This is a genomic window from Methylobacterium sp. Leaf456, from assembly GCF_001425465.1.
GTDB lineage: Bacteria > Pseudomonadota > Alphaproteobacteria > Rhizobiales > Beijerinckiaceae > Methylobacterium.
Genome location: NZ_LMQV01000005.1, coordinates 1 through 113,428 on the forward strand (window position 1 = coordinate 1; position 113,428 = coordinate 113,428).

A 113,428-nucleotide genomic window follows, 5' to 3' on the forward strand; every position below is an offset into this window, starting at 1 on the left:
CGCTCTAGAGCGTGTTACGCTCTAGAGCGTGTTATGCACTTGTCATGATCTTTTCTGGTTGTTTGAGCATGAGGCAGACGAAGGCGACCATGTGAAGGCCTGCCAAAGTGCTGGCGTATCGTTCGTAATCCTTGACCAGCCGTCGGCAGCGGGTGGCCCAGGCAAACGAGCCCTCATCCTGAGCTTGTCGAAGGATCGACCACCCATCGGCGCGGCAACAGGACAAACCCGCGCTTGGCCTCAGGCGCCTTCACCACCTCCAACGCGATGCCGTTGGCGCTCGCGGCGGCTGCGGGCTTGGGCCCGGAATAGCCCTGATCGACAAAGGCCAATTCGACCCTGTCCTGTGTCTCTGCCTGAACCTCGGCCGACAGCCGGCCGACCTCGGCTCGGTCATCGACATCGGCCGGCGTCACGTGCAGCGCTACGACATGGCCGGGCGTGTCCACCGACAGATGCACCTTCGAGCCCCGCTTGCGCTTGCCCCCGTCGTAGCCCGCCCGCTCGCCGCTCTCCGGCGAGGAGCGCAGCATCCGGCTGTCGAGGATCACCGCCGAGGGCTCCGGCTCCCGCGCGGCCGCCATCCGCAGAACCGCCCGCAGATCACCGGCCACCTCCGCGAAGCTGTCGACGGCCAACCAACGCTGCGTCTGCTGGTAGACCGCCGCCCACGGCGGCAGGTCGTGCGGCACGAACCGCCACGGCGCGCCCGTCTTCACGATGTAGCGCAGGCCGTTGAACACCTCGCGCAGGTCGTGGTCGCGCTGGGCCGAGTCCTCCCGTAGCAGTGCGAGATTGGGCGCTACTAGCGCCCACTCTTCATCGGACACATCGGACGGGTAGGCGCGGCGATCAAGCGGCATCCACCTCAACGCCAAACAGGCCAATCAGTTCATAACACGCTCTAGGCGCCCACTCTTCATCGGACACATCGGACGGGTAGGCGCGGCGATCAAGCGGCATCCACCTCAACGCCAAACAGGCCAATCAGTTCATAACACGCTCTATGCACCATTGAAGCTGCCCAATGGTCGAATCGAGCTCCGGTTTGCGCTGGATTGGCTTCGCGATGGGAGTGAAGGCTCTTGCGGGTTTGACTGGAGTCGCGAGAGGTAAAATTTCAACTCTTCCTTGCGATACGCTCTCGTAGATGGGGCTATTGAGAGCTGGTGTATTCGCGAAGATGGGGAGCAGTTCGAAACTCCTCTGCATCATTGGTCCGGCCAATGCTTATGGCTTGAGGCGTACAGCACCTGCCTCCGACAGTCGAGGGTTGTGTCCCAGGCGGTGTTGTAGCGGAGGGGTGGTCATCGGCGGTTGCCGGGTAGGGTCGGGTTGCGACAGCCAATTCCGAACCCGAGAGACCTCCGATGACCGACGAGATGATGGCCCTGCGCGGGAACGGCGCCCATCGTGGCAGGCCACGATGGGAACCCGCCGATGGAGAAGAGTGCCGACGCCGATCTGCTGCGTGAGATGATCGGCTTTGCGGCCGGGGGAACGGCGCCCATCGTGGCAGGCCACGATGGGAACCCGCCGATGGAGAAGAGTGCCGACGCCGATCTGCTGCGTGAGATGATCGGCTTTGCGGCCGAGCGCCTAATGGAGTTGGAGGTGGGCGGCCGGACCGGGGCGGCCCACGGCGAGAAGAGTGCCGAGCGACGGGTCCAGCGCAACGGCTACCGCAACCGGGACCGGCATCTCGAAGAGCCAGATCAGCCGGCTCTGCCAGGAGATCGACGAGCGGGTCAACGCCTTCCTCGACCGCCCCATCGTCCTTCGAGAGCCTCAGGATGAGGGGCGAGTGGCCGTATCTCTGGATCGACGCGACCTCCGTGAAGGTGCGCGAGGCCGGCCGCATCGTCTCGGTCGCCGTGATCGTGGCGGTCGGGGTGAACGGCGACGGCCGCAGGGAAGTGCTCGGCATGGACGTCGGCCCGTCGGAGGCCGAGACGTTCTGGACAGCCTCCCGCGCAAGCTCGCGCGCCGGGGCCTGCGTGGGGTCAAGCTCGTGATCTCGGACGCGCACGAGGGCATCAAGGCCTCGGTGGCCAAGGTCACGAACGCCACCTGGCAACGCTGTCGCGTCCACTTCATGAGAAATGTGCTCGCCCACGCCGGCCGTAGCGGGCGGCGCGTCGTCTCGGCTTTCATCGCCACCGCCTTCGCCCAGGACGACGCCGAGGCGGCCAAAGTGCAGTGGCGCAAGGTCGCCGACCAGCTCAGGCCCAAGCTCCCCGAGCTCGCGACCCTGATGGACACGGCCGAGCCCGACGTTCTGGCCTACATGGGCTTCCCGGCCGCCCACCGGGTCAAGCTTCACTCCACGAACCCTCTTGAACGACTGAACGGCGAGATCAAGCGCCGGACCGAGGTGGTCGGCATCTTCCCCAACGAAGCCGCCATCGCCCGCCTCGTCGGCGCGATCCTGCTCGAACAGAACGACGAGGGGGCGGTCCAGCGCGCCCGCTACATGACCCTGGAAAGCATCGCCCCGATCGGCGATGATCCCCTCGCCAGCCTGCCGACCCTGGCAGCCTGATCCTCCCGGCCCAAGCCGGCAATCGTGGTGGCCCTCGGTGAGCTGCACCACGCCAAGCGACACGACCAGGCCGGGCATCCCGTTCGCAAGCAACATCACCATTCATACGGTCGTGCGCGCGCCGCTGGCCAACGGCCGCAACGTGGTCGTCGTGCGCACCTTGCGAGGTTTCGGCGGCGAGGCGGCCGAAGGCCGTAGAACCCCGAGATCATCCGATCGCGAACAGAAACTCGCTCGCGAATCGTCCACCGAAGCCATCGGCGCGGTGCCGAACGGGCGCGTCAACGAGCCCAGGATGTGGGTCTCTCGGCCAGGAATGGCGAGCGCGCGAACACCGACGTCTTGACGGTCCCCTCGGCCCGGAGGAATCCGCCGTCGGCTACTGGGTGCGTGAGCCGATCCCCAGCGTCGCCAACGCCACGCATCTGCGTGCCGGAAAACGGCTCGCCCCGGCGACGCTCTCGGTGGTCTCGCGGATGGACGAGGACGGCGTGGTCTTCGCCGACGGCAGCGAGCAGGACTTCATCGCCTGCGATTGGGGCCGGCACGTCGAGGTCGGGTCGCCCTCCCGGACGCGCAATCTGATCGCGCCTTGAGATTCGCGATTTTCATCTGAATATTGTTCGGATCTTATTTCATGATCATCGTATCGATTGAGAGATGCGCCCGACCACACTGGATTGGGCGCATCTCCAAGCCTTCGTTGGACCGCGTCGTCTCTCGGCAAACCGGCAGGAAGGCGCTCCCGCGCCTTCAGTTGCCGTAGAGGTAGGTCGGCAGCCAGAGCACCATGCCGGGCCAGAGATACATGATGACCATGCACAGGATCACGATGCCCATATACGGCATCATGCCGGCGAAGATCTGGTTCAGGGTCACGTGCGGGGGGGAGACGCCCTTGAGGTAGAAGGCCGACATCGCCACCGGCGGCGAGAGGAAGGCCGCCTGCAGGTTCACGAAGACCAGCACGCCCCACAGGATCGGGTCGATGCCGAAATGCTTCAGCAGCGGCATGAAGATCGGCACGAAGATGATGATGATCTCCGTCCATTCCAGCGGCCAGCCGAGGACGAAGATGATCGCCTGGGACAGGATCATGAACTGGAGCGGCGTCAGCCCGAGCGAGAGCACCCACTGCTCCACCAGCGCCTGACCGCCGAGCAGGGCGAACACCGCCGAGAACAGGGCCGAGCCGACGAACAGCCAGCAGATCATCGCGGTGGTCTTGGCGGTGAGGAACACCGCCTCCTTGGTCCGCTTCCAGTTCAGGGTCCGGGCCTGGAGGGCGAGGAGGAAGGCGCCGGCCGCGCCGACGGCGGCCGATTCCGTCGCGGTGGTGATGCCGAACAGGATCACCGCGAGCACGAGAAAGGTGAGGATGCCGAGCGGCATCACCGAGGAGGAGAGGAGCTTCAGAACCTCGAACCGCTCCGCGTCCATGCGGCGGTAGTAGCGGGCGAGCACGACGAGGCTGATCGCCGAGGCGACGGCGAAGCTCCAGTAGAAACCCATGGCCGGGGCGGCATCGACCGCGACCGCCTCCGGCGCCGGCCCGCCGCCGAGCACCTCCAGCCCCTCGGGCGGCGCGTCGTCGCGCTTGGCCGTCTGGTAGATGGTGACGTACCACCAGACGATCCCGAGCACGGCGCTCGTCATCAGGAAGGGCACGAGCGCCGTACCGAAGTTCTTGAGCGCCTTTCCGCGTGGAATCGCGGCGGCTGCCGTACCGAGGCTGCCCGGCGCGAAGCTGGCGCGAAAGAGGCCGACCAGCATGTTGTTCGAGGCCGCGGCCTGGAGGCGGACCATCCAGTCCTCCACCGGCACCTTGACCTGATCCTCGGGCAGGCGCGGGGCGATGCTCGGGCGCAGGCTCGCCCAGACGATCACGTAGGCGACGTAGAGCAGCGCCAGGAAGAAGCCGGGGAAGATCGCCGCCGCGTAGAGCTTGACCACCGACTGGCCGGCCACCGCCGCGTAGACGATGATCATGACGGAGGGCGGGATCAGGATGCCGAGCGTGCCTCCGGCGGTGATGACGCCGGCGGCGAGCCGGGTGTCGTAGCCGGCCTTGAGCATCGGGTTCATGGCGATGACGCCCATGAGCACGACGACCGCGCCGACGAGGCCGCTGGCGATGCCCCAGAAGGTGCAGACGATCAGCGTCGCCACCGCGAGCGAGGCGGGCACGCGCCGGAACGAGAGCTGGACCGCGTAGAACATCTTGTCCACCAGCGCCCCGCGCTCCATCACGTAGCCCATCAGGACGAAGAGCGGGATCGAGATCAGCACGTCGTTGGTCATGGCGCCGTAGGTGCGCTGGACCATGAGGTCGAAGATGCGGTTGTCGATCAACGCCTCGTTCGGATTGTAGAAGGCGTAGAAGCCGAAGAAGATGCCGAGCCCCATCAGCGTGAAGGCGGTGGGGAAGCCCATCATGATCGCGACGACGATCAGTCCGAGCATCAGCAGGCCGAGGCCCGGATCGGTCATGTGGTGGGGTCCCCTGCCATGCCGCGCTGGCGCGCGGATTCCTCGATTGCGTGGGCGCGGGCGATCGCGGCCTCCCGCGCGGCCTCGTCGACATGCTCGCTCTGGGCGAGCTGCTCCTCGACGACGTCGATCTCGCTGACGTCGCGCAGGCGGCTCGGCCATTGCCCGGTGCGCAGGCAGACGATGCAGCGCACGATCTCGGCGAAGCCCTGGAGCATGATCAGCGCGCCCGCGACCGGGATCACCGTCTTGAAATGGTAGATCGGCGGCCCGTCCGCCGTGGTGGTGGAGTGCTCCCCGATCCGCCAGGACAGGGCCGCGTAGTCGTAGCCGGCGTAGATCAGCGCCAGGATGCCGGGGATGAAGAAGACGAAGTAGAGGACGAGGTCGAAGGCGGCCTGCGTCCGCGGTCGCATCGACCCGTAGAGGAAGTCGCCCCGCACGTGGGCGTTGTTGGCCAGTGCGTAGGCGCCCGCCAGCATGAACAGCGTGCCGTAGAACATGTTGCTGGCGTCGTAGATCCATGCGGTGGGCATGTTGAGCCAGTAGCGCTTCACCACTTCGAGGCAGATGAGCACCATCAGCCCGATGATCAGCCAGGCGGCGGCCTTGCCGACCCAGGTCGAGAGGGCATCGACCGCGTGGAGGAAGCGCTGCACGCTCATGGGGAACCCTTGGCGAGGGGTGTGGGGCCGTCCGGCGCGCGGCCGGACGGCGGGGTGTCGTCGCGACGGTGTCGGAGGTGCGTCCGGGATCGTTCCGCGCCGTCATCGCGCGGCGCGGCGACGGCGATCCGGGGTGCCGCCTCTCCGGAAGAGAGGGGCCGACCGGATCGCTTCGCTCACGCTCACCCCGACGGCGCCGGGCGGAACCCGCCGCGATCGATCCTCGGGCTAGATCTTCTTCGCCGCGGCATTCTGGCCGAAGTAATGGTCGAAGGCCATGCGTCGATTGACGACCGTATCCTGCTCCCAGCGCGCCGTGCGCTCGGCGAAGGCGATCTGCGAGGCGATGATCTCCTTGAACAGCGGATTGTCCGCGGCCTTCTTCTTGACGACCTCGTCGTAGACGTCGAGCTGCTTCTTGAGCAGCGCATCCGGCGTCTTGTAGAACTTGACGCCCTTGCCCTGCAGCTCCTGATAGGCCTTCGAGTAGCGATCGATCGCCTTCCACTGCATGTCCTGCGAGGCGGCCTCGGTCGCGTTGGCGATGATCGCCCGCAGGCGCTCGGGCAGGGCGTCGTACTTGGTCTTGTTGAACAGGATCTCGAAGGATTCGGCGTTCTGGTGGTAGCTCTGCAGCATGCAGACCTTCGACACGTCCGAGAAGCCGAGCGCGAGGTCGGAGGCGGCGTTGTTGAACTCGGCCGCGTCGAGCAGGCCGCGGTCCATCGACGAGACGATCTCGCCCGCGGGGAGCGCGTTCACGGCGGCGCCGAGGCCGGTGAGCACGTCGATCGAGATCCCGACGGTGCGGAACTTCAGGCCGTTGAGGTCGTCCGCCTTGGCGATCGGCTTCTTGAACCAGCCGAGCGGCTGCGTCGGCATCGGCCCGTAGGGCATCGAGACGACGTTGGCGCCGATCGAGGCGTAGAGCTTCTCCAGCAGTTCCTTGCCGCCACCGTATTTGTGCCACGCCATCAGCATGTTGGCGTCCATGGCGAAGCCCGGGCCGGAGCCCCACAGGGCAAGCGCGGTCTGCTTGCCGTAATGGTAGACCATCACGCCGTGGCCGCCGTCGAGCGTGCCCTTCGAGACGGCGTCGAGCAGGCCGAAGGCGGGCACGACCGCGCCCGCGGGCAGCACCTCGATCTTGAGGTCGCCGCCGGTCATGTCGTTGACCTTCTTGGCGTAGTCGAGCGCGAACTCGTGGAAGATGTCCTTGGCGGGCCACGTGCTCTGCCAGCGCATGCTGATCGGCCCCTGCGCCTTCACGACGGTCGGCGCAGCGACGACGGTCGCGGCCGTCGCGGCCACCCCGAGGAATCGGCGACGCGTCGCGCGCCGGCCGGTCGGCTCCGTTGAACTCATCCTCGTCCTCCCTCACGCGCAGCCTTTGGCGGCCGGCTTGGGGGCGATTCTAAGCCTGAATAACGTATCCTGTCTTCTGCTTCGAACACGGCGCGCTACGAATTCGGCGACCTGTCCCCAATCCGTAGGTCCGTAATCGGACCTCGAATTATTGCCGTCGAAGCCGGATTAATTCATCGTCCTCGACGTTGGGGCGTTCGAATCAGTCGTCGCACATATTCTGTGGTCCGGCTCCTGTCCCTGAACCGTAACGCGCGGTACGACTCCGCCTCTTTTATTGCGACGCACAAAGGAATTTATCCGAATTTTCAGTCGAGCGCTGGCGAGGGCGCTCCTGCGCGCCCGAAAATTCCGTTCGATCCACCCGCTTCATGCGTCGCATCCTCTGCGCCGTCGGCGTCGCATCGAGGCGGAGAATGCACGTCATCGATGGACATTATGAAATCATCCCATTTGATTCATTGGTGCGCCGCACGCACATTCCTCTTCACGAAGCGACGGCAACCCGCCGCAAGAAGACGAACAGGCTGAACACCATGACCAAGCCCATCATCGCGCGCGCCGCCGGCCTGGCGCTGACCCTCCTCGCCACCGCCGCCGTCGCGGGCGAGCCGACCGCCATCGACAACACCAAGACGGTCGGCGCCCTCGCCCTGGAAACGCAAGGTCTCGCCACCGACACCGGCTCGGTGCACCGCCAGGGCGGCTACGCCCTTCCCGGCGCCGTGCAGTGGACGGTCCCGGCCGCCGACGACCGGGTGAAGCAAGCCGCCGCCTTCTAAGCGGCGCAGAAAAGCGAACGGCCAAAAGGGCCAGGACAAGAGCCGGGACGAAGGTGCGCGTATTTCCGGCGCCACCCGAGTCCCGGCATCCAAATCCCGACATCTTGGCCTTGTCCGATCCGGCGACTAGGTACGGCCGATCGCCGGCTGAATGAAAGCGCCGGCCGCTCGCAATCCTGGAGCAAGCCTGTACCCTCCGGGGCCGCTTCGTGTTGTCCTCTTAAGGCAGCCGGACCGTGCCGTTTGCCGGAGGAACACGCTTGTCCCTGTTCGCCAAGCTCGGGCGCCGTGCCGCCGAGGGGACGCCGGTCCGCGTCGGCCTGATCGGCGCCGGCAAGTTCGGCACGATGTTCCTGTCCCAGGCGTGGCGGGTGCCCGGCCTCCATCCGGTCGGCGTGTGCGATCTCTCGCCGGCCGGCGCCCGGACCGCGATGCGCCGGGTGGGCTGGCCCGAGGAGCGGTTCCGGGCCGCATCCTTCGAGGAGGCGGCGCGGAATGCGGCCACCTGCGTGACCGACGACGCCGCGGCGCTGATCGCCAGCCCCTTCATCGACATCGTCATCGACGCGACCGGCAGCCCGGCCGCCGGGATCCGGCACGTGCTGGCGGCTTGCGCCCACCGCAAGCACGTCGTCATGGTGAACGTGGAGGCGGACGCGCTCGCCGGCCCGCTGCTGGCCCGCCGTGCGGCCGAGGCCGGGATCGTCTACTCGATGGCCTCGGGCGACCAGCCGGCGCTGATCGCCGAGTTGATCGATTGGGCCCGCACCATCGGGCTCGACGTCGTCTGCGCCGGCAAGGGCACCAAGTACCTGCCGGCCTATCACCGATCGACCCCCGACACGGTCTGGGGCCATTACGGATTCAGCGAGGCGCAGGTCGCCGGCGGGGATTTCAACCCGCAGATGTTCAACTCCTTCCTCGACGGGACGAAGTCAGCCCTGGAGATGGCCGCGGTGGCCAACGCGTGCGCGCTCGATCCGCCGGAGGACGGCCTGACCTTCCCGCCCTGCGGGGTGGACGACCTGCCCGCGGTGCTGCGCCCGCTCGGCGAGGGGGGCGTTCTCAACCGAAAGGGAACCGTGGAGGTGGTCTCGTCGCTGGAGCGCGACGGGCGCCCGGTGTTCCGCGACCTGCGCTGGGGCGTCTACGTGGTGTTCGAGGCGCCGACGGCCTACGTGCAGGACTGCTTCCGGCAATACGGGCTCGGGACCGACCCGAGCGGACGCTTTGCTGCGACCTACAAGCCCTACCACCTGATCGGTCTCGAACTCGGCACCTCTGTGGCCAGCATCGCCACCCGCGGAGAGCCGACCGGCACGACGGGCGACTGGCGCGGCGATGTGATCGCGGTCGCCAAGCGCGACCTGAAGGCGGGCGAAGTGCTCGACGGCGAGGGCGGCTACACGGTGTTCGGCAAGCTGGTCCCCGCCGAGCGTTCGGTCGCCCTCGGCGCCCTGCCGATCGGTCTGGCGCACGGCCTGCCGCTTCGCGACGCGGTGCCGGCCGATCGCCCCATCCGCTGGTGCGACGTGGCCTTCGACGCGGGGGCGCAGGCCGTCGCGTTCCGCCGCGAGATGGAGGCCATCTTCCGACACGAGAAGGGGCTGGCCGAGGCGGCTTCGGGATCGTCCTCTGGCGGTTTCGAGCACCGGGGAACCGAAGGCACGGGCACCTGATCGAGGAAACCCGCATGGCCGTCCGGCACGTCGCGCTCCGAACCGAGGACGGTGAGTGCCCGACGCACGTGACAGCATAGAGCATCGTCCCGAAAGGTGGTTTCCAGCTTTCGGAAAATGAGGGTACGGAATAACAGCATAGAGCATCGTCCTGGATCCCATATCCAGGACGATGCTCTGGCGCTTCAAGATATCGCTCGAAACTTCACGATATCGATCAGCACATCCATCCGATTCGCCGGACACCGGATCATTCAGCGGCGACGGAACCAGCGCCGCACGCCGATCAGAACGGCCGCGACGAGAACCAGCAGGCCGAGGACGGGGTGCACGAGGGCGCCGGCCTGGAACAGGACGAACACACCGAGCGCGGCCATCCACGGCTTCATCCGCCCCTCCGCGGGGCCTGTTTCGAAGCGGGGGGCAGGGGGGCCGTTCGGGCTCCCGCCGTCGGTGAGCCTGGGATGACCGATCGACGGCAGACCGCTCCGCCCCGGAGCGGCGGGACCGCGCTCGGAGGCCACGACCCTCTCGGCCTCCAGCAGGATCGGATCAGGCACTGGGGCCGGCGGCTCTGCCGGACTCCACCAACGGTCGAGGGGCGCCAGCCCCTGAGCGGAAAGCTGACGGAACGGCGTGCGCTTCGGGCGGTCCGCGCGATCGACCTCGTTTCGCTGTGAGTCGTGCCGCTCGGCCAGACGTCGCGCCTGCGCGACCAGCGGCGCCCCGGCCTCGGGCGTCACCATCCGGACGAAATGGGCGAAGCCGAGAGCGGCCCTGAGCACCCCGTCCTCCGAACTGCGACCCCAGCGCCGGCCGGCGGGCCCGTGCCGGTCGAGGGCGTGGAGCAGGGCGCGGAACCGGCGCAGGGTCTCACGGGGCACCGCGACCCATTCGTTCACGGTCAGCCCCGTCACCTCCTGATGCCGGCCCCGCCGCATCACCCGGGTCTTGTCGGGATGGACCGTGAAGCCCTCCGCCGCAACGATCTCGCCCACATATTTGAGCAGCGGGCCGACCTTCTCCGCCGCCGCACCGGAGGCCGAGAAGGTGAGGTCGTCGGCGTAACGCGTGTAGGTGAAGCCGAGGCTGAGGCCGAGCCCGGTGAGGCGCCGGTCGAGGCGGGTGCAGATCAGGTTGGTCAGGGCCGGGCTCGTCGGCGCCCCCTGCGGCAGGCGGCGGGGGCCGCGGGCGGCGTGGAGGCGTTGCCCGTCGATCTCGATGACGTCGGTGTCGGGCTCGGTGCAGAGGAGCGCCAGCACGATGGCGACCGGCTCGGCATAGCCAAGGCCCCGGAACTTGCCCTTGACCCGGCGGAAGTCGAGCGTCGGGAAGAAATCCTTGAGATCGAGGTTGACCACCACGTCGCGCCCGACATGCAGGCCGGCGTTCGTCACGATCGAGCGGCCGGGCACGAAGCCGTGGGCGGCCTCGTGGACGGGGGCGTGGGCCAAGAGCGCGTCGAGCACCCAGTACTGCGCCCGCTTCAGCCGCGGCATCGGCGCCGAGATCAGGCGGGTGCCGCCGGTCTTCTTCGGGATCGTGAAGCGCCGGTAATGGCTGACGGTCGCGAGCGCCCGGTCGTAGGCGAGGAAGCGTAATTCGCCGAGCGGGATGCCCATGGCCCGCGCCAGCGCCTTGGGGCTTTCGAGCCTCGGTAGGCCCGGCCCCGGTTCGCGCCCGCTCTCGTCGGGTGCCGAGAGCCCGGCCGAGACGCCCTCGCCGAGATGGAGCACCTCCGCGTCGCGCCGGGCGTGCCACGCCAGCGCCCGCTCGTGGCGGCTGCGGGCGTTGCGCAGCTTGGTCTCGCGGCGGCGTTCCAGGGCCGCCTTCTTGCGGCGGCGGTGCATCTCCTTGAGTGCGGCTTCCGGATCGCGCCACAGCCCCTCGCGGCGGTGCAGCTCGGCGAGTTCTCGGGAAATCTCGCCGCGGCGGCGGATCAGGTCGGCGGGGAGGTTCGGCCGATCCGCCCCGTCCGGCCAGAAGCCGAGGCGGATCATCTCCTCGAGGATCACCTCGTCCTTCGAGGATTCGCGGATGCGGTCGTAGAGTTGCTGGCGGGTCAGCGAGCCGGGCTGCGCGCTCATGGGCAGCCTCCGGAAGCCGGAAAGGAAACGAGGGACGCCGGCCGGGAAGCCTTCGTCAAGTCTCGGGACCGGCACGCTCCACTCGATGCCGGCACGACCACCCGGCGGCGTTTGGGTTCGGCGAACCCAAACCGCGAACGCCGCCGGGTGGTCAGTGCCGGCCCAGTGAAGAGCGGGCCGGTGACGCTTTGCCGGGCAGGGTGCAGGGACGGCGAAACGCCGCCCAGGATGCAAGGTCCGCCCCGGACAACGCCCCTCGTGACGGTGAACCTAGACCGAGCGGGAGCCGGCATCAATCGCTGATCCTTCACGCCCGAGACCCCATCGGCTTGCCCTCGACCTGTGCGTGGAAGAAGCGGCGTAGCGCCAGCATGTGCTCGCAGGGGCCGCGCATCAGCCGGTTGCGGATGAAGAAGCCGCAAGCACAGGAGCCGCCGACCATGCGGTCGTCGGCATCGATCTCGACGGTGGGGCGCAGCGGCGTCCCGTCGTCGAGCACGGTGCCGCCGATCCAGCGCAGGCCGTCGGCGTGGCGGACCGGATCGAGGGCGACGAGGCCGGCGGCGAGGAAGCGGTCGGCCTTGGCCTCCTGCTCAGAGGCGAAGCGCAGCGCGCCGGCCTCCAGCGGCTCGCGGGTGAGTTCGCGCAGGCGATAGACCCGCTTGTCGAGGTCGAACATGGCGCGGCCGGCCTGGACATAGCCGCCGAGCGCGGCCTCGACGGTCGAGCGGGCGAGGCCGGTGTCCGCGGCGAGCGTCTCGGCGCCGGCGAGATGGCGCCGCCCGAGCGCGGCGAAGACGCGGGCGGCGGTGTCGGCATCGACGTCGGTGCGGGGCGCCAGCAGATCGAACCGGCCGGCGCGCGACCAGTCGTTGGCGGTCCAGCCGGATAGGCCCAGCGTGAAGCGCAAGCCTCCGAAATCCAGCACCGCGAAGGAGGGCAGCCCGGTGCCGAGCAGGTGCAGCCGCACGGATTTGGCGAGCGGCAGGGCGCGCGCCAGGATCGCCAGCCGCCGCCGGCCCCAGAGCCGGATCTCGGCGCCGCTGCCCCGGTAGATCGAGCGGCGGAAGGTCAGCCGCTCGTTCCAGGGCTCGATGACGACGCAGACCGGCCGGTCGGGCTCCAGCAGGAAGCGCAGCGAGCGCGGCCCGTGCCGCTCCCGGCAGGCGCCGAGGCGCGTCAGGATCGCGTGCAGGTCCATGGGGTGGAGGTCGACCGTGAAGGCGGGCTGCGCCATCGCGCTCGACACTTGGAGGAAGCCGCGCATCCACGAATCGGGCAGCTCGATCTTGTCCTCGCGATAGGCCGCCTCGCCCGTCGTCTGCACCTCGAAGCCGGTCGGGTCGATGGCGAGTTCGGTGTCGCGGTAGCTGCGGATCTTCTGGAATTCGTCGTAGAGGGCGTGGCTGTAATCGACGTTGGTGGTGCCGTAGGCCATGGCGCCGAGGCGCTCGAACGTGTCGTGGTCGCAGGACAGACGCCCGTAGCTCGATTCGTCGAGGCTGAACGCTTCGAAGAAGATCTCGTCGGGATGCACGGTGATGACCGGATCGAGCACGATCCAAGCGTCGAAATTCTGCTTGTAGAGGTAGTCGAAATAGCGCCGCCGCGCGTGATGGAACGGGCGCATGATGGCGCCGCTCCGAAGGTCGATCTCCCCCGCTTCCCGCCGCAGGGCCTCGATCTCGGCGCGGATCGCGTCCCGGTCACTCAGCGCTTCGGCGAGCAGTTGCTGCTCGTTGGCCTGGAGCCACGCGAGGTAGGCGGTGCGATCCTTCGGCTTGAAGCGCAGGTCCGACACGACGACGTGGTGGAGCGCCGAGATCGCCTCGCGGAACGGCAGATGGCGGGCGACCTTGCCGGTGAAGAAGGTCGGTGCGCGCAGCGTGTCGGGGGCGAAGCCGAGCCGGGTCGCGCCCACGTCGGTCTCAGCCCGGCTCTGCCCGAGATAGCGATGGACGAAGTTCATCGGGCGGCCTCCGCGCGGGCGTCGGGTTCCCGCGTCTCCGGCGCGCGCCGGGCGAGCGGGGTGTCGAGGCCGGGATGGGTGTCGGCGATGTCCCGCAGGGTCAGGATCGCGGCGGCACGGTCGCGGGCGGTGCCGCTGAGCGACAGGTCGGAAAACAGCGGCAGCAGGCGCTCGGCCCGCTCGCGATGACCCAGGGCCTGTGCCCGCAGGAAGGCCGCCATCCGGTCCTTGGCGACCCGGCCCTTCAGCACCTGCAGCATGACGATGCGGGCGAGCGGGATCAGCCGGGCGAAGGCGTCCTCGCTCGCGACGGCCTGCTCGGTCAGCATCTCGGTGACAAGGAGATGCATGGAGGGCGAGGGATGTTCGAGCAGGCGTAGCAACTGCGCCTCGGCGTCGCCCGGCCGCAGGCGGCTGCGCAGCAGCGTGCGGGCAAAGGCCAGCACCTCCGGCCGGACGCTGTCGGTGACGATCGCCAAGGCGGCCGGCGTCCAGGCCGCCTCGGGCCAGTTCTCGAAGTGGGCGCGGGCGAAGGCGGTCGCGTCGGGCCAATCGCTCTCGATCAGCAGCACCGCATCCTCTGCTTCTGCCTGGAATCGAGCGGGCTCGGCCTCGTAGGCGGCCATCGCCCAACGGCGCACCGCGACATGCGGATGGCCGCCGAGCCGGGCGATCTGGCGGACGCTGAAGAGACCGGGCGCGCGCTCGACCAGAACCGTGGCCCCGAGCAACTGGGCGCCCTTGGCTCGCGCCTGGGTGAGCCGCCAGACGGTGCCGGGATCGAGGGTGGCCAGCGGACCCGGCATCGCTTCGGTCAGGAGCGCGACGATGTCGCCCGGATAGGCGTCGTCCGGCGCGGTATGAAACAGGGTGTCGATCAGGTCCCGCGCGAGGCGCTCGGCCAAGGCCGGATCGAGGCTTGCGAGGCGCACGACCAGGGGACGCGCCGCGACCCTGAGCGCAAGCGAGGGGCCGCTCGCCAGAGCCAGCACGCGCTCGGCCTGCGCGGCGAGCCGCGCATCGTCGGAGCGTGCCAGCAGGCCGAAGGCCGCCGCCTGGATTTTTTCCGATTCCGACCCGATCAGTGCGTCCCAGAGGTCCGGGGGCAGGCTGTCGGCCTCGGCACCGGAGCGCGTCAGCAGGTCGAGGCCGGCCGCCACCACCTCCGGCGCGGGATGGCGGAGCAGGGGCGCGACCTCCTCGCGCGCGAGCGAGAGGTCGTGGGCCGGCCAGAGGGCGGCGAGGCCGGCGCGCAGCGCCGCGATCGCCGCCGGTGCCGTCGCGTCGGGCGCCGGCGGCATCGTGGCGAGCCATGCCGTGAGCCGCAGACCGAGCGCGGTTGCCGCCGCCGTCGGGACGCCGCGTTCGGCGAGTCGCGCCACCGCCGCCCCGACCTCCGGCTCGGGGCTCGTCAGCAGGGCGAAGGCGAGGGCTTCGTGCGACCACGGCAGGGCGGGGTCGGCCTCGATCCGCCGGAGCGCGAGGTCGCGGGCCTCGGGCAGGCGGGCGGCGATCAGCGCCGCCAGCAGTTCGGGATCGGCCGCGCCGCGGGCGAGCCGGTCGCGGGCGGCGTCGAAGCCGAGGCGCTGTGCTGGGACGATCGGCGCGGCGAGCAGACGGCCGAGCTCGGTCGGCGTCAGGGTCTCGCGGGCGGAGGCGTCGGCCCGCAGCACCCGCACGCCCAGCATGGCGACGGGCGCGACCGCACTCCCCGCCGCGAGCCGCAGCGCGAGATCGGGCCGGGCGCTCCAGAGATCGGGAAAGGCCTCGTCGCGGCTTTCGGGATCGGGCTCGGCCGTCTCGATGAACCGCAGCGATTTCGGACGCGGGATCGCCCCGGGGGCGTTCCGGTACAGGAGCTGATTCGCGGTCCAGTGATGCCCGAGCGGTCCGTAGGCGCGAGGCTCGCGGCCCCAAGTCCCATCGGACCGGCGCACCCAGGAGGTCCAGGCCGATCGCGGCCGCAGGTTCTCCGGGCGCACGGTGAGGAGGAAGTCCGCCGCCATCGCGGCGAAGGCCGGGTCGCCGACTTCGCCGCGCTTGCGCAGCGCCCGCCAGATGCGGCGGCGCAGGTAATCGTGAGTCACGGTCGACAGGCCGACGACCGTGTCGGCGCCACGGCGCAGGCCGTCGAGCGGGAAGGACCGGCACAGCTCCGGCACGTAGGCATGGCCCCCGCCGCGCCAGTACATCGGCTCGGCGGTCTCGAAGCGGTACGCGGTGGCGGCGAAGAGGCCTGCATCGTCGGCCATCTCGGCGTGCTTGAACAGGCGGCGCAGCCCGATCAGGTAGGGCGGTCGGGCCGGCAGGCGGAGGATCGCGGCGCAGAGCGTGGCATGCAGGCCGCTGTCGCCGCGCGCGCGGCGCCCGAGCGCCACCAGGGCCGGCCCGACCCGGCCGGGATCGGTGCGGGCGAGCCCGTCGAGGGCGCCGCACAGGGCCTCGACATCGCCGGCCTCGGCCGGGCGGGCGATCGAATCGGGAAGGTCCGCGTCGGCAGCCGCCTGGGCCTCCGCCGAGAGGGCGAAGCGGGCGAGGTCGCGGGTCGCGACGCTGTCGCTGGAGGCGGCGATGGTCTCAAGCGCCGGCCGCGCGGCGGCGCCCCCGGTGCGGTCCAGCGCCCAGACCAGGGTGTAGGGTGCCTGGGCGGGCCCGAGTTCCTTCGCCAGGGCGAGCAGGTCCGGCATCGCCGCGGCGATCCGCAATTGCCCGATGCGCCAGAGCAGGCGGGCGCGGTCGCGCTCCGGCCACCGTTCCCGCCGACAGGCCGCGAGCCGGGCCAGGAGCACGCCGTCGCGTCCCCCCGGCATCGCGCCAGACGGTCCCGCATCGCCGAGTTGGTCGGAGCGGCGGTAGCCGCCGTTGAGCTTCGACACGACGACGCTGTCGAAGATTTTTTGGGCGGCCTCGGCGGAGACGGCCTGCGCCGTCTTCGTGCCCTCGCGGAGCGCCGCGCCGCGGCGCCCGTGGCGGGTGTTCACGAGGAAGCGCGCGGGGCCGGCGACCGCGTCGTTCTCGACGAGATCGACCTCGTAGACCTTGTCGGAGGTGCCCTCGCGCAGGTGGAGGGCGGCTTTGCGGACGAGTCTCATTCCGGCCTCCGGGCCGAGGGACGGGCGGGGCGTTCAATCATCGGACGAGAACACGTCGTCGCCGATGAAGATCATGTCGCGGTCGATCTCCGGCGGCTCCTTCTGCGAGCTGTAGGCGAAGAACACGCGGCGGCTGCGTCCGTCGGCCCCCGTCAGGGTCAGGGTGTGGCGGTCCAGCGCGTAGCGCCCGCCCTCGGGGGGGCGGCGCCGGCCGATCGCGGTGGAGACGCCGGTGTCGGCGCCCGAATTGATCGCGCCGACCGAGCCGCCGCGTCCGTAGCTTCCATCGGAACGGAAATCGTAGCGGCTCTCGACGGCGATCGCGACGCTGCCGCCCATCGCGCTGTTGCCGCCGCCCGACAGGCGCCGATAGGCGCGCTTCACGGTTTCGCCGGAGGCGGCCGGGAAGGCGCGGAAGAAGCTGCCGTCGCCGAGCGCGTAGTCGTTCGATCGGCCCTTGAAATCCGTCAGCACGAAGCCCTTGCCCGCGCGGGTCCAGCGGCCGAACAGGCGCAGCTTGGCGAGGCGCTCGGCGGCGAGATCGACATCCTCCAGGGCCGTGTCGGCGATCTCGTAATACGTGCCGTCGCGCAAGAAAATCAGCGGCTCGAAGTCGATGGTCATCATCCCGCCGACGCCGAAGCCGGTGGTGGAGCGGAAATACACGCCCTCGACCGCATCCCAGTTGGCGGCATAGCGCGGCGGCTGCCCCGCGTCCGCGGGCGGCGCAACGGGGTTCGGCGGCGGTGTCGGCCTCGCATCGGCGACCGGCGGAGGCGCCTCCCTTGCCGGCGGTGCCGACCGGCGGCCACCTTTGCCCACCAGCCCCTCGTCGGTGAGCGCCAGCGCCTGGAGCTTGCTCGCCGGGATGAAGTCGTTCGACAGGGTGGCGAGGAAGCGCGGCAGCACGCCGAGCTGCTTGGCCGCCTTCCAGCCGGCGTGGTGGAGCACCATGCGCAGCTTCACCTGCTCGGCGAAGGCCGCGCGGGAGCCCGCTTGCGACAGCGGCGGCTTGCCCGCCAGCGGCTCGACGAAGGTCTGGCGGATCGCCCGGAGCGCCGACGGGCTCGGCTCGGCCATGGAATCGTTGGCGACCATCCATTGGAGCGCGACGAACGCCGCGAGCACGTCGCCGGCATCGTCCGGGCGGAGCGGCGTGCCGTCGAGGAAGCCGCGGAAGATCGTATCGTAATCGTGCCGGGCCATCTCGCGGGCGGTCTCGGCCGCGCCGATCGGGTTCGTGGCGCGCTGGGCACGGACCTCGCGGGCGACGGTGGCGGCGCGCAGCTCCGTGGACGAGGTGAAGGGCAGGGGCGTGACCGGGCCGGCGTCCTGCGACAAGACCGGGCTCGCCGCCAACGCCAGCGCCACGACGAGGCACCGGATCGCGGATTTCATGAAACCTCCCCTCCGCCTCATGCCCACCACGCCCCCGCCAGTGCGCGGAGGCCGAACCAGAGCCCGGCGAGGATCGTCAGCAGCATGAACGGCAGCATCGGGATCATCAGCCAGCCCATCATCGTCAGCGTGTAGAGCAGCCCGCCGAGATCGAGCCCGCAGATCACGCAAGGGTGCCGGCTGCCCTCGTCGACATGGCAGCCGGTGAGGAAGGCCAGCCCGAGGCCCAGCGCCAGCAGCAGCGCGGGGGTCCAGACGATCAGGATCAGGATCGGCATCATGCGCGATCGCCCTCGCACGATCCGGTTCAGCGCATCGCCACGGAGGCCGCGACGCGCTCGGCGCGGGCGAGCGCGTCGCCCTTGGCCGCGTCGGCGAAGCCGAGCACCCGCAGATACCGGTCGTTCTCGAACACCACCGTCTGGGTCGCGGCCATGGGGCGGGCGGTCTTCGCATCGGTGAAGGTGCCGCGCAGCCGCACCACGACCGCGCCGCCGCGGGTCGTGCGCTCTTCGTCGGTCACGGCGATGTCGCGCGCGTCCTTCTGGCTCGCGAACAGCCTGCGAGCGTAGGCGGCTTCCGCCCCGTCCGGCACCGGCGCCTGCCCGAGGGAGGGCGCGATGACGATGGCGGGCTGCTCGCGCGCGGGATCGACGTCCTTCGGCCCCTCGGTGAGGATCAGGCCGTTGCCGGCGAAGACGATCGCGGGGCGATACCCGGCGGTGTCGCCGATGGTGTAGGGCAGGGCCGCGACCTGATCGGCCACGCTGGCCTTGCCGCGGAAGGCGATGGTGCGGAGCGCCGCCTCGACCGCTTGGCCGGGCACCTGCTTGGCGGCCGCCTCCGGCACCTGAACGGTGACGAGGCCGGTGCCGGGCTGGCCTCGCACCACGGCGACCCACTTCCTATAGGTGAGTCCGTTGGCACTCTGGCTGCCGCGCAGCACGAAGCCCTCGCCGCCCTGGACCGGCAGCGCCTCGCGCGCGCCCTTCACCCGGAAGCCGCTCGCGGCGAGGGCCTCGGGCGTGAACTTGCCGTCGATCTGGTCCCAGGCCTCCGGCGGCATTTCCATGAGGATGATCGAGGCGCCGGAGCGGTGCTCGAAGCCCGAAAATCCCTTGGCCGGGCTCATGCCCGCGGGCGGCGCGAGGCCGAGCGAGCCGGCGGGCGGGAAGACCGGCTCGGCCCGTGCCGGCAGGATCGCGGCGAGCGTCGAGCCGACGAGGCCGGCGACGAGGCCGCGGAGCGAAGGCCGGCGCAAGCGGGCGAACAGGGCGCGCAGGAACGATCCGTCGGTCATCGAAAACGCCTCACGGGGGTCTGGCAGAGAGGGCGGATCACCGGGTCGCGACGCGACTGATGACGAAGGTATTGCCGGAGAACTGGACTTGGCCGGGCGCGCTCATGTGCTCCAGCATCAGGCGCAGGTTGCGGCCGAGCCGGGCGGAGTCGGAGCGGGTCTCGTACCAGTACTCGGCGGTGGCGCCGCCGGCGCGGACCGGGCGGTGGTGCTCGTAGCAGCGGAAGGCCGCCATGTACTCCTCGGCCGCCTGGACCTCCTGGGCCGAGAAGCCGTTGAGCTTGACCACGTAGGCGCTCGGCAGGCCGCCGCAGGCCTCCCCGCCGGGCGCTGCCGCGACCGCGGCATTGCCGGCCGGTGCCGGGGGCGGTGCGCCGGCCTCCGCGCGGCGGCGGGGGGCGATGACGCCGTCGAGCTTGGCCGCCAGCGCCGCCGCCACGTCGCCCGCGATGGACTTGGCCTCGGCGCCGACCCGCTCCAGCAGGCATTCGCGGTCGCAACCCTGCGGCAGGGGCGGCAATTGCAGCCCGGCCACCTCGAACGAGCCGAGCGACTGGCCGGTGCGGACGTTCAGCAGCCGGCCGGGGATGCGCACCTCGGGCCGGACGATGTCGGAATAGGCCGACTTCGAGGCCGAGGCGTAGATCTGGAACACCGCCACCACGTCGAGCGGCGGGTTCTGCACCGTGCGGGCGACCTCGATCAGCTCGGCGTCGCGGCGGCGCACCCGGTTGGCTTGCGTGAAGCCCATCGCCACCGCGGTCTCGTCGTAGACGTTGTAGCCGCGCAGGTTCATCGTCTCGGACAGTTCGGCGATGACCCGCTGGAAGATGCGGTTGCCGCGCGGCACCGCATCATCGTCGGCATCCTCGCCCATCACCACGAGGTTGGGCCGCCCTTGCGCCTGGGCCGGTGCGGCCGAGAGCGCCAGGCCGGCGGCGAGCGCGAACAGGGCAGCCGCGAAAGAGGTTTTTTTGGCGCGAGCGAGCATCGAAAATCTCTCCTGAAGGGCGGCTTTCAGTCGGCGCAGGGCCGCGGCGTCGGGGCCGCGTCGAAATCGTCGAGGTCGAGGGACGTGCTTCGGCGCGGATCGCTGATGCCGGCGCAAGGCATCGCAGCCGGCAGGACGAAGCGCAGCGCCCCGGTGCGGGCCGGCGCGATCAGGCTGACCTCGACCCGGCGGTTCACCCGCGAGAGCGGCGCCAAGGAATCCTTCGGGCGGCTCGGGCCCCAGCCGTGGACGCGCAGCCGCGTGGGGGCGATGCCGTAGCCTTCCACGAGATGCGCCTTCACGGCCCGCGCCCGAGCGAGCGACAGGCGGCGGTTGTAGGCGAGCCCACCGGCCGCATCGGTATGGCCGGCGATGAGAAAGCCGTGGCCCGCGAGTACCGGCGCGCGCAGGGCCTGCCCCAGCGGTTCGAGCTGGATGCGCGCCTCGGGCGTCAGGCGGGCACTGTCGTAGGCGAAGAACACGGTGAGATCGACCGAGCGGGCGGACACGACCCGCACGGCCGGCCCGCCGTCGCCGGGGGCGACCGCGAGCGGGGCGCCCGGATTGCCGTCGGCGAAGGGGGCGAGCGAGCGGATGATCGCGGGGGCGCTCGGGTTGGCGGCACCGGCCTCCACCCGCTCGGCCGCCTCGTCCCGCGGCGGGGGCGCCTCCGCCTCCACCGGGCGGGCACCGGGGACTTCGGTGAGCGGGTTGGCGCGCGCTTGGCCGGCGAGCGCCACTGCGAGGCAGGCCGCCAGTATCGGGGCAGCGCGGCCCATTCGGCCAAGCCGGTGCGATGTCCGTTCGCCGCCCGCGGTTCGGCGGCGCGCAGGCGCGTCCTCGTGCACACGCGCATCGATGCTGCGCATCGGGTCCCCCTCTCGATTCCGGGCCTTGCTTCGGCCCCTCACACCCCGTCCTTGGGCAACCCAGAGCGCGTTTCGCGCATCCGCCGCCGAACTTTTTCGTCGTTGTTCAGCGGCCCCGCAGGATCGCGTTCATCCGGGCCGGATCGAGCGGCCCGTCCGGGGCCGCGGGCGCCGGCGCCGTCAACGGATTGGCCGCAGAGGGCCGCGGAGCCGGGTCGGCGGCGGCCACGGGGCGGCCTTGCGCCGCCGCGATCTTCGATAGGATCGGGCTGCGGCCGAGCAAGGCCGACAGCCGGGTCGCATTGTTGAAGCTCGTTATGTCCTTCGGGTCGAGCCCGCCCTCCTTGTGGAGCGCGACCCCCGCCACCGAGGCGTCGAACATCAGCGAGCCCGAAGAGCCGCCGAGCGTGTCGCAGCGATGGCGCAGGTCCGGCCCCTCGGCCTGATCCTTCAGGGCGAAGCAGCGGAACCGGCTCATCACCTTGGGCCGCCCGAGGGGATGGTGGATGACGAGCATCGAGCGGTTGCCGGGCACCGCCTCGCCGGAGAGTTTGGCGGCGCCGTAGGTCGCGGTCGGATTGCCGGCGACGCGGGCGAGCGCGTAATCCAGCCGGGCGTCGAACTCGACCGGCTTCGGATCGATCTCGAAGCGGCGCGAGCCTGTTCCGTCGAGCGTCAGGTAATCCATCAAGATCGACGCCTTGACCGGCGCCATCTCGCCGCCCTGGGGCAGGCAATGATGGTTGGTCAGCACGACATCCCCCGGCAGCAGCGTGCCCGTGCAGGAGGCGCCGACCTGCTGGCCGGTTCGGGCGTTCTTCAGCACGATGTCGACGCGGCCGATGGGCCTTGCGAGCGCCGCGAGCCCGTCCTTCGGGTCGAGTTCGGCGATCGGCTCGAACGCGCCCTTGTTCTGATCGACATAGGCCGCCGCGTCGCCGGTGGTCTGGCGCAGCGGCAGTTGCGCCCGCCCGTAATCGGCGGGGTCGAACCCGACGCTCTGGCTCACGGCCGGGCCGGAGGCGCCGAGCACGAGCAGCAGGCAGGCCCCCGCACCGAGGGGGCGGCGTCTCCGGCGAATCGAGGTCATCGCTTCCCTCCGCATCGTCGCGGCTCTATGCCCGGCTCGGGTCGATAGGTCAAAAAGCCGTGAACGGATTGCTGTCCCATCGCCGTTCCTCAGCGCGTGAGCGCGTGGACGAGGCGCGGGCCGGACGCCGCGCCCGCCTCGGATACGGCCTGGACCGCGTAGACGAGGTTTTGGCGTCCGCCCTCGCGCAGGAAGTAGCCCTGCGCCCCGTCGGCGAGCCGCACCGCGGGCAAGGCGGCGGCGCGCAGTTCCGGGCCGACCTCGACCGTGAGGCCCGGTGATTCCGCCCGGACGGCGATGCCGCACAGCTCCGGTACGAGGCGGGTCGGGGCGAGGCGATCCCCGCTCTCGACCGGCACGGGCCGCCGCTCGGGCGGATCGGCCCCGAAGGCGACCCGGCGGCAGGACGAGCCGGCAGGCGCCCGTAATTCCTCGACGCGGATCGCGTGCGGCGTCGAGGCCGTGAAGGCGGGCTCGCCCGTCCCGGCGCTCGGGATGGGGCGCGGTGCGAGGGCGAGGGCTGCCACGACGCCTGTGGCGGCGAGCACACCCGCCGGCAGCGCGAAGCGCCGGAGCCGTCGCGGCGGCGCAGCCGTTTCGGTCGCAATAGGCCGAGCCGGTTCTTCGGGGCTGGTCAGCGCTGCGATGGCTGCCGCCAGCCTCGTCCCCGGCAGCATCGTCGGTGCCACCGGTCGCCCGAGCGCGACAAACGCCGCCTCCGCCTGCGTCCGCTCAGGCCCCTCCGGCAGCAGGATCGCGATGCGGGCCTGGGGCGCCTCGGCCAGGAGCGCGCGGGTGCGCTCGATCTTGTCGAGGAGCGCGTAGTCGCCGGGCAGCACCGCGAGGTCGAGATCGACCGCGCCGGTCGCCCACAGGATCAGGTCGGCTTCCGCAGGCTCCGCGACGAGGCGGTGGCCGCGCGCGGCGAGGGCGTGGGCGAGGCCGACCGGGACTTCCCAGGAGCGCCCGGCATCGAACGAACCGGAGAGACGCAACTCGTGCGGGCCGATCTCGCGCCCGACGAGCCGGGCGAGCGGCCCGCCCGCGGCGCAGAGCCGGGCGTAGTCGGCCGACCAGGGCAGCGGGCGGTAATCGCCGTCGGCGAAGGCGGCCGAGGCCGGCAGGCCGGGGCGGGGCGTGAGGGCCCGCAGGCGCAGGGGGCCGGCGGTGGTGGGGATGATTATCAGAATGGCGGGCGGGCTCATGCGGAGGAGTCCCCGATTTCACGCGCACCCAGAACCCTCCCGCCGTGGGGGAGGGGAGAGGGGTCGCGGCGCGTTTGGGGGACGCGATCCGTCACAACAGGAACACCGCGCAACGCGGATCACGCAGCATCCGGCCCAAAGCCTCCGCCTCCGGTACGGCGGAATCGAGCGCCAGCACGATCGCGCCCTCGACCGGGGGCGGGAGGTCGAGCCGCACGGCCTCGTCGTCGCGCCACGCCTCGATCGTCCGCGGCGGACGCGTGTCGGCGCCGCGCAGGATCAGGAGCGGCGGCGTGCCCTCCAGAATCTCCAACGCGAACGGGCCGACCCGGCGCCGCAGGAGCGCGCCGTCGGAGGCCGCCGCGGCGAGGGTCGCGTGGGCGATCGCCTGGGCGGCGAGCAGGGTGCGGTAGCGCCGGGTGGCGTCGGGATCGGTGCGGAGCGCCCGCACCACCGCGAGATCGACCGGGCTTCCACCCGCGCGGGTCGCGTGCGCCCAGAGCGCGGCGTGGCCGACGCGCGGGGTGGGGGGCGGCGCCCGCATCAGGGCGCGGGCGGCGTGGAGTTCGGCGAGCAGACGGGCTTCGTCGCTCACGCCGCCGCCTCCCCGGCATAGGCGGCGGACAACGCTTCGGCGAAGACCGCGCGGTCGGCCTCGAAGCCGGCATCCGGCGGATGCTGCCGGGCGAGCCCGGCGAGCGCCCGCTCCAGCCGCGCAGTCTCCTCGGCGACGCGCAGCAGTGCCGTCTCGGCGGCGGCGAAGCCCGCGGTCAGCCCGGCGCGGTCCTCGAAGCCGGCGCGGCGCACCCGGCGCAGGTCGGCCTCCGCCGCGTCGAGGGCGGCGCGGGTCTTTTCGGAAAGGCCGTCGCGTTCGAGGATGCGGAGCGCCGCCGCGATCCGCAGCATCCGGGCGAGATGGGCGGCAAGCGCCGCTGCCCGCTCGGTGAGCGCCGCGTAGCTCTCGGCCTCCGTGCAGGCGGCGCGCTCGGCGATGTCGGCGCCGCCCGTGCCCCGGCGCAGGCGGTTGGCGATGCCCGATTGCACCCGCCCGAAGCTCGCCGCCCGCAGGGTCGTCAGCGGGCGGGTGCGGTGGAACGGCTCCAGGCGCAGGAAGTCCGCGAGATCCTCGCGCTCGGCGCCGGTCAGGATCTTGGGACCTTCCGGCCAGTCGGCGAGCAAAGCCGCCAGCGTCGCGGTGGGCTCGGCGGCGGTAAGATCGGAGAGGGCCGCGTCGAGACGGTCCTCCCAGCCCTGATGCGCGTCGAGGGAGGCGGCCGACGACAACCCGTCGAGGCCGTCCACGAGATGCGCGCCGGCCTCGAAGGTCACGAAATGCTCGGCCACCGTACGGAAGCCCGGCCGCTCGCCCGAAGCCATCTCGGCCTGCCAGAAGGCGAGGATGTCGGCATCGGAGAAGGCGCGGCGCCCGCCGAGGAAGCCGAGCAGCGCGCGGAAGCGCCGCTCCTCCCGCGCCAGCGGCAGATGGGCGTTGCGGTAGGCGGAAAGATGCCGGGCGAGGCGCTTGGCGAGGAAAGCGGCGCCGTCGGCGTCCGGCGCGGCGGCCAACTCGTCGAGCCAGCCGGTGACGGTGCCGAAGCTACCCAAGTCTTCCGCCGTCAGCACGAATTCACCGAGCGCCAGCAGCCGGGCGAGGCCGGACCAGCCGGTGTGCCAGCCGGCCTCTCCTTCGAGGACGAGGCCGCGCGTATCCGCGGTCGCGCTCCCGGAAAACCGCGCCGCGCAGGCCTCCGCCGTGGCGAGGCCGGGATCGAGGGCGAGGGTGACGAGGTCGCGGCCGTCTCGGGGCCCCGTCGCCTGCGCCAGCGCAGCGAGCGCGTGGGCGAGGTCCCAGAGCGGGCGGTCGCGGTTCGGGCGGACCGCACCGGTGACGACGCGGGCGAGCCACGCCCGGTCGGCACGCGACAGGTCGCGGCCCTCGCCCACGGCAGCGAAGTCGGCCGCGCAACGCTCGTCGTATCCGCCGGTCATGCGCGCCCCCTGCGCCCTCCGCTCCGGTTCGCCGAAATCGCCTTGGCCGGCCCATCGATAGCCGCAGGCCGGCGTCGCGTCACGGTCAGCGGCCGACGATGCGCGGCGCCACGGCCTGGACCAGGGTCTCGACCTGGCGCGTGGCCGCCTCGCGGGTCTCGGCGACCGCGCGGATGATCAGCCGGTCGCCGCCGCGCAGGACGATGGCGGTGGCGCCCGCCGTCTTTCCGATCGGATAGGTGCTGATCCAGCCCACCGCCGGGGCCACGCCGAGGCCCGAGAGGCGGCAATCCGGGCTCTTGGCCCGGCACAGGGCTTCGAGCTGCGCGATGGAGCTCTCGCCGGAGCGCACGCGCTCCTCGGTCCCGTCGGTCTGGCGGCCGAGTTGCAGATCGACCATCGGGCCGCCGGGGCACCCGAGGCAGACCAGGGTGAGGCGCTGGGGCTCGACCCGCGCGGAAAAACCGTCGCCGAGCGCCCGCTTCGCGTCGTCGGCCACGGCCGTCAGGTTCTGGACGGCGAAGCCCTGGGCGTGAGCCGATTGGCTCCAGAGGCCGAGGAGGACGAGGGCGACGATCCGCATGGGGCACTCCTGAACATCAAAAAAAGCCTCAGCGCACGACGATGCGCGCCGTCGCCTCCGTCACGCCGGGCGTCGCCCGGATCTTGTCGAGCAGATCGAGCACGTCGGGCGGCGGGAGCAGCTTGGCCTCGCTGTTCGCGCCCGGCGCCGCGGCGAGCCAGCGGGCGGCCAGTTCCGGCGGCAGGCCGCCCTCGATGCCGAAGCAGGAGAACAGGTTCTCGAACGGCTCGCCCGCCACGATCTCGTCGAGGCCGTAGCCGCGGGGATAGCGCCGCGCCTCACCGGGCTTGAGGGGAGCGAGCGAGGCGGGGTTTTCGCGGACGGGGAGCGCCACGAAGGCGGTCTCGTCGGGGGCGACGATCCAGCAATAGAGGCTCTGGCGCGCCCGCGATTCGATGCGCAGCTCCAGCCGCTGCCCGGCCGAGAACGGCGTGGCGGTGGGGGCGACCGTGAGCCGGCCGCCGTCGGTGCGGGCGGTGGCCGCGAGATGATCGAGGAAGGGCCGCGGGGTCGGATCGCAGCCGAGCCCGTCGAGACCGATGCGGCGGCGCCCGGTCGGGGCCAGCACCGCGCCGTCGCGCTGGAACTCGACTTCCATGAAGGTATGCCGCTCGCGGTCGGTCAGGAAGCGGCCCCGCGCGGTGAGCGGGCCGGCGCAGACGGTGCCGGGCGGGCTGCGGCGCACGTCGAGGCGGGCCCCTTTCAGCACGCGGTTGACTGATCGCGCCTCGGCATCCAGCGCGATGACGAGACGGTCGGTCAGCACGCCGGCGCAACTCGAATGACCGCCCTCGGCCACGAAGGGGCAGACCTCGACGGCGCTGGCATTCGGGGCGGCCTGGCCGAGGGCTTTGACCGCACCCTCCATCACGGCATCGACGTCGGCGACGCCCGCGCCGACGCGGATCGGAACGCTCACCGGCTCGCTCGTCGCCTTGCACTGGACCGAGCGGGTGATGGCCTGGAGCCGCAAGGCGGCGGTCTCGCCGGCCCGGCGCGGCTCCACGAGGAAGACGCTTGCATCACCCGAAAACGCCGCGCGGATCTGCGCCTCGGCCTCCACCCCGGAGAGCCCGGTGGTGCCCTCGCGCAGGGCCTTGATGCGCACCACGTCGGCGGCCGCCGCGAGCCGCACCCGGCCGCTCGCCTGGAGCCGGCTCTCGATGGCCAGCCGCACCTCCTCGGCCTGCTCGCGCGAGAGCGCCGTCTGGCCCGGCTCGACGCCGATCACGGCCAGCGTCAGGTCGGGCCGCCCGGCGCAGGCGGAGACGGCGTCGAGGAAGGGGCCAAGGGTGGCGGTGGTGGGGTCGGCGCGGGCGGGGGTCGAAGTGACGATTGTGGCCAAGAGGGCGGCCACCAAAAACCCTCTCCCCTCTGCGGGGGAGGGTGCCTGCGGAGCAGGCGGGAGAGGGGAGCGACGGCGCCGCTTGGCCGCCATTGACCCGTTATCTCCGGAAGCCGGGCTCCCCTCTCCCGACCTCCTTTGGAGGCCACCCTCCCCCGCGGAGGGGGGAGGGAAGGCGGCGCGGTGCCGGCTCATTCCGCCTCGTTCGCCCGCGCGTACTGATCCAGCGCCCGGACGAAGACTGGGTTGAAGCGCCCGTCGAGCGCGCCCGGATAGTAATCCGCCTCCTTGATCGCCCGCTGGACCGTGCGGATCGTCTCGGGCCTGAGCTTCTGCTGCGCCGTGTCGGTGGCCGAGACCGAGGCGGCGCCGAGTTCGCCCTTCTTGAGCGCCCGCAGCACCATGTCGGACGAGCGGACGCCGGGAAAGTAGCGGGAAAAGCCGTTGTCGATCAGCGTCGCCATCGTCGCCATGGCGACGGGATCGCCCTTGTCGGCCGCTTGGCGGAACAGGTCGAAGCCCTGGCGCAGGTCCTTCGGGAAGCCGTAGGCGCCGGTCGAATAGTGCGGCACGAGCTTCGAGATCGAGGCGACATCGCCCCCCGCGACCGCGCGCTTGTAGAGCGCCACCGCTTGCGCCTCGTCCTTGGGGATGCCGTTGCCGTATTCGAGCATGCGGGCGGCGTTGGCGAGCGCCACCACGTTGCCGCCCTCGCCGGCCTGCCGATAGAGCCGGTAGGCCTCTCCTTGCGAACGCTTCACGCCCTGGCCGTACTCGTAGAGCGTGGCGAGGTTGTTCATGGCCGAGACGCTGCCGGCCTTGGCGGCCCGGTCGTAAGCCGCGAACGCCTCCTTGGAACGCTCGGCTCGGTCGTAGGCGCGGCCGAGCTGGTAATCGAGGCGGCGCAGGGACGGATAAGCGGACGCAGCGCCGCGGCAGGCCTCGATCGCGGCGGAGGCCTCGATGCGGCCGAGCTTCACCCCCGGCACGCTCTTCGGGCGGTCGGGATCGTCGGTGCCGGCGGCGAGTTCATCGCAGCGCTTCACCCGCGGATCGCTGCCGGGGTTCGCGCCGCCGAGATAGCCCTCGGCGAGGCTGCGATAGGCGCAGACCTCCCCGCAGGAATTCAGATAGGCCTGATACTGCCGCTGCGCGCCGAACTTGGCCCAGTTCTCCCCATCGATCGCCGCCGCGTCCCGGCGCCGGCCCGCGAGCAGCCGGTCCATGGCTTGCGGCCGGTAGGTGCAGGCCTCGCCGCACGATCCGACATAGGCCTCGAACGCCTCGCGGGTGCCGAGGCTCTCGGCGCGCCGCCACGCGGCCTCGTCGCGCAGGGTCGCGACGCCGCCCGCGACCGCCTCGACGGGAAGCGAGGCCTTGAGCACGATCGGCGCGTCGTCGATCTCCGGCACCTGCTCGCGACCCGACGCGCGCCTGGCGCCCTCAGAAACCTGCTCGCGCAGGTAGCGCTTCAACTCGGCCCACTGGACCAGCCCGTCGCCGTCGCCCTGCGCTTCCTTCGCGTCGGCCTGCCCCGAGACGCCCATCAGGAAGCGGCTGGTGAGGAGACCGAGCCGGTTGGTCTCGTCCCAGTTGGCGGGCGTCGCGCCGGAGGTGGCGACCACCCGGACGAGGCCGCTCTCGGGCTTCGGCTTGGCCGGCGCGAAACCCGGCGCGGAGACGGCGAGCAGGCTCTCGCCCTTGCGACCGGTCTCGCCGGTGAAGCAGGCATCGACCATGACGACGAGCTGGCGCTCGGGCCCGATCTTGCGCTTCACGAGGTCGAGGTTGCGGTAGAGCGTCTCCAGGGCATAGCCGCTCTCGCCCTGGTTCGGGTTGCCGTCGTGCGGCAGCAGGAAGGGCTGCTTCGTGGCGAGGTCCGGCACGCCGTGGCCGGAGAAGTAGACGAAGACGTTCGAGCGGCCCTCGCGCACGCTGCGCCAGAGGCGCCCGGCCTGCGGGTTGCGCTCCGTGCCGAAGGCTTGGTTGAACTCGTTGAGCGTCGCGTCCTTGAGGACGAAGACGTTGCCCTCGCGGTAGCCGAGCCGCCCGATCAGGTATGCGCGGATCGCCTCGGCGTCGTTGTGGGCGAAATCGACCGGCACGGTCTGCTTGTAGCTGCGGTTGCCGATCACCACCGCGACGGAATCGGCGTTGTCGGCGAACGGGGCCGGTAAGGGGGACGGATCTGGGGCAGCGCGGGCGGGAGGGCCGAGGAAGCAGGCCGCTCCGAGGAACGCGGCGGCGAACAGCGCGATCCGCCGCGCGGCGGGCACCGGGGCTCGTCTCGGCAATGATGCCTTCAAGGGCGTCCTCCCTTCGGCTCGCGGGCCGACCTCAACGTCCTTGACACGGGGCACGCCCGAATCGGGCGCGGGACAGGGTTAGCCGCGCGCAACCTGAGAAACAATGCCGCCCGAGGCGGTCGGCTTGAAGGCCCTCATCCCCCCGCGAACAGCGCGAGGACGAGGCTGAGGGCGGCCAGATGCAGCGGCGAGAGGGCGGTGAGCAGCATCTGGCCCCCTCACGGCAGGTAGAGGCCGGTGCCGCAGCGGCGCACGCGGCGCGCTTCGACATAGCCGGTATAGCGGTTGAACACCTCGACGGTGCGGTAGAGGCAATACCGCCCGGAGTTGCGGCCGTTGTAATAGACGCCACCATTGTCGAGATCGACGCCGATGAACTCCTGGTTGCCGCTCGGCGGGGCGGCTCCTTCAGCGGAGGCCGGGTTCGCGGCGGTGAGCAGGCCGGCGGCGGCGAGCACGAACATCATCGTCCGGGTCATGGTGGCATCTCCCTGATCGAGCGGTGTGTCCGCCCTCGACAGGGGCATGGGCGCGGCAGACCGGTTTTCGCCGAAGGCCCGCCGAACTTTTTGGATTTCCTAATCAGGGGCCGGCGCGGGGCCCCGAGCGACGGCGCCGCACAGACCCACTTGACATAATCGCAATATGAATATTAGTTACTCGCACGATGCGAATAAGGGGCCGTCATGAGTGAGGACGCGTTTCTCGCCACCTACGATCCGGACGCCTACGGTCGCCTCGCGCTCACCGTCGATGTGGTCCTGCTCGGGCTTCGCGACGGCCGCCCTGCCGCGCTGCTGCTGAAGCGTGACGAGCATCCGCAGGCCGGGCATTGGGCGCTGCCCGGCGGCTTCGTCGGCGTGGCGGAAACGCTCGACGCGGCGGCCGGGCGGGTGCTGCGCGAGAAGGCGGGGCTCTCGGGGCTCCATCTCGAACAGCTCTACACCTTCGGCGCGCCCGGCCGCGATCCGCGCATGCGCATCGTGTCGGTCGCCTATCTTGCGCTGCTGCCGGAGGCCGCCTTCACCGCAGCCGGCCGCAACGGCGCGGGCCTGCTGCCCGCCATCATCGACGTGCCCTGGGCCGGCGAGGCGGGCGGGCCGGTCGCTTTGCGGGATGCCGCAGGGGGCGGCCCGCTCACCCTCGCCTTCGACCACGCCGACATCCTCGCGCTCGCGATGCTGCGGCTGCGGGGCAAGCTCGACTACTCGGGCGTCGGCTTCGCGCTGCTGCCGGAGCGCTTCACCCTGCGCCAGCTTCAGGACGTGCACGAGACGATCCTCGGCACTCCCCTCAACAAACCCGCCTTCCGCCGCCGGATGCTCGACCGCGGCTGGCTCGAACCCACCGGCGCGCGCGAGGCCGGCACTTCGTTCCGCCCGCCCGAACTCTACCGCTGCCGCAAACCGTAAGGAGAATGCTATGGCTACGATCCGCAATCTCGGCCCGGTCGCCCAACTGCGCAGCGAGGCGAGCCGGCACGTCATCCGCTACCGTAACGGACGCGTCCGCCAGAGCGGGCGGGGCCTCGTGTTCTGGTTCCGCCCGGAGAGCGCGAGCATCAGCGAGGTGCCGATGGACGACCGCGAGATGACCCTGTTCGTGCGGGGGCGCAGCCGCGACTTCCAGAGCGTGACGGTGCAGGGCACCATCGGCTGGCACGTCGTCGATCCCGTGCTTCTGGCGAGCCGCATCGACTTCTCGATCGGCCTCGCGAGCGGCCAGTTCCAGGGCGAGCCGATCGAGCGGATCGAGGCGCGGCTCTCAGGGATCGCGGGCCAAGCGATCCTGCAGCACCTCGGCGCGAGCCCCGTGCGCGCCCTGCTGGACGCCGGGCCGGAGCCGCTGCGGCTCCTGCTCGAAGCGGTGCTGACCGACGCCCCCGCGCTCGCCGAGATCGGCGTCGCCCCGGTCTCGGTGCGGCTCACCAACCTCGCGCCGACGAGCGAGCTGGAGCGTGCGCTCCAGACGCCGACTTTTGAAGCCCTGCAGCAGAAGGCCGACGAGGCGACCTTCGCCCGGCGCGCGCTGGCCGTCGAGAAGGAGCGCGCCATCGCCGAGAACGAACTCGCCACCCGCACCGAGCTGGCGCAGCGCGAATCCGGGCTCATCGCCCGCGAGGCCGAGAACGCCCGCGACCGCGCGGCGGGCCTCGCGGAGGCGCGCGGCCTGGAGGCGGCGGCGGAAGCCGAGCGCATCCGCCTCGTCGAGGGCGCGCGGGCCGAGGCCGAGGCGCAGCGGGTGGCGGTCTACCGCGATCTTGCCCCGGCCACCCTGCTCGGGCTGGCGGCGCGGGAACTCGCGGGCAAGCTGGAAACGATCGAGCACGTCAACGTGACGCCCGATCTGCTGGCGAGCGTGATGGGCGAGTTCCGTCGTGCGGCAGCGCCCCTCACCGTGCCCCGCTGAGGAGAGCAAGCGATGGCGGCGATCCCCCCGCGCGCCGTGTTCGTCACCCGCGACACGGATTACGAACTGCTGCTCGCCCGGCACGCGACGCGCGGTCAGGCCAAGTTCTTTCTGGAGAGCCGCGGGCAGTCCTTGAGTGAGGTCGAGGACCGTCATGCCCGCTTCAATGCGGTGCTGGCCCAGGCCCGCGCCGCGGTGCCGGGGGAGTGGCGGCAGGCGCTGGCGCGGCGGGCCGACCTCGACCGGTTCCTGTTCGCGCCGGAGGACGTCGTCGTCGCGGTGGGCCAGGACGGGTTGGTGGCCAACGTCGCGAAGTATCTCGATGGACAGCCGGTGATCGGCCTCAACCCGGCGCCGGACCTCTACGACGGCGTGCTGGCGCGGATCGGGATCGAGCGGCTCGGGCCCCTGCTGCCCGCGAGCGTCGCGGGCGCGGCCCCGATCGAGCGGCGGACCATGGTGCAGGCGGTGCTCGACGGCGGGCAGCGGCTGCTGGCGCTCAACGAGATCTTCGTCGGCCACCGCAGCCACCAATCTGCGCGCTACCGGATCGCGGCGGGCGAGGCGGCGGAGGATCATTCGTCGAGCGGGCTCATCGTGGCGTCGGGCACCGGGGCGACGGGCTGGGCGCGCTCCATCAGCGAGGCGACCGGCCTCGGCTTTCCCCTCGGCCCGGAGGAATCCGCCGTCGGCTACTGGGTGCGCGAGCCGTTCCCCAGCGTGGCCACCGCCACGCATCTGCGTGCCGGAAAACTGCTCGCCACGGCGACGCTGTCGGTGGTCTCGCGGATGAACGAGGGCGGTGTGGTCTTCGCCGACGGCATCGAGCAGGATTTCATCGCCTTCGACTGGGGCCGGCGGGTCGAAGTGGGCCCGGCCTCCCGGACACTCAACCTGATCGCGCCTTGAGGTTCGTGAGTTTTCATCGAAACATTGTTCCGCAATTTATGTTGCTAGAATTTTTTGTCTGATTATTGAAAATATTAGCACCAAACAAGATTTATGAAAACATCCTTCTGGATGGTTTTCATTGCAAGGTAAGGAATACGCTGCGCTGCCTGTCGGAAAAAGATCGAATCGATACAATCGAATGCGGGAGGCCCGACGGCTCGATCCCGCGGTGTGGCGGTACGGCCGGCCGCCACGCGGCGAGGGCGGCGGTAGGAGCCGATTACTCCGCGACGGGGGCGGTCCGTCGGGCGACGTCGAGATGAGCACGAGGGCGGCTGCCGATCGCCCCGTCGATGGGCCGCGCCCCTGCCGCGAGGCGGAGGAACGCCCTGGAGACCTCACGCTCCGCGCGCGTTCGGGTCGGCGGACGCTGATGCGAGATCGACCGTGCGCTCGCTGACGAGGCCGGCCTGCATGGCGAGCCAGACCAGATGGGCGTCGGTGCGCGCGCCGATCTTCGCCTTGATGCCGTAATGCTTGTTCTGCACGGTCTTGGGACTGAGATTGAGCGCCCCGGCGATCGCCTCCGTGGTCAGCCCCGAGGCGACGAGGTGCAGGATCTCGACCTCGCGCGGCGACAGCTCGGCGATCGGCGTCGCCGGGCCCGAGGCGGGTCCGGCGGAGACCGCCCGCGCCATGTCCTCGCTGAGCGCCCGGCCGCCCGCGAGCACGGTGCGGATCGCCGTCACCAACTCGGCGGGCGGGCTGCTCTTCGTCACGTAGGCGCAGGCGCCCGCCTCCAGCGCCTTGAGGGCGAAGCCGACGTTCTGGTGCATCGAGAAGACGAGGATGCGGGCCTGCCGGTCCCATTGCCGGATGTGGCGCAGCCCTTCGAGGCCGCTCGGGCCCGGCAGCGACCAGTCCATGATGACGATCGTCGGCGTGCAGGCCTTGTACGCCCGGTAGGCGTCCGCGGCGGTCTCGGCCTCGGCGACGACCCGGTGGCCGGGCTGCCGTTCGAGGAGCCGCCGGTAGCCCTCGCGGACGACCGGGTGGTCGTCCACGAGCAGGATGGTGACGTCCTCGCTCATGCGGCCTCGCACAGGGGCTCGGCGGTGAGCGGGATCAGGGCGGCGACGCGGATGCCGCCCGCCGCGCGGGCGATGGCGAGCCGCCCCCCGAGCGCCGCGACCCGCTCGCGGATGCCGAGGATGCCGAAGCCCGAGGCGCTGACGATCCGCGCCGGGTCGCCGCCGCCGTCGTCCTCCACGACGACGGAGATCGCCGCGCCGGCCCGCCCGTTCTCGCTCAGGCTGACCGTCACGGTGTCCGGCGTCCCGTGCCGCACCGCATTGGTCAGGCATTCCTGCACGATGCGATAGACGTTGAGCGCGGCCGTCGCCGGCATCGTCGAGAGGTCGCAGCCGACGCTGAGCGAGACGACGGGTTTCCGGCCGGCCGCCTTGAGGTTCCACCCCTGGATCAACTGGTCGAGGCTCGGCCCAAGGCCGATCTCGTCGAAGTCCGGCGGTCTCAGGCGACCGAGCGCGTCGCGCAGCGTGCCCATCATGCGCGCGGCGATGCCGCCGATGGCCGCTGCGTCGCTCGCGAGATCCGGCCGCTCGGCCGCCCCCAACTCGATCGAGGCGGCGAGCGCGTGCGTCGCCGTCAGGCATTGCCCGAACTCGTCGTGCAGCTCGCGCGCCAGCAGGCGCCGCTCGTCCTCCTGCACTTGGAGCATCTGCCGCATGAGCCGCAAGCGCTCCGCGTGGGTGCGGGCCAGCCGCTCGGCCAGATCCTCGACGGCCTGCCCGATCAGGCGGAACTCGCGCGCCCTGAACGTCGGCAGGCGGATGTCGGTCCGGCCGCCGCCGAGCGCCTTCAAGCCGCGGATGATGGTGAGCCCCGGCCGCAGCGCGTGGCCCAGGATCAGGAAGGCCAGGAGGCTGAAGCCCGCGACCGCGGCGAGGACGGCGCCGGTGGCCAGGCTCACCTCGTGCCACGCCTGCCGCATGGCGGCCTCGGGCAGCGGCGCCACCACGACGCGCCCGGCCTCCCGGCGCTGGATGATCAGCGGTCGCGTGACCGGCAGGCTGTCCCCGAACAGCGCGCCGTAGAAGCGCTCGAACCAGCGCGGGGCGCCGTCGCGGTAGCCGCCCCAGCCGCTGCAGAGCCGGCGCGGCTCGTCCTCGAGGGGCTGGCCGAGCGGCACGAACGCGACGCAGACCGTGGGGGCGATCTCCCGCAGGGTCGCGGCGGTCTGCCAGTTCGGCGAGGCGAGCCGGGCGGCGGCGTGCGCGCTGCCGAGCCAGACATGCGATTGCAGCACCCGGACGACCCGGTCGGCGGAAGCCGCGGCCTGCGCCTGGATGCTCCGGTGCGCGTCGAACAGCACCCAGGCCGCCGTCGCCGTCAGGCACAGCATCGCGACGCCGACGAAGCGCAGAACCAGACCCGGCAGCAATCGCATCGGCGGCGCGTCCTCCGTGACGGCGCGATTATTCGTCGCCCGATCCTACCCGCGCAAGCGACCCGGTGAAGATCGGGCAAATTGCCCGCATCGAGCGGCGCCGATCAGGCTTGTGTTTCTCAGTATTTTTATTAGCATCGATCGGGAAATCACCCAGTATTCATCAGATAAATCGGGACTTGCTTGGCGCCGATCGAATGCGCCGAAGTGAATTCCCGCGCCCCATGCCCTCCATCGTCGGCGAGCCGGGATCCCCCCATGTCGAGCACCCGCATGCCGGATCGCGCCGTCCCGACACGCCGGCCGTCGAGGATGGAGCGCTCAGGCGTGGTCGCCCTGACGGCGGCTGCGGGCGCGCTCGTCCTCGCCCTCACGCTCGACCGGTTCGCGACATTGGGAAACCTGTTCGCGCTCCTGCGCGGCATATCCGTCGTCGGCATCCTCGCGCTCGGCATGGCGCTCGTGGTGATGGGGCGCAACATCGACCTGTCGCAGGTGGCGGTCGCGCTGATCTCGACCGGCGCGGTGGCCAAGATGCTGGCGGGCGGCATCCCGCTGCCGGCCGCACTCCTCGGCGGCACCGGTTTCGCGCTGGCGATGGGGGCGGTCAACGCGGGCGCCGTCACGCTCGCCGGCATCCCGCCGCTGTTCGCGACCCTGGCGACCGCGATGCTGTTCGTCGGCCTCGCCCGGTCCAGCATCCTGCCGGGGGCAAGTATCCACCTGCCCGCCGGGAGCGGCTGGCTGGCGCATCTGGGCGGAACGGTCGGCGGCGTTCCCGTGCCGCCGCTGGTGCTGGCGGCGTGCGCGATCCTCACCCACCTCTTGCTGGAGCGGACCGTGCCCGGCCGCTTCGTGCGCGCGGCCGGGATCAACCCCAGGACGGCGGCGGTGGTGGGCCTGCCGGTGCGGCGCATCGCGTGGCTGCAATACCTCTTTTCCGCCACTACGGCCTTCGTCGCCGGGCTGATCATGCTGTCCTCGTCCGGCCTCGTCGATCTGCAGCTGGCGAACGCGACGCTGATATTCGACGTGCTCCTCGTCGTCGTGCTCGGCGGGGTCGGCCTCTCGGGCGGACGGGGCGGGGTCTTCGGGGTGATGGCCGCCACGCTCCTCGTCGGCCTCATGACGAACGCGATGACGATCCTCGACGTCGCCGCGCAGGTGCAGGGCATCGCCAAGGGGACGGCGCTCCTCCTCGTCCTCCTCGCCGACGGCGCGCTGCGCCGCGGCGAGGCCCCGGCGGCGGGGATCTGAGCCGGCAATCCATTCAAGGCAAGAATCCATCCAAGGAGGACTTCATGGGACGGACCGCACGCGCCCTCGCCCTGCTGGGCCTGACCGCATCCGCGGGGCAGGCGTTGGCCCAAGCACCGGCGAACGGCGATCCGCGCGCGCAGATGCGCCCCGCCTTCGACCGGGCGGTGAAGGGCAAGACCGTCGCCTGGGTGCCGCTGACGCTCTCGACCACGATCGGCATGATCTGGACCCGGGTGATGCGGGAGAACTTCGAGCGCTACGGCGTGAACTTCGTCGTCCGCGATCCGAACTTCAGCGCCGACGCGCAGTTGCAGGCGGTCAACGCGCTGATCGCCGAGCGGCCCGACGTGCTGATCGTCCAGAACGCCAACGTCTCGGTGCTGGCCCGCCCGCTGAAGCGGGCCATGGAGGCCGGCATCCCGGTCGTCCAGGTGAACATGATGTCCAACACCGCCACCGACGCCTATGTCGGCGTCGACAACGTCGATCTCGGCCGCACCGTCGCGCAGGAGATCGTGGGAGAATGCGGCGGGGGCCGCTCTTCGGGCAAGGTCGCGCTGGTGCAGGGCGAGGCCACCGCGGCAGCGAGCCTCGAACAGCTCCAGGGGGCGATGGAGGTGTTCGAGCGCGAGCCCTCGATCAAGGTCGTCTCCAGTCAGGCGGCCAACTGGGACAGCAACCGGGCCAACGCGATCACGGCCACCGTCCTGCAGCAGCACCCGGACCTGTGCGCGACCTACGGCGTCTGGGGCACGATGCAGCAGGGCGCCGCGCAGGCGGTGAAGGCGGCCGGGCTCCAGGGGAAGGTCAAGGTCTACGCCACCACCGACGGCCCCCGCGCCGATTGCGACGCCGTCGAGCAGGGCCTGTTCCACAAGGTGCTGTCCTACCGCTCCGACGTGCAGGGCGTGCAGATCACCGACGCGGTCCTCACCCTGCTTCAGAACCGCGACAAGCCCGGCACGAAGCAACTCGTCTATCTCTCGAACAGCACCTGGGTCGCGGGGCGGAAAGACCGGGCCGCCTGCTTCGACCTCGACCCGCCGACGGACCGCTGAACCGCTCCGGACGGCCGCCCATGCGCCGTGTCGCGCCCGATACGTGGATGCCCACCGTTGTCCTCGCGGTGATCGCCACGACCTTCGCGCTCCTCGTGCCGAACGCCCTGTCGGTCGGGAATCTCCAGCTCCTCGCGACCGATTTCGCCGAGCCGGGGCTGGTGGCACTGGCCCTGTTCCTGATCGTGCTCTGCGGCGGCATCGACCTGTCGCTCGGGGCGATCTTCGCGCTCGCCAACCTCGCGGCCCTGCTGCTGTTTCGCGTCTACGGCTTTTCCATCGGCCTGACCGTGCCGGCGGTGATCGCGCTGGGCGCCGGCCTCGGGGCCGTCAACGGCGTCCTCGTCGCGGTGGCGGGCCTGCGCCCGTTCCTCACCACGCTCGCCATGCTCCTCGTCCTGCGCGGCGGCTACGATCTCGTCTCGCAAAAGTTCACCTTCGCGCTGGCCGCGGCCGCCCATGACGGACCGGTCTGGCAGTTCCTCGGCGGCGGCCAAGTACTGGGCGTTCCGGTGAACCTGCTGGTGCTCGGGGCCGTCGCCCTCGGTCTGCACGCGGTTCTGACGCGCACCCGGTTCGGGATGCACGTGATCGCGACGGGGTCCGATCCGCGGGCGGCCCGGCAATCCGGGGTGCGGGTGGAGCGGGTGCGGTTCGGGGTCTACCCGGCGGCGGGTGTCATCGTGGCCTGCGCCGCGATCCTCTACGCCGCCCGCCAGGACGCCGCGGGCTCCAACGTCGGTTCGGGCTGGGAGGTTGCCGCGCTGACCGCCCTGGTGATGGGTGGGGCGAGCCTCGCGGGCGGGCGCGGCAGCGTCGTCAACGTCCTCGTCGGCGCAGCCAGCCTCTCGCTCCTGTCCGGCGGCTTGCTGAGGCTGAACGCACCGGGCAACGCCGCCTCGGCGGTGATCGGCGCGAGCCTGCTCCTGGCGGTCGGGGCCGGCCTTTGGTTCGCCCGCAGACGCGAGCGCGCGCACGCCACTGTAACCACGGACGCCGCGCCCGGCGCCGTCGTTCCCGAGTCCTCCGGCGAGCGTCGCGGCGGCTGCGCCTTGCGCCTGACCGGGATCGGCAAAAGCTACGCGGGCAACATCGCCCTCGACGGCATCGACCTCGCGTTCTCTCACGGAGAAATCCACGCCCTCGTCGGGCAGAACGGAGCGGGCAAGTCGACGCTCGCGGGAATCGTCGCGGGCGAGACCCGCCCCGATGCGGGGACGATCACGCTGGACGGCCGCCCTCTCACCTTCGCCACGCCCGCGGACGCGAACGCGGCCGGTATCGCGATGGTCTATCAGGAGAGCAGCCTCGTCCCGGACCTGACGGTCGCCCAGAACCTGCAACTCGGCACCGAGCCCTTCCTCCTCGACCGTGCGGGCGCGCGGGCCGATGCGTGCGCCGCGATGGCGGCCTGGGGCTGGCGGATCGACCCGCAGGCGCGGGCCGGCGATCTCGACACGGCGGCGCGGCAGATGGTCGAGATCGCCCGCGCGGTCCGGCGGCGGGCGCGCCTGATCGTGTTCGACGAGCCGACCGCGGCCCTGACCCCGCGGGAGCGGGCGACCTTCTTCCGGATGATCCGTCACATGCGCACGCACGGGACCGCACTGGTGCTCGTGACCCACGCCCTCGAAGAGGTGCTGGCGCAGGCCGACGCCGTCACGGTTCTGCGCGACGGACGCCTTGTCGCCACCCGCCCGGTCGCGGCGATCACGCGGGCGGACCTCGTGCGGCTGATGGTCGGCCGCACGGTGGCGGGCGAGGCATCGCCGCGTCGCGAAAAAACGACCGCGAAGCGCGCCGACGCCCCGCCCGCCTTCGCGGTCGTGCGGGCGCGGGCCGGCGCCGCGGTCCGGGGCATGACCTTCGATGTGAGGGCCGGCGAGGTGGTCGGCCTGACCGGCCTCGTCGGCGCCGGCCGCACCGAGACGGCCCGGCACGCCGTCGGCCTCTACGCTCCGCGCCGCGGCGGCGCGATCCGGCTGCACGGGCGGCCGGTCGCGTTCACCGATGCCGGGCAGGCGGTGCGGGCCGGGCTCGTCTACGTCACCGAGGACCGCCAGACCGAGGGGCTGTTCGAGAGCCTGTCGGCGGAGGAAAATATCGTGCTCGGCATCCTGGCGACCCGGCCGGGACGCCGCTTCCTGTATCCGCGGCGGCTTGTCCGCGCCCGCATGGCACGCCCCTGGCTCGACGCCTTGCGGGTGGCCGCCCTCGATGCGGGCGGCCCCCTCGGCAGCTTCTCGGGCGGCAACCAGCAGAAGGTGGTGCTCGCCCGCGCCCTGGCGCAGGCGCCCGACGTGATCCTCGCCGACGAGCCGACCCGCGGCGTCGATGTCGGTGCCGTCCCGGACATCCACGCCGCCCTGCGGCGGGCGGCGGGCGAGGGCAAGGCGGTGCTGGCGATCTCGTCCGACCTGTCCGAGGTGCTGAGTCTGTCCGACCGCATCGTCGTCGCGCGGGCCGGCCGCGTCGTCGCCACCTTCGAGGCGGCCGAGGCGCGCGAGGAGGCCATCGTCTCCGCGGCGATGACGTGACCGGCAGGCGCGCGCACCCGGCGCGTCGGGCGCTCCGTTCCGTCGGAGCGCTCCGGCGAGGGCGGCGCGCTTCAGTCCACGCCGAACTTGAAGTTCAGGCCGACGCGGGCGAGGTTGCCTTCGGTCTTGATCCGGGTGAGCGTCACCGGCTGCGGCGTGAACCCGAAGGACGGGATCGGCACGGCGGAGCCGACGATGCTGCGGGTGCCGAGATCGTAGTGCAGGTACTCGGCCTTGAGGGTCACGGCGGCGGCGCGGAAGACGTTGAGGGGGCTCTCCGTCGGCAGCGCGACCTCGATGCCGCCGCCATAGGCGTAGCCGGTCTGCATCCCCTGGCGCGCGCCGACGGTCACCGCCTGGAAGGTCAGCGGGCCGCCGGGGCAGTTGCAGACGCTGGTCTGATCGACGACCGAACCGTAGGCCGTCTCGCCGTAGGCGAAGCCGCCGGTGCCGTAGACGAGGACGCGATCGAAGGCGTAGCCCAGGCGCCCGCGCACGGTGCCGAGGTAGTTCAGGCGCCCGCGCGCCTCGGCCGCGAGATCGTTCCGGAACACGAAGCCGCCGCCGAAATCCTGCGTGAAGGAGGCGCTACTGCCGCGCCGGGCCCGCAGGTCGGTGTATTGCGCGTCGGCCTCGAACCCGACGACCACGCCCGAGCCCGGCGTCAGCTGATAGTTGGCGCCGACCTGACCGCCGCCGGTGAAGCCGCCGCCGTCGAGACGTGCCCGCTCGAAGCCGAGTTCGTCGACCACGCGCGCCTGGAAGCCGCCGGGCACGAAGGCCGCGGTCCGGGCGCGGTCGTCGCTCCAGGCATAGCCGAGGTTGAATCCGCCGTAGAGGCCGGTCCAGGTGAAGACCGGGACCGGCGCGAACACCGGTGCTGCCGCGCGGGGCGCGAGGTCCGCCGCCCCGGCGCCGGCCGCACACAGGGCCGAGGCCAGAATCGACCCGCAAGCGAAGAGACGACGCCGCATGTGTCCGTGAATCCCCAAAACCGTGTTCGGGCGCGGCGCATTCGCGCTCGGTCGCCCGCGATGGCGTCGCCATCGCTGCGACGCCCCGTCCCCCATCATTTGATCGATACGGCCACGCTTGTCGAGCCGGTTGGGTTGTGCCCGCGATACAATTTTTTGGCGAGGATCGGGGCCGGGATGGCGCTGCGCCGTCGATCGTGGCGCTGGGAAGCGAGGCCCACCCCGCGGATGCGGTCCGACGCCCGCAAGACAGAGCACCCCGACCCGGTGGGGTCGGAGTGCTCTGTCTCGCGGGCTGCCGGTTCGACGCGCCTCGCGGAGGCCGGTAGGCCGGCCCCTGCGAGGTTCGCCCGGTCACTGCGTCGGCGTGTTCGTGAGGAAGGTCTGGTTGGCGCCGCCGTGGCAGGCCCAGCCGAACACGGCGGTTCCGGCTTGGTTCGAAGCCCCGGGCACGTCGAGGCAGAGGTTCGGCGCGTAGGCCGTGGTGTAGGCGTTGCCGCCCCCCTGCGGCTTCGTCGTCCAGGCCTGGTTCGTGCCACCGTGGCAGGCCCACTGATAGATGCGCGTGCCGTTGCCGACCGGCAGCTTCTCCAGGCTGAGATCGAGGCACTTGCCGCTGGCGGCGTTGACCAAGGCGGAGCCGCCCGCCGTCGTCCGGGGCGTCCAGCTCTGCTCGGCCGAACCGTTGCAGGCCTGCTGCGTGATGGGGGCGCCGTCGTTGCCGTTGCCGGCCGGGATCGCGAGGCACATCCCGGAATGCGCCGCCTTCAGGAGCGTGCCCGCGGCGGCGACGGTTCCACCGGCGAGCGGCGGAGCGGCGCAGAACGAGGCATCCTGCTTGAACAGATCGGAGTTGTCGGCCTTGTCGATGTAGAAACCGTAGTTGCGGTGCCGGACGTAGTAGCCGGGCCAATCGACCGACTCGTACGAAGAGCAGGTTCCGGTGTTGCAGCCGCAGGTTCCGGCGAGCGCCGCGCGCTGGTTGAAGCTCGCCCCCCGTTTGAAGACGTCGCCGCCATCGTTGGCCTGCTGGAGGATCTGGAAGTTCTGGTGGCGCAGGTATTGGTTGGTGGCGGTGCTCGACTGGAACGACACGCCGGTGCCGGCCAGTCCCGTGACCATCCGGAAGGTCGATTGTTGACGATCGCCGTCGTTGGCCGGCGCCACGAGGCGGGCCGTGCCGTTGACGTTGGTGAGATAGAACTTCGTGTAGTTGCTGGCCTGCAGACTCACCGCGGTGCCGATGCCGGTGCCCGTTCCTCCGTCGGTGCCGCCGGTGCCGGTGCCGCCGCCCGTGCCGCCGGTGCCTCCACCGGCGGTCCCGCCGGTGCCGGTACCGCCGCCGGTGTTGCCGCCCGTAGTGCCGACGACCGGCGCCGCGGATTGCGGGGGGGCGGCGACGTTGCCGACCGCCACGATCACGCCCGGCGAGGGCACGCCCTTCTGGTCGATCGCGACGAGCTGATAGTAGCCGGGCGGTGCGATGGCGCCCGAGGCCGGGCTGCGCAGCGTCACCGTCGTGTCGGCCTGGGTGAAGGTCAGGGGGATGCGGCGCTGGGTGAAGTTGAAGCTGTGCGTGGTCTGGCTCAGCCCGATCAGCACCACCTGCGCCACGCCGTTCTGCGAGGCGAACTCGAACTGCATCGCCCCGCCGTAGCCGAGCCGGTTGGTGTCGAGGCTGACGATCTGCGGCCGGGGCGCGAGCGCGGCCTTCCCGTTCACGGTGGTGAACAGGTAGGGCGGATAGAAGAACTCCGCGTTCTGGTTGGCGACCGGGCCGGGGGCGCCGCCGCCCGCCACCACCAGGGCGCCGTTCTGCAGCAGGATCGCGCTCGAATGGTAGCCGCGATAGACCGAGCCCGAGGCGCCGACCGACCAGCGGCCGGTGTTCGGGTCCCAGAACTCGCTGGCCAGCACCACGTCGCCGTCGCCGCGGTCGTTGTACTTGCTGCCGCCGGTGACGGCGACGGTGCCGGTCGGCAGCACGGTGGCGTTGGCCCAGCCGCGGCCGAAATTCATGGTGGCGGTGTCGTTCACAGCGGGGGCGTTGCCGTTGATGTCGATCACGGTGGCGCGGTTGCTCGACAGGAAGCCCTCGCCGTTGGAATAGGCGTTGCCGCCGACCTGGAGGATCTTGCCCGGCGCGTACATCACCGCGGTGGAGGCGGGGCCGACATTGGGCGCGTCCGCCGCGTTGCCGACGTCGCGCTGGCCCTGCTTGAAGGCTTGCGTCGTCACCGAGCCGTTGTTGGCGGTGTCGAGATACCACATCTTCTCGGAGGAGATGCCGAACACCTTGCCGTTCGGGGCGATCCAGGCACGGGGATACCAGAAGCGATTGTAGTCGGGCCCGAACGCGTCGCGGCTCTTGGCGCCGAACAGGCTGCGCCAGTTCTGGCCGTCGAACACCTCCGGCGTCATGCCGGTCATCCAGTTCTTGTCGATGGAGCCCTGCGGGTCGGCCCAGCCGCCGAGATAGGGGTAGGAGCCGCCCACGATCACCTGCTGGCCGTTCGGCAGGGTGAGCATAGTGGAATAGTAGCGGTCGTTGGCGAGCTGCGCCCCGATGGCCGAGACGCCGTTGGCGGCGGTGTTGAGCACCGCGCTGCCCTTGTTGTTGCCGTCGTTGACGATGCCGCCCGACACGAGCAGCGAGCCGTCGGCCTGGAAGGCCTGCGCCGCGCAGAAGCTGTTGATCCTGGTCACGCCCGGCAGGGTGACGTGGCTGTTGCCGGAAAGGCCGGCATAGGGGTCCCACACGTCGAAGGTGCGACCGTCCTGGGTTCCGGGATTGCCGCCGGGCGTGCCGAACGAGACCACCTTGCCCGACGGCAGCAGGCCCATGTGGATCGCGTTCATCGGCCAGTCGCGCAGGCCCGACCACATGCCGACGGCAGGCGCCGCATTGGGGATCGCGAGGTTCGCGAGCAGCGGGTCCTGGACCGGGTTGACCACGATCCCGAACTTGGCCGCCTGCGCCGAGGTCATGAGGCCGGTGGCCAGCATCGTGGCCGAGAGCAGGGCGGTCCGGCGGGCACGGGCCCGGCCGAATGCCGCGTCGCGTCGCATCATGTCGAAAGCTCCGTCGTCGATCAGCAGAAGGGGAAAAGGGTCAGAAGGTGGAGGCGGCCTGGCGCGTGCCGCGCGGGGGCTGTCCGAGCCCGTCCTCGAAGGTCTCGAGGGCGGTGAGGTCGGTGATCAGCCGGGGGGCATCGAGCGGATCGCTGCCGTAGGTCATCGCGATCTCGCCGCGCCGGTCGAACACCAGCACGGTCGGGGGCGGCTCGGGCAGCAGGCTCGCCGGATAGCGCAGCCGGGCCAGGATCGCCGCGGCGGAGGCCGCGTCCGAGTCGAGGAAGCGGAGAGGGGTGGTGGGCCCGACGAGTCCGTCGGCCATCGCCCTTAGACGCCCCGCCCCGTCGCGGGCCGGATCGGTGCCGAGCGCCAGGAAGCGCACCCGCTCCCGCAGGGGCTCCGGCAGGGCGCGGGCGAGCTTGTCGAGTTCCAGCGTGCGCACCGCGCAGACGATGGTGCATCCGCCGTTCACGAACGCGACGACCACGAGCCGGTCGTGCAGGCTCTCGGCCGTGATGCGTGCCCCGTTCTGGTCGACGCGGAGCGGGGACTCCGCCAGGGGCCGGAGCAGGCCGGCGAGGTCGCTCGGCCGGGCCGCGCGCTCCGGGGCGGCGGCCATCGATCCCGTCGTCGCGAGGACGAGGAGACCGAGGCCTGCCGCGAAGGTTTGTCTGATGATCGAAGGCATTGGGCCGGTCGTCGAAGTCTTATCGAGTGGATGTGATGTGATCTTCGACTCTAGGCGTTGACAAAAGGTGTGGCGCGTTTGCACAAGATGGTTTTGACGCCGATAACCTGAACGAAATCTTGTTGTTGGTCGCGGGCGACTAGACAAGGCACTTTGGGTAAGGCTTCCAGAGTCTTGCCGGGATGCGCCGACCGAGCGTTCGATTCGACACGGCCGGGGCCGGGGGCGAACGGATGCCCCGCGGGGCGGCGTCCGCGTACGGGGCCGCGATGGTTTCGCCAAGTCCGGATTGCGTTGCGCCGTACCGACAACGCAATCCGATCTCGCCCGACATCTTCCGGCCGGTCGGTCTGTGATCGATCTGCGTCGAGCCTCTCGACCGAAAACTCCCCGAAAAATTCAGTCGATCGGCGAATACGGTGGTACGAAAGCATCGCGCTGCATGGCCCTACTGGTCCTGATCCAGTCGTTTTCGCCGGCGTCGTCGTCCGCAACATCCCGTTAACCATAAATCCCTAACGTCGCCGCGAACGATCGGATCTGGGCGCAAAGGCTCGTCGGCGGCATGAAGTGGGGGGCATTTGTCGTTGGAGCGGCGCTCGGCGGCGCCGTGGCCGGCGCGGCGCTCGCCGCCGAACCGCTGGGCGGGCCGGTCTCCGGCCTCAACCCGGACTATGCCGGCGCAGCCGCGGGGCCGCGGCCCTCCGGCGGCATCGTGCTGCGCGGCACCGACCGCTTCGTCGGCGGCGAGGCCCCGGCGCGGGCGCCGTTGCAAGGCGCCCTGGTCAGCCTCAACCTCGTTGAGGTGCCGCTCGCGGAAGCCGCCAAGGCGGTGCTCGCCGACACGCTGGGCTGGGGCTACAGCCTCGACGAGCGCGCCGCCGGCACCATCACGCTCCAGACCGGCGGTTCTGTGACCCGCGACACGCTGCTGTCGATGTTCGAGACCGCGCTGGGCAGCCGCGGCCTCGTGCTGCGCCGCCGCGGGCGCACGGCGCAGATCGTGCCCTCCACCGGCGCGGGCGTGAACCCGGTGCAGGGGCCGGCCGCCGAATCGGGCGCCGTCACCGTGCCCCTGCGCTGGATCTCGGCCGCCGAGATGCAGGCGGTGCTGGGTTCGATCGCCCCGCGCGAGGTGGTGCTGCGCGCCGACCGGGCCCGCAATCTGCTGATCCTCTCAGGGGATGCCGGGCAGATTCGGGCGCTGCGCCAGACCATCGAAGTGTTCGACGTCGATTGGATGCGCGGCATGTCGACGGCGATGTTGCCGGTGCGCAGCGCCAACCCCCGCTCGATCGCCCGCGACCTCACCCAGATCTTCGGCGGCGAGGCGGCGGGCACCGGCGACATGATCCGCTTCGTGGCGAACGAGTCGCTCGGCGCCATCCTCGTGGTCAGCTCGCGCGCCGCCTATCTCGACCGGGCGCGGGCGTGGCTGGAACAGCTGGAGACCTTCGCGGCCGAGCGCGAGCGGCAGCTCTTCGTCTACCGGATCCAGAACCGCTCGGCCAAGGAACTCGCGATGGTGCTCCAGAGCGTCGTCGCCGCCGAGACCGGGATGTCGGTCGGCGGTGGCATGGGCGGCATGGGAGGCGGCCTCGGCGGGGGCATGGGCGGCGGGTACGGCGGCGGCCTGATGGGCTCGGACCCGTCCGGGCCCGGCGGCGGCGGGCTCGGTAGCGACCCGTCGCATGGCGGCTCGGGCAGCCTGCCGAGTCAGAATTCGGGCGGCTTCGGCTCCACCCTCGGCGGCTCGCCGGGGGGACAGGGGGGCGGATTGGGCGGTGGGCCTTCGGGCGGGCTCGGCGGCGGTCTCGGCGCGAGCCCCGGCGGTCTTTCGGGCGGGGGCGGCACCCTCTACGGCGGCGGCTCGGCCTATGGCGGCAGCGGCATGGAGAGCGGATACGGCGGCTACGGCGGCGGCATGGGCGCGCGGCGCGACGCCATCGGCATCGTCGCCGACGAGGCCAACAACAGCCTCGTCGTCTCGGCCACCCGCAACCAGTACGACAAGATCCTGCGCATCCTCGGCCGCCTCGACGCGATGCCGACCCAGGTTCTCCTGGAGACCGTGATCGCCGAGGTGACCCTCAACGATGCGCTCCGCTTCGGCGTGCAGTGGTTCCTCAACAAGGGCGGCGCGCAGTTCAACAACGTCCAGGGCGACGTGGTCGGATCGACCGGGCGCGGCGGCGGCACCGCCTCGCTGGTCAAGGCGGCGGTCGGCGGCGTGCCGGGCTTCAACTACCTGCTCAACGCCTCGGACTTCAACGTCGTGCTCAACGCGTTGCAGGGCGTGACGCGGGTCAACGTCATCTCGTCGCCCAACATCACCGTGCTCGACAACCGCACCGCCAAATTGCAGGTCGGCGACCAGGTGCCGATCGTGCAGCAGACCGGCCAGAGCGCGCTCTCGACCAACGCGCCGATCCTCAACCAGATCGAAATGAAGGATACCGGCGTCATCCTCTCGGTGACGCCGCGGGTGAACAAGAACGGCCTCGTGGTGCTCGACATCAACCAGGAGGTCAGCGACGTGGTGAAGACCACGACCTCGAACATCAACTCGCCGACGATCCGCCAGCGCCGCGTCGCCACCAGCGTCGCGGTCAACGACGGCCACAGCCTCGCCATCGGCGGCATGGTGCAGGAGAAGGCGCAGATCTCGAGCGAGGCGGTGCCGGTGCTGGGCGAACTGCCGTTCGTCGGTCAGGCCTTCCGCAACCGGATCGACGAGCGGGTGCGCACCGAACTGATCGTGTTCATCCGCCCCAAGGTGATCCGCGGCACGGCGGAGGCCGACCGCATCGCCGAGGATTTCCGCCAGCAGTTCAAGGCGATGATGCCGGTGCGCCCGGTGCCCGCGCCCCCGCCGATGTCGGTCGCGCTGCCGGGCCAGGAGGGCGTGCTGCGGCGGATGATGGAGTGAGGGTGGGATCGAGGCCGACCGTTATGACGGCCGGACCGCCTCCGCGGGCGCCAGCGTCCCGCGATAGGCGACGACCAGCCCGACGAGCGGCACGCTGACCGTGATGTCGAACGCGAACCGTCCATCGCGCTCCGTCTCGAAGCTCTCGCCCACGGGCAGCAGGAAGCCCGGCATCGGGATTTTCAGGATCGACCAGCGCCGGGGCACGAACCGGAGGCGGTCGCCGTCGGGGATCAGGGCCAGCGCGAAGGCGGCGAGGCCGAAGCGCTCGATCAGCAGGGCGCGGTCGCGGCCCGTCCCGGCGGACTGGAACGAGACGACGGTCGCCCGGCCGATGGTGCGCGTCCAGCGCTCGCCACCCGGCTCCTGCGCGAAGGTCACGCTCACGGCAACGTCGGAGGCGGTGTCCGGGAAGCGGAAGAGCGCGCAGAGGAGCCGGGCCAGGAGCCCGTTGCCCCGCCGGACGCTCGCCGAGCCGGTGAAGCGGCGCGTGCCGATCCCGTCGTGCAGCGCCCGTACGGGGGCGGGCAGGGCATCGAGGGCGGACCCGAGGATGGCGCGGTAGAGCGTGCCGCCCGGTTCGCTCACAGGATGCGGTCCCGGAACTGCGGGGGCGCGATCCAGCAGGTGTCGCGCTTTCCGAACAGGCGGTAGCGGTTGCGCGCGACGAGGCGGTACATTGGATCGCGCAACGCCGCCGGGACGATGCGCAGGAGGCCGGCGAACCGCCAGGGGAAGCCGAGCCCCTCGTAGATGAAGAGCACCGCGTCGCTGTCGCGGCGCATCCGCTCGCCCTCGACCACGAGCAGGCTCACGGGATCGTTCGGGTCCATGCCGTGGCGGCGATAGAGCGACTGGCCGAGTTCGCTCTGCATGGAGGCGAGGCGGAAGACGGCGGCGCGGTCCCGTTCGAGGATGAAGCGGGCGTTGGCCGAACACAGCACGCATTCGGCGTCGAACAGGATGATCGGGCCGGAAAAGGGCGTCGTCATGCGAATGTTGTAGTCCACGGGGCTGCTTTTGGAGAAGCGCCTGTGACCCGTCTCACCGCCGCAGGGCCGGGTCGAGCGGCTTCGGGCGGAGCGTCGCCGGGGGGCCCATGAAGGCGGCGGTGAAGCTGCGGCCGCGCTGGTCCAGGGTGACGTGGTCGGGGGTGATGGCGGTGACGCGCCAGTCGCCGCGGCCCTCGCCGGCCTTCAGCCACGCGCGGTCGCCGCTGCCGTCGTCGATGAGCGCGGAGGCCGCCGCGCCGTCGAGGCGGATGCCGCGCACCGTCAGGACCGGGCGGGGCGGCTCGCCCTCGGCCACGGTTTCACGGCTGCCCCGCCCGGTCCAGGCGCGCCGGCCGGGATCGAACAGCGGGCGTTGCAGCGCGGCCGTGCCCAGCGGCTCGGTCCAGGGCGCGGAGGGGGGCGGCGCCGGATCGATCCGCACGGGCCACGCGAAGGCCGCGAGCGCCAGGGCGGCGGCGAGACCGAACAGGGCGCGCGGCAGGAGGCCGGTGGGTGGAACACGCAGACTCACGGGGCGCGGCCTCCGGTCTCCGGTGGCGGCAGTTGCACGCCGCGGACCGTCAGGCTCGCGCGCATCACAAGGGGGCGGCCGGCCTCCTCGTCCGCCGGGCGGGCGACGTCGAGTTCGGCGGCCTCGACGGCGATCAGCGGCGCTTCGGTTTCGAGCGCATGCAGCAGGCCGTGCAGGCCCTCTGCCGTGCCGCGCAGGAACAAGCGCAGGCGCGGCAGGGTGGGTTGGGCCGGATCGGGCTCGAGGTTCGTCGCATCGATCACCACCGCGCGGCTCCCGGCGAGCCCGTCGAGCCGCACCCGGAAGGCGGCGAGCAGGCCGTCGGCGTCGGCGGCCACGAGCGGCGCGGGCAGCGGCGGGCGGGCGCTCGCGGCCTGGGCGCGGGCGAGGCGGTCGCGGGCGGCGGCGATGTCGCCCTGCGCGTCGATCGCGCGCGAGACCGGGCCTATGGCGAGCGCCAGCAGCAGCCCGAGGCCGCCCAGTGCGACGAGCACCGGACGGTTCGGCAGAATGTCGGGCAAAACGCCGGCAAAGGGGAGGGCGGGGCGCTTCACGGCTGACCCCCGCTCTTCAGGCGCGGCAACTGGACCACGATGGTGCGCGTGCCGTCGGGGGCGACCGCGTAGCCGCTTAAGAAAGGCGCCCCGAAGCCCGGCACCTTGCTCAAGGCCGCGAGCGCGGCCGGCTCGTCGGCGGCGAGCAGGGTGAGGCGGGCGCCCTCCGCGTCGAGGCGCAGATGTGTGGCCGAGACGGAATCCGGCAGGGCCACCGCTACGGCGTCCAAAGTCTTGGCCAGGGGCGGGGCCCTCCCCGAAAAAATCGCCGCCGTCCCGGCCTGGACCGGGGCGGGCAGGGCCGGGCCGGCGGCGCGGCGGGCCTGCGCGAAGGCGTCGTCGAGGGCCGCCAGCGTGGCGTCCTGATGGGCGCGAAAGCCCCAGAAGGAGGCGAGCATCAGCAGGGCGGCGCCGGCCAGCAGCGCGAGGTCGCCCTTGCGGGCGCCGCCGGCCAAGCCCTGGAGGCTGCGGTGGCCGCCGGTGAGGAGATCGACCGGCATGGTCCGCTCCTCGTCCGGCCCGACCGTGACCGGGCCGGCGGCGATGCCGGCCTCCGCCAGCGCCGCGAGCAGCGGATCGAGGGCGGCGCGCTTGAGGACGACGTGGCGCACCCTGAGACTCCGGGCGGACGCGTCCTCGCCCTCGACGTACCAGTCGCTGTGGACGCCCGCGGCCCGGAACGGGGTGGCGGCTTCCAGTTCCTGCGCCAGCACCGCGCGCATCCGCGGGAGCGCCGCGCTAGGCAGGGTGAGGGTGCGCATGAAGCAGCGGGCCGGATCGACCAGGATTTTTGCTCTGACGCCGGCCTGTCCGGCGCGGATCGCCGAGAGTTGCGCCGGCAAATCGTCGGCGCCCGCGTCGAGGCGCTGGACCAGGGGCGTGTCGCCCCGCCGGTCGATCAGGGTCAGGCCCGGCTCGGCGGGGCCGCCGACGCGGATCGTCAGCAGGCCCGGCGCGCGGTCGGCCCGCACCTCGCTCAAGCCCAGAAGGTAGGCGGTGGCGTCGAGGCTCTCGCGCAGCACGGCCTTGCGTCCGGCGAGCGCGCGGGCCGGATGGGCGTCCATGGCACTCACGCGCGAAGGCTCCGGGAAAGGTGGGCGAGACGAGTTGTTAAGTCTCCCGGTGTTTACGTCGGCTTAAAGGGCGCAGGGCCTGCCGGAACGCTGGTGCGGGGTCGGCCCGCGGCGTCGGGGGCGATCCGGGACATGCTGAGCGTCTGGGGTTCGAAGAGCCGGCCGCAGCGGGCGCGGCCCGACCGGCGCGGAGGCGCCCGCGACCGGCTCGATGCGCCTCGCGCCTTCATCGATTCCTTGGCCGCGAACGGCCTGCTCGATCCGGCGGGGCACGAGCGGGCGCTGGCCGCCCTCGATCTGCCCGGCCGCCGGCCGCTGCCGGTGCTGCTCACCGAACTCGGCCTCGTCCACGAGGCGAACCTGACGGAGGCGCTGGCCGAGGCGACCGGGCTCGCGGTGCTGCACGAGGAGGATCTGCCGGCCTCCCCCGTCCTCTCCGAACTCATCGGCGCCGATTACTGCGCCCGCGCCCGGGTGCTGCCGCTCATCGAGGAGGCCGACGGCCTCGTGGTCGCCCTGGTCGATGCGTTCGACCCCGAGATTCCCGCCGCCCTCGAACACCTCACCGACCGCCCGGTCACCTGCCGGCTGGTGGGCCCGAGCCAGTTCGAGCGGGCTCACCGCGCCCTCTACGGCGATGCCGCGGGCGAGGAGGACGGGGGTGCCGACGATGATTTGAGCCGGCTCGCCGACGTGGCGAGCCAGGCGCCGATCGTGCGGCTCGCCGCCCGCCTCGTGCGAAAGGCCTTCGAGCTGACGGCCTCCGACATCCATCTGGAGGCGGAGGAAGCCGACATGCGGGTGCGCTACCGCGTGGACGGCGTGCTGGTAGAGGCGGAGCGGCTGCCGAAATCCGTGCAGCTCGCGCTGACCACCCGCATCAAGATCCAGGCGGGCCTCAACATCGCCGAGCGGCGCCTGCCCCAGGACGGGCGCATGAAGGCGCCCGACCGCGGCCAGGACGTCGATATCCGCGTCTCGACCCTGCCGACCGCCCACGGCGAGAGCGTGGTTCTGCGCGTGCTCGATGGCTCGCGCCGGGTCGAGGACTTTTCGTCGCTCGGCTTCGATGCCCCGGCGATCGCCCGCATCGCGGCGATGACGAGCCGCCCCAACGGCCTCGTGCTGGTCACCGGCCCGACCGGTTCGGGCAAGACCACGACGCTCTACGCGGCGCTCCGGCGGATCAACGGCCCGCATCTCAAGGTCGTCACCGTCGAGGACCCGATCGAGTACCGGATGGCCGGCGTCAATCAGGTCCAGGCGCACGCCGGGATCGGGCTCGATTTCTCGGCGGCCCTGCGCTCGATCCTGCGCCAGGACCCGGACGTGGTGATGGTGGGTGAGATCCGCGACGGCGAGACCGCGCGCATCGCCGTGCAGGCCTCGCTGACGGGCCATCTCGTGATCTCGACGCTGCACACCAACTCGGCGCCCGCCACCGTGACCCGGCTGATGGATATGGGCGTCGAGCCCTACCTCATCGCCGCGACCCTCAACGGCGTGGTGGCGCAGCGCCTCGTGCGGCGGCTGTGCGGAACCTGCGCCACGCCCGAACCCGCCACCGATCAGGAGCGGCTGCGCCTCGCCGTGCCGGCCTCCGTGCCGCTCAGCCTCAAGCGCGCTCGCGGCTGCCCGGCCTGCAACGGCACCGGCTATCGCGGCCGCATGGTCGTGTCCGAGATCATGCCGCTCGACCCCACGCTGCGCTCGCTCATCGCGGACGGGGCGGGGGAGGCGGCCATCACCAAAAGCGCCCGCGAGGCCGGGATGGCGAGCCTCGTCGAGTGCGGCCGGGCCCGGGTGATCGCGGGCGACACCACGCTGGACGAAGTCGGGCGCGTGCTGGAGGGCCAGCTCTGATGCCGCGCTTCGCCTATCAGGCCTATGCCGCCGACGGGCGCGCCCGCTCAGGGAAGATCGAGGCCGACAGCCGCCAGCGCGCGGTGGCGCAATTGCGCGCCGACGGATTGCAGGTCTTCGCCATCGAGGCCGCCGCGATGGGGCCGGCCTCGTTCTGGAGCCGCGACCTGTTCGGGCGCGACCGGGTCAACGACGCCGCCCGGCTCGCCTTCTTGCGGGAGTTCGGCACGCTGGTCGGCGCCGGGCTCACCGTGGACCGGGCGCTGCGGCTGGTGGAGCGCCAGGCTTCCGCCGCGCTCAAGCCGATTCTCGCCGACATCCTGGAGCGCGTCGTGGCCGGCGCCTCGCTGTCGCGGGCGATGGTGGCCCATCCCCAGGCGTTTCCCGCCGACATGGTCGACATCGTGCGCGCGGGCGAGGCGACGGGGACGCTGGTCGACGTGATCGGCTCGCTGACGGGTTCGATCGAGCGCCGCGACGCGGTGCGCCGCCACCTGTCCTCGGCGATGATCTACCCGGCGCTGCTGGTGCTGATGGCGACCGGCACGCTCGTGATGATCGTCGTGGTGCTGGTGCCGGCGCTGGCACCCTTGTTCGACGGCACGGGGCGCGAGCCGCCCTTCGCGATCCGGGCGGCCGGCGCACTGGGCGATTTCGTCGGCAAGGGCTGGCCCTGGCTCGTCGGCGGGGGTGGGCTGATTGCGCTGGCGCTGGTGAAGTTCTGGCCGGACCCGGCTTTTGCCGCCGCCCGCGGGCGCTTCGCGCTGCGGCTGCCGCTGGTGCGGGAGATCGTGGTCGGGATCGAACTCGGGCGCATCTGCCGGGTGCTCGGCACGCTCTTGACCGCGCAGGTGCCGATCCCCGACGCGGTGGCGGCCACCCGCCCGCTCGCCGGCAACCGAGTGTTTCGCGCCGCCCTCGACGAGGCGGGGCGGCGGCTCACCGAGGGGGCGAGCCTCGCCATCGGCCTATCGAGCCTGAAGGCGCACGCGCCCTCGACGCTCAACCTCATCGCCAGCGGCGAGCAGGTGAACCGCCTCGGCCCCGTGCTGATCCACGCCGCCGAGATGCACGAGACCCAGACGCGCCAACGCATCGACCGCCTGCTGGCGCTGATGACCCCGCTGGTGACGGTGACGGTCGGCGGGCTGATCGGCGGGCTCATCATCTCGGTGATGGGCGCGATCACGAGCGTCGGGCAGTTGGCGCAATAAGGCCTGGGATCCTAAAGGGATCATCCCTTTGGCGGGTCCGGGCGGAGCCCAAGCAATCGCTTGCAGCGATCGCTCGGTTTCTTGCTTGGCCTCAAGCGCCGGCGGCCGCGTCCGCGGCCTTGGGCATCTCGCTCCGCTGGACGCCTCCGCGTAGCCGAGGCCGCTTCGCGGGCGCTCTTCGCGCCCGACATAATGAGCCCTTTCAGGGCGCATGCCCCATGAGCAAGGCGGCGTGCAGCCCGACCGCCAGGAACGGCCCGAACGGCAGCCGAAATTCCCGCGTGATTTGCCGGCCCGCGAGCGCGGCCAGGGCGAGGGCGACCAGCGCCGCGGTGCTGGCGATCAGGATCAGGAACGGCAGTCCGGCCAGCCCGACCCAGGCGGTGGCCGCGCCGACGAACTTCACGTCGCCGAGGCCCAGCCCGGTGCGGCCGCGCAGCCGCGCGTAGAGGGCGCGCAGGGCCCAGAGCAGTCCGAACGCCACCGCGGCTTGCGCGAGGCAGGCGGCGAGGGCCGCCGGGTCGGGCTCGCGGAGCGTCGCGACGGCGAGGCCTGAAGCGAGGAGGAGCAGGTTGAGCGGATCGGGGATGATCCGGCGGTGCCCGTCGATCACGCTGATGGCGAGCGTGATCGGCAGCGGCAGGGCTGCCAGCGTCAGCGAACCGGGATCGAGGATCATCGCCGGCCAAGCAGGACGATGCGGCTTTCCGGCACCTGGGTGAAGGTCATCGGCACGGCCCGCATCGGGTGGGGCGGTGGGGGCGGGGCGTCGCTGAAATCGAGGGGGCGCAGGTCGGGGGAGGGCTTGGCCATCTCGCCGCGGGCGCTGCGGGCGAGCAGCGATTGCCAGAAGGCGAAGGCGGCGACCGCGGCGGCGGCGACCGCGGCCAGCCAGAGGGTGAGCAGCAGCCCGGCGGAGACGCGCCCGTTCAGCTCGCGCATCAGCCCGAGCGCGAAGGCGGCATACCACGACACGCCGGAGACCGCCCCGGAGACGAGGAACACCGCGGTGCTCAGGTGCGACACGCCCTCGAACATCGGCCGGCTCACGTCCCGAAGCACGCTCGGCAGGACGAGGGCGTGGATCAGCAGGCCGTTGACGGTGAGGACCAGCACGATGACGAACTTGGCCAGGATCTTGGGATTGCTGAGTTTTTCCGGCGCCTCGACGGCGTAGACGGCAAGGAAGCCGAGGCCGGAGAGCCAGAGCAGGGCGATGCCGACCGAGACGACCTTGCTGACGAACAGGAAGGTGCGGGCGATCTCCGGCGGCAGGCCGCCCCAGCGCATCCAGCGCAGGATCCAGAAATCCAGCATGGTCGCGCCGCCGAGGCCGAAGCACAGGCCGATCAGGTGGAGGCCGACCAGGAGGGTGAGCAGCCGGATCGGCGGGAAGGGCGCGGGCAGCGGCAGGCTGATCACCGTCGGCAGCGCGTCGGCGGCCGCAGGCCCGATGCCGAAAAGCACCGTCAGGATCAGGACGAGGGACAGCGTCTTGAGGGGCTGAGAGCTTGCCGCGGCCATGAGCGCTTCCCGCAGGCGCGGGACGATGCCCGCCGGATCGTCCGGGAGCGTGGCAGGATTCCGATAACAAACATCAAAAGAAGTGCGGGACGGCGGGCGCCGCCGACGGCTGCGGTCAGGGCTTGTTCGGAACTCCCGGCGATCCTGGCTTCCGAGCAGACCACAGGTGGCGACGATGACGGACGACGCGGTTCAGGACGACACAAAGGCCGACGAGCGGCAGGCCGGCTTCTCGCTGGTCGAGCTGCTGGTGGTGCTGGCGATCATCGGCATGATCGCCACGATGGTGACGCCGCAGGTGCTCGGCTATCTCGGCCGCGCCAGGGGCGACACCGCCCGCGTGCAGGTCAAGAACATCGCCCAGGCGTTGGAGCTGTACTACCTCGACCTCGGCAGCTACCCGACGGCGCAGCAGGGGCTCCAGGCCCTGGTCCAGCCCAGCGGCCCGACCTGGCGCGGCCCGTACCTGCGCGACGCCCGCGGCCTGATCGACCCGTGGAACCAGCCCTACCTCTACCGCTCCCCCGGCCTGGGCGGAAAACCCTACGAAATCTACTCGCTCGGCAGCGACATGAAGATCGGCGGCAGCGACGACGCGACGGACGTGGCGAGCAATTGATCTACTCCGCCGGCCGGTCCCAGGATTGGGGCTGGTCGTCGGCACCCGAGCCCAGGGGGCACTGGACCATGACGCTGTCGCTCCAGCGGCCGTACTTGTAGCCGATGGCCGGCAGGTAGCCGACGCGGGCGAACCCGCAGGCCTCGTGCAGACGGAGCGACGCCTCGTTCTTCGCGTCGATGTAGCCGATCATCTGGCGATAGCCGCCGGCCGCGCAGGCCTCGATCAGCGCCGGGAGCAGACGCCGGCCGATGCCTGCGTGCAGATGGTCGGGGTGGACGTAGATCGAGTGCTTGAGGGTGAAGCGGTAGGCCGGGCGCTTGCGGAACGGCACGGCGTAGGCGTAGCCCGCCACCTGCCCGTCGCGCTCGGCGACGAGATGGGGCAGGCGCTTGCTGCGCATGTTCTTGCGCCGCCGCTTCAGCTCGTCGGGGAGCAGGCGCTCCTCCTCGAAGTCGCCGGTGTCGCCGACGCCGCGGCGGATGTGGCGCTCGTAGATCGCGATCATCGCCGGCACGTCTGCATCCGACGAGGGCCGGATCACGATGTCCGGCCAGTGGGCCGGACAAGTTCTCTCCAAAAGCGCCGTCTCCATCTGCGCCCCTTCAGCCATCAGGCCCCCTCGCGCAGCACGTAGGTGTGGAAGCGGATGCGCCCGTCCGGATCGGTCTCGCGGTAGACGCCCTGGATCTCGGCCTCGAAGCCGGGGAACAGGTTCGAGGCCGCCTCGAACATCTTGAAGTAGTCGAGCATGGGTTTGGCCCGTTCGTCCAGGCGCTCGCCCGGCAGCACGGTGCCGATGCCCGGCGGATAGACCAGCATCAGGGTGGTGGCGATGCGCCCCTCGGCTTCCGCGATCGGCACGTAATCGACCCGGTTGCGCGTCAGCATCTGGGCGGCGGCCTTCGGTGGCATCACCATCTCGGGCAGGTGCTCGGGCATGAACTGCTTGCGCTGGAGCGCGGAGGTGCCCGATTCCCGGTGGAAGGTGTGGTAGTCGGCGCAGAGGTCGCGCAGGCGCACGCCGCGGTAGCGCTTGGGCCGGGCGCGCGTGAATTCCGGCATCGCCTCTTCGAGCAGCACGTTGTCGTCGTGCAGCCGCTTGAAGGCGACCAGCCCCGAGATCAGCGTGCCGGCTTTCGAGGATTCGACGCCCGGCGTCAGCAGGAAGAGCAGCGAGTTCAGATCGTTCTTCTCCGGCACGATCCGGTTCTCACGCAGGTATTGCGCCACGATCGGCGCGGGCACGCCGTGCTCGGCATAGGCGCCGGTCTTCCGGTCGAAGCCGGGGGTCAGGATGGTGAGCTTGTTCGGATCGGTGATGGCAAAGCCCGGCTGACCGCCGTCGCGGTGTGAGGGTCCGACATGGGTGAAGCCGTGCCAGGACGCGCCCGGCGTCAGCTCCCAGTAGCGGGCGTCTGAAGCCAGGATGTCGGTCGGGATCGATTCCCACGGCGTCTCGCCGCCATCGGGGCCGGACACGAGGTCGGGCACGAAGGGATCGAAGAACCAGCGCCGCTTCGGATCGGCCTCGCGCTCCTCGAACTCCTTGCGGATGGCCCGCGCCTTCTTGCGCCACTCGATGCCGAGCCGGATCGTGTCGTCCCACAGGACGACGCCGGAGCGGCCCTTCATCATCTGCGCGCCGACATCGAGCGAGGCGAAGATCGGGTAGAACGGCGAGGTCGAGGCGTGGACGAGGAAGCTCTCGTTCAGGCGCTTGTGCTCGACGCGCCGGGTCTGGCCGCGGATATGGCCGTCGCGGGTGTGGATCTGCGAGGCCTGGGAGAAGCTGGCCAACTGCTTGTGGGTCGATTGCGTCGCGATGATGCCCGGCGAGGTCTCGTCGAGCCCGGTCAGGCCCATGGCGAAGCGGCGGACGTAGAGCGGGTGGAACTTCATGAAGCCCGCCCAGGCCTCGTCGAACAGGATGTAGTCGCACAGGTGCCCGATCCGCTCGACGATGCTTTGCGCGTCGTAGATCGTGCCGTCGTAGGTGCATTGCTCGATGACGGCGCAGCGGAACGGACGCTCCTTCCGCCACGCCTCCTTGTCCTTCACCAGCGGGTTTTTTCTGATTTTCTCGCGGATGCGCTCTTCATCGAGCGACTCGTGGTAGATCGGGCCGATCAGGCCGTAGGCGTTGCGGTCGGTCTCCAGAAAGATCGGGATGCCGCCCGCGAGCAGCAGGGCGCCGTGATGGGCGGCCTTGTGGTTGTTGCGGTCGAACAGGACGAGATCGTCCTCGGCCACGAGCGAACCCAGCACGACCTTGTTCGAGGCCGAGGTGCCGTTGAGGACGAAGTAGGTCTTCTCCGCGCCGAAGATCGCCGCGGCCTCCTTCTGCGCCTTCAGCGCCGGGCCCTCGTGGGTCAGCAGGTCGCCGAGATCGAGCACCGAGTTGTCGAGGTCGTCGCGGAAGATCGCTTCGCCCAAGTGCTCGACGAAGATGCGGCCGATGGGGGAGCGGTTGTAGAAGATGCCGCCGTTGTGGCCGGGGCAGGTCCATAGCTGGTTGCCCTCCTCGGCGTAGTCCACCAGCGCGCCGAAGAACGGGGTCTTGAGCGTGTCGGCGTACTGCGTCACGCGGGAGACGAGGCCGCGGGCGATGAATTCGGGGGTCTCTTCCGCGAGGAAGATATAGCCGTCGATGAAGTCGAGCAGCTCGACGGGGATGTCCTCCAGCCGCTTGCGGCGGACCATGATGACGATCGGCATCTCCAGGCCGCGCTTTCGCATCATGTCGATGAGGGCGGCCGCCTTGCCGTCCAGCCCGCGCTTGCCCCAATCGACCACGAGGCAACCCACCGCCGCATCGGTCTGGACCGCGATGGAGGCGTCCTCGACGCGCCGCGCCCGCACCACCTCGAAGCCGCGATGCTCGACGGCCGCCACGATCTGCTCGACCCGCGCGCCCTCCAAGTCGCCCTGTTCGAAATGGGGCGTACACATCAGCACGGTGAAACGGCGGTGGAAGTCCATGGACCGGGCTCTCCTCGCGAAGGTCTGGCCCTGCCTTTCCGGTCCATCCGCGACGATTCGATGACAGCCGGAGAATCTCCGTAGCCGGCTGGGTCGCAGGGGCGGGCGCCTACGCCTTCAGCCGTGCCCTGATCCGGTAGGTCAGGCCGTCACGGACGTCGCGGTAGCCGTCGAGGCGCTGCTCGCGGGTGCCGTCCTGGTTCAGCGTCGGGTCGGGGGTCGGCCAGTATTCCACGTCGGCCGCCAGCGTGTGGGTCAGCTCCAGGGCGCGGTGGTGGGCTTCCGGCGAGAGGGTGATGATCAGGTCGAAGTTCAGACCCTCCCAGTCCTCCAGTTCCTCAATGGTGCGCGGCTTGTGGCGGGCGGCGTCGATGCCGATCTCGTCGAGCGCCGCGATCATGAACGAATCGCTCGGCTCCCCCGAGCGCACGCCTGCGGACTGCACGTAGGTGGACTTGCCGAAATAGTGGCGCGCGATCGCTTCTGCGGCGAGCGAACGCACCGCGTTGAAGTTGCACATGAACAGGACGGACTGCACCCGCCGCTTCTTCGGCCCCGTCCCCGGGATCGCGTCGTCCGCCATGCCCCGCCTTACGAAGGCCGCCTCGCGTCACTCGTCATAGGGCCCCCCCGCCTCGCCTGAAAGCGCAACGTTTTTCCGATGCGCCCGGTGCCGCGGGCAGGATGATGCGCGCCGCGCTCACGCTTGCTGTCGCGGAACCGACACCGGCTTCTGCCCGAAAGCCGGTTCAGCCCCTCCAATGCAGGGCGAAGACCAGGGTGAACAGGCGGCGCGCGGTGTTGTGGTCGAGATCGACCTTGCCTTCGAGGCGCTGGCGCAGCAGCTCGGAGGCCTCGTTGTGCAGGCCGCGCCGGCCCATGTCGATCGCCTCGATCTGCGTCGGCGAGGCGGTGCGGATCGCGCTGTAATAGCTGTCGCAGATCATCTCGTAGTCGCGGATCACGCGCCGGAACGGCGTCAGCGAGAGCAGGTGGGTCATCACCGGCTCGCCGGCCTCGGTCGTGATCGCGAAGGAGAGCTTGTTCTCCACGAGCCCGAGGACGAGGCCGTAGGGGCCGTCGTCGCGCTCGGGGATCGTGAAGCAGTTGTCCTCCAGGATGTCGTAGATCGCGATGGCGCGCTCGTGCTCCTGGTCCGGGTTGCCGCGGCCGATCGAGGCCTCGTCGAGGCGCACCGCCGCGAGCCGGTTCCTCGGTTTCTCCGCCGCCGCTCGCCCCGCTTCGGCCGTCATCGCCGCCGCCTTCTTCTCGCCGGTGCCGAATCCGCGGGCACCGCTCTCCCGTCACATGAGCCGAAAGCCCGCGCCACAGGCAAGGTTTTTAAAGATTCAAACGGATCGCGACCGAGCGGGCGTGGCCGTCGAGCCCCTCGGAACGCCCCAACGCGATGGCCGCCGGCCCGAGCGCGCGGAGCGCCGCGGGGTCGCAGCGCAGGATCGAGGTGCGCTTCATGAAGTCGAGCACGCTCAAGCCCGAGGAGAACCGGGCTGAGCGCGCGGTCGGCAGCACGTGGTTGGGGCCGCCGACATAATCGCCGATGGCCTCCGGCGTGTGGGAGCCTAAGAAAATCGCACCCGCGTTGCGGATCTTCAGCGCGAGCGCGTCGGCGTCCTCGGTCTCGATCTCGAGGTGTTCCGGCGCCATGGCATCGACCAGCGGCACCGCCTCCTCGAAGTTCCGCACCCGGACGATGGCGCCGTAATCGCGCCAGCTCGCCCGCGCGATTTCGGCCCGCGGCAGGGTCGCCAGAGCACGCTCGACCGCCCCCTCGGTAGCATCGGCCAATTCGTCCGAATCCGTGATGAGCACCGACTGCGCCGCGGGGTCGTGCTCGGCCTGGGCCAAGAGGTCGGCGGCGATCCAGTCGGGGTTGGCGTGGCCGTCGGCCAGGATCAGCACCTCGGAGGGGCCGGCGATCATGTCGATGCCGACCTGCCCGAACACCCGCCGCTTGGCCGCCGCGACCCAGGCATTGCCGGGGCCGACGATCTTGGCGACCGGTGGAATGCTCTCCGTTCCATAAGCCAGCGCGGCCACGGCCTGCGCGCCGCCGACGCGATAGATCTCGGTGACGCCCGAGAGGTGAGCGGCGGCGAGCACCAGCGGGTTGAGCTGGCCTTCGGGCGTCGGCACCACCATGACGATGCGCGGCACCCCCGCCACGCGCGCCGGCACCGCGTTCATCAGCACCGAGGACGGATAGCTCGCGGTGCCGCCGGGCACGTAGAGCCCGACCGATTCGAGCGCGGTCCAGCGCCAGCCCGCGGTGACGCCGAGATCGTCGGTGGAGAGGTGATCCTCGGGGATCTGGCGGCGGTGATAGGCCTCGATCCGCTCGGCGGCGAGTTCGAGCGCCGCGCGCGCCTCGGCCGGGCAGGCGGCGACGGCGGCCTCCACTTCCTCGGCGGTGATGCGCAGGGAGGTCGCCGAAAAGTCCTGGCCGAGCCGGTCGAAACGGCGGGTGTAATCGACGAGCGCGGCATCGCCCCCGGAGACGACGCCCGCGATGATGCCACGCACGGTCTCGTCCACGTCCTCGGCGATCTCGCGCTTGAGGCCGAGCAGGCGCTTGAAGGCTTGCGCGAAATCGGGCGCGCGGCTGTCGAGGCGGATCATCGGGCGGGGCCGGTCTTGCGAGAGGGGATCTTGCGAGAGGACATTACGGGCGGTTCTCGACGAGGGGGCGGACCGCCTCGTGGTCGGGCGTGCCGTCGGCCTCCCAGACGGGGCCGAGATCCTTCAGGCGCACCTCGACGCATTCGAGGTCGAGGCGGATCGCGGCGCCGCCGGAGAAGACCAGGGTCGCGGTGCCCGACGGCGCCTCGCCCTCCTCGAACGTGATGGCGAGCAGGCTCAGGGTGTCGTCGGAGGACGCGCCCGGCGTGATGCCGCGGGTCTTCACGCCGTTGACGCGCTCGAAATGCACGCCGGTCAGCCGCCGCCGGGGCGCCTCGCCAGGGGCGACCGACCAGTCGAACCGGCGCGCCACCAGCACGAAGCGGTGCTCGCCCGGCAGCCACGCGAGGTCCCCCGCCCGCAGGACGGCGTCCTGCAGGTGGGCCGAGATCACGGCGAGGTCCTCGGCATCGAGGGCGGCGAGCTTGAGAAGCTCCATTCGTGGCTCCGGGCGCCTTGAGAAGGGCCGATGACGGAAGACGTTGGGGCGTAGGTAGCGACGCGGTCCCTTCCCGGCAACCGGAGGAGTTTGTTTGCCCCGGTTGCCTCAAGCGCCGGCGCCCGCTGCGCGGGGCGCTGTTCGCGCCCGGTGATACGGCCGTCATTGCTCGTTCATGAGCGCGCGGCGAGACTGGCCGGAATCTTGAGGAGGGAATGATGGGACGTGGACTTCCGGCGCTGGGCGCCGCCCTGATCCTCGGGCTGGTCGCCGGGCCGGCCGCCGCCCAGTACCGGTACGACGACGGCTACGGTCCGCCTCGTCGCTACGCGCCGCCTCCGGGCTACTACTATGAGCCGCCGGCGCCCCCGGCGCATGTGCGCCGGCCCGACGGCGACCCGCGCGGCAGCCTCTGCGTCACGGCCCGCGGCAGCTGCCCGACCTGGCTCGCGCCGCCGAACGCGCCGTGCGCCTGCGACATCCCCGGTTTCGGGACGAAGCGCGGCGGCGTCGCCCCCTACTAGCTAGGCGCGCACGCGCTCGATCTGCGCGCCGCAGCGCCCGAGCTTGGCCTCCAGCGCCTCGAAGCCGCGGTCGAGGTGGTAGACCCGGTTGATCTGGGTCTCGCCCTCGGCCGCGAGCGCGCCGATCACCAGCGACACCGAGGCGCGCAGGTCGGTCGCCATCACCGGCGCGCCCTTGAGCCGCTCGACGCCCTCGACCACGGCGAGGTCGCCGTCGAGGCGGATCTTTGCGCCGAGCCGCGCCAGTTCCTGCACGTGCATGAAACGGTTCTCGAAGATGGTCTCGCGGATGCGCGACTGGCCCTTGGCCAGCGTCATCAGTGCCATGAACTGCGCCTGCAGGTCGGTTGGGAAGCCGGGGAACGGGTCGGTCGTGACATCGACCGGGACGATGCCGCCGCCGTTGCGCCGCACCCGGATGCCGCCCGGAATGTCGCTCACCTCGGCGCCGGTGGCCGCCAGCGTCTCGAGGGCCGAGGCCAGCAGATCGGCGCGGGTGTTGACGAGCGAGACGTCGCCGCCGGTCATCGCCACCGCCATGGCGTAGGTGCCGGTCTCGATCCGGTCAGGCAGCACCTCGTGGCGGGCACCACCCAGACGCGCCACGCCCTCGACGACGATGCGGGACGTGCCCGCGCCCTCGATCCGCGCGCCCATCTTGATGAGGCACTCGGCGAGATCGACCACCTCCGGCTCGCGGGCGGCGTTGTCGATCACGGTGGTGCCGTAGGCCAGCGCCGCCGCCATCAGCGCCACGTGGGTGCCGCCGACGGTGACCTTGGGGAAATCGATCTCCGCGCCGCGCAGGCCGTTCTTGGTCTTGGCGACGACGTAGCCGGCGTCGATCTCGATCTCGGCCCCGAGCTTTTCGAGCGCCATGATCAGCAGATCGACCGGCCGCGTGCCGATGGCGCAGCCGCCCGGCAACGACACCTTCGCCTCGCCGAAGCGCGCCAGCAGCGGCGCGACCACCCAGAAGCTCGCCCGCATGGTCGAAACGAGGTCGTAGGGCGCCGTGGTGTCGATGACGTTGGAGGCGGTGAGCCGCACGGTCTGGCCGGTCTCGGTGGTCTGGCCCGGCCGCTTGCCGACGACCATGTGATCGACGCCGTGGTTGCCGAGGATGCGGGTGAGCGCGGCGATGTCGGCGAGCCGCGGCACGTTGATGAGTTCCAGCGTCTCGCCGGTGAGCAGGCTCGCGATCATCAGCGGCAGGGCCGCGTTCTTGGCCCCCGAGATCGGGATCGTGCCGTTGAGCGGCGCGCCGCCGGTGATGTGGATACGGTCCATGGGGGTCCTCGGCTCGCGCGCGCTCAAGAAGCGCCGCGCGGCGGTCGCATCGTGTTTTTACGGATGCGCGGCGTTCCGGCGCATCGCCTCGTGGTTCAGGTATAGGCGCAGTCCGGCGAAAAGAAGAAGCGTGGCCGCAACATCGGGCCGGCGTCGCTCAGGTGCTCGAACGATCCCGCTCGTCCGGCGGGGGCGGCGCGGGCGCCTCGGTCTCGGCCGGGCCCGGCTCCTCGGCCCGGCCGCGGGCCTGCGTCTTGCGACGGCGCAGGTTGTCGCGCAGGGCCGCCTTGAGACGGGCAGCGCGGTCGTCGTTCGGGGGCATGGATGTCTGCGCCTTCGATGCTCCCGCCAGCCTACACGATGGCGCCTTCGCCTCGAAGTTGGTGCAGCTCTCCTCCTGAATCTCGCGACCCATCGTCACCCGAAGCAGCGCGTCGGGGGCGTGATTCCGTCGCGTCCGGGGCCATGCACAGCAGGAATGTCTCGAACTCACCTTGAACCAATTCGAAAATACGCCCAATCTCGCGGACGCAGCGGAACCGCATGACGACGGTGCCGCCGGCCGACGACGAGGGGCTGACCGACAAGCCGCCCGCGAAGGACGGGCGATCCTCGAGCCGTCGTGCCGTGAACGGCCCGGACCTGCCCCGATCGGATCAGGCCCAGACCCGGATTCTTCGAGCCGAGACGCGCCCTCGAGAAGAGCGCCCGGCCAGCACAAGCGTCGAGGACGGATGCCCGTGAACCTGATGCCCGCGAACGCCGACGACGCCGCCAAGAGCGCGGCCAAGGGGGCGTCCATGCCCGACCATATGCTCATGGGCGGCGACGGCGGCGTGGACGATGCGCCCGCCATCGACGCTTGCAACATGCGTGCCGGTGCCGGCCGCACCACATCTGCGCGCCCGGCCGGCCCGCGCACCGACTACGAGAACTATTTCCGCGGCGCCCTCGACCGGCTCCACAGCGAGCGCCGCTACCGCGTCTTCGCCGACATCGAGCGCATCTCCGGCCGCTTCCCGCAAGCGACGTGGCGCCGGCCCGAGGGCGGCACCCGCGAGATCACGGTGTGGTGCTCCAACGACTATCTCGGCATGGGCCAGCACCCCGAGGTCGTCGAGGCCATGACCCAGACTGCCGCCCGCTGCGGCGTCGGCGCGGGCGGCACCCGCAACATCGCCGGCAACAACTCGCCGCTGGTCGATCTGGAGCGCGAGCTCGCCGACCTGCACGGCAAGGAGGCCGGCCTCGTCTTCACCTCGGGCTACGTCTCGAATCAGTCCGGCATCTCGACGATCGCCAAGCTGATTCCGGACTGCCTGATCCTGTCGGACGCCTTCAACCACAACTCGATGATCGAGGGCGTGCGGCATTCGGGCTGCGAGAAGCGCGTCTTCCGCCACAACGATCTCGCCCATCTCGAAGAGCTGCTGATCGAGGCGGGCGACCGGCCCAAGCTGATCTGCTTCGAATCGGTCTACTCGATGGACGGCGACGTGGCGCCGATCGCCGCGATCTGCGACCTCGCCGACATCTACGGCGCCATGACCTATCTCGACGAGGTCCACGCGGTCGGCCTCTACGGCGAGCGCGGCGCCGGCATCGCCGAGCGCGACCGGGTGATGCACCGGGTCGACGTGATCGAGGGCACGCTCGCCAAGGGCTACGGCTGCGTCGGCGGCTACATCACCGGCTCCGCCATCCTGTGCGACGCCGTGCGCAGCCACGCCGCGGGCTTCATCTTCACCACGGCGCTCCCGCCGGCCATCGCGGCCGCCGCCCGCGCCTCGGTGCGCTACCTCAAGCGGTCGAACACCGAGCGCGCGGCGCACCAGCGCCAAGCGGCCGAGACCAAGGCGGCGCTGGCCGCGGCCGGCCTGCCGGTGCTCGCCACCGAGACCCACATCGTGCCGCTGATGGTGGGCGACGCCGAGCTGTGCAAGGCCGCCGCCGACCATCTGCTGGAGCACCACGACATCTACATCCAGCCGATCAACTACCCGACCGTGCCGCGCGGCACCGAGCGCCTGCGCATCACGCCCTCGCCCTTCCACGACGAGGCCCGTATCGCCGCGCTGACGGCGGCCCTGGTCGAGACCTGGGACACGCTTGACCTGCCGCGGGCCGGCACGGTGTTCGCGGCGGCCGCCGAGTAAGCCACGGAGTAGGCTTCCCGCCTCTCCGCCCCGCGGTTAGGGTGCCGCCATGGCGCCCGCCCTCGACCGCGACCGCATCCTCCAGGCCTTCGAGGCGCTCGGCACGGACCTCGCCGAGCGGGGCCTCCTCATCGAGATCGCCGTCTACGGCGGCGGCGCCCTGATGCTGCAATTCGCGTGGCGGCGCGGCACCGACGACATCGACGCCGTCGTGCGCGAAGGCTTCGACGAGGCGGCGCTCGCGCCCTCGGTCCGGCGCGTCGCCGAGCGGATGGGATTGCCCCCGGACTGGCTCAACAACGCCGTCGGGATGTACACGCCGCTGAACGAGGACGAAGGGCTTTTTCTCGCCGCCGGCAGCTACCCCGCCGACGGCACGCCGGGCCTGCGCACGGTTCTGGCCAAGCCCGATTACCTGCTCGCCATGAAGTTGCAGGCGCTGCAGAATCTCGACCGCGGCGACCGCGACCTAAACGATGCGGCGGCGCTCGCAAAGCATCTCGGCATCACCGACGAGGTCGCCCTGCACGCGCTCTACCGCTCGATCTATGACGAGGCGCCGCCGGAGGACGCGAGCCTGCGCTTCAGGGCCGTGCTCCGGGGCTCGAACCCGTGAGGCCCGCCAGCCTGCGCGAGGTGGTGGAGCGGGCCCGCGGCGACGGCGACTGGGACCATCACCTGCAAAACTTCCTCGACGCCTTCTACGCGCTGGACGGCGATCGCGCGGCGCAGGTCGCGATGATCGCCGAGGAGCCCGGATTCCTCGACGAGGCCCGGCCCGACGCCTTCCTCGGCGGCGTCGGCGAGCACCTCGCCCGGCGCTGGCGCTTGCCCTTCATCCCTCCCTGGGTGCGCGACGAACGGCGCTATCTCGCCACCGCGATGTTCTGGCCGGACGAGAGCAATCTGCGCGGCTACCTCCTCTGCGTCAGCCCCGTGGCGTTCCGGGTTCGCCTGATCTTCACCGGGCCGGACCCGCTCCAGCGGGCGCGGTTTCCCTATCACCGCGGGGTGGTGCGCTACCCGCTGACCTTCCCGCCGGAGCCTCAGAACACCACCACCAGCCCGTCCTCCGCCGCGATGTAGCCGTCGGGCTCGCGGGCGATCATCTCCGGGCTCATGTGGGTCAGCATCAGCCGCTTCGGGGCGATCTCCGGCAGGCGCGCCCGCAGCGTCGCCCAGTCGAGGTGGAACTTCACCGGGCGCTCCACGGTGTAGCCCTCGGCGATCATCAGGTCGGCGCCTTGGCCCGCGGGAATGATCGCCTCCACCCACTCGGTGTCGCCGGTATAGGTCACGACCTTGCCGTCCACGGTGAGCCGCAGCGCCTGCGCGGGCGCGCCGGAGGGATGACGCATCGTGAAGGCCTCGGCCCGGACATTGCCCAGCGCGACCGGATGCGCGGGGTCGATCTCCTCAATCTCCACGGTAAAGCGCCGTTCGGCAGTGGAGGAGCCGGGAAACAGCGCCTCCATCGCCGCGGGCAGCCGCTCGCGGATGCCGGGCGGGCCGACGATGGTCAGCGGATCGGTGCGGGCGCTCACGAGCTGCCCGTCGAGGATCAGCCAGGGCAGGCCACCGAAATGGTCGCCGTGGAGATGGGTGACGAACACCGCGCGGATGCCGTTGGGATCGACGCCGAAGCGGCGGATCGCGATGAGCGAAGAGGCGCCGCAATCGATCAGGAACGCGCCGGCCTTCGCCTCCACGTGGAAGCAGGTGTGAAAACGCCCGCCCGAGCCGAAGGCGTCGCCGCAGCCGAGGACTTGGAGCCGCATGTTTTTCTCCCTGGCCTCAAAGCCTATTCCACCGGTTCATCCCATCCGAACCCCCTCATCCTGAGGTGCTGCGCAGCAGCCTCGAAGGAGGTCTCCAGCGTATCGCGCGATCCCTGGAGCCCTCCTTCGAGGCTCCGCTTCGCTCCGCACCTCAGCATGAGGGAGAGGATGGGACACATCACGGCATCGAACCGGCTCCCGGACGCGGGCGGCCGCGACCGTCTCTCGCGCATCTCGGGCGCGGCCTCCGCTCGGCAACAGCGGTGCCGGCGTTTTTGGTTTGCGCTCAGCCCCAAGATCGGTTGTGACTCCGGGCTCGCGAATCCAAACTCTGAAACGAGGAACGGAACGGCATGTCGGGTGGGCACGGAGCGGTCGAGACCTCCAACAAGCGCGTGGCGCTGCTGATCTCGGTGCTGGCCCTGTTCCTGGCCGGGGCCGAGACTTTGGCCAAGAGCGCGCAGACCGAGGCGCTCGGCGCCAATGTCGAGGCGGCCAACCAATGGGCCTATTTTCAGGCCCGCACCATCCGCGGCACCGTGCTGAAGACCGCCGACGAGGTGATCGCCCTGCTGCCGCCGGGCGCCGACCCGGCCGCGATCAAGGCCAAGCGCGACGAGTGGGCCGCCACCATGGCGCGCTGGGAATCCGACCCGGCCAAGGGCGAGGGCCGCAAGGAGCTGTCGGCCAAGGCGCAGGCCTCGGAGGGGCGGCGCGATCTCGCGCTGGAGCGCTATCACCATTACGAACTGGCCTCGGCCGCGATCCAGATCGGCATCGTGCTGGCCTCGGCCGAGGTCATCACCGGCATCGCCGCGCTCGCCTTCGCCGGTGGCCTGCTTGGGGTGCTCGGGCTGGCGCTGGCGAGCTTCGGCCTGTTCGCGCCCCACGCCCTACCGTTCTTTCACTGAACGCGCCGCGTCGGGCCGCGCCGCCATGAACGCCCCGCAGCCCCCGTTCCTCAGGGTCGAGCCCGCCGCGCCGTCCGCGGCCTCGCTCGCCCTGATCGAACGGATCTACGAGGCGGCGGCGGTGCCCGAGCTGTGGCGGGCGGTGCTGATCGACCTCGCCAGCCTCGCGGGCGCGCCGCAGGCGGTGATGATCGTCTCGACCGGCACGCGCTTTCGCGACTGGGTAACGACCTCGCCCGAATTCGACGCGCTGGTGCTGGCCCATACCGCGCGCTTCCCCGACAACATCCGCACCCGGCGCCTCCTGGAGATGCGCCATCCGGGCTTCCTCTCGGATCTCGACGTGGTCTCGCAGGAGGAGATCGACACCGATCCGCTCTATCGGGACTTCCTGATCCCGCGCGGCTACGGCTCGGGCACGGCCACCGCCGTGATGGTGCCGAGCGGCGACAGCGTCATCGTCCATTGCGAGCGCCCGCACGCCGAAGGGCCCTTCGGCCTGGAGACGCTCGCGGTCCTCGATACCTTGCGCCCGCACCTCGCCCGCGCGGCCCTGCTCTCGGCGCGCCTCGAGATGGAGCGGATCGCCACCACCACCCGCACCCTGGAACTGCTCGGCCTGCCCGCGGCCGTGCTCGGCTCCGGCGGCCGCCTGCTCGCGGCCAATGCCGGGCTGACCGCGCTGATGCCCCATACCCTGAGCGACCAGCCCTCGCGCCTCGCCGTCGTCGATCCGGCCGCCGACCGGCTCCTGCGCGAGGCGGTCGGCGGGCCCGCGCAGGCCGGGCCGCTGCCGGTGCGCTCGATCCCGATTCCCGCCCACGGGGAGCGCCCGCCGGTGATCCTCCATCTCGTGCCGGTGCGGGGCGCGGCCCACGACGTGTTCGCCCGCGCCCGCGCGGTGCTGATCGCCACCCCCGTCGTCGCCCGCGACGTGCCGAGCGCCGACGTGGTGCAGGGCCTGTTCGACCTGACGCCCGCGGAATCGCGCCTGGCCGCCCTGATCGCCGCGGGCGACGCCCCGATCCCTGCGGCGGCCAAGCTCGGCATCACCCCGAGCACCGCCCGATCCGTGCTCAAGCGCGTCTTCCAGAAGACCGGCGTGTCGCGGCAGGCCGAGCTCGTCGGGCTGCTCACCGGGACGGCGCTGAACGGGTAGCGCCGCGCGGTCGCAGGGCCGGAACCCGCCTTGTCAGAGGCGGTTGAGCCGGCTCCGACGAACGTCAGCAGGACCCCCTCATGGCTCGCTTCTCTAACAAGGTCGTGCTCGTCACGGGCGCGGCGTCCGGCATCGGCGAGGCCACCGCCCGCCGCTTCGCTGAAGAAGGCGCCCGACTGGTTCTGGCCGACCTCAACGAGGAGGGCCTGCGCAAGGTGGCCGACGGACTCGGCGCCGAGGAGGTTCTGACCCACGCCGCCGACCTCTCGAACGCCGACCGGTGCAAGGAGACGATCGAGTCGGCCATCCAAAAATTCGGGCGGCTCGACGTGCTGGTGAACAATGCCGGCAAGGACCATCTCGGCCGGGTCGACGAGGGCGACCTCAAAGACTTCTCGGTGGTGGTCGAGACCGACCTCTACGGCGTGTTCTACATGACCCGCTTCGCCCTGCCGCACCTGCGGGAGAGCCGTGGCTGCATCGTCAACGTCTCATCGGTCTCGGGGCTCGGCGGCGACTGGAACCACAGCTTCTACTGCGCCGCCAAGGGCGCGGTCACGAACTTCACCCGCGCGGTGGCGCTGGACGAGGCGAAGGCCGGGGTACGGGTGAACGCAGTGAACCCGTCGCTCGTCTACACGCCCTTCACCGCCGGCATGCAGGACCAGCCCGACCTCGTCGCCAAGTTCGAGGAGCGCATCCCGATGGGCCGGGGCGCGAAGCCCGAGGACATCACCGGCGTCATCGCCTTCCTGGCGAGCGAGGACGCCCACTTCGTCACCGGCGTGAACCTCCCCGTCGACGGCGGCCTCTCGGCCTCGAACGGCCAGCCGGCGTTGAGCTGATAATCCTCCTCGCGGTCATTCCGGGGCCGCGCAGCGGAACCCGGAATCCACCCGTGATGCGACGCCCTTCGCACCGTCGCGGCCGGTCGTGGATTCCGGGTTCGCTTATCGGCGCCCCGGAATGACGGTCGCGGGTTGGAAACGTGGCGAGCGCTAACCGGATCTCAAGAAAGATGCAGGCCCCGCTACCAACTCGCCACGTCCGAAAAACCACTCTATAAGCCGCGCTTCGCGCGAGGCGGGAGGGCCCGCGCGCTTCACCTTGTCGAGGTGAGCGGAGAGAGTGTCATGACCGAGCGGTGGACCCCCAAGACCTGGCGCACCCTGCCGATCCAGCAGGTGCCGTCCTATCCGGACGCGTCCGCGCTCCAGGCGGTGGAGACCCAGCTCGCGAGTTTTCCCCCGCTCGTGTTTGCCGGCGAGGCCCGCAAGCTGAAGGCGGCTTTGGCGCGCGTCTCGACGGGTCAGGCCTTCCTGCTGCAGGGCGGCGACTGCGCCGAGAGCTTCGACGAGCATTCGGCCGACAACATCCGCGACTTCTTCCGCGTGTTCCTGCAGATGGCGATGGTGCTCACCTTCGCCGGCGGCTCGCCCGTGGTGAAGGTCGGCCGCATCGCCGGCCAGTTCGCCAAGCCGCGCTCCTCGCCGACCGAGACGCTGGAGGGCGTGGCGCTGCCGAGCTACCGCGGCGACATCATCAACGGCCTCACCTTCACGGAGGAGGCCCGCATCCCCGATCCGCGGCGCCAGTTGGAAGCGTACCGGCAGTCGGCGGCGACGCTGAACCTTCTGCGCGCCTTCGCGACCGGCGGCTACGCCAACCTCGAGAACGCGCATCGCTGGATGCTGGGCTTCGTCAAGGACAGCCCCCAGTCCTCGCGCTACCGGGACGTGGCCGAGCGGATGTCGGACGCGCTCGACTTCATGCGCGCCATCGGCATCAACCCGGAGACGCACCAGGAGGTGCGCACCACCGACTTCTACACCAGCCACGAGGCCTTGCTGCTCGGCTACGAGGAGGCGCTGACCCGCGTCGATTCGACGAGCGGCGACTGGTACGCCACGTCCGGCCACATGCTCTGGATCGGCGACCGCACCCGCCAGCCGGACCACGCCCACGTCGAATACGCCCGCGGCATCCGGAACCCGATCGGCCTCAAATGCGGACCGAGCACGACGCCCGAGGGGCTGATCCGCCTGATCGATCTCCTCAACACGGAGAACGAGGCCGGTCGCCTTTCGCTGATCTGCCGCTTCGGCGCCGACAAGGTGGGCGACCACCTGCCGGCCCTGATCCGCGCGGTCGAGCGCGAGGGCCGCTCGGTGGTGTGGGTGTGCGATCCGATGCACGGCAACACCATCGCGGCGGGCCGCTACAAGACGCGTCCGTTCGAGCGGGTGATGCAGGAGATCGAGGGCTTCTTCGGCGTCCACCGCGCGGAAGGCACCATCGCCGGCGGCATCCACCTCGAGATGACCGGCAAGGACGTGACCGAGTGCACGGGCGGCGCTCGCGCGCTCACGGCCGACGACCTGCAGGACCGCTACCACACCTACTGCGACCCGCGCCTCAACGCGGAGCAGGCGCTGGAAGTGGCGTTCCTCACGGCCGAACTGGTCAAGCGCGAGCGCGCCGAGATCGAGCACCCGCGCCTCGACGCGGCGGAATAATCGGCCTTGAAGGAGTAGCTTCCCCTCTCCCCGCACGCGGGGAGAGGGTCGCGACGACCCTGTCGTCGGCGCGACAAGCGGTAGCGAAGGTGAGGGGGCCGGTCCGGAAGAGGCTCCTCCTGCACCGCCCCCTCACCTTCGGCTGCCGCCTCGCTCTGCCGACGACAAGGTCGGCAGAGCCCTCTCCCCGCACGGCGGGGCGAGGGGATGCGCGGGCGGGTAAGGCCTAAACCGCATCCGTTGCTGTTCGGCTCTCGCGCTGCCGTCTTCGCTCGGCCCGCGCCAACTCCTCGGAATTGAGAAACCCCGTCGCCGCCGCGATCTCGGCGGCCGGCATCGCGGTCTCGCGTCTGAGCCGGTGCGCTTGATCGAGGCGCAGGCCCAGATAATGCCGGTGCAGGCTCGTCCCGAGCCGCTCGCGGAACAGCCGCTCCAACTGGCGCACGCCGATCCGCGCAATCTCGGCCAAAGCCTCGCGGGTCAGCGGAACCTCCAGGTTCTCCTCCATGGCGGCGAGCACCCGCAGCAGCCGCGGGTCGCGCAGGTCGAAGCGCTGGCGCAAAGCCATCCGCTGCGGGCTGAGTCCTTCCCGGATCTGGTTGTGCAGGAACCAGTCGGCGACGCCTGCGGCCAGCCCGGGGCCGTGGTCGCGGCCGATCCGGTCGAGCATCATGTCGAGGGCGGCGATGCCGCCCGAGCAGGTCATACGGTCGGCCCCGACCTCGTAGAGCGCGCGCACCACCTCGACGTGGGGAAACCGCTCGCGGAAGGCCGGGATGTGCTCCCAGTGCAGCGTGCAGCGCCGCCCGTCGAGGAGGCCCGCCCGCGCCAGCAGGTAGGGCCCGCCGGAGAGCCCGCCGATCACCGTGCCGGGCCGCAGCGCCAGTCGGCGCAGCCACGCGAACAGGTGGGAATCGTCGAAGTCCGACGGGTTGCCGCCCGCACAGACGATGACCCAATCCGCCCCCGGCGGCTCGGCGCCGACCGCGACATCGGGTGCGATGCTCAAGCCGTTCGAGGCGGCGACCGGCGCGTCAGTGGGGGCCGCGTGCCACCAGCGATACAGGATGCGCCCCGACAGGGCGTTGGCGGCCCGCAGCGGCTCGACCGCCGCCGCATAGGTCATCAGCGCGAAGTCCGGCACCAGCACGAAGCCGACGACCGTCGGTTCGGGGTCGGGAAGGAGAGCGGGGCACATTCTGCCGCGATCTGCCGGAAAGGCGTCGTGATTTGCAAGGGAGTGATGTCTAAGAGAGCGTATTGATCGCTTCGTGCCGAGGGGCGGTGGGTTTCCTCGATCCCACCCCCCCCTCATCCTGAGGTGCCGCGTAAGCGGCCTCGAAGGAGGGCTCCAGTTCGCTCGCGATCCCTGGAGCCCTCCTTCGAGGCTGAGCTGACGCTCAGCACCTCAGGATGAGGGGATTGGATGGGATCACCCCGTTGCGACCGGCGATCCGAGTGGACGAACGCGATGCGCTATTCCCTCTTCAGCGTCCTCGGGCAGGCGCTCCGCGGCCAGCGGGACTGGACGCCGCAATGGCGCGACGCGGCGCCGAAGGCCGAATACGACGTGATCATCGTCGGCGGCGGCGGGCACGGGCTGGCCACCGCCTATTACCTCGCCAAGGAGCACGGCCTCACCAACGTCGCCGTGCTGGAGAAGAGCCACATCGGCTCAGGGAACGTCGGCCGCAACACCACCATCGTGCGCTCGAACTACGGCTTGCCGGGCAACATCCCGTTCTACGAGCAATCGATGAAGCTCTGGGAGGGCCTGGAGCAGGACATCAACTACAACGCCATGGTCAGCCAGCGCGGCGTGTTGAACCTCTACCATACCGACGCCCAGCGCGATTCTTACGCCCGGCGCGGCAACGCCATGCGGATGGCCGGCATCGATTCCGAACTGCTCGACCGCGAGGGCGTGCGGGCGATGGTCCAGTTCATCGATTTCGACAACGCCCGCTTTCCCGTGAAGGGCGGCCTGCTCCAGCGCCGCGGCGGCACCGTGCGCCACGATGCGGTCGCCTGGGGCTATGCCCGCGCGGCGAGCGACCGCGGCGTCGACATCGTCCAGAACTGCGCGGTGACCGGCATCCGCCGCGAGAACGGGCGCGTCACCGGCGTCGAGACCAGCCGCGGCTTCATCGGCGCCAAGAAGGTCGGCCTCTCCGTCGCCGGCTCGTCCTCGCTGCTGGCGTCGATGGTCGACATGCGGCTGCCGATCGAGAGCCACGTGCTCCAGGCCTTCGTCAGCGAGGGCGTGAAGCCGTTGATCGACTGCGTGATGACCTTCGGGGCCGGCCATTTCTACGTCAGCCAGTCGGACAAGGGCGGCCTCGTCTTCGGCGGCGACATCGACGGCTACAACTCGTATGCGAGCCGCGGCAACCTGCACACCATCGAGGACGTGATGGAGGGCGGCATGGCGCTGTGGCCGGGCCTCGGCCGCCTGCGGCTCCTGCGCCACTGGGGCGGCATCATGGACATGTCGATGGACGGCTCGCCCATCATCGACCGCACCGACATCGGCGGCCTCTATCTCAACGCCGGCTGGTGCTACGGCGGCTTCAAGGCGACGCCGGCGGCGGGCTTCTGCTTCGCCCACACCATCGCCCGCGACGAGCCCCACCCCGACAGCGCCGCCTTCCGCCTCGACCGCTTCGCGACCGGCCACGTCATCGACGAGAAGGGCATGGGCGCCCAGCCCAACCTGCACTGATTTTTTGCCTCCCATCCAAACCCCCTCATCCTGAGGTGGCGGCGCGAAAGCGTCGCCCTCGAAGGAGGGCTCCGGAAGGCACTGCGATCCCTGGAGCCCTCCTTCGAGGCTCAGCCGAAGGCTGAGCACCTCAGGATGAGGGCGAGGGTGGGATCGATCCCGGCAACGCCAACGAGGACGGACGAAGAGCCATGCGCATCCGATGCCCCTATTGCGGCGAACGCGACAACGGCGAGTTCAGCTATCTCGGCGACGCCGCGCCCGTGCGCCCGGACGGGATGGAGGCCTCGGCAGAGGCCATGCACGACTATGTGTATCTGCGCGACAACCGCGCCGGGGAGATCCGCGAGCTCTGGTATCACGGCGCCGGCTGCCGCGCCTGGCTCGTCGTGACCCGCGACACCCGCACCCACGCCATCGGCGAGGTCGCGCCCGCCCGCGACATCGCCAAGGCCCGCGCCGTCACGCCCGCCGGGAGCGCCTCCCATGCTTGATCGCACGCCGGACTTCCCGTCGCCCGTCCGGGAGGTGGGGCCGTCCCAAAAATTCCGCACCGCTACCGGCGGCCTGATCGACCGCCGCCGCGCCCGCGACTTCACCTTCGATGGGCGGACGCTGACCGGCTATCACGGCGACACGCTCGCCTCGGCGCTGCTCGTCAACGGCGTGCGGCTGGTCGGGCGCTCGTTCAAGTATCATCGGCCCCGCGGCATCCTTTCGGCGGGCTCCGAGGAGCCCAACGCCCTGGTCGAGCTGCGCTCAGGAAGCCGGCGCGAACCCAACACCCGCGCCACCATGGCCGAGCTCTACGAGGGCCTGGAGGCGACGAGCCAGAACCGCTGGCCGTCGCTCAGCATGGATGCGCTCTCGGTCAACGCGCTGCTCTCGCCGATCTTCGCCGCGGGCTTCTACTACAAGACCTTCATGTGGCCGGCTTCCCTGTGGGAGAAACTCTACGAGCCGATGATCCGCCGCGCGGCGGGCCTCGGCCGGGCCGCCGACGCGCCCGATCCCGACACCTACGAGCACGCCCACGCCCATTGCGACGTCCTCGTCATCGGCGGCGGCCCCGCCGGCCTGTCGGCGGCGCTCACTGCCGGCCGCTCCGGCGCCCGCGTCATCCTCGTGGACGAAGACTTTTGCCTCGGCGGCCGGCTCCTGGCCGAGCGCCGCGAGATCGACGGCGTGAGCGGCCCCGAATGGGTCGAACAGGCTGTCGCCGAATTGAAAAACCTGCCCGAGGTGCGGCTCCTGTCCCGCACCACCCTGTTCGGCGTCTACGATCACGGCGCCTACGGCGCGGTCGAGCGGGTCTCCGATCACGTTGCCGTCCCGGCCCCCCACGCGCCGCGCCAGCGGCTGTGGCGGATCGTGGCCAAGCGCGCCGTGCTCGCCGCTGGCGCCATCGAGCGCCCGCACGTGTTCGGCGGCAACGACCGGCCCGGCGTGATGCTGGCCGGCGCGGTGCGGACCTATCTCAACCGCTACGGCGTGCTGCCGGGCGAGGCGCCAGCCGTCTTCACGTCGAGCGACGACGGCTGGCGTACGGTGGCCGACATCGCCGCCGCCGGTGGCCGCGTCGCGGCGGTGGTCGATTCCCGCTTGGACGTGCCGGTGCCTCTGCGCCGCATGGCCGAGGCCGCGGGCGCCCAGGTGGTGGCCGGCGGGCAGGTGATCGGCACGCGGGGCCATCTCGCCCTTTCGGGAATCGACGTGCGCGATTCCTACGGCAGCACGCTGAGGATCGCCTGTGATACCCTCGCCATGGCCAACGGCTGGAACCCGGTGGTGCATCTCGACTCGCACCTGTCGCGCCGCCCGGTCTGGGACGAGGCGATCCACGGCTTCGTGCCGGGCCAGCTGCCCACCGGCATGGTCGCGGCCGGCGCGGCCTCGGGCCGGCTGACGCTCTCCGATGCGCTCGAAAGCGGCGCCCGCCTCGGCGCCGAGGCGGCGGAATCATGCGATTTCCGGGCGACGGCGACGGCCACGCCGCGCACCGACCCGGAATCCACCGCCCACACCCCGCTCTGGCGCGTCGCCAAGCCCAAAGGAAAAGCCTTCGTCGACTTCCAGAACGACGTGGCGGCTTCCGACGTGGAACTCGCCCACCGCGAGGGCTTCCGCGCGGTCGAGCTGCTGAAGCGCTACACCACCCTCGGCATGGCGACCGACCAGGGCAAGACCTCGAACCTCGCCGGCCTGTCGATCATGGCCGAGCTGACCGGCCAAAAAATCCCGGCGGTCGGCACCACGGTGTTCCGCCCGCCCTTCACCCCCGTCGCCATCGGGGCCTTCGCCGGCCATCACCGCGGCAAGGAGTTCCGCGCCACCCGCCACGTGCCGTCCCACGCATGGTGCCTGGAGAACAACGCGCAATTCCTCGAGACCGGCCTGTGGCTGCGCCCGGCCTATTTCCCGCGGGCCGGCGAGACCGATTGGCTCCAGACCGTGGTGCGCGAGGTCGAGACCGTGCGCGGCAAGGTGGGTCTCTGCGACGTCAGCACCTTCGGCAAGATCGACATCCAGGGCCGCGACGCGCTCGCCTTCATCGAGCGGGTCTGCGCCAACCCGTTCGGCACCCTGAAGGTGGGCCGCTCGCGCTACGCCCTGCTCCTGCGCGAGGACGGGTTCGTGCTGGACGACGGCACCGTCTCGCGGCTGGCGGACAGCCACTTCGTCATGACGGCCTCGACGGCCAACGCCGCGCGGGTGATGCAGCACCTCGAATTCTGCCGCCAGTGGCTCTGGCCGGCCCTCGACGTGCAGATGGTCTCGGTGAGCGAGCAATGGGCGCAATACGCCGTGGCCGGCCCCCGCGCCCGCGACGTGCTGAGGCGCATCGTCGATCCGGGCTTCGACCTCTCGAACGAGGCGTTTCCCTTCCTGGGGGCGGCCGAGATCACCGTCGGCGGCGGCATCCCGGCCCGCCTCTTCCGCATCTCGTTCTCGGGCGAACTCGCCTACGAGATCGCGGTGCCGGCGGGCTACGGCGACGCGGCGTGGCGGGCGATCCTGCAGGCGGGGCTGCCCTACGGCATCTGCCCCTACGGCGCCGAGGCGCTCTCGGTGATGCGCATCGAGAAGGGCCACGCGGCGGGTGCCGAGATCAACGGCCAGACCACCGCCCGCGACCTCGCGCTCGGGGGGATGCTCGCCAAGAAGAAGGACTATGTCGGCCGCCTGATGAAGGAGCGCCCGGCGCTGACCGACCCGGACCGCCCGATCCTCGTGGGCTTCCGCCCGGTCGATCCGAGCCAGCGCCTGCGGGCCGGCGCCCATTTTTTGGCCGTTGGCGCCGAGCCGAGCTTGGCGGCGGACGAGGGCACCATGACCTCGGTGGCCTACTCGCCGAGCCTGAAGCACTGGATCGGCCTCGGCCTGATCCGCCGCGGCCACGAGCGCCACGGCGAGCGGGTGCGCGCCTACGATCCGGTGCGCGGCGGCGATGTCGAGGTGGAAATCGGCGCCGCCGCCTTCGTGGACCCGGCGGGGGAGAGGATGCATGGCTGAGCACGCGACCCTCTGGCGGCCCCGCGGGGCCTGGGATCTCTATGCGCAGGCCGGCCGCCACGGCCGGCGCGAGGGCCCGGCCGGCGTGACCGTCACCCCCCGCGAGGGGCTCGCGCTCATGAGCGTCACCGCGGTGGACGGCGCCGAGGACCGGCTCGCCGCGGCGATCCGGGACCGGCTCAGTCTGTCCCTGCCCGAGCCCGGCGCGGCGCTGTTCTCCGGCGAGACCGGCCTGATCTGGTCCGGCCCCGGCCAGTGGCTGGCGCTCGCCCCCGCCCGCGGCGATCTCGACGGGCTCGGCGCGGCGGTGACCGCCCTCGCCGCGGTCGCCGACCAGAGCGACGGACGGGCGGTGCTGCGGCTCTCCGGCCCGGACGCCCGCCGCGTGCTGGAGAAGGGCGTCTCGGTCGATCTGCATCCCCGCCGCTTCGGCCCCGGCCGCACGGCGGTGACTTCGGTGGCGCATATCGGGGTGCAGCTCTGGCAGCGCGACGATGGCCCGACCTACGAGATCGCCGTCGCCCGGAGTTTCGCCGGCAGCCTGTGGTCCTGGCTGGAGGAGGCTGCCGCCGAATTTGGCTGCGAGATGCGGGCGGGCGGCTGAGTCGATCGCTTCGAGCGCCGCTGCATTCCCCTCTCCCCGCACGCGGGGAGAGGCCTGCATGGACCTCGTCGTCCGTGCAGGAAGCGGAGGCGAGGCCGGAGCGGCGGTGAGGGGGCTTCGACGGAAGAGGCTCCTTCGGACAAGCCCCCTCACACCTCGGCTGCCGCCTCGCTTCGGCGACGACAAGGTCGCCGAAGCCCTCTCCCCGCACAGCGGGGCGAGGGGGTGCGCGGGCGACCGAGGCGAGCAGCCGGAAACGGTAGGCGCGCCCCGTCAGAAATCCGTGTGCAGCCGCGTCCCGAAGAAATCCGCCGGGCCGCGGTCGCGGTTGTAGGCCGGGTTCTCGACGTGCTGGTAGTTCAGTGACACGGTGACGCCCCTGGTCAGGTTCATCGCGTAATAGACCTCGACGGCCCGCTCCGGGCTGTAGTTGAGGCGCCCGTCGCCGATCAGCAGGCCGAGGCCGCCATTGGCGAAATAGGCCTGATGCGCGCGGGAGATCGTATTCATCGAAGCCCCCAGGCCCACCGTGTCCTGCGGGCGGCCCCAGGCTGCGCCCTTCAGCGAGAGGCCGCCGGAGACCGCGCCGTCGACATCGGTGAAGGACAGGCTCTCGGAGCGCCCGTCGTTGGCGCTGGCGCGGGCGAACAGGCCGAGATCGGGGGTGAGCGCCTGTTCGAGGTTGACGTAGACCCCGCTCTTGCGCCGCGGCGCGCGGTTGGCGGCGACCGCCTCGTTGATGTCGGCGAAGCTGCCGCCCTGGGTCAGCGCCACGACCTGCCGGAAGTCGGCGGTGTTGCCGACGTTGGAGAAGAAGCCGAGCCTCAGCTTGCCCGGCTGGTCGATGATGGGGAGCGCGTAGCGCCCCTCGAACTCGATGTTGGTGCCGGCCCGCTCGAAGACACGCGGGTCGAGCACGTCGGAGGAGGGTTGCTTCGGCACTTGGGTATAGGCCGCCCGCACCGCGAACTCGGCCCGGTTGTACTCGACCATCAGCCCTTGCGTGAATCCGGGGAGGTTGGCCGGGAAGTCCCAGGCGGCCGAGGCCCACAGGCCCCAGTTCATGAAGTCGATGCGCGGATCGTGGGCGTAGATGTTGCCGTCGAAGAAGTCGCCGAGCGCGAACTTGCCGGCGATGACGGTGATGCGCTCGACATCGCGGGTGCCCGCGATCGAGTTCGGCCCGTCCGGCACTTCTTCCGTTTCGCCGCCGAGCCCGAAGGTCTGGCGCACGAAGTAGCGGTTCGAGCGCAGCTTCGGGAACGGGGCGCCGGCCTTCTGCGCCTCGCCGTTGACGAAGCCGGCCACGCCCAGCGTGCGCGACAGGCCGAAGCCCTGGCTGAATTCCGGGTTGTAGTAGAGCTCGGTCCCCTCCGCGAGCTTGAGGCCGAGGAACAGGGTCGCCGTCGTGGTGGCCTGCGCCTGATCCGGCACGAGGCTCTGCGGCCCGCGATAGGGCGCGCGAAACCCCCCCACGGCCTGGTTCACGAAGGTGGTCTGGCCGTGCAGCGAGAAGCGGGTGTCCCGCGGCGCCTCCGCGTCGTCCGGCTGGAGCGCCAGCGCCTGCGGGTGCCACGTCAGCCGGGCCATCATCTTGTTGGAGACGAAGGCGGTGCGGGTCGTTACCGGCCCGCCGTCGGGCCCCGGCAGCACGCCGAGATCGAAGCGGCGGCTCTCGCCGAGGTCGCTATAGCGGTAATCGAGCCCGAGCGACCAATGCGGGTGGACCGCGAACTGCACGCCGGCCCCGAGCGTGAAGCCGATATAGGTCACGTCGCGCGAGGCCGTCGCGACCGGGCCGCCTGTGAGGTCGGGATAGGTCGCGAGCACCCTTCCGTTGGCGCCGGTCAGGCCGGCGGTGGCGTAGATCAGGTTGTTGCCGAAGGCGTAGCCGAGGCGCCCGCGCAGGGCCCCGAACAGGTCGGTCTTCTCGCGGATCAGGGCGAAGGGCGCGTCCAGCCCCTCGTAGCCGAAGCCCGGCGCATCCGAGCGCACGCCCCGCTTGAGGTTCGAGCCGACGAGGTCGGCCTCGACGCCGTAGACGAAGGCGCCGCTCTGCCAGTTCCAGCCGGCGAAGCCCCCCGCGGCCACGGTGGTGGCGTCGGCGCCGAGATCGCGGCTGCCGGTGGCGTCGCCCGTGGCGAAGGCCGGCAGTCGCCGCGCGCCGACCGTGGTCGGGCCGAAATCGTAATTGCCGAAGGAGGCCCCCGCGCTGCCTTGCAGTCCGAGATAGGGGCCGGACCAATCGATGAAGCCCGGCGCCACGGTGAGGTCGGCGGCCCGCGCGCCGAGCCCGAACAGGGCGGCGAGGCAGGCTGTGCCGCATGCAAGCGCGCGCTTCGTCCCCACCCCGCAGCCTCCCCTGCAAGCTTCACAGGCGAGCTATCAGATGCTCCCGCCGCCGTAATCCGCGGCGTGCCTCCTCCGCATCATTCGACGGGGGACGGTTGCAGATGCGCCACGGGGGAGACGTAAGACCGCATCGTCCGACAGGACGATGACAGCCGACGAAGCGGTTTCGCGAAAGTCGGGGAGATCGGTCAAAATCGCGTGGGAGGGGATGCCGACCGGCAGCGCGTCCCCTTGCCGCGGTCAAGCTCTGCTGTAGGTAGGCGGTGCCTTGACCCCCATCAGGTTAGGCAACCGACTTGAAGGGCGCATCGGCGACGATGCGCCCGCTTTCGTTTCGAGCCGGGCGGCCTCGAGGCCGCCTCAAGACCCACCGCCCCTTCACCACCATCGCCGTCATTCCGGGGCGCGAAGCGAACCCGGAATCCATCCGTGATGCGCGGCTTTACACAGCGTCGCGGCCAGTCGTGGATTCCGGGTTCCGCTACGCGGCCCCGGAATGACGGCGGAGGGCTTTTTACGGCAGCTGGCCCTACTCGGCGGCCTTCGCGGCGGCGGGCTTGGCCGCCGGCTTCGGCGCGGTCTTCGGGGCTTCCGGCTGGATCGCCGCCTGCTGGTTCACGTCCGGCACGCGGGTCCAGGTCTGCGAGCCGCACAGCACCTTGAGCAGGCAGCCCTGCACGCTCAGCTCGGCCTCGCTCTCGCGCTCCAGGCTGACCTGATAGATCTTGCCCTCGTCGGCATTGTAGATCTCGCCCGCGAACGACGCGTCGTCGGGCTTGAGGTTGTCGAGCAGCGTCAGGCCGATGATCGGGCGGGCGCGCTTCTTCGGGTCGGGGTTCTTGGCGTCGGCGCGCGGCGCGCCGGCGTCGTCCGTCGGCGACTTGAGCCACACCACCTTGCCGCAGGCGTTGGAGCCGGACGGACCGCAGCGGTCGATCCGCACCTTGGCGCGCCCGTCGCCCGTCAGCCACGTGCCGGACAGATCCTTGGGGGCCGCCTCGGCGGCGGTCGATGCCAGGAGGGCCGTGAGGGCGGAGGCAGCAAGACCGGTGGAAAGACGCATGGCAGGCTCCTGAGGCTGTGCCCCGTGACGGGGCGGGGGCTTTACGGAGATCGGCAGTCCCGCCGAGAGGGACGGGAGGAACGTTCGCCCGGCAGAAGGCCCCCGCATTCAGGCGAATTTTCGGCAGTGTTGCGCAGAAGCCATGGCGAAGCCGGAAACGGCTCCGCTTTCCCCGCCATCGGGCGTTTCGAGCGCTCGTCCGGGCACTTCGGGCCGCTTCGGTTGAGGCCAGCCGAACCCGCCGCTATAAGCCGCCCGCGCCGGCTGCCCCGCGCGTCGCGCGATCCCCTCTCCTCAGCACCGGACGAACCCCATGGCCACCGAGCGCACCTTCTCGATCCTCAAGCCCGACGCCACCCGCCGCAACCTCACCGGCGCGGTCAACGCCGTGATCGAGGCCGCGGGCCTGCGCATCGTCGGCCAGCGCCGCATCCGCATGAGCCGCGAGCAGGCGGAAAAGTTCTACGAGATCCACAAGGAGCGCCCGTTCTTCGGCGAGCTCGTCGAGTTCATGACCTCGGGCCCGGTCGTGGTGCAGGTGCTCGAGGGCGACAACGCGGTGGCCAAGTACCGCGAAGTCATGGGCGCCACGAACCCGGCCCAGGCTTCCGAGGGCACGATCCGCAAGCAGTTCGCCGAGTCCGTCGGCGAGAACACCGTGCACGGCTCGGATAGCGTGGACAACGCCAAGGCCGAGATCGCCCAGTTCTTCACGGACGCCGACATCGCGGCGTAATCTGCCTCTCGTCGCATCCCAACGGATGCGACGAGGTTCGGAGGACGGCTACCGCCGCGACTCCTTCGAGGCCGATGGAACGGCATCCTTCGCCGGGCGGGCGTCGCCCGGCGGACTCACCCGCGCGACAATCGTGCGGCGCGCGGCGCATTCCGAGTCGGTGTGACCCTGCTGCGCTAGCGCCGTGGCCAAGCTTGGCCGGAAACAGGGTCCCGACGATTTCCCGTCATGACGGATCCCGCTTCCATGCGCTCACCGCTCCCGCGCACCGGCCGCCTCGTGCTCGCGGCCGGCCTCGTTTCGCTGCTCGCCGCCTGCAACACCGCGGGCCGCCCCGGCCAGTACGCCGCGCTCGAAGGCTACACGCCCGATCCGACGCTCAAGACCGCCTCGAAGTCCAACCTGACCGGCCGCGTGCGCAACGCCTGCGCGATCGTCCAGTCCCGCCTGCAGAAGGTCGAGCAATCGACGCTGAGCGCGCCTTGCGGCTGCTACGCTGACCGCACGCTGGCTTCGCTGGATAAGGACGAGGTCGCCTCCTACCGCGCCACCGGCTACTTCAACGACACCGCGACCGCCAAGGCGCTCAACGCCCTCGACAGCTGCAAGCTGCCGCGTCCGGTCTGATTTTTTCAACGCTCCCGGTCGTCAAGCGACCGGGAGCGTGTCCTCTTCTCACCGCACCACGTAGACCTGCGTCCCCACCGACACGCGCTCGATCAGGTCGGCGATGTCGTGGTTGTACATGCGGATGCAGCCGTAGGACGCGAAGGTGCCGATCGAACTCGGGCGGTTGGTGCCGTGGATGGCGTATTCGCCGCCGCGCAGGGTCATCGCCGCCACGCCCATCGGGTTGCCCGGCGAGCCGCCGCGGATGAGGTTGGGCAGCCAGGGCTTGTCGCGCTTCACCTCGCGGGGCGGCGACCAGTCGGGCTGGTAATACTTGCCGTCGATCTCGGTGGCGCCGCTCCACTGCTTGCCCGGCTTGCCGACCGCGACCGCGTAGCGGATCGCCGTGCCGTCGCCGTTGACGAGGTAAAGCCGGCGCTCGGACGTGCGCACCACGATGCTGCCGCGGCCCATCCCTTCGGCGAAGGGCACGACCTCACGGGCCTGCGCAGAGCCGACAAGGCACAGCCCCGCCGCGAGCGCACCCGCCAGGGCCGCCCTGTACTTGACTGATCCGAACATCGAAGACCGCCTTTCCGAGCTTGAGCGTAACTCGGAAGAGCTTGGACCGTTCCGGCTTGCCGCATTGCTTTATGCGGACGCGTTTCGGGTCGCCGTGCACCGCCGACTGAAGTCACGCCGAATCCTCGGCTCGCGGGATCGCGCGCATTTTAAGTGTCGGAGTAAGGAACGCCCGCTCAGCGCTCGTGGAGGCGCGCGGCCTCGGAGGTGCGGGCCTGCCAGCCGTGGCGGACGAGTTCCGGGTCGGCGTGCTCCTCCTGCGGATGGCCGACGCAGAGATAGGCGACGAGGTCCCAGGCCTCCGGCACGTCCAAGAGGCGGGTGACGCGGGCGGGCTCGAGGATCGAGACCCAGCCGACGCCGAGCCCGTGGGCGCGGGCGGCGAGCCAGAACGCGTGGACGGCGGCGACCGCCGAGTAGCGCAGCATCTCCGGCATGGTGGCGCGCCCCAGGCCGTGGCCGGCCTCCGTCGCGCCGTCGCAGAACACCGCGAGGTGGATGGGCGCTTCCTTGAGCCCGGCGAGCTTCAGGCTGGCATAGAGCGCGCGGCGCTCGTCGGCGTAGCCGTCGCGGGCCGCCCCGTTGCAGCGCTCGAAATCCGCCGTCACGGCAGCGCGGCGGGCGGGATCGGCGACGCGCACGAAGCGCCAGGGCTGGCTGTTGCCCACGGAGGGCGCGAGCGCCGCGAGCGCGAGGCAGGTGCGCAGGGCGCTCTCGTCCACCGGGTCGGCGCGGAAGCGGCGCACGTCGCGGCGCCACGCGAACAGGTCGCCGAGCCGCGCCCGGAAGGCGGCGTCGAAGACGGGCGGTCCGTTTTTCTCGCAGGGATCGGGCATCGTCCGGCTTCTGGCGCCGTTGCGGATCAATGGCAACGGCCGGGCTCGGGACGAAAAAAGGGCGGCGCTCCGAAGAGGCCGCCTGAAGTCCTTGGGTCTCGAAACCTCCGGGTGCGGGCGAGCCGGGACCGGAATGACGCCCGAGGGCTGGGGAGCTCGGGTTTCAGGCGTCACCCCGGGGACGCGCCGACGAGGTTTCAGGTCACACATGATCGTGTCGCGGTGACCTTGGCAAGGCGAGATCGCGGCAAGACCGTGGCCGCAGCATCCGACGGTGCGGCGGCGCACACGATGATGTCATGTTGGTTGCGCCGGAGCGAAGGACGCGGTTCGGCCCTGCATGGCCGGCGAAGCACCTTGTCGGCACCGACCGGGCGGCCCATCATTCCTTGGGAGACCAACCGGCGGCCCCGTCCGGGCCGATGCTCTCGATTTTCGTGCCGCATCGGTCTGACAAGCCGGTGCCCACCTTGTCAGACCGATGCTCTGGGAGCGACGATGAGCGAGGGGCCAAGCGCCGAGCCGCGGGATTCGCAGGTAATCCCATTTCCATCGAACGCCACGCCGCAGGTCGCCTTCCAGCGCGACGAGTTGCGGATCCTGTTCAACCTCTACGGACGCCGCGTCGCCGAGGGTGAGTGGCGCGACTACGCGCTGGATTTCCGCCGCGACAAAGCGGTGTTCTCGATCTACCGCCGCGCCTCCGAGATGCCGCTCTACCGCGTCGAGAAGGACCCGAAGCTCGCCCGCCGCCAGGGCGCCTACGCGGTGATCGCGGCGAGCGGCCTCGTGATGAAGCGCGGCCACGACCTCGCCCGCGTGCTCGGCGTCCTCGAAGGCCCGCTGAAGGCGGTGTAATCCCGGGATTCCGAAGGGATCATCCCTTCGGCGGGGCGCGGGGCAGAGCCCCGCTTCGTCTCAAGCCTTCCGAAGTTGTCCCGCGGCCTCCGCCAGCCGCCGGATCGCGCCCGGGTCGGGCTTGCCCGCGGGCACGACCCAGCTTCCGCCGACGCAGAGCACGGAGGGGTGGGCGAGCCAGTCCGGGGCGGTGGCCTCGGTGATGCCGCCGGTGGGGCAGAAGCGGACCCGATGGAACGGGGCGGCGAGCGCCTTCAGCGCCTTGAGCCCGCCCGCGGCTTCCGCCGGGAAGAACTTGAAGCGGTCGAGCCCGTGGTCGAGGCCGCGCATGATGTCGGCCGAGGTCGCCACGCCCGGCAGGTAGGGCACGCCGGAGGCCAGCGCGGCTTCCGTGAGCGGCGCGGTGAGGCCGGGGCTGACGATGAACTTCGCGCCCGCACTGACGGCAGCGTCGAGGTCGCGGGCGTTCAGCACGGTGCCGGCGCCGACGACGGCGCCCTCGACCGAGGACATCGCCCGGATCACGTCCAAAGCCGCGGGCGTGCGGAGCGTGACCTCCAGCGCGGTCAGCCCGCCCGCGACCAGGGCCTCGGCCATCGGCACGGCGTCGGCCGCGTCCTCGACGACGAGGACGGGGATGACGGGGACGGAGCGCATCAGCGCGTCGATGGTGCTCATGTCGGTCTCTCCCGGTTTCGTCAAAGGCCCGCCGCGGCCAGCATCGCCGAGCCGCCGCGCTCGGCGTCGTCGGCGCCGTGGCGCATGAAGGCGAAGAGTTCGCGGCCGGTGCCGAGGCCGTCCGGCGGCCGCACGGCGTCCTCGCGGGCCTCCCACTCGGCCGGATCGACCAGCACCTCCAGCACGCCGTCTTCCGCCGAGAGGCGGATGACGTCGCCGTCGCGGATGCGGCCGATGGGGCCGCCGCCGACCGCCTCGGGGCTCAGATGGATCGCCGCCGGCACCTTGCCGGAGGCGCCCGACATCCGCCCGTCGGTGACGAGGGCGACCTTGTGGCCGCGGTCCTGCAGCACGCCGAGCGGCGGGGTCAGCTTGTGCAGTTCCGGCATGCCGTTGGCCCGCGGGCCCTGGAAGCGCACGACCACGATCACGTCGCGCTCCAGCTCGCCCGCCTTGAAGGCGGCGATGACGTCGTCCTGATCGGAGAAGACGCGGGCCGGGGCTTCGATGGTGCGCCGCTGCGGCTCGACCGCGCTGGTCTTGAAGGTGGCCCGTCCGAGATTCCCCTTCACCAGCCGCATCCCGCCGTCGGGCTGGAACGGATGGGCGGGCGGGCGCAGCATCGTGTCGTCGAGCGGCTCGGCGGGCGCGTCCTCGAAGGTCAGCGCGTCGTCCTCGCCGGTGAGCTTGGGGTCGCGGGCGTGGTCGCGCAGGCGCGTGCCGGCCACCGTCAGGATGTCGTCGTGCAGGAGGCCGGCATCGATCAGCGAGGCGATGACGTAGGACATGCCGCCGGCCGCGTGGAAGTGGTTCACGTCGCCCGCGCCGTTCGGGTAGACCCGGGCGGTCAGCGGCACGACGCCCGACAGCCGGTCGAAATCCTCCCAATCGACGACGATGCCGGCAGCCCGCGCCATGGCCGGGATGTGGATCGCGTGGTTGGTCGAGCCGCCGGTGGCGAGGAGCCCGACGATGGCGTTGACGATCGCCTTCTCGTCGATGCAGCGCCCGAGCGGGCGGTAATCGTTGCCGTTCGGGCCGATCTCGGTGAGCCGGTGGATCGCCGCGCGGGTCACTGCCTGGCGCAGGCGCGTGCCGGGATTGATGAAGGAGGCGCCGGGCATGTGCAGGCCCATCACGTCCATCATCATCTGGTTGGAGTTGGCCGTGCCGTAGAAGGTGCAGGTGCCGGCGCCGTGATAGGAGGCGGACTCGGATTCCAGCAGTTCCTTGCGCCCGACCTTGCCCTCGGCGAAGAGCTGGCGAATGCGCTGCTTCTCCTTGTTGGCGAGCCCCGAGGGCATCGGCCCAGCCGGGATCAGGATCATCGGCAGGTGGCCGAAGCGCAGCGCCCCGATGATGAGCCCCGGCACGATCTTGTCGCAGATGCCCAGGAGCGCCGCGCCCTCGAACATGCCGTGGCTCAAGGCGACCGCGGTCGAGAGCGCGATGGTGTCGCGGGAGAACAGCGACAGTTCCATGCCGCGCTGGCCTTGGGTGACGCCGTCGCACATGGCGGGCGTGCCGCCGGCGACCTGCGCGGTGGCCCCCACTTCGCGGGCGAAAAGCTTGATCTGCTCGGGGTAGCGTCCGTAGGGCTGATGCGCCGAGAGCATGTCGTTGTAGGCGGTGACGATGCCGATATTCATGGCACGCCCCGCGATGATCGCCGACTTGTCCTCGCCCGAGGCCGCGAAGCCGTGGGCGAGGTTGCCGCAGGCGAGCCTGGGGCGGTGGACGCCGGCCTCGCGCTCGCGCTCGATCAGGTCCAGATAGGCGCGGCGGCTGTCGCGGGAGCGGGCGATCACCCGTTCGGTGACCGCGGCGACCTCGGGATGAAGCTCCGGCATGGCGGATCAAGCCTCGTTCGTTTCGCGAGACGCCCGCAGAGGTGGCGCCCGGCTCGTCCGTCCTTACCATGGAGCGGTTCGAAACGGGATCGCGGCCGATGGAACGATTCGGTGAGCTGTCAGGCGTAGGATTGCTTCTGCCACGCTTCACGCCCGTCATTCCGGGGCCGCGAAGCGGAACCCGGAATCTACCCGTGATGCGCGGCTATGGCAGGCGTCGCGGCCAGCCGTGGATTCCAGGTTCGCCTACGGCGCCCCGGAATGACGGGGGAGAGGCGTCAATCCGGCAGCGGCGCCTCGACGGTGAAGACGAGGCCGCGGGGGCGGTAGTCGATGGCGGCGCGGCCGCCGAACTCGGCGGCGAGCACGCGCTCGATCATGCGGGTGCCGAAGCCGACGCGGCTCGGCTTCTCCACCGGCGGCCCGTCGAGTTCCTCCCAGTGCAAGCGCAGGAGGGCGGGCGACGCGCCTGGACCGTCGGCGCAATCCTTCGTCGGCCGGGCGCCGGGGCGCTGGCCCTCGACCTCCCAGTTGAGAATCACCTTGCCGGTGTCGTTGGAGAGGCCACCGTATTTCGAGGCGTTGGTGGCGAGTTCGTGGAGCGCCATCACCACGGCCAGCGTCAGGCGCGGCGACAGGCGCACCTCCGGCCCGCCGACGCGGATGCGGCCGCGCGGGCTGACCCGGAACGGGCTCAGCGCCGTCTCGACCGCCTCGGCCAAAGTCGCGCCGACATCGCTCTCGGAGGTGAGGATGTCGTGGGCGTTCGCCAGCGAGTTGAGGCGGGCGTCGAGGATCTTCTGCGCGTCCTGGATCGAGGCGGCGTTGCGCAGCGTCTGGTGGGCGATCGACTGCACCGTCGCGATCGAGTTCTTGACCCGGTGCTTCATCTCGGCGGCGAGGAGCGCCCGCTGCTCGTCGGCGCGCTTGCGGTCGGTCACGTCGAGCGAGATGCCGGCCATGGAGAGCGGCGCGCCGTCGGCCCGGTAATAGGCCCGGCCGCGCAGCTGCACCCAGCGCACCTCGCCGCCGGACGCGGTGACGCGGTGCTCGACATCGTAATCGGCCCGCCGGTCGATCGCCGCCTGCATCGCGGCTTCCAGCTTCGGGCGGTCATCGGGCACGACCGCCGCGACGAGGTCGTCGTAGGTGAAGGTCTCGCCGGGCGGGCGGCCGAAATTCAACTTGCACAGCTCCGAGGCGACGAGGCGGCGCTCGGTCAGGTCGAGGCTCCAGGCGCCGAGGCGCCCGGCGGCGAGCATGAAGTTGAGGCGGCTCTCGCTGCGGTTCAGGTCGTCGTTGCGGCGCTCGACCTCCTGCTCGAGGGCGTCGCGGTCGCGCTGGAGCCGCACCAGCCGGTCGCGTTCCAGCGTCACGTCGAACTGCGAGGCGAAGAAATAGGTGAGCTGCCCGTCCGAGTCGAAGACCGGCGAGATCAGGAGCCGATTCCAGAAGATCTCGCCGCTCTTCTTATGGTTCTGGAGGTCGATCTCGATCGGCACACGTCGCTCGATGGCGTCGCGAATCCTGTCGACGTCGTCGCGGTCCGTCTCCGGCCCCTGCAGGAAGCGGCAGTTCTGCCCGAGGATTTCCTCGCGCGCGTAGCCCGTGAGCTTGGTGAAGGCGTCGTTGACGAAGACGATCGGGTTGTCGGGCTGGCTCGGATCGGTGATCAGCATCGGCATCCGGGTCGCCCGCACGGCGGCGGCGAAGGGGTCGTTGCTCTTGGAGACGCGGTGCAATTCCGCGTCGATCCGGTCGTGCTCCTGGCGGCTGGTCACGGTCGGCGTTGTCCCGGCGATTCCTTGAGGCAGTCCAAACAGGCGGCCCCCACGACCCACGGACGGGCAGCCCCATATCATTTCGGGCGCTACAATCGCATCACAGACGCGAGAGCGCTACCGTCCGTCACCCCTTCGCGGGGCCCGCGTAGAGCCCGGCATGGGCGTCGCGCAAGACGTTCTTCTGCACCTTGCCCATGGCGTTGCGGGGCAGCTCCTCGGCGAAGAGCACGCGCTTGGGGCACTTGTACTTGGCGAGCCGCTCCTCCAGCGCGGCGAGGATGCCGGCCTCGTCCGGCGCGCCCTCGCCCGCCACCACGACGGCGGTGACGCCCTCGCCGAAATCCGGATGCGCCAGCCCGATCACCGCCGACTCGACCACGCCCGGCAGCGCGTCGATCTCGGTCTCGATCTCCTTGGGGTAGACGTTGTAGCCGCCGGTGATGATGAGGTCCTTGCCGCGGCCGACGATGTGGACGTAGCCGTCGCGGTCGACCTTGCCGAGATCGCCGGTGACGAAGAAGCCGTCGACCTTGAACTCGGCCGCGGTCTTCTCCGGCATGCGCCAGTAGCCCTGGAAGACGTTGGGGCCCTTCACCTCGATCATTCCGACCTCGTCCGCACCGAGCGGTGCGCCGGTCTCGGGCTCGACGACCCGGAGCGACACACCCGGCAGCGGAAAACCGACGGTGCCGGCCCGGCGCGCACCCTCGTAGGGGTTCGAGGTGTTCATGTTGGTCTCGGTCATGCCGTAGCGCTCGAGGATCGCGTGGCCGGTGCGCTCCGACCATTCGCGGTGCGTCTCGGCCAAGAGCGGCGCCGAGCCGGAGACGAACAGGCGGATGTTCGCGGTCGCCTCGCGGGTCAGGCCCGGCTCCTTGAGCAGGCGGGTGTAGAAGGTCGGCACGCCCATCATCGCGGTGGCCCGCGGCATCAGTTCGAGCATTTTTTTCGGGTCGAGCCGGGGGAGGAACAGCATGGTGCCGCCGGTGGCGAGCACGACGTTGGTCGCCACGAACAGGCCGTGGGTGTGGAACACCGGCAGCGCGTGGATCAGCACGTCGCGTTCCGTGAAGTGCCAGTACTGAGCCAGCGTGAGCGCGTTGGAGACGAGGTTGTCGTGGCTCAGCATGGCGCCCTTCGAACGCCCGGTCGTGCCCGAGGTGTAGAGGATCGCGGCCAGATCGTCGGGGCCGCGGGCCACGTCGGCGAAGTCGGTGGAGGCCGAATCCGCGGCATCAGACATGCTGCCGCGCCCGTCGCCGTCGAGGGTGCGGACCTGCGCGACGCCGGCCTCGCGGGCAACCTTCGTAAGATCGGACTCGCGGGCGGGGTCGCAGACGAACAGGGACGGCTCGGCGTCGCCGAGGAAATAGGCGATCTCAGGCCCGGTATAGGCGGTGTTGAGCGGCAGGAAGACTGCGCCTGCCCGCACCGCGCCGAGATAGAGGAAGACGACTTCCGCGCTCTTCTCGACCTGCACCGCGACCCGGTCGCCGGGCTTCACGCCCAGCCGCGTCAGGGCGTCGGCATAGGCGCTAGAGCGGGCCAGCAGGTCGGCGTAGCTGTGGCGCCGGCCGTCCGGCACGGATTCGATGAAGGTGCGCCCGCCCGGATCGGCCGGAAGATGGGCGCGCACGAGGTCGAACAGGTGGTTCCCGGCTGCCTCGGCCATCGTCTCGCGTCTCCTGCCCGTCCCAAACTTTTTGGCTCGGTGACCGCATTGGCGCAGGGCGCGGCTCCGTTCAAGCGGAGCAGGAGACGGAACAAGGACCATCGCTCGGATCGTGCGGCAGCACCGTATCGCCGGGCGCGAAGAGCGCCCCGCGGAGCGGCCTCGGCTACGCCGAGGCGTCCAGCGGAGCGAGAAGCCCAAGCCCGCGGACGCGGCCGCCGGCGCTTGAGACCAAAAAGGAAGCGAGAAAGACGTCAGTCTTTCGGGATGCGCCCGACCGAGCAGAGGGTGCGCAGCGCCCCGGCGCTGTCGGTGTAGCAGCTTGCCGACCAGCCGTTCTGCTGGATGAACGACTTGCGGCCCTCGCGGAGCGCTGTCTCGTAGGCGCGGACCAGGATCGGCTGGATCACGCCCGCCGGCTCGCCGATGACGAGTTCGGAGGCGGTCGTCAGCTCGCGAAAATAGGCGGCGGAGGGGGAGGGTTCGCCCGACGAGGCCTGCACGATGGGCTGGGCCCGGCAGGTGAGGTTGAGCGTCACGCCGCTGGCCGCCCGCACGTCGATGCTCGGGCCCATCCGCCGACCGGGTCTTTTCGCCCCGACAGCTCGGGCGATCTGCTGGGCCAGCCCGTCGCACTCGTCCGCCAGGGCGGGGGAGGGGGCGAGCAGCGGGAGAGCCAGGAGGGCGGTGAGGAGCGAGCGGCGCATGGTGCTCCTCTATGCGCGCGCCCTCGCCGCGCTTGCAAGACTCTGTCGGCGCGCACCGGTATGGCTATACCCGGCCCCTCAAGCCGGTTGACCGAGGAATCCCCATGACGGTGTCGAGCGAGGACGAGCTGGCCGCCCTGAAGCGGATCGGGCGCATCGTCGCCGACGCGCTGGAGACGATGGGGCGGGCGATCGAGCCCGGCATGACCACGTGCGAACTCGACGGGATCGGGCGAAGCGTTTTGGAGGCGGCGGGCGCGCGCTCGGCGCCCGAGGCGGTCTACGGCTTCCCCGGCGCCACCTGCATCAGCGTCAACGAGGAGGTCGCCCACGGCATCCCCGGCGAGCGCCGGATCGCGGCGGGCGACCTCGTCAACATCGACGTGTCGGCGGAGCGGGACGGCTACTTCTCCGACACCGGCGCCTCGTTCCCCGTGCCCCCGGTGACGCGGGCGACGGAGCGGCTGTGCAAGGACGGGCGGCGCGCCCTGTGGACCGGCCTGCGGCAGGTCGGCACCGGCAAGCCGATCGCCGGCATCGGCCGGGCGGTCGGGGCGTTCGCCGCGAAGAACGGCTACACGCTGGTGCGCAACCTCGCGAGCCACGGCGTCGGCCGGGCGCTCCACGAGGAGCCGACCGAGATCGCGACCTGGCCCGACGCCTCCGAGCGCCGGATCATGACCGAGGGGCTGGTGCTCACCGTCGAGCCGTTCCTGTCGCTCGGCGCCGACTTCGCCGAGAACCGCGACGACGACCCCTGGACCCTCTACAGCCGCCCCCGCGCCCGCACGGTGCAGTACGAGCACACGGTGGTGGCCACCCGCAACGGGCCGCTGATCCTGACCATGGCGGGGCCATAGCCCGAGCCGAGTGATGTGCCGTCTGTCCGGGCGCGAAGAGCGCCCCGCGCAGCGGGCCTCGGCTTTGCCGAGGCGTCGAGCGGAGCGAAAGCCTAAGGCCGCGGAGGCGGCCGCCGGCGACTGAGGCCAGAAACAAAGGACGGGCTTGACCGTCTCGCCTCGCCCGCCGAAACCTTCCCGCCGCCGCGCCGGAAGACGCGCGGATCAGCCGGGAGGGACGAGGATGCCTGCGACCGTGGGACGTTGGCCGTGGCCGATCCTGATGGCGGGGGTTTTGTTCGCCGCGCCGGCCCTGGCGCAGCCCGCCGAGGCGCCCGCGCCCCGGGCCAAGCCCGCCCAGAGCCAAGCCCGCCCGAAGGCGGCGGTCCCGCCGATCCAGGTCTGGGACGCCCGCATCGAGGGCGGCGACCTGCGGATTTCCGGCAGCATCCGCAAGAGCGGCCAGACCGTGATCCTCGACGACGACATCTCCGTGCTGTCGGACAAGCGCGGGCGCTTCGAGTTCCGCCTGCCCTACCGTCCCGCGACCTGCGTCGCGCTGCTGAAGAGCGGCGAGGACGAGCGCGAAGCGGTGGTCGCCAACTGCGCCCCCGAGGGCCAGCCCGGCAAGGCGGGCGAGCCGGGCCCGGCCGGGCCGCAGGGCGAGGCGGGTCTCCAGGGTCCGCCCGGCGCGGCCGGCATCCAGGGCCCGCCCGGCGCACCGGGGCCGCAAGGCCCGAAGGGCGAGGCCGGCCCGGCCGGTCCCGCGGGGCCCAAGGGGGAGGCGGGTCCCAAGGGGGAGACGGGCGCCAAGGGCGAGGCCGGTGCCAAAGGTGAGGCCGGTGCCAAAGGTGAGGCCGGTGCCAAGGGTGAGGCCGGCGCGAAGGGCGAGGCCGCCACGGCTTCCGCCGGTCCGTTCCGGGTCGTCCGCACGCAGACCTGCCCGGAGACCGGCTGCACGCTCTCGTGCGAGCCCGGCGAAGTCTTCGCCTCGGCGATCTGCCTCAAGGGCGGCGCGGCCAGCTTCGACTCGGAGACCGCCGCCACCTGCCCGGCGGGCAGCGGCGGCATGACCGGGTTGTGCGCCAAGCCCTAAGCGGCCGTCGCGCCGGCTCGACCCGGCGCATCCCGCACAATCCCCCTCATCCTAAGATGCGGAGCCCTCCTTCGAGGCTGCGTCGCAGCACCTCAGGGATGAGGGGATCGGGTAGGATGAATGCGGTCGAAAAGGCTCTGAAAAACTAAAGAAACCTCGTCCTCACGCCGCGCGCGCACGCCGCGCGGGGGCCGGCGTCGGCGTGGGGGCGGCGAGATCGACGGCGGGCAGCGCATCCATGCCGCGGCTGGCCGGGAAGGTGACGATCACCTCGGTGCCCTCGCGCGGCTTCGACTTGAGCGTGAAATGGCCGCCGTGGAGATCGACGAGGCCCTTCACGATCGGGAGCCCCAGCCCCGAGCCCTGCTCTGCGGTCTTGATCGCGAGCGACCCGCGCCCGAACGAGGACATCACGGTGCCGAGTTCGTCCTCGGGGATGCCGGGCCCGGAATCCTTGACGCTGACATATTGCCCGCCGGACGCCGTCCAGCCGACCTTGATGACGATCTCGCCGCCGGGCGGGGTGAACTTCACCGCGTTCGACAGGAGGTTGAGCACGATCTGGCGCACCGCACGCTCGTCGGCCCACAGGCGGGGCAGGGTCTCGTCGACGAAGCTCGCGAAGGTCTGGCCTTTCGACCGGGCGCGCAACGCCATCATGTGGCGGCACTCCTCCACCGTGTGGGCGAGCTGCATCGCCTCCTCGGTCAGGTCGTAGCGCCCGGCCTCTATCCGCGAGAGGTCGAGGATTTCGTTGATCAGCGTCAGCAGGTGCATGCCGCTGTCGTGGATGTCGTTGGCGTATTCCTTGTAGGCGGGCGCCGTGTGGGCGCCGAACACCTCGTTCTTCATCACCTCCGAGAAGCCGAGGATCGCGTTCAAGGGCGTGCGCAGCTCGTGGCTCATGGTGGCCAGGAAGCGGGACTTGGCGAGGTTGGCTTCTTCCGCGCGCCGCCGCGCCTCGTCGGAATTGGCCTTGGCCTGTTCGAGTTCGGCGAAGATCGCGTCCTTCTCGGCCCGCGATTGCAGCGTGCCGACCGCCGAGTCGTACAGGCGCCGGGCAAGGCCCGCGAACAGCAACTGGCTGCACACCGTCATGACGACCAGCAGCACCGTGTCGGTGTCGCGGGAGAACACCAGCAGCGAGAGCGCCGCGAGCATCAGCGGCATCAGGCCCGAGACGGCGGCGATCGGCACGGTCGCGGCCAGCATCGTCGTCACCGCCGCGACGATGACGAGGCCGAACAGCGCGAAGGTGCGGGCGTCGGGCGCGCCGACGAGCAGCATCATCGCCCAGGCGAGGCTCTGCCCGAACTCGGCGGCGATGAAAGCGCGCCGCCAGCGCGCCATCGACAGGCTTTCCGGCGGCTGGCGCAGGAATCGGCGGGCGAGGCCGACCGTCAGCAGTATCGTAGCGCAGGCGCCGACGCACCACACTGCCGCCATGGCCGGGCGCAGCCAGATCAACGAGGCGGCGGCGAGCGCCACGGCCAGCGCCAGCAGCGGCAGGGCGGCGCCGGCCCGGTACTGTGCGTAGAGGCGCAGCAATTCGCGGTCGAAGGCACGCTCCAGCCCGCTCGTCGAGGTCAGCCGCTCGCGGGCCGAGCGCATGTCGCGCGCGATGCCGCGCCGCTTGGCCACCTCCTGCGAGGAGGGCCCGCGGCCGCGCTGCACCATCTCCGCTGTGAGGTCGGCCATGCCTGGGGGTTCGGGTCGCTGAGGGGTGTCGAGCGTCGCGACCGCGGGACGGCCGGATACGGGCCTTCAGGGTGCCCGCGAACCGTTAAGAAGCGGCTTCGGGAGTGTCGCGAATTGTCCCGATTTCGTAACCGTACCGGCTATCTTGTATTCAGGTGCGCTGGCGCACATCAGTCGGCGCGCTGCGGGTCCAGACTCGGAACGATTCCAGATTCCGGAGCGGCGGCATGCTGACCATCCACCTGAACGGCGCGGCCCGCGAGGTCGACGCCGATCCCGACATGCCGCTGCTGTGGGCGATCCGCGACCGGCTCGACCTCACCGGCACCAAGTACGGCTGCGGCATCGCGCAATGCGGCGCCTGCACGGTCCACATGGACGGCCAGCCGGTGCGCGCCTGCCAGACCCGTATCGGCGATGTGGGCGAGGCCAAGATCACCACGATCGAGGGCATCGAGGGCAAGGTGGCCGAGGCGGTGCAGGGCGCGTGGCGCAAGCTCGACGTGGTGCAGTGCGGCTACTGCCAGTCCGGCCAGATCATGTCGGCGATCGGCCTGCTCACCGAGAACCCGAAGCCTTCCGACGCCGACATCGACGGCGCCATGGACGGCAATGTCTGCCGCTGCGGCACCTACCAGCGCATCCGCGCCGCGATCCACGAAGCCGCCCGCTCCCTCGCTTAATTTTTTTGCACTCCGATCCGAAGGAGCCGGCATGCTCAAGCTCGATTTAACCGACGCACCTGTCCCGTCCCGACGCGCCTTCCTCGGCGGCGCGGCCATGGGTGCCGTGCTGCTCGCCTTCCGGCTCGACCTGCGCGGGGCGCGGGCGGCGGAGGGCGGCGGGCCCGACCTGTCCAAGGGCCCGGCCCAGCCCAACGCCTTCGTCAGGATCGCCGCCGACGACACCGTCACGGTGATGATCAAGCATCTCGACATGGGCCAGGGCAACACGACCGGGCTCGCCACCATCCTGGCCGACGAACTCGACGCCGACTGGGGCCAGATGCGCACCGCCTTCGCGCCCGCCGACGCCAAGCTCTACGCCAACCTGCTGATGGGCCCCGTGCAGGGCACCGGCGGCTCCACGGCCATCGCCAATTCGTGGTTCCAGCTCCGCAAGGCGGGGGCGGCGGCCCGCGCCATGCTGGTCGCGGCGGCGGCCGACACGTGGGCCGTGCCGGCCTCCGAGATCACGGTGTCGAAGGGCGTGCTGTCCCACAAGTCGGGCCGGCAGGGCCGGTTCGGCGAGTTCGCCGAGGCCGCGGCAGCCAAGCCGGTGCCGCAGGAGCCGAGGCTGAAGTCGCCCGCCGAATGGACCCTGATCGGCAAGGGCGTGCCGCGCATCGATTCCAAGGCGAAGACCGACGGCACCGCGATCTACTCCCTCGACATCCGCCGCCCCGGTCAGGTGACGGCGCTGGTCGCCCACCCGCCGCGCTTCGGCGCGAGCGTCAAAAAGGTCGATGCGGAGGCCGCCCAGGGCATGCCCGGCGTCGTCGCGGTGGTGACGATCCCGACCGGCGTCGCCGTCATCGCCCGCGACACGTGGACCGCGATGAAGGCCCGCGAGGCGCTCAAGGTCGAGTGGGACGATTCCGCCGCCGAAACCCGCTCCTCGGACGCCATCCTCGACGAGTACCGCAAGACCGCCCGGACGCCGGGCCTCGTCGCCTCGCAGGCGGGCGATGCCGACGCCGCGATCAAGGGCGCGGCCAAGGTGGTGGAGGCGGAGTTCTCCTTCCCCTACCTCGCCCACGCCTCGATGGAGCCGCTCAACGCCACGATCGAGCGGGCTGCGGACGGCTCGTTCGACGTCTATGCCGGCTGCCAGATCCAGACGATCGAGCAGGCGGTGGTCGCGGCCACCCTCGGGGTGACGACCGACAAGGTCCGCCTGCACACGCAATGGGCCGGCGGCTCGTTCGGCCGCCGCGCCACGCCCGGCGCCGACTACTTCGCCGAGGCCGCGTCCATCGTGAAGGCCTGGGACGGAAAGGCTCCGGTCCATCTGGTCTGGACCCGCGAGGACGACATGGCCGGCGGCTATTATCGGCCGCAGGTCTACCACACCGTCAAGGCCGGCCTCGACGCCAAGGGACAGGTCGCGGGCTGGCGCCACACCATGGTCGGCAAGTCGATCATGATCGGCTCGCCGTTCGAGGCGATGCTCGTGAAGAACGGCATCGACGGCACCACGGTCGAGGGCGCCTCCGACACGCCCTACGGCTTGCCGGCCTATCGCTTCGAGGTCCACAACGCCCGCGAAGGGGTGCCGGTGCTGTGGTGGCGCTCGGTCGGCCACACCCACACCGCCCACGTCATGGAGGTGATGATCGACGAACTGGCGCACGCCGCGAACGCCGACCCGGTCGCCTACCGCCTGTCGCTGCTGACGCGGGCGCCGCGCCTGTCGGCGGTGCTGCGGCTCGCCGCCGAGAAGGCCGGCTGGAGCGGGAAGTCGAACGAGAAGGGCCGGGGCCTCGGCGTCGCCGTGCATCAATCCTTCGGCTCCTACGTCGCCATGGCGGCGGACGTGACCGCGGGCGAGTCGGGCGTGAAGGTCGAGCGCATCGTCGCGGCGGTCGATGTCGGCATCGCGGTCAACCCGGACGTGGTGCGCGCCCAGGTCGAGGGCGCGGTCGGCTTCGCCCTGTCGTCGGTCCTGCGCAACCGCATCACCCTGAAGGACGGCGTGGTGCAGGAGACGAACTTCGACAGCTACCAGCCGACCCGCATCTCCGAGATGCCCCGCGTCGAGGTCCACATCGTCCCCTCCGACACGGCCCCGACCGGCATCGGCGAGCCCGGCGTGCCGGTGCTGGCGCCCGCGATCTCGAACGCGATCTTCGCCGCCACGGGCCAGCGGCTGCGCTCGCTGCCGCTCGATCTGGCGAGCCTGCGGGGGGCGTAGCTCCCCCCTCTCCCCGCGCGCGGGGAGAGGCCTGTAGGGACCTTGTCGTCCCTACAGGAAGCGGAGGCGAAGCCGAAGCGGCGGTGAGGGGGCTTCGACGGACGAGTCTCCTGCGGATAAGCCCCCTCACCATCGGCTGCCGCCTCGCTTCGGCGACGACGGGGTCGCCGAAGCCCTCTCCCCGCACGGCGGGGAGAGGGAATGCGCTGCGTGCCGGCGAGCAGGCCCCGTCAGCTGATGTAATTCACCAAACTCATCTCCGAGAGCATCGACGTCACCTTGTAGCTCGCCTGGAGCTGGGTCTGCAGGCTGACGAGCTTGGCCGCGACTTCCTGGGTCGAGACGGTGTCGATGCCGTCGAGCGAGTTCTCCAGGGTCGTCTTGGTCGCGGTGGCGATCGATTTGGCGTTGGCCATGCCGCTGGAGGCCAGCCCGAAATCCGTGACGAGGCCTTCGAGGCCGGCCCGGTCGGCGTCCGGGGTGAGGGCGGCGGAGACCCGCTCGGCGGTGGCGTTGAAGCGGGCGGTGTCGACCGCGCCGGTCGCGTCGGTGAAGTTTTCCGCTGCCACCGCGGCGAGGCCGGCCAGCGTCTTGCGGATCGCCGCCTCGTTGGCCTGGGCGCCGATGGCCACGGTGCGGCTCGTGCCGACCTGCACGGTCGCGGTGCCGCGCGGGTCGGTGCCGTCGTCGCCCTTGTACCAGATCACCGTGTCGGCGCCGGCGGTCGCGGCGTAGCCGTTGCCGTCCTCGGAAACGCGCCGCGGCGCGAGGCCCGCGGTCGGCGAGCCCTCGAAGAAGTTGGTCGAGGCCCGCGTCGTCGAACTCGCGGCGAGATCGGTGCCGGCGGCGGTCTTCAGGGCGTTCTGGAGCGTCTGGTTCAGGTTGGCCGCGGTCTCGTCCGGATTCGCCCCGATGGCGAAGGTGTTGGCCGAGGCCGCGTCCGCGCTGCTGCGCGCCGTCAGCTTGATCGTCGTGGTGGTGCCGTCGTGGAGCGCCAGCGTCACGGTCAGGGCGTCGCCGGCCTTCGGAGTGCCCGTCACCGAGAGCGCCAGCGAGGCCGGGCTGCCGTCGTCCGTGAAATCGACCGACAGGCCCGGCGGCGACGCGCTCTGGGCGCTGGCGAGATTGCCGGCGCCGGGCAGGCCCTTGAGCAGGGTCTTGAGGTTGGCCGCGGTCTCCGCCGCGTCGGCGCCGATGGCGAAGGAATCGGTGGCGCCCACCGCCGGGGTCGTCCGGGCGGTGAGGTCGTAGGTCGCCTGGGAGCCATCGGGGAGGTTGACCGCCACCCGCACCCGCGTGCCGTCGGTGGGGTTCTCGGCTAACGCCGGATTCGTGGTGGCGGGCGTGCCCGCGGTCAGCGCCGCCGTGATGCCCCCGCCCGCGGGCGCGGTGACGCCGGTGAGCGAGAAGCCGAAATTCGCCCGCGCGGCGGCGTTTCCGTCCTCGGTGAGGGTGATGTCGGCGCCCGCGAGCGCCTGGGTCAGGCGGCCGTTGCCGTCCGGGCCACGGTCGGCCGCCTTCTGCTCGGCGATCAGGTCCTTGAGGCCGTCGAGCCCCTGGGCAGGGTCGCCGTTGAGGATCGTCTCGCGCGAGGCGACGGGCCGGGTGTCGGTGGCACGGCCTGAGAAGACGTAGACGTCGCCGGCCTGCTGGTTCAGCGCGTCGATGGCCGCCGAGAGGTTGTTGTCGGCGAGCTGCACGCTGGTCGCGGGCAGCGCCTGAACGCGCGAGGTCAGCAGGCCGTTGAGGTTGGAGCGGGCGCTGTCGTTGAGCGTCTTGAGCTGGGTCAGGCTGGCGGTCGTGAGCTTCACGCGGGTGTCGGCGGAGGTGATCGCCGCGAGGTAGCCGTCCTGCGCGCTGATCCCGGCGCGGGCACTGAGGCTGGTGGCGCGGCCGGCGCCGAGGCCGGCATAGGTCTCGGCGGTGCGCCCGGTGGCGAGCTGGCGCGACAGGTCGTCGAGCTGGCCCTTCATGCTCGTGAGGTTCGAGGCCTGCCGGTCGAAGCGGTAGGTGCCGGCGGCGAAGGCGCTGATGCTGGTCATGGGGGCCCCGTCAGATCCGCATCAGGGTGTCGAGCATGTCGCGGGCGGCGGTGAGCACGCGGGCATTGGCCGTGAAGGCCTGCTGCAGGGCGATCAGGTTCGACATCTCCTCGTCGATGCTGACGCCGGAGGTCGAGGCGAAGCGCCCCTGCGCGGTCGAGAGGGCGATGCTCTGGCCCTCGTCGAGATCCTGGGCGGCGGCCGCCGCCGAACCCTGCACCGAGATCACGCCCTGGACGAACTCCGCGACGCTGGAGCGCGTCGGGGCGTCGATGCCGCCGATGCCGCTGGCCGAGGAGAAGGTGCGGGGCGTCGTCGTCAGGGCGTCGTAGAGCGCCTGTGGCCGAGTCGCGTCGCCGGTACTCGTGCCCGAGCCCGTGATGCCGACGAGGCTCGCGGCGTTGCCCGCCACCGCCGGGTTGACGCTGATGCGCTGCGCGAAGCCCGTGAGCTGCGAGCCGCCCTCGAACGAGCCGGTGAACAGGGTGGCGGCCTTGCCGTCGACGAAGAGCGGGATCTGGGGCTTCCCGCTCTTGATGTCGGTGGCCGAACTCACCTGGGTGACGCTGGCCGAGGCCGCGAGCAGGCTGGCGCTGCCGGTGCCGGCGATGCGGACCGCACCAGAGCCGCCCTCCGCCTCCGCGACGCTGTAGCCGCCGCCGAGCGCATCGGACAGGGCCTGCGCCATGGTCGCGGGGGCGCCGTCGCCGCTGCCGGGCAGGCGGAACGGGATCACCGTCGCCTCGGCATCGTCGGTCAGCCCGGCCGGCACCGAGTCCGGCGGCGCGCCGGTGAAGGGCATCAGGATCAGGTTGCGCTGCACGCCGCCGTCCTGCACCGTCAGCGTCACCGCGTTGCCCGAGGACAGGCCGGTGAGGTCGATATCGAGCGCCCCCTTGGTGCCGTCGGCGGGCGCGGTGCCGGTGGCCGCGCGGTCCGACAGCGAACGGGCGAGGCCCGCGGCGAGGTCGTCGAGCTGGCGCTGGGCCTGGGGCAGCACCGTGTCGCGCAGCTCCACCGCCGCCGCCATCGAGCCGGAGCGGATCGCCCCGGTGGCGATCAGGTCGATCTTGCCGCCGCCGGGCGTCGTCGCCACGATGGTGCCGACGCCGCTTTGGCTCGGATCGTCCGAATAGAGCGCCTGCGGCGAGAGCGTGCCGCGGTTGGAGAAGCTCAAGGTGGCGGCGTTCTCGTGGTCGAGCAGCGTCGCGCCCGAGCCCGTCAGCACGCTCACGCTGCCGTCGCTCTGCGTCGTCGCGTTGATGTCCATCAGCGCCGAGAGGCTGTTGAGCGCCTGATCGCGCTGGTCCTCCAGGTCGGGGCGGCTCATGTCGCTCTTCGGCGTGGCGCTGAGGCGCGCGTTGAGCTTGGCGAGCTGCCCGAGCAGGGTGTTGGCGTCGCCCGTGTCGGAGGCGAGCCCCGCCTCCAAGCCCGAGCGCAGGGCCTGCACGCCGTTGGCCGCGTTGGCGATGGTCGTGGCGAGGCCAGAGGCCGCCGAGACCACGGTGTTGCGCGCCGCCGTCGAGGTCGGGTTGGCGGCGAGCGATTGCAGCGAGCGGGTGAAGCCGTTGAACATCCCGTCGAGCGCCGACGAGTCGCCCGGTCGCCCGTAGAGCGCGTCGAGCTGGCCGCGGATGCCCGCCATGGTCGAGGTGTAGGCCGCCCCCGAGGTCTCGGAGCGCAGCTGCTTGAGCGCCGCCGCGTCGATCGCCCGCGCGATGGTGCCGGAGGCGACCCCGGCATTGCCCGGCCCCGTCGTGACGGGCGTGAGCGTGCGCCTGACGTAGCCGACGGTGCCGACATTGGCGATGTTCTGCGAGACGACGCCGATCTGCGACTGCGTCACCCGCAGGCCCGCCGTTGCCGTCGTGAGCGCGTCGAAGGCCAAGGTCAGGCTCCTTCATCGGGTCCGGGTGTCCCCTCCCCACAAGGGGGAGGAGAGTTGTTGAGAATCAGCGAATGACGTTGATCAAATCCGAGATCATGCTCTGCGCCGTCGACATCACCCGGGTGTTGGCCGAGTAGGCCTGCTGGGTGACGATCATCTTGGAGAATTCGGACGCCACGTCGGTGTTCGACTGCTCGACGTTGGCGCCCACCACCGTGGTGTCGCGCAGCCCGCTCAGCGGTTCGCCGGAATTGGTGGTCTGCTGATAGTTGCCGAGCGAGTCGGGCTTGAGCCCGTCGGGATTGATGAACTGAGCCACCTCGATCCGGGCGAGTTCGAGGGTCTTGCCGTTGGAATAGGTGCCGCTGATGACGCCGTTCTCGCCGACATCGACCGCGTTGAGCGAGCCCGAGGCGTAGCCGTTCTGCTTGAGCGTGTTGGTCGAGACCGTGCCGCTCGACGAGGCGTACTGGGTCAGGCCGCCGCTGAGGTCGAGGGTTACGGGGCCGACCGGCACGTCATCGACCGTCAGGCTGTCGATGGCCAGGGTGCCGCCCGCAGGCGCCGTGAGCTGGCCGTTGGTGAACTGGAACGCTTGGCCGACATTGGTCCAGCTCGTGTTGCTGCCCGAGACGCTGCTCTTGTCGGCGTAGAACAGGTTCCACGTGTCCTGGGTGGCTGGGGTGGTCGCGCTGCTGGCGTTCGCTACCTTGGCCCAGCGGGTCTGCAGGCTCACCGGCGCGCCCGAGGCGTCGTAGACGGTGAGCGCGGGGCCGGCGATGCTGTTGTCGATCAGGGTCTGGGCGCTGGCGTCCGGCACCGTCTTGCCGGTCGCGTTGCCCTCGGTCACCAGCCAGTCGCTGCCATCGACATTCTGCAGGAGGCCGTTGTTCGTCTTGGGCCCCGTCGTGGTCGGCGTGCGGGGGAGATTGGCCGCGTAGGTGATCGTGCCCGTGGCCTTGGCCGGCAGCAGATCGTTCGAGATCTGGATCGGGCCGTTGGAGACCGTCTGCCCCGTGGCCGGGTCGAGGCTCGCGCCGGTGAGGTAGGAGCCCGCGCCGTTGACGAGGTAGCCGTCCTTGTCCGGGGAGAAGTCGCCGCGGCGGGTGTAGAGGTTGTTGCCGGAGAAAGCCGTGCCGCCGCCGGAATCGACGCTCTTCTTCTGGACGACGAAGAAGCCGTTGCCGTTGAGCGCCATGTTGGTGGACACGCCGGTGTCGCGCAGGTTGCCCTGGATCGTGTTAGTCAGCTCGGAATAGGCCGCGACCGTGCCGGCGACCTGATGCTTGGTGTCCCGCTCGGCGATGAGATCGACGAAGTTGGTGTCGATCCGCTTGTAGCCGGTGGTCTGCGAGTTCGCGATGTTGCCGGAGATGTTGTCGAGGGAGAAGGCCTGCGCCCTCAGGCCCGAGACCGCCGTCTGCAGCGCGGAAAAAACGTCCATGGCCCTGGCTTCTCCCAAAGGACCGCTCGCGGCGGCCGGCACTTCGGGACGAGACGGCGCAACCCCTGTGCCATTCTTAAATCATTGAAATCATTGAGGTGGGTGGCGACGCGCCCGGCAGATTCGGACCTCGCCGTGGCTTGAGGCCGGCAGAAACTGCCGCCTCGCGCCGTTTACGCCCCGTTATGTCGAATGTTGTTAGCGTGCGCTGCTGGCCTTCGCCCGGACGAGATCGATGAAAAGCAAGAGGACGAGCCTCGTCCACCTGATCTACTTCTCGCGCCTGAACCTCTCGGCCGACCCGGCCGCGCGGACCAAGCAGATCGGCGAGATCACACGGCAGGCTCAGAAGAAGAACGAGTTCGCGGTCATCACGAGCTTCCTCATCCTCGACGGCCCGTTCGCGCTGCAGGTGGTCGAGGGCGAGCGGGCGTCGGTCCACGAGACGTTCCAGCGCATCGCCAACGACAACCGCCACCGCGATGTGCAGATCGTGGAGTGGCGCGAAATCGTGAAGCGGGAATTCGTCACCTCCTTCACCACGGTGACGCGCGGGGCCGCCAACGAGGTCCATTTCGCCAAGGCCGGGCTGCTGCCGATGCTCCAGCGCGGCACGCCGAAGGGCGCCGCCATCCACGGCCTCGCTGCCACCCTCCAGGCCGAGTCGATGGCCAAGCAGGGCATCGACCACCTTTTCGTGTAAGGTAGAAGGCCTCACAAGGGCTGCGGGAACCCATGAGCGACACCCTCCCCATCCTGATCGTCGACGACCAGCCCAAGCTGCTGCGACTCGTCATCGAGCTGATGACCCGGCTCGGCTTCCCCGAAGTCGATGGCGTGGCCGACGGCGCCGAGGCGCTGATCCGCCTGCGCGAGCGCCGCTACGCCCTGGTGATCTCCGACCTCGCCATGGAGCCGATGGACGGCTTGCAGCTCCTGCGCGAGATCCGGGCCGACGACACCCTGATGAACACGCCCTTCATCCTCACCGAGGCCTCGTTCGACTTCGAGGACATCAACCTCGCCCACGTGGCGGGCGCCGACGCCTTCATCCTCAAGCCGTTCGACATCAACCTCCTCAAGACCAAGCTGAAGCAGGTGCTCAACCGCAAGCCCCGCCGCCGCGAAGCCCCGCTGCCGCCGGAATCGACGCTGAGCCAGGAATTCCCGCTGCTTGGCAAATTCTGAGCGCCGTTTCTCCCATCGATTCCCCTCATCCTGAGGTGCTGCGCAGCAGCCTCGAAGGAGGGCTCCAGTACTCACTGAGAGTTCTGGAGCCCTCCTTCGAGGCTACGCTATGCTTCGCACCTCAGGATGAGGGGGGTGGGTTGGAAAGTGGTCGGAGAAAGCCGCTTCGCAACTCAAGGCGCGCGCACGAACCGTAAGCCGCCCGCACAGGGCGCCACTGGCGCCAAAAAGGGACCATCGCGGGTATTTCGTGAGGCGCCCTTAACCTTGTTCCGATAAGAACCTCGGACGAGGGAGCGGCTCAGGACCCCATGCGATTGCCTGCCGAACATCGTGCCGACATGCGCGCGCCGACCCAATCGGAGGAGGGCGACGGGGCGCCCCTCGATGCCGCGGCCCTGCCCGAGACCATCCGCGAGCGCGTCCTGCAGGCTGGCCTGTGGCTCGGCCTGATCGTCGTCGCCCTCGGGATGACGGTGCTCGGCGTCCAGTTCGGCATCGATCCCGCCGCCCGCGGCGGCATCGTCGCGGCCGCCGTGGCGGCGGCCCTGCTCCTTGCCGCCCTGACCCTGGTGCGGCTCGCCCACGACATCGTCCGCAGCGCCGACCGCGCCGGGCAGCTCGCCGCCGCCATCGCCGAGGGCCCCACCGCGGCGGCGCACGGCCGGACCGGGCTCATCGATTTCGACACCCTGCTCGGGCGCCTCGCGACGCTGCGCGCCGCGCGCGACGACCTCGCCGGGCAAGTCGCCGCCGCCCGCCGCTCGCCCGAGGCCCGGATCGGCGCGGCGCTCGCGGCCGGCCTGCCCGGCGCGGCCATCGCGGTCCGGTTCGCTGAGGCCGACGGGCGCGTCGTCCTGGCCGGACCCGCCGCGGGGGGGCTGGGCGAGGGGGACGAGACCGTCCTGCCCGACGGGCGCCGGTTCCGCGCCACCCGCGCCGCCCTGCCCGACGGGGCCGGGCTGACGCTGCTCATCGACGTCACCGAAGAGCGCGCGCGCGAGGCGGCTTCAAACGAGCGCCTGTGCCGGCTGGAGACGGCGCTCGACACCATGCCCCAAGGCTTCCTGCTCTACGATGCCGACCACCGGCTCCTGGCGGTGAACCGGCGCTACCACGAGATCTTCCGATTGAGCCCCGGCCGCGTCGTCCCCGGCATGAGCGCCGCGGAAGTGCTGCGCCTCAACATCGAAGCGGGAAGTCATCCGGAGGCGAGCGTCGCCGATGCGCTGGCCGAGGTCGATGCCCTGCTCCGCTCCGAGTCCGCCACGCAGGTCCAGCGGCTCACCGACGGGCGCGTCGTCGCGGTGGCGATGCATCCGCTGCCGCATGGCGGCTTCGCGGCGATCTATGAGGACGTGACCGAGCGCTGGCAGGCGGAGGCCCGCATCGCCCACATGGCCCGGCACGACGCGCTCACCGACCTGCCCAACCGCCTGCTCCTGCGCGAGCGGATCGAGGGCGCGGTGACGCTGGCGCGGCGCGACACCGGCTTCGCCGTGCTGTGCCTCGACCTCGACAACTTCAAGCAGGTCAACGACACCCTTGGCCACGCCGTCGGCGACGAGCTGCTGCGGGCGGTGGCGCACCGGCTGCGGGCCTGCCTGCGCGAGGTCGACACCGTGGCGCGCCTGGGCGGCGATGAGTTCGCGGTGATCCAGGCCGGGGTGGAGGGGCCGGAGGATGCCGGCACGCTCGCGCGCCGCATCCGCGACGTGGTGAGCGCGCCCTACACCCTGACGCACCATTCCGTGACGGTCGGGGTCAGCATCGGCATCGCGCTGAGCCCCGCCGACGGGCTGGAGCCGGACCGCCTGATGCAGTGCGCCGACGTGGCGCTCTACCGCGCCAAGGCGGACGGGCGCGGCGTCTACCGCTTCTTCGAGGCCGAGATGGACGCCCGCCTCCGGGCCCGACGCGCTCTCGAACTCGACCTGCGCGCCGCCTTCGAGGCGAAGGCGTTCGAGCTGCACTACCAGCCGATCTACGACATCGCCGCCGAGCGCATCTGCGGCTTCGAGGCGCTGCTGCGCTGGACCCATCCGGTGCGCGGCCGGGTCTCGCCCACCGAGTTCGTGCCGCTGGCCGAAGAGATCGGCCTGATCGTGCCGCTGGGCGAATGGGTGCTGCGGCAGGCCTGCCGCGAGGCGGCGGGCTGGCCCGACGACCTCAAGGTCGCGGTCAACGTCTCGGCGGCGCAGTTCACCTCGTCGGGCCTCATCGCCACGGTGCGGGACGCGCTGGCGGAGAGCCGCCTGCCCGCAACCCGGCTCGAACTGGAGATCACCGAGAGCGTGCTGCTGGTCAACGGCAACGCCACGGTCGCGATCCTGCACGGCCTGCGGGGCCTGGGCGCCCGCATCGCCATGGACGATTTCGGCACGGGCTATTCGAGCCTCAGCTACCTGCGCAGCTTCCCCTTCGACAAGATGAAGATCGACCGCTGCTTCATCCGCGACCTCACCATCGAGCAGGGCTCGGGCTTCATCGTGCGGGCGGTGATCAGCCTCGCCTCCAGCCTCGGCATGACCACCACGGCGGAAGGCGTCGAGACGCCCGAGCAGCTCCGTCGCCTGCGCGAGGAGGGCTGCAACGAGGTGCAAGGCTACCTGTTCAGCCCGCCCGTGCCCGCGACCGAACTGCCGGCGCTGCTCAAGGCCTGGAACGGCGGCGGACGGCGCGCCGCCTGATCACGCCGCTTCGCGCGCCGGCGGGCGCTCGCGCGACACCTTCGCCACCGCCTCGCGCAGGGTGGCGAGGTTCGCCTCCGGGGCCATGCCGGCGGTGGCCAGATGCCGCCGGAACGCCCGCGCGCCGGGCCGGCCGTTGAACAGGCCCAGCATGTGTCGGGTGAAGGAATGGAGCCGCGTGCCGGCGGCGAGCGCGTCGTGGATCGTCGGCGCCAGCGCCTCGACCGCGGCGAAGGCGTCCGCCACCGGGGCGGGCTCGCCAAAAAGTTCGGGATCGACGCCGAGCAGGATCGCCGGTTCGGTATAGGCGGCGCGCCCCACCATCACGCCGTCGACTTGCGTGAGCCGTTCCTGCGCGGCTTCAAGGGTCGCGATGCCGCCGTTGATCGCGATCGGCAGGCCGGGCCGAGCCGCCTTGAGGCGGGCGACGCGGCCGTAATCGAGCGGCGGCACGTCGCGGTTCTCCCGCGGCGACAGGCCCTTCAGCCACGCCTTGCGGGCATGCACGATCAGCCCATCGACGCCCGCAGCAACCACCGCCTCGGCCATCGCGTCGAGCGCCAGTTCGGTGTCCTGATCATCGACGCCGAGGCGACACTTCACCGTCACCGGCACGGACACAGCGGCCTTCATCGCCGCCACGCATTCGGCCACCAAAGCCGGCTCGCGCATCAGGCAGGCGCCGAAGCGGCCCTCCTGCACCCGGTCGGACGGGCAACCGACATTGAGGTTGATCTCGGCATAGCCGAACTCTTCCGCGATCCGCGCCGCTCGCGCCAGATCGCCCGGATCGGAGCCGCCGAGCTGCACCGCCACCGGCTGCTCGGTCGCGTCGAACCCGAGCAGCCGTTGCCGGTCCCCGTGCAGCACCGCCCCCGTGGTCACCATCTCGGTGTAGAGCCGGGCGCGCCGCGACATCACGCGATGGAACGCCCGGCAATGCCGGTCGGTCCAGTCCATCATCGGCGCGACGGAGAAGCGCAGGTCGCGGGCGATCATCGGCCGTTCAGTGCCGGTGGTCGTGGTCATGTCCGTGCTTGTGGTCGTGCGAATGCTCATGAGCGTGTTCGTGGGAATGCTCGTGCGTGTGGGCATGCGTGTGCCCGTGATCGTGCTTTTCGGCGTGATGATGATGATCGTGGTCGTGATGGTCGTGCGAGTGGTCGTGGCCGCAGGTGCTGTGATCGTGGGCGGCCTTTTCCGGGCGGAAGGCGCGCGAGACCGGCTCCGCGGAACAGCCTGAGCCGCGCACCAGCTCTGCCGCGCTCGCCGGCACGTAGAGCACGTCCGCGCCGACCTCGGCCGGGACGTGGCTGCCGCCGAGCTGCCAGGCGAGGCGCAGCAACCGGGCCGGGCTGCCGGCGCGCACTTCGAGCAGCGCTTCCTCGGCGGCCTTGATGCCGACGAGGCGCCCGTCCTCCAGGCGGAGCGCATCGCCGTCCTCCAGGCCGGAGGCCCGCTCCAGGGCGAGATCGACGCAGAAGCCGCCCGCCGTGTGGAAGTGGGCATGCGCTTGTCCGCGGGCCGCGTGGTCGAGGGTCAGCGTATCGACGACCTGCTCGGGCCGGACGGCGGCCTTGCGGACGATCTGGCGGGCTGTGGGCATGGCATCCTCGGGACGACGCGCGGGCCGGAAAGGCCGACGTTTTTGCAACAGGTGCGCCTCAGATGGCAGGCGCGGGCCGAAAAGTCATGCCCCGGCGTGAACCGGTCGCAATCTTGGCCGTTTCACGTGCCGGTGCTGGGAGACCATCGGTGCCCGGCGGCGATCGTGTCCGCGACGAGGCCGGAGCACCGTTGCACAAGGGAGTTGCACGACCATGAAGACCCTGATCGCCGCCGCGCTCGCCGGCAGCCTCGCGCTCTCGCTCGGCGCCTGCAACACGCCCCAGGACCGCGCGCTCGGCGGCGGCGTCCTCGGCGCCGGCCTCGGCGCTGCGGTGGGCGGCCTCGCCACCGGCCGGGCCGGCGGCGCGCTCGCCGGTGCCGCGATCGGCGGCGCCGGTGGCGCCATCGCCGGTGCCGCCACGGCCCCGCGCTGCCCCTACGGCACCTACCGCGACGAATTCGGCAACGTCTACTGCCGCTGATTCCAGCGAGAAGGCAGAAGGGGCCGGGGCTCGGGGAGCCCCGGCCCCTTCGCGTTTGAGGCGGGCTTGCGCCGCGCCCCGCTTTGCGGCGTTAAGCTGCGGTGATCGATTCCCCCGAAAAGAACCTCCGAGCGCCCGTGCCCCGTCCCGATCCCTTCCGCGTCCCCCCGAACGGAGCCGGCCGGTGAGCGGCGGCCTCTGGGGCAAGATCGGCGGGGCCGGGCTCGGCGGGCTGGTCGGCGGGCCGATCGGCGCGCTCATCGGCGGTGTCGCCGGCCACTTCCTGGTCGATCGCGAGGGCGCGCCGTTCGGGCCGACGCCGCGGGACGTGGTGTTCACCACCGGCCTCGTCGCGCTGGCGGCCAAGATGGCGAAGTCCGACGGCGTGGTGACGGATTCCGAGGTCCAGGCCTTCGGGCAGGTGGTGCAGGTCGAGCCCGAGGCGCGGGCCGGCGTCGAGCGCCTGTTCGATCTCGCCAAGGCGACGACCGATGGGTTCGAGGCCTATGCCGGCCAGCTCGCCACGACCTTCGGCGACGAGCCCGCGCTCTTGGAGGACGTGCTCGACGGCCTGTTCCACATCGCCAAGGCCGACGGGGCGATCCACGAGAAGGAGGAGCGCTATCTGCGCGCGGTCGCCGGCATCTTCGGCTTCGACGACGATGGTTTCCGCCGCATTACCGCCCGCCACGTCCGGCTCGCCGACGATCCCTATCTCGTGCTCGGCCTGGAGCGCTCGGCCGACGACGCCGCGCTGAAGGCGGGGTATCGCGGGCTCGTGGCCGAGACCCATCCCGACCGGGCGCTCGCCCGCGGCCTGCCGCCCGAGGCGGTGGCGATCGCGACCCGCCGGCTGGCGGCGATCAACGCCGCCTGGGACCGGATCGCGGCCGAGCGGGGCCTGCGGTGACGTTTTCGCCCGATTCCCCGCATGTCGCCGAGGTGCTGGCCTCGGCCAACCGCGGCGAGCGGATCGGCGGGCCGACCGACCTGCTGATCCTGCACTACACCGGCATGGCGACGGGCAAGGACGCGCTCAAGCGCCTGCGCGACCCGTCGGCGGAAGTCTCTGCCCACTACCTCGTGTTCGAGGACGGGCGCGTGGTGCAGCTCGTGCCCGAGGCCGAGCGGGCGTGGCATGCCGGGCGCGGCTTCTGGGCCGGCATCACCGACATCAATTCCCGCTCGATCGGTATCGAGATCGTCCATCCGGGCCATGTCGGCGGCCTGCCGCCCTATCCCGACGCGCAGGTTCGGGCGGTGATCGCGCTGTGCGCCGACATCGTCGGGCGCAACGCGATCCCGGCGGCCCGCGTGCTGGCCCATTCCGACGTGGCGCCCGCCCGCAAGGAGGACCCCGGTGAGAATTTCCCGTGGGACCGCCTCGCGGCCGCCGGCATCGGCCACTGGGTCGCGCCGGCCCCGATCCGCGACGGGCGCTTCTTCGCCAGGGGCGAGGAGGGCGAGCCGATCGCCGCGCTCCAGGCGATGTTCGCCCTCTACGGCTACGACCAGCCGGTGACGGGCCGGTTCGACGAAGGAACACGCGCCGTCGTCACCGCCTTTCAGCGCCATTTCCGTCCCGCCCGCGTCGACGGCGTGGCCGATTCCTCGACCATCACGACGCTGCGCGACCTCATCGCCGCACGGCCGGGCTGAGACCGTTTCCGGGTGATCACCCCGGTTTCCACCCCACGCCGTCATTGTGAGGCGGAGCCGAAGCAATCCGGTGCGCCACGCTGCCGAACGGTGTGGATCGTGCGCCGACGAAGCCGCCTCATCCGGCGGCGTGCCTTCTTCGGATCACGCGGAGCCCTGGATCGCGTCAGTTCCGCCTCGCGATGACGGGGGTGCGACGGCATCGAACGGCCGCATCTGACACGTTCGGGAAAGAACCGGTGTCGGGCGGCGTTTCGTCGCCACCGCGCGGTGAAGGCTGCGCCTGCCCTATCTGCCGGCCCTCATGTTCGTGTTCTACTGGATCGTCGGCGTCCTGTTCGGGGCAGTGCTGCTCGCGGCGCTCGCCCGCCGCCTCGGCGCGCCCTATCCGGCCTTCCTGGCGCTCGGCGGGGCCGGGCTCGCCTTCCTGCCCGGCGTGCCGAATCTCAGCCTC

The 113,428-nt window shown here is 71.0% G+C and carries 96 protein-coding genes and 2 pseudogenes (1 of these 98 cut by a window edge); 41 read left to right on the forward strand and 57 right to left on the reverse strand.

What is annotated here, in order from left to right:
- Positions 1–31: 31 nt before the first annotated feature.
- Positions 32–863 (reverse strand): annotated as a pseudogene (locus tag ASG52_RS06175) (IS5 family transposase).
- Between the two features lie 676 nt (positions 864–1,539).
- On the opposite strand from ASG52_RS06175, the pseudogene ASG52_RS06180 reads away from it, so the two are divergent.
- From ASG52_RS06180 to ASG52_RS06185, 3 genes and pseudogenes are all read left to right on the forward strand, one after another.
- Positions 1,540–2,542: pseudogene (locus tag ASG52_RS06180) on the forward strand (IS256 family transposase).
- A gap of 37 nt (positions 2,543–2,579) precedes the next feature.
- Positions 2,580–2,888: a hypothetical protein gene (locus tag ASG52_RS26950; RefSeq protein ID WP_156383817.1), complete on the forward strand. Its 309-nt coding sequence runs from the start codon at positions 2,580–2,582 to the stop codon at positions 2,886–2,888.
- 40 nt (positions 2,889–2,928) lie between these two features.
- Complete coding sequence (locus tag ASG52_RS06185) at positions 2,929–3,138, forward strand: hypothetical protein (RefSeq protein WP_056240514.1); 210 nt, start codon at positions 2,929–2,931, stop codon at positions 3,136–3,138.
- A gap of 157 nt (positions 3,139–3,295) precedes the next feature.
- Here ASG52_RS06185 and ASG52_RS06190 read toward each other — a convergent pair whose 3' ends face one another.
- From ASG52_RS06190 to ASG52_RS06200, 3 genes are all read right to left on the reverse strand, one after another.
- Positions 3,296–5,032, reverse strand: a complete 1,737-nt coding sequence (locus ASG52_RS06190) for a TRAP transporter large permease (RefSeq protein ID WP_056240517.1) — start codon at positions 5,030–5,032, stop codon at positions 3,296–3,298.
- On the reverse strand, positions 5,029–5,697 hold the full coding sequence (locus ASG52_RS06195; RefSeq protein WP_056240519.1) for a TRAP transporter small permease subunit: 669 nt from the start codon (positions 5,695–5,697) through the stop codon (positions 5,029–5,031). The genes ASG52_RS06190 and ASG52_RS06195 overlap by 4 nt, the downstream gene beginning before the upstream one ends.
- 228 nt (positions 5,698–5,925) lie before the next feature.
- On the reverse strand, positions 5,926–7,062 hold the full coding sequence (locus ASG52_RS06200) for a TRAP transporter substrate-binding protein (RefSeq protein ID WP_056240522.1): 1,137 nt from the start codon (positions 7,060–7,062) through the stop codon (positions 5,926–5,928).
- A 536-nt stretch (positions 7,063–7,598) separates the two neighbouring features.
- On the opposite strand from ASG52_RS06200, the gene ASG52_RS06205 reads away from it, so the two are divergent.
- Complete coding sequence (locus ASG52_RS06205) at positions 7,599–7,844, forward strand: hypothetical protein (protein ID WP_056240848.1); 246 nt, start codon at positions 7,599–7,601, stop codon at positions 7,842–7,844.
- A 260-nt stretch (positions 7,845–8,104) separates the two neighbouring features.
- Positions 8,105–9,523, forward strand: coding sequence for an NAD(P)H-dependent oxidoreductase (locus tag ASG52_RS06210; protein WP_056240525.1), 1,419 nt, complete (start codon positions 8,105–8,107; stop codon positions 9,521–9,523).
- A 254-nt stretch (positions 9,524–9,777) separates the two neighbouring features.
- Here ASG52_RS06210 and ASG52_RS06215 read toward each other — a convergent pair whose 3' ends face one another.
- From ASG52_RS06215 to ASG52_RS06290, 16 genes are all read right to left on the reverse strand, one after another.
- Positions 9,778–11,610 carry a reverse transcriptase family protein gene (locus ASG52_RS06215; RefSeq protein ID WP_056240527.1) on the reverse strand — a complete coding sequence of 611 codons (1,833 nt, stop codon included), beginning with the start codon at positions 11,608–11,610 and terminating at the stop codon, positions 9,778–9,780.
- 307 nt (positions 11,611–11,917) lie between these two features.
- The gene (locus ASG52_RS06220) at positions 11,918–13,579 is read right to left on the reverse strand and encodes a hypothetical protein (protein ID WP_056240530.1); all 1,662 of its coding nucleotides are present in this window, start codon (positions 13,577–13,579) and stop codon (positions 11,918–11,920) included.
- The gene (locus tag ASG52_RS06225; RefSeq protein ID WP_056240532.1) at positions 13,576–16,671 is read right to left on the reverse strand and encodes a hypothetical protein; all 3,096 of its coding nucleotides are present in this window, start codon (positions 16,669–16,671) and stop codon (positions 13,576–13,578) included. Before ASG52_RS06225 ends, ASG52_RS06220 begins: the two co-directional genes overlap by 4 nt.
- 33 nt (positions 16,672–16,704) lie before the next feature.
- Positions 16,705–18,069, reverse strand: coding sequence for a hypothetical protein (locus ASG52_RS06230; protein WP_286158960.1), 1,365 nt, complete (start codon positions 18,067–18,069; stop codon positions 16,705–16,707).
- Between the two features lie 17 nt (positions 18,070–18,086).
- Complete coding sequence (locus ASG52_RS06235; RefSeq protein WP_056240535.1) at positions 18,087–18,350, reverse strand: hypothetical protein; 264 nt, start codon at positions 18,348–18,350, stop codon at positions 18,087–18,089.
- A gap of 26 nt (positions 18,351–18,376) precedes the next feature.
- Positions 18,377–19,369 (reverse strand): hypothetical protein, encoded by a 993-nt coding sequence (locus ASG52_RS06240; RefSeq protein WP_056240538.1) that lies wholly within the window; start codon positions 19,367–19,369, stop codon positions 18,377–18,379.
- Positions 19,370–19,406: 37 nt separating this feature from the next.
- Positions 19,407–20,360 (reverse strand): hypothetical protein, encoded by a 954-nt coding sequence (locus ASG52_RS06245; RefSeq protein WP_056240540.1) that lies wholly within the window; start codon positions 20,358–20,360, stop codon positions 19,407–19,409.
- Between the two features lie 26 nt (positions 20,361–20,386).
- A complete protein-coding gene (locus tag ASG52_RS06250; RefSeq protein ID WP_056240542.1) occupies positions 20,387–21,139 on the reverse strand; it encodes an OmpA family protein in 753 nt (250 codons plus the stop codon).
- 196 nt (positions 21,140–21,335) lie between these two features.
- Entirely contained in the window at positions 21,336–22,319 is a 984-nt protein-coding gene (locus ASG52_RS06255; RefSeq protein ID WP_056240544.1) for a trypsin-like serine peptidase, read from the reverse strand.
- A gap of 89 nt (positions 22,320–22,408) precedes the next feature.
- Positions 22,409–23,524 carry a hypothetical protein gene (locus ASG52_RS06260; protein WP_056240546.1) on the reverse strand — a complete coding sequence of 372 codons (1,116 nt, stop codon included), beginning with the start codon at positions 23,522–23,524 and terminating at the stop codon, positions 22,409–22,411.
- Between the two features lie 91 nt (positions 23,525–23,615).
- Complete coding sequence (locus tag ASG52_RS06265; RefSeq protein WP_056240549.1) at positions 23,616–24,119, reverse strand: hypothetical protein; 504 nt, start codon at positions 24,117–24,119, stop codon at positions 23,616–23,618.
- Positions 24,116–25,513, reverse strand: a complete 1,398-nt coding sequence (locus ASG52_RS06270; RefSeq protein ID WP_056240551.1) for a hypothetical protein — start codon at positions 25,511–25,513, stop codon at positions 24,116–24,118. The genes ASG52_RS06265 and ASG52_RS06270 overlap by 4 nt, the downstream gene beginning before the upstream one ends.
- 85 nt (positions 25,514–25,598) lie before the next feature.
- On the reverse strand, positions 25,599–26,096 hold the full coding sequence (locus ASG52_RS06275) for a hypothetical protein (protein WP_056240554.1): 498 nt from the start codon (positions 26,094–26,096) through the stop codon (positions 25,599–25,601).
- 28 nt (positions 26,097–26,124) lie between these two features.
- Positions 26,125–27,453 (reverse strand): hypothetical protein, encoded by a 1,329-nt coding sequence (locus tag ASG52_RS06280; protein ID WP_286158961.1) that lies wholly within the window; start codon positions 27,451–27,453, stop codon positions 26,125–26,127.
- A 179-nt stretch (positions 27,454–27,632) separates the two neighbouring features.
- Positions 27,633–29,717 carry a caspase family protein gene (locus ASG52_RS06285; protein WP_286158962.1) on the reverse strand — a complete coding sequence of 695 codons (2,085 nt, stop codon included), beginning with the start codon at positions 29,715–29,717 and terminating at the stop codon, positions 27,633–27,635.
- A gap of 248 nt (positions 29,718–29,965) precedes the next feature.
- Positions 29,966–30,226: a hypothetical protein gene (locus ASG52_RS06290; RefSeq protein ID WP_056240561.1), complete on the reverse strand. Its 261-nt coding sequence runs from the start codon at positions 30,224–30,226 to the stop codon at positions 29,966–29,968.
- A 207-nt stretch (positions 30,227–30,433) separates the two neighbouring features.
- On the opposite strand from ASG52_RS06290, the gene ASG52_RS06295 reads away from it, so the two are divergent.
- From ASG52_RS06295 to ASG52_RS06305, 3 genes are read left to right on the forward strand one after another with little or no spacing between them, the layout of a single operon-like run.
- Complete coding sequence (locus tag ASG52_RS06295) at positions 30,434–31,159, forward strand: NUDIX hydrolase (protein WP_056240565.1); 726 nt, start codon at positions 30,434–30,436, stop codon at positions 31,157–31,159.
- A 10-nt stretch (positions 31,160–31,169) separates the two neighbouring features.
- Positions 31,170–32,156 (forward strand): SPFH domain-containing protein, encoded by a 987-nt coding sequence (locus ASG52_RS06300; protein WP_056240569.1) that lies wholly within the window; start codon positions 31,170–31,172, stop codon positions 32,154–32,156.
- A 12-nt stretch (positions 32,157–32,168) separates the two neighbouring features.
- Entirely contained in the window at positions 32,169–33,065 is an 897-nt protein-coding gene (locus tag ASG52_RS06305) for a diacylglycerol kinase catalytic domain-containing protein (RefSeq protein WP_056240572.1), read from the forward strand.
- A gap of 380 nt (positions 33,066–33,445) precedes the next feature.
- On the opposite strand, the gene ASG52_RS06310 is transcribed toward ASG52_RS06305, so the two are convergent.
- Positions 33,446–34,138 carry a response regulator transcription factor gene (locus tag ASG52_RS06310; RefSeq protein WP_056240577.1) on the reverse strand — a complete coding sequence of 231 codons (693 nt, stop codon included), beginning with the start codon at positions 34,136–34,138 and terminating at the stop codon, positions 33,446–33,448.
- The gene (locus ASG52_RS06315) at positions 34,135–35,517 is read right to left on the reverse strand and encodes a histidine kinase (protein ID WP_056240578.1); all 1,383 of its coding nucleotides are present in this window, start codon (positions 35,515–35,517) and stop codon (positions 34,135–34,137) included. The genes ASG52_RS06310 and ASG52_RS06315 overlap by 4 nt, the downstream gene beginning before the upstream one ends.
- Before the next feature lie 258 nt (positions 35,518–35,775).
- Here ASG52_RS06315 and ASG52_RS06320 point away from each other — a divergent pair, with 258 nt between their 5' ends.
- The 3 genes from ASG52_RS06320 to ASG52_RS06330 are packed head-to-tail and all read left to right on the forward strand — an operon-like array spanning position 35,776 to position 40,372.
- Entirely contained in the window at positions 35,776–36,774 is a 999-nt protein-coding gene (locus ASG52_RS06320; protein WP_082552393.1) for an ABC transporter permease, read from the forward strand.
- 44 nt (positions 36,775–36,818) lie between these two features.
- On the forward strand, positions 36,819–37,835 hold the full coding sequence (locus ASG52_RS06325; RefSeq protein ID WP_056240585.1) for a sugar ABC transporter substrate-binding protein: 1,017 nt from the start codon (positions 36,819–36,821) through the stop codon (positions 37,833–37,835).
- 47 nt (positions 37,836–37,882) lie between these two features.
- On the forward strand, positions 37,883–40,372 hold the full coding sequence (locus tag ASG52_RS06330; protein WP_056240588.1) for an ATP-binding cassette domain-containing protein: 2,490 nt from the start codon (positions 37,883–37,885) through the stop codon (positions 40,370–40,372).
- A 71-nt stretch (positions 40,373–40,443) separates the two neighbouring features.
- Here ASG52_RS06330 and ASG52_RS06335 read toward each other — a convergent pair whose 3' ends face one another.
- The 3 genes from ASG52_RS06335 to ASG52_RS06345 all read right to left on the reverse strand — a co-directional run bounded on the left by ASG52_RS06335 (position 40,444) and on the right by ASG52_RS06345 (position 45,040).
- The gene (locus ASG52_RS06335) at positions 40,444–41,346 is read right to left on the reverse strand and encodes an outer membrane protein (RefSeq protein WP_056240590.1); all 903 of its coding nucleotides are present in this window, start codon (positions 41,344–41,346) and stop codon (positions 40,444–40,446) included.
- Positions 41,347–41,700: 354 nt separating this feature from the next.
- Positions 41,701–44,418 (reverse strand): AbfB domain-containing protein, encoded by a 2,718-nt coding sequence (locus ASG52_RS06340; RefSeq protein WP_056240593.1) that lies wholly within the window; start codon positions 44,416–44,418, stop codon positions 41,701–41,703.
- A 40-nt stretch (positions 44,419–44,458) separates the two neighbouring features.
- Positions 44,459–45,040 (reverse strand): SCO family protein, encoded by a 582-nt coding sequence (locus ASG52_RS06345; RefSeq protein ID WP_162249978.1) that lies wholly within the window; start codon positions 45,038–45,040, stop codon positions 44,459–44,461.
- Positions 45,041–45,674: 634 nt separating this feature from the next.
- Between ASG52_RS06345 and gspD the strand changes: the two genes are divergently transcribed.
- Positions 45,675–48,038 (forward strand): type II secretion system secretin GspD, encoded by a 2,364-nt coding sequence (gene gspD, locus ASG52_RS06350; protein ID WP_056240599.1) that lies wholly within the window; start codon positions 45,675–45,677, stop codon positions 48,036–48,038.
- 21 nt (positions 48,039–48,059) lie between these two features.
- On the opposite strand, the gene ASG52_RS06355 is transcribed toward gspD, so the two are convergent.
- From ASG52_RS06355 to ASG52_RS27625, 5 genes are read right to left on the reverse strand one after another with little or no spacing between them, the layout of a single operon-like run.
- Entirely contained in the window at positions 48,060–48,626 is a 567-nt protein-coding gene (locus tag ASG52_RS06355; protein ID WP_056240601.1) for a DUF4166 domain-containing protein, read from the reverse strand.
- On the reverse strand, positions 48,623–49,030 hold the full coding sequence (locus ASG52_RS06360) for a thiol-disulfide oxidoreductase DCC family protein (RefSeq protein ID WP_056240853.1): 408 nt from the start codon (positions 49,028–49,030) through the stop codon (positions 48,623–48,625). The genes ASG52_RS06355 and ASG52_RS06360 overlap by 4 nt, the downstream gene beginning before the upstream one ends.
- 52 nt (positions 49,031–49,082) lie before the next feature.
- On the reverse strand, positions 49,083–49,562 hold the full coding sequence (locus ASG52_RS06365) for a hypothetical protein (protein ID WP_056240603.1): 480 nt from the start codon (positions 49,560–49,562) through the stop codon (positions 49,083–49,085).
- A complete protein-coding gene (locus tag ASG52_RS27620) occupies positions 49,559–50,116 on the reverse strand; it encodes a GspMb/PilO family protein (protein WP_056240606.1) in 558 nt (185 codons plus the stop codon). The genes ASG52_RS06365 and ASG52_RS27620 overlap by 4 nt, the downstream gene beginning before the upstream one ends.
- Positions 50,113–51,189 (reverse strand): hypothetical protein, encoded by a 1,077-nt coding sequence (locus ASG52_RS27625; RefSeq protein WP_162249979.1) that lies wholly within the window; start codon positions 51,187–51,189, stop codon positions 50,113–50,115. The genes ASG52_RS27620 and ASG52_RS27625 overlap by 4 nt, the downstream gene beginning before the upstream one ends.
- A gap of 132 nt (positions 51,190–51,321) precedes the next feature.
- Here ASG52_RS27625 and ASG52_RS06380 point away from each other — a divergent pair, with 132 nt between their 5' ends.
- Together ASG52_RS06380 and ASG52_RS06385 are read left to right on the forward strand one after the other, a co-directional pair.
- Complete coding sequence (locus ASG52_RS06380; RefSeq protein ID WP_056240617.1) at positions 51,322–53,052, forward strand: GspE/PulE family protein; 1,731 nt, start codon at positions 51,322–51,324, stop codon at positions 53,050–53,052.
- Complete coding sequence (locus ASG52_RS06385; RefSeq protein WP_056240620.1) at positions 53,052–54,266, forward strand: type II secretion system F family protein; 1,215 nt, start codon at positions 53,052–53,054, stop codon at positions 54,264–54,266. Before ASG52_RS06380 ends, ASG52_RS06385 begins: the two co-directional genes overlap by 1 nt.
- A gap of 202 nt (positions 54,267–54,468) precedes the next feature.
- Here ASG52_RS06385 and ASG52_RS06390 read toward each other — a convergent pair whose 3' ends face one another.
- Together ASG52_RS06390 and ASG52_RS06395 are read right to left on the reverse strand one after the other, a co-directional pair.
- Positions 54,469–54,945 carry a prepilin peptidase gene (locus ASG52_RS06390; protein WP_056240622.1) on the reverse strand — a complete coding sequence of 159 codons (477 nt, stop codon included), beginning with the start codon at positions 54,943–54,945 and terminating at the stop codon, positions 54,469–54,471.
- A complete protein-coding gene (locus ASG52_RS06395; RefSeq protein ID WP_056240625.1) occupies positions 54,942–55,790 on the reverse strand; it encodes a hypothetical protein in 849 nt (282 codons plus the stop codon). The genes ASG52_RS06390 and ASG52_RS06395 overlap by 4 nt, the downstream gene beginning before the upstream one ends.
- Before the next feature lie 175 nt (positions 55,791–55,965).
- On the opposite strand from ASG52_RS06395, the gene gspG reads away from it, so the two are divergent.
- Positions 55,966–56,409, forward strand: coding sequence for a type II secretion system major pseudopilin GspG (gene gspG / locus ASG52_RS06400; protein WP_056240855.1), 444 nt, complete (start codon positions 55,966–55,968; stop codon positions 56,407–56,409).
- Between the two features lies 1 nt (position 56,410).
- Here the strand turns inward: gspG and ASG52_RS06405 are convergent, their stop codons facing one another.
- The 6 genes from ASG52_RS06405 to ASG52_RS06430 all read right to left on the reverse strand — a co-directional run bounded on the left by ASG52_RS06405 (position 56,411) and on the right by ASG52_RS06430 (position 62,527).
- Positions 56,411–57,022 carry a GNAT family N-acetyltransferase gene (locus ASG52_RS06405; RefSeq protein ID WP_056240627.1) on the reverse strand — a complete coding sequence of 204 codons (612 nt, stop codon included), beginning with the start codon at positions 57,020–57,022 and terminating at the stop codon, positions 56,411–56,413.
- On the reverse strand, positions 57,022–59,391 hold the full coding sequence (locus ASG52_RS06410) for an Orn/Lys/Arg family decarboxylase (protein ID WP_056240629.1): 2,370 nt from the start codon (positions 59,389–59,391) through the stop codon (positions 57,022–57,024). Before ASG52_RS06410 ends, ASG52_RS06405 begins: the two co-directional genes overlap by 1 nt.
- Positions 59,392–59,500: 109 nt before the next feature.
- Positions 59,501–59,974 carry an arsenate-mycothiol transferase ArsC gene (locus ASG52_RS06415; protein ID WP_056240631.1) on the reverse strand — a complete coding sequence of 158 codons (474 nt, stop codon included), beginning with the start codon at positions 59,972–59,974 and terminating at the stop codon, positions 59,501–59,503.
- 166 nt (positions 59,975–60,140) lie between these two features.
- Positions 60,141–60,644, reverse strand: a complete 504-nt coding sequence (locus ASG52_RS06420) for a UPF0262 family protein (protein WP_056240634.1) — start codon at positions 60,642–60,644, stop codon at positions 60,141–60,143.
- 88 nt (positions 60,645–60,732) lie between these two features.
- Positions 60,733–62,028, reverse strand: a complete 1,296-nt coding sequence (gene hisD, locus ASG52_RS06425) for a histidinol dehydrogenase (RefSeq protein ID WP_056240637.1) — start codon at positions 62,026–62,028, stop codon at positions 60,733–60,735.
- 43 nt (positions 62,029–62,071) lie between these two features.
- Complete coding sequence (locus tag ASG52_RS06430; RefSeq protein ID WP_056240640.1) at positions 62,072–62,527, reverse strand: DUF2948 family protein; 456 nt, start codon at positions 62,525–62,527, stop codon at positions 62,072–62,074.
- A 215-nt stretch (positions 62,528–62,742) separates the two neighbouring features.
- Here ASG52_RS06430 and ASG52_RS06435 point away from each other — a divergent pair, with 215 nt between their 5' ends.
- Positions 62,743–63,051 (forward strand): hypothetical protein, encoded by a 309-nt coding sequence (locus ASG52_RS06435; RefSeq protein ID WP_056240642.1) that lies wholly within the window; start codon positions 62,743–62,745, stop codon positions 63,049–63,051.
- Here the strand turns inward: ASG52_RS06435 and murA are convergent, their stop codons facing one another.
- On the reverse strand, positions 63,052–64,341 hold the full coding sequence (murA, locus tag ASG52_RS06440) for a UDP-N-acetylglucosamine 1-carboxyvinyltransferase (RefSeq protein WP_056240645.1): 1,290 nt from the start codon (positions 64,339–64,341) through the stop codon (positions 63,052–63,054).
- Between the two features lie 157 nt (positions 64,342–64,498).
- On the reverse strand, positions 64,499–64,663 hold the full coding sequence (locus ASG52_RS27810; RefSeq protein WP_200945581.1) for a hypothetical protein: 165 nt from the start codon (positions 64,661–64,663) through the stop codon (positions 64,499–64,501).
- Between the two features lie 412 nt (positions 64,664–65,075).
- On the opposite strand from ASG52_RS27810, the gene hemA reads away from it, so the two are divergent.
- Genes hemA through ASG52_RS06455 form a run of 3 tightly spaced genes read left to right on the forward strand, consistent with a single transcriptional unit; the run spans position 65,076 to position 67,583 of the window.
- Positions 65,076–66,497, forward strand: coding sequence for a 5-aminolevulinate synthase (gene hemA, locus ASG52_RS06445; protein WP_082552396.1), 1,422 nt, complete (start codon positions 65,076–65,078; stop codon positions 66,495–66,497).
- 49 nt (positions 66,498–66,546) lie between these two features.
- The gene (locus tag ASG52_RS06450) at positions 66,547–67,113 is read left to right on the forward strand and encodes a hypothetical protein (RefSeq protein ID WP_056240647.1); all 567 of its coding nucleotides are present in this window, start codon (positions 66,547–66,549) and stop codon (positions 67,111–67,113) included.
- Positions 67,110–67,583: a hypothetical protein gene (locus tag ASG52_RS06455; protein WP_056240649.1), complete on the forward strand. Its 474-nt coding sequence runs from the start codon at positions 67,110–67,112 to the stop codon at positions 67,581–67,583. The genes ASG52_RS06450 and ASG52_RS06455 overlap by 4 nt, the downstream gene beginning before the upstream one ends.
- Here ASG52_RS06455 and ASG52_RS06460 read toward each other — a convergent pair.
- Positions 67,544–68,275 (reverse strand): MBL fold metallo-hydrolase, encoded by a 732-nt coding sequence (locus ASG52_RS06460; RefSeq protein ID WP_056240651.1) that lies wholly within the window; start codon positions 68,273–68,275, stop codon positions 67,544–67,546. The two genes, ASG52_RS06455 and ASG52_RS06460, sit on opposite strands and share 40 nt — an antisense overlap.
- A gap of 353 nt (positions 68,276–68,628) precedes the next feature.
- On the opposite strand from ASG52_RS06460, the gene ASG52_RS06470 reads away from it, so the two are divergent.
- The 4 genes from ASG52_RS06470 to ASG52_RS06485 all read left to right on the forward strand — a co-directional run bounded on the left by ASG52_RS06470 (position 68,629) and on the right by ASG52_RS06485 (position 72,861).
- Entirely contained in the window at positions 68,629–69,186 is a 558-nt protein-coding gene (locus tag ASG52_RS06470) for a DUF4337 domain-containing protein (RefSeq protein WP_056240656.1), read from the forward strand.
- Between the two features lie 25 nt (positions 69,187–69,211).
- Positions 69,212–70,345, forward strand: a complete 1,134-nt coding sequence (locus ASG52_RS06475; protein ID WP_056240659.1) for a helix-turn-helix transcriptional regulator — start codon at positions 69,212–69,214, stop codon at positions 70,343–70,345.
- Between the two features lie 80 nt (positions 70,346–70,425).
- Complete coding sequence (budC, locus tag ASG52_RS06480; protein WP_056240660.1) at positions 70,426–71,190, forward strand: meso-2,3-butanediol dehydrogenase; 765 nt, start codon at positions 70,426–70,428, stop codon at positions 71,188–71,190.
- A 288-nt stretch (positions 71,191–71,478) separates the two neighbouring features.
- A complete protein-coding gene (locus ASG52_RS06485; protein ID WP_056240663.1) occupies positions 71,479–72,861 on the forward strand; it encodes a class II 3-deoxy-7-phosphoheptulonate synthase in 1,383 nt (460 codons plus the stop codon).
- Positions 72,862–73,087: 226 nt separating this feature from the next.
- On the opposite strand, the gene ASG52_RS06490 is transcribed toward ASG52_RS06485, so the two are convergent.
- Positions 73,088–74,059 (reverse strand): GlxA family transcriptional regulator, encoded by a 972-nt coding sequence (locus ASG52_RS06490; RefSeq protein ID WP_056240665.1) that lies wholly within the window; start codon positions 74,057–74,059, stop codon positions 73,088–73,090.
- Between the two features lie 273 nt (positions 74,060–74,332).
- Between ASG52_RS06490 and ASG52_RS06495 the strand changes: the two genes are divergently transcribed.
- The 4 genes from ASG52_RS06495 (at position 74,333) to ASG52_RS06510 (ending at position 79,700) form a co-directional block, all read left to right on the forward strand.
- Positions 74,333–75,583 carry a sarcosine oxidase subunit beta family protein gene (locus ASG52_RS06495; RefSeq protein WP_056240668.1) on the forward strand — a complete coding sequence of 417 codons (1,251 nt, stop codon included), beginning with the start codon at positions 74,333–74,335 and terminating at the stop codon, positions 75,581–75,583.
- Between the two features lie 191 nt (positions 75,584–75,774).
- Positions 75,775–76,077: a sarcosine oxidase subunit delta gene (locus ASG52_RS06500; protein WP_056240670.1), complete on the forward strand. Its 303-nt coding sequence runs from the start codon at positions 75,775–75,777 to the stop codon at positions 76,075–76,077.
- The gene (locus ASG52_RS06505) at positions 76,070–79,096 is read left to right on the forward strand and encodes a sarcosine oxidase subunit alpha family protein (RefSeq protein ID WP_056240672.1); all 3,027 of its coding nucleotides are present in this window, start codon (positions 76,070–76,072) and stop codon (positions 79,094–79,096) included. The genes ASG52_RS06500 and ASG52_RS06505 overlap by 8 nt, the downstream gene beginning before the upstream one ends.
- On the forward strand, positions 79,089–79,700 hold the full coding sequence (locus ASG52_RS06510; RefSeq protein ID WP_056240673.1) for a sarcosine oxidase subunit gamma: 612 nt from the start codon (positions 79,089–79,091) through the stop codon (positions 79,698–79,700). Before ASG52_RS06505 ends, ASG52_RS06510 begins: the two co-directional genes overlap by 8 nt.
- 273 nt (positions 79,701–79,973) lie before the next feature.
- Here ASG52_RS06510 and ASG52_RS06515 read toward each other — a convergent pair whose 3' ends face one another.
- Together ASG52_RS06515 and ASG52_RS06520 are read right to left on the reverse strand one after the other, a co-directional pair.
- Positions 79,974–82,049 carry a carbohydrate porin gene (locus ASG52_RS06515; RefSeq protein WP_056240676.1) on the reverse strand — a complete coding sequence of 692 codons (2,076 nt, stop codon included), beginning with the start codon at positions 82,047–82,049 and terminating at the stop codon, positions 79,974–79,976.
- A gap of 532 nt (positions 82,050–82,581) precedes the next feature.
- Entirely contained in the window at positions 82,582–83,115 is a 534-nt protein-coding gene (locus ASG52_RS06520; protein ID WP_056240678.1) for a DUF2147 domain-containing protein, read from the reverse strand.
- Positions 83,116–83,428: 313 nt separating this feature from the next.
- On the opposite strand from ASG52_RS06520, the gene ndk reads away from it, so the two are divergent.
- Positions 83,429–83,851, forward strand: coding sequence for a nucleoside-diphosphate kinase (gene ndk / locus ASG52_RS06525; RefSeq protein WP_056240680.1), 423 nt, complete (start codon positions 83,429–83,431; stop codon positions 83,849–83,851).
- Between the two features lie 246 nt (positions 83,852–84,097).
- Complete coding sequence (locus ASG52_RS06530) at positions 84,098–84,478, forward strand: hypothetical protein (protein WP_056240859.1); 381 nt, start codon at positions 84,098–84,100, stop codon at positions 84,476–84,478.
- 48 nt (positions 84,479–84,526) lie between these two features.
- Here ASG52_RS06530 and ASG52_RS06535 read toward each other — a convergent pair whose 3' ends face one another.
- Positions 84,527–85,042: a L,D-transpeptidase gene (locus tag ASG52_RS06535; protein WP_056240682.1), complete on the reverse strand. Its 516-nt coding sequence runs from the start codon at positions 85,040–85,042 to the stop codon at positions 84,527–84,529.
- Positions 85,043–85,218: 176 nt separating this feature from the next.
- Entirely contained in the window at positions 85,219–85,878 is a 660-nt protein-coding gene (gene bluB / locus ASG52_RS06540) for a 5,6-dimethylbenzimidazole synthase (RefSeq protein WP_056240683.1), read from the reverse strand.
- Between the two features lie 498 nt (positions 85,879–86,376).
- On the opposite strand from bluB, the gene ASG52_RS06545 reads away from it, so the two are divergent.
- On the forward strand, positions 86,377–86,736 hold the full coding sequence (locus ASG52_RS06545; RefSeq protein ID WP_056240686.1) for a DUF2794 domain-containing protein: 360 nt from the start codon (positions 86,377–86,379) through the stop codon (positions 86,734–86,736).
- Between the two features lie 60 nt (positions 86,737–86,796).
- Here the strand turns inward: ASG52_RS06545 and eda are convergent, their stop codons facing one another.
- From eda to ASG52_RS06570, 5 genes are all read right to left on the reverse strand, one after another.
- Positions 86,797–87,414, reverse strand: a complete 618-nt coding sequence (gene eda, locus ASG52_RS06550) for a bifunctional 4-hydroxy-2-oxoglutarate aldolase/2-dehydro-3-deoxy-phosphogluconate aldolase (protein ID WP_056240689.1) — start codon at positions 87,412–87,414, stop codon at positions 86,797–86,799.
- A 20-nt stretch (positions 87,415–87,434) separates the two neighbouring features.
- Entirely contained in the window at positions 87,435–89,264 is a 1,830-nt protein-coding gene (gene edd, locus ASG52_RS06555) for a phosphogluconate dehydratase (protein WP_056240691.1), read from the reverse strand.
- Between the two features lie 278 nt (positions 89,265–89,542).
- A complete protein-coding gene (locus ASG52_RS06560) occupies positions 89,543–91,045 on the reverse strand; it encodes a PAS domain S-box protein (RefSeq protein ID WP_056240694.1) in 1,503 nt (500 codons plus the stop codon).
- Positions 91,046–91,172: 127 nt separating this feature from the next.
- Complete coding sequence (locus ASG52_RS06565) at positions 91,173–92,720, reverse strand: malonate--CoA ligase (protein WP_056240696.1); 1,548 nt, start codon at positions 92,718–92,720, stop codon at positions 91,173–91,175.
- A 254-nt stretch (positions 92,721–92,974) separates the two neighbouring features.
- Positions 92,975–93,427 (reverse strand): hypothetical protein, encoded by a 453-nt coding sequence (locus ASG52_RS06570; RefSeq protein ID WP_056240699.1) that lies wholly within the window; start codon positions 93,425–93,427, stop codon positions 92,975–92,977.
- Between the two features lie 104 nt (positions 93,428–93,531).
- Here ASG52_RS06570 and map point away from each other — a divergent pair, with 104 nt between their 5' ends.
- Both map and ASG52_RS06580 read left to right on the forward strand, forming a co-directional pair.
- The gene (map, locus tag ASG52_RS06575) at positions 93,532–94,287 is read left to right on the forward strand and encodes a type I methionyl aminopeptidase (protein ID WP_056240701.1); all 756 of its coding nucleotides are present in this window, start codon (positions 93,532–93,534) and stop codon (positions 94,285–94,287) included.
- A 223-nt stretch (positions 94,288–94,510) separates the two neighbouring features.
- Positions 94,511–95,362, forward strand: a complete 852-nt coding sequence (locus ASG52_RS06580) for a collagen-like domain-containing protein (protein ID WP_056240702.1) — start codon at positions 94,511–94,513, stop codon at positions 95,360–95,362.
- A gap of 162 nt (positions 95,363–95,524) precedes the next feature.
- On the opposite strand, the gene ASG52_RS06585 is transcribed toward ASG52_RS06580, so the two are convergent.
- Positions 95,525–97,060 (reverse strand): sensor histidine kinase, encoded by a 1,536-nt coding sequence (locus ASG52_RS06585; protein ID WP_056240705.1) that lies wholly within the window; start codon positions 97,058–97,060, stop codon positions 95,525–95,527.
- 227 nt (positions 97,061–97,287) lie between these two features.
- Between ASG52_RS06585 and ASG52_RS06590 the strand changes: the two genes are divergently transcribed.
- Positions 97,288–97,743, forward strand: coding sequence for a (2Fe-2S)-binding protein (locus ASG52_RS06590; protein ID WP_056240707.1), 456 nt, complete (start codon positions 97,288–97,290; stop codon positions 97,741–97,743).
- A gap of 31 nt (positions 97,744–97,774) precedes the next feature.
- Positions 97,775–99,973 (forward strand): xanthine dehydrogenase family protein molybdopterin-binding subunit, encoded by a 2,199-nt coding sequence (locus tag ASG52_RS06595; RefSeq protein ID WP_056240709.1) that lies wholly within the window; start codon positions 97,775–97,777, stop codon positions 99,971–99,973.
- Positions 99,974–100,203: 230 nt separating this feature from the next.
- On the opposite strand, the gene ASG52_RS06600 is transcribed toward ASG52_RS06595, so the two are convergent.
- The 3 genes from ASG52_RS06600 to ASG52_RS06610 form a co-directional block, all read right to left on the reverse strand.
- On the reverse strand, positions 100,204–102,015 hold the full coding sequence (locus tag ASG52_RS06600; protein WP_056240712.1) for a hypothetical protein: 1,812 nt from the start codon (positions 102,013–102,015) through the stop codon (positions 100,204–100,206).
- 10 nt (positions 102,016–102,025) lie between these two features.
- Positions 102,026–103,903 carry a flagellar hook-associated protein FlgK gene (gene flgK / locus ASG52_RS06605; protein WP_056240715.1) on the reverse strand — a complete coding sequence of 626 codons (1,878 nt, stop codon included), beginning with the start codon at positions 103,901–103,903 and terminating at the stop codon, positions 102,026–102,028.
- Between the two features lie 64 nt (positions 103,904–103,967).
- Positions 103,968–105,347, reverse strand: coding sequence for a flagellar hook protein FlgE (locus ASG52_RS06610; RefSeq protein WP_056240718.1), 1,380 nt, complete (start codon positions 105,345–105,347; stop codon positions 103,968–103,970).
- A 235-nt stretch (positions 105,348–105,582) separates the two neighbouring features.
- Here ASG52_RS06610 and ASG52_RS06615 point away from each other — a divergent pair, with 235 nt between their 5' ends.
- From ASG52_RS06615 to ASG52_RS06625, 3 genes are all read left to right on the forward strand, one after another.
- Positions 105,583–106,050: a BLUF domain-containing protein gene (locus tag ASG52_RS06615; protein ID WP_056240719.1), complete on the forward strand. Its 468-nt coding sequence runs from the start codon at positions 105,583–105,585 to the stop codon at positions 106,048–106,050.
- A 32-nt stretch (positions 106,051–106,082) separates the two neighbouring features.
- Positions 106,083–106,535 (forward strand): response regulator, encoded by a 453-nt coding sequence (locus ASG52_RS06620; protein ID WP_056240723.1) that lies wholly within the window; start codon positions 106,083–106,085, stop codon positions 106,533–106,535.
- 341 nt (positions 106,536–106,876) lie between these two features.
- Positions 106,877–109,225 (forward strand): putative bifunctional diguanylate cyclase/phosphodiesterase, encoded by a 2,349-nt coding sequence (locus ASG52_RS06625; protein WP_286158963.1) that lies wholly within the window; start codon positions 106,877–106,879, stop codon positions 109,223–109,225.
- Here ASG52_RS06625 and dusA read toward each other — a convergent pair whose 3' ends face one another.
- Positions 109,226–110,224 carry a tRNA dihydrouridine(20/20a) synthase DusA gene (dusA, locus tag ASG52_RS06630; protein WP_082552398.1) on the reverse strand — a complete coding sequence of 333 codons (999 nt, stop codon included), beginning with the start codon at positions 110,222–110,224 and terminating at the stop codon, positions 109,226–109,228.
- Between the two features lie 7 nt (positions 110,225–110,231).
- The gene (locus tag ASG52_RS06635) at positions 110,232–110,831 is read right to left on the reverse strand and encodes an urease accessory protein UreE (protein ID WP_056240726.1); all 600 of its coding nucleotides are present in this window, start codon (positions 110,829–110,831) and stop codon (positions 110,232–110,234) included.
- A gap of 214 nt (positions 110,832–111,045) precedes the next feature.
- On the opposite strand from ASG52_RS06635, the gene ASG52_RS06640 reads away from it, so the two are divergent.
- The 4 genes from ASG52_RS06640 to ASG52_RS06655 form a co-directional block, all read left to right on the forward strand.
- Entirely contained in the window at positions 111,046–111,315 is a 270-nt protein-coding gene (locus ASG52_RS06640; protein ID WP_056240730.1) for a YMGG-like glycine zipper-containing protein, read from the forward strand.
- Positions 111,316–111,499: 184 nt separating this feature from the next.
- Positions 111,500–112,225, forward strand: a complete 726-nt coding sequence (locus ASG52_RS06645) for a TerB family tellurite resistance protein (RefSeq protein WP_056240732.1) — start codon at positions 111,500–111,502, stop codon at positions 112,223–112,225.
- Complete coding sequence (locus ASG52_RS06650) at positions 112,222–112,974, forward strand: N-acetylmuramoyl-L-alanine amidase (protein WP_056240735.1); 753 nt, start codon at positions 112,222–112,224, stop codon at positions 112,972–112,974. Before ASG52_RS06645 ends, ASG52_RS06650 begins: the two co-directional genes overlap by 4 nt.
- A 304-nt stretch (positions 112,975–113,278) precedes the next feature.
- On the forward strand, positions 113,279–113,428 hold the 5' end (the start) of the coding sequence (locus ASG52_RS06655; protein WP_056240737.1) for a cation:proton antiporter. It continues 1,416 nt past the right edge of the window; 150 of the gene's 1,566 nt are visible here — the first part of the coding sequence; its start codon is at positions 113,279–113,281; the stop codon falls past the right edge of the window.

What these genes read in the sequence shown, in the direction of transcription:
- ASG52_RS06190 (WP_056240517.1), bottom strand. Translation starts at nt 5,032, where the DNA reads ATGACCGATCCGGGCCTCGGCCTGCTGATGCTCGGACTGATCGTCGTC.
- ASG52_RS06195 (WP_056240519.1), bottom strand. Translation starts at nt 5,697, where the DNA reads ATGAGCGTGCAGCGCTTCCTCCACGCGGTCGATGCCCTCTCGACCTGG.
- ASG52_RS06200 (WP_056240522.1), bottom strand. Translation starts at nt 7,062, where the DNA reads ATGAGTTCAACGGAGCCGACCGGCCGGCGCGCGACGCGTCGCCGATTC.
- ASG52_RS06205 (WP_056240848.1), top strand. Translation starts at nt 7,599, where the DNA reads ATGACCAAGCCCATCATCGCGCGCGCCGCCGGCCTGGCGCTGACCCTC.
- ASG52_RS06215 (WP_056240527.1), bottom strand. Translation starts at nt 11,610, where the DNA reads ATGAGCGCGCAGCCCGGCTCGCTGACCCGCCAGCAACTCTACGACCGC.
- ASG52_RS06220 (WP_056240530.1), bottom strand. Translation starts at nt 13,579, where the DNA reads ATGAACTTCGTCCATCGCTATCTCGGGCAGAGCCGGGCTGAGACCGAC.
- ASG52_RS06225 (WP_056240532.1), bottom strand. Translation starts at nt 16,671, where the DNA reads ATGAGACTCGTCCGCAAAGCCGCCCTCCACCTGCGCGAGGGCACCTCC.
- ASG52_RS06230 (WP_286158960.1), bottom strand. Translation starts at nt 18,069, where the DNA reads ATGAAATCCGCGATCCGGTGCCTCGTCGTGGCGCTGGCGTTGGCGGCG.
- ASG52_RS06235 (WP_056240535.1), bottom strand. Translation starts at nt 18,350, where the DNA reads ATGATGCCGATCCTGATCCTGATCGTCTGGACCCCCGCGCTGCTGCTG.
- ASG52_RS06240 (WP_056240538.1), bottom strand. Translation starts at nt 19,369, where the DNA reads ATGACCGACGGATCGTTCCTGCGCGCCCTGTTCGCCCGCTTGCGCCGG.
- ASG52_RS06245 (WP_056240540.1), bottom strand. Translation starts at nt 20,360, where the DNA reads ATGCTCGCTCGCGCCAAAAAAACCTCTTTCGCGGCTGCCCTGTTCGCG.
- ASG52_RS06250 (WP_056240542.1), bottom strand. Translation starts at nt 21,139, where the DNA reads ATGGGCCGCGCTGCCCCGATACTGGCGGCCTGCCTCGCAGTGGCGCTC.
- ASG52_RS06255 (WP_056240544.1), bottom strand. Translation starts at nt 22,319, where the DNA reads ATGACCTCGATTCGCCGGAGACGCCGCCCCCTCGGTGCGGGGGCCTGC.
- ASG52_RS06260 (WP_056240546.1), bottom strand. Translation starts at nt 23,524, where the DNA reads ATGAGCCCGCCCGCCATTCTGATAATCATCCCCACCACCGCCGGCCCC.
- ASG52_RS06270 (WP_056240551.1), bottom strand. Translation starts at nt 25,513, where the DNA reads ATGACCGGCGGATACGACGAGCGTTGCGCGGCCGACTTCGCTGCCGTG.
- ASG52_RS06275 (WP_056240554.1), bottom strand. Translation starts at nt 26,096, where the DNA reads ATGCGGATCGTCGCCCTCGTCCTCCTCGGCCTCTGGAGCCAATCGGCT.
- ASG52_RS06290 (WP_056240561.1), bottom strand. Translation starts at nt 30,226, where the DNA reads ATGACCCGGACGATGATGTTCGTGCTCGCCGCCGCCGGCCTGCTCACC.
- ASG52_RS06295 (WP_056240565.1), top strand. Translation starts at nt 30,434, where the DNA reads ATGAGTGAGGACGCGTTTCTCGCCACCTACGATCCGGACGCCTACGGT.
- ASG52_RS06300 (WP_056240569.1), top strand. Translation starts at nt 31,170, where the DNA reads ATGGCTACGATCCGCAATCTCGGCCCGGTCGCCCAACTGCGCAGCGAG.
- ASG52_RS06305 (WP_056240572.1), top strand. Translation starts at nt 32,169, where the DNA reads ATGGCGGCGATCCCCCCGCGCGCCGTGTTCGTCACCCGCGACACGGAT.
- ASG52_RS06310 (WP_056240577.1), bottom strand. Translation starts at nt 34,138, where the DNA reads ATGAGCGAGGACGTCACCATCCTGCTCGTGGACGACCACCCGGTCGTC.
- ASG52_RS06315 (WP_056240578.1), bottom strand. Translation starts at nt 35,517, where the DNA reads ATGCGATTGCTGCCGGGTCTGGTTCTGCGCTTCGTCGGCGTCGCGATG.
- ASG52_RS06320 (WP_082552393.1), top strand. Translation starts at nt 35,776, where the DNA reads ATGTCGAGCACCCGCATGCCGGATCGCGCCGTCCCGACACGCCGGCCG.
- ASG52_RS06325 (WP_056240585.1), top strand. Translation starts at nt 36,819, where the DNA reads ATGGGACGGACCGCACGCGCCCTCGCCCTGCTGGGCCTGACCGCATCC.
- ASG52_RS06330 (WP_056240588.1), top strand. Translation starts at nt 37,883, where the DNA reads ATGCCCACCGTTGTCCTCGCGGTGATCGCCACGACCTTCGCGCTCCTC.
- ASG52_RS06335 (WP_056240590.1), bottom strand. Translation starts at nt 41,346, where the DNA reads ATGCGGCGTCGTCTCTTCGCTTGCGGGTCGATTCTGGCCTCGGCCCTG.
- ASG52_RS06340 (WP_056240593.1), bottom strand. Translation starts at nt 44,418, where the DNA reads ATGATGCGACGCGACGCGGCATTCGGCCGGGCCCGTGCCCGCCGGACC.
- ASG52_RS06345 (WP_162249978.1), bottom strand. Translation starts at nt 45,040, where the DNA reads ATGGCCGCCGCCCCGGAGCGCGCGGCCCGGCCGAGCGACCTCGCCGGC.
- gspD (WP_056240599.1), top strand. Translation starts at nt 45,675, where the DNA reads ATGAAGTGGGGGGCATTTGTCGTTGGAGCGGCGCTCGGCGGCGCCGTG.
- ASG52_RS06360 (WP_056240853.1), bottom strand. Translation starts at nt 49,030, where the DNA reads ATGACGACGCCCTTTTCCGGCCCGATCATCCTGTTCGACGCCGAATGC.
- ASG52_RS06380 (WP_056240617.1), top strand. Translation starts at nt 51,322, where the DNA reads ATGCTGAGCGTCTGGGGTTCGAAGAGCCGGCCGCAGCGGGCGCGGCCC.
- ASG52_RS06385 (WP_056240620.1), top strand. Translation starts at nt 53,052, where the DNA reads ATGCCGCGCTTCGCCTATCAGGCCTATGCCGCCGACGGGCGCGCCCGC.
- ASG52_RS06390 (WP_056240622.1), bottom strand. Translation starts at nt 54,945, where the DNA reads ATGATCCTCGATCCCGGTTCGCTGACGCTGGCAGCCCTGCCGCTGCCG.
- ASG52_RS06395 (WP_056240625.1), bottom strand. Translation starts at nt 55,790, where the DNA reads ATGGCCGCGGCAAGCTCTCAGCCCCTCAAGACGCTGTCCCTCGTCCTG.
- gspG (WP_056240855.1), top strand. Translation starts at nt 55,966, where the DNA reads ATGACGGACGACGCGGTTCAGGACGACACAAAGGCCGACGAGCGGCAG.
- ASG52_RS06405 (WP_056240627.1), bottom strand. Translation starts at nt 57,022, where the DNA reads ATGGCTGAAGGGGCGCAGATGGAGACGGCGCTTTTGGAGAGAACTTGT.
- ASG52_RS06410 (WP_056240629.1), bottom strand. Translation starts at nt 59,391, where the DNA reads ATGGACTTCCACCGCCGTTTCACCGTGCTGATGTGTACGCCCCATTTC.
- ASG52_RS06415 (WP_056240631.1), bottom strand. Translation starts at nt 59,974, where the DNA reads ATGGCGGACGACGCGATCCCGGGGACGGGGCCGAAGAAGCGGCGGGTG.
- ASG52_RS06420 (WP_056240634.1), bottom strand. Translation starts at nt 60,644, where the DNA reads ATGACGGCCGAAGCGGGGCGAGCGGCGGCGGAGAAACCGAGGAACCGG.
- hisD (WP_056240637.1), bottom strand. Translation starts at nt 62,028, where the DNA reads ATGATCCGCCTCGACAGCCGCGCGCCCGATTTCGCGCAAGCCTTCAAG.
- ASG52_RS06430 (WP_056240640.1), bottom strand. Translation starts at nt 62,527, where the DNA reads ATGGAGCTTCTCAAGCTCGCCGCCCTCGATGCCGAGGACCTCGCCGTG.
- ASG52_RS06435 (WP_056240642.1), top strand. Translation starts at nt 62,743, where the DNA reads ATGATGGGACGTGGACTTCCGGCGCTGGGCGCCGCCCTGATCCTCGGG.
- murA (WP_056240645.1), bottom strand. Translation starts at nt 64,341, where the DNA reads ATGGACCGTATCCACATCACCGGCGGCGCGCCGCTCAACGGCACGATC.
- ASG52_RS27810 (WP_200945581.1), bottom strand. Translation starts at nt 64,663, where the DNA reads ATGCCCCCGAACGACGACCGCGCTGCCCGTCTCAAGGCGGCCCTGCGC.
- hemA (WP_082552396.1), top strand. Translation starts at nt 65,076, where the DNA reads ATGCCCGTGAACCTGATGCCCGCGAACGCCGACGACGCCGCCAAGAGC.
- ASG52_RS06450 (WP_056240647.1), top strand. Translation starts at nt 66,547, where the DNA reads ATGGCGCCCGCCCTCGACCGCGACCGCATCCTCCAGGCCTTCGAGGCG.
- ASG52_RS06460 (WP_056240651.1), bottom strand. Translation starts at nt 68,275, where the DNA reads ATGCGGCTCCAAGTCCTCGGCTGCGGCGACGCCTTCGGCTCGGGCGGG.
- ASG52_RS06470 (WP_056240656.1), top strand. Translation starts at nt 68,629, where the DNA reads ATGTCGGGTGGGCACGGAGCGGTCGAGACCTCCAACAAGCGCGTGGCG.
- ASG52_RS06475 (WP_056240659.1), top strand. Translation starts at nt 69,212, where the DNA reads ATGAACGCCCCGCAGCCCCCGTTCCTCAGGGTCGAGCCCGCCGCGCCG.
- budC (WP_056240660.1), top strand. Translation starts at nt 70,426, where the DNA reads ATGGCTCGCTTCTCTAACAAGGTCGTGCTCGTCACGGGCGCGGCGTCC.
- ASG52_RS06485 (WP_056240663.1), top strand. Translation starts at nt 71,479, where the DNA reads ATGACCGAGCGGTGGACCCCCAAGACCTGGCGCACCCTGCCGATCCAG.
- ASG52_RS06490 (WP_056240665.1), bottom strand. Translation starts at nt 74,059, where the DNA reads ATGTGCCCCGCTCTCCTTCCCGACCCCGAACCGACGGTCGTCGGCTTC.
- ASG52_RS06495 (WP_056240668.1), top strand. Translation starts at nt 74,333, where the DNA reads ATGCGCTATTCCCTCTTCAGCGTCCTCGGGCAGGCGCTCCGCGGCCAG.
- ASG52_RS06500 (WP_056240670.1), top strand. Translation starts at nt 75,775, where the DNA reads ATGCGCATCCGATGCCCCTATTGCGGCGAACGCGACAACGGCGAGTTC.
- ASG52_RS06505 (WP_056240672.1), top strand. Translation starts at nt 76,070, where the DNA reads ATGCTTGATCGCACGCCGGACTTCCCGTCGCCCGTCCGGGAGGTGGGG.
- ASG52_RS06510 (WP_056240673.1), top strand. Translation starts at nt 79,089, where the DNA reads ATGGCTGAGCACGCGACCCTCTGGCGGCCCCGCGGGGCCTGGGATCTC.
- ASG52_RS06520 (WP_056240678.1), bottom strand. Translation starts at nt 83,115, where the DNA reads ATGCGTCTTTCCACCGGTCTTGCTGCCTCCGCCCTCACGGCCCTCCTG.
- ndk (WP_056240680.1), top strand. Translation starts at nt 83,429, where the DNA reads ATGGCCACCGAGCGCACCTTCTCGATCCTCAAGCCCGACGCCACCCGC.
- ASG52_RS06530 (WP_056240859.1), top strand. Translation starts at nt 84,098, where the DNA reads ATGCGCTCACCGCTCCCGCGCACCGGCCGCCTCGTGCTCGCGGCCGGC.
- ASG52_RS06535 (WP_056240682.1), bottom strand. Translation starts at nt 85,042, where the DNA reads ATGTTCGGATCAGTCAAGTACAGGGCGGCCCTGGCGGGTGCGCTCGCG.
- bluB (WP_056240683.1), bottom strand. Translation starts at nt 85,878, where the DNA reads ATGCCCGATCCCTGCGAGAAAAACGGACCGCCCGTCTTCGACGCCGCC.
- ASG52_RS06545 (WP_056240686.1), top strand. Translation starts at nt 86,377, where the DNA reads ATGAGCGAGGGGCCAAGCGCCGAGCCGCGGGATTCGCAGGTAATCCCA.
- eda (WP_056240689.1), bottom strand. Translation starts at nt 87,414, where the DNA reads ATGAGCACCATCGACGCGCTGATGCGCTCCGTCCCCGTCATCCCCGTC.
- edd (WP_056240691.1), bottom strand. Translation starts at nt 89,264, where the DNA reads ATGCCGGAGCTTCATCCCGAGGTCGCCGCGGTCACCGAACGGGTGATC.
- ASG52_RS06565 (WP_056240696.1), bottom strand. Translation starts at nt 92,720, where the DNA reads ATGGCCGAGGCAGCCGGGAACCACCTGTTCGACCTCGTGCGCGCCCAT.
- ASG52_RS06570 (WP_056240699.1), bottom strand. Translation starts at nt 93,427, where the DNA reads ATGCGCCGCTCGCTCCTCACCGCCCTCCTGGCTCTCCCGCTGCTCGCC.
- map (WP_056240701.1), top strand. Translation starts at nt 93,532, where the DNA reads ATGACGGTGTCGAGCGAGGACGAGCTGGCCGCCCTGAAGCGGATCGGG.
- ASG52_RS06580 (WP_056240702.1), top strand. Translation starts at nt 94,511, where the DNA reads ATGCCTGCGACCGTGGGACGTTGGCCGTGGCCGATCCTGATGGCGGGG.
- ASG52_RS06585 (WP_056240705.1), bottom strand. Translation starts at nt 97,060, where the DNA reads ATGGCCGACCTCACAGCGGAGATGGTGCAGCGCGGCCGCGGGCCCTCC.
- ASG52_RS06590 (WP_056240707.1), top strand. Translation starts at nt 97,288, where the DNA reads ATGCTGACCATCCACCTGAACGGCGCGGCCCGCGAGGTCGACGCCGAT.
- ASG52_RS06595 (WP_056240709.1), top strand. Translation starts at nt 97,775, where the DNA reads ATGCTCAAGCTCGATTTAACCGACGCACCTGTCCCGTCCCGACGCGCC.
- ASG52_RS06600 (WP_056240712.1), bottom strand. Translation starts at nt 102,015, where the DNA reads ATGACCAGCATCAGCGCCTTCGCCGCCGGCACCTACCGCTTCGACCGG.
- ASG52_RS06610 (WP_056240718.1), bottom strand. Translation starts at nt 105,347, where the DNA reads ATGGACGTTTTTTCCGCGCTGCAGACGGCGGTCTCGGGCCTGAGGGCG.
- ASG52_RS06615 (WP_056240719.1), top strand. Translation starts at nt 105,583, where the DNA reads ATGAAAAGCAAGAGGACGAGCCTCGTCCACCTGATCTACTTCTCGCGC.
- ASG52_RS06620 (WP_056240723.1), top strand. Translation starts at nt 106,083, where the DNA reads ATGAGCGACACCCTCCCCATCCTGATCGTCGACGACCAGCCCAAGCTG.
- ASG52_RS06625 (WP_286158963.1), top strand. Translation starts at nt 106,877, where the DNA reads ATGCGCGCGCCGACCCAATCGGAGGAGGGCGACGGGGCGCCCCTCGAT.
- dusA (WP_082552398.1), bottom strand. Translation starts at nt 110,224, where the DNA reads ATGATCGCCCGCGACCTGCGCTTCTCCGTCGCGCCGATGATGGACTGG.
- ASG52_RS06635 (WP_056240726.1), bottom strand. Translation starts at nt 110,831, where the DNA reads ATGCCCACAGCCCGCCAGATCGTCCGCAAGGCCGCCGTCCGGCCCGAG.
- ASG52_RS06640 (WP_056240730.1), top strand. Translation starts at nt 111,046, where the DNA reads ATGAAGACCCTGATCGCCGCCGCGCTCGCCGGCAGCCTCGCGCTCTCG.